This is a genomic window from Nocardiopsis mangrovi, from assembly GCF_042653925.1.
GTDB classification, from domain to species: Bacteria; Actinomycetota; Actinomycetes; order Streptosporangiales; family Streptosporangiaceae; genus Nocardiopsis_B; species Nocardiopsis_B mangrovi.
On sequence record NZ_JBHSFQ010000007.1, the window covers coordinates 115,343 to 227,447 of the forward strand.

Annotated in this window: 103 protein-coding genes and 3 pseudogenes; 55 read left to right on the forward strand and 51 right to left on the reverse strand. The window is 74.1% G+C overall.

Annotated elements, in window-relative coordinates:
• The first annotated feature begins 362 nt into the window (after positions 1–362).
• Positions 363–1,790, forward strand: a complete 1,428-nt coding sequence (locus tag ACFO4E_RS10065; protein WP_378573203.1) for an erythromycin esterase family protein — start codon at positions 363–365, stop codon at positions 1,788–1,790.
• 152 nt (positions 1,791–1,942) lie between these two features.
• Here ACFO4E_RS10065 and ACFO4E_RS10070 read toward each other — a convergent pair whose 3' ends face one another.
• Entirely contained in the window at positions 1,943–2,344 is a 402-nt protein-coding gene (locus ACFO4E_RS10070) for a hypothetical protein (RefSeq protein ID WP_378573204.1), read from the reverse strand.
• Positions 2,345–2,514: 170 nt separating this feature from the next.
• Here ACFO4E_RS10070 and sigJ point away from each other — a divergent pair, with 170 nt between their 5' ends.
• Complete coding sequence (sigJ, locus tag ACFO4E_RS10075; protein ID WP_378573206.1) at positions 2,515–3,468, forward strand: RNA polymerase sigma factor SigJ; 954 nt, start codon at positions 2,515–2,517, stop codon at positions 3,466–3,468.
• 96 nt (positions 3,469–3,564) lie between these two features.
• On the opposite strand, the gene ACFO4E_RS10080 is transcribed toward sigJ, so the two are convergent.
• Both ACFO4E_RS10080 and ACFO4E_RS10085 read right to left on the reverse strand, forming a co-directional pair.
• A complete protein-coding gene (locus tag ACFO4E_RS10080; protein ID WP_378573208.1) occupies positions 3,565–4,227 on the reverse strand; it encodes a maleylpyruvate isomerase N-terminal domain-containing protein in 663 nt (220 codons plus the stop codon).
• Between the two features lie 106 nt (positions 4,228–4,333).
• Positions 4,334–4,972: a TetR/AcrR family transcriptional regulator gene (locus tag ACFO4E_RS10085; protein WP_378573210.1), complete on the reverse strand. Its 639-nt coding sequence runs from the start codon at positions 4,970–4,972 to the stop codon at positions 4,334–4,336.
• Positions 4,973–5,050: 78 nt separating this feature from the next.
• Between ACFO4E_RS10085 and ACFO4E_RS10090 the strand changes: the two genes are divergently transcribed.
• Positions 5,051–5,458: a RidA family protein gene (locus tag ACFO4E_RS10090; protein WP_378573212.1), complete on the forward strand. Its 408-nt coding sequence runs from the start codon at positions 5,051–5,053 to the stop codon at positions 5,456–5,458.
• Between the two features lie 67 nt (positions 5,459–5,525).
• Here ACFO4E_RS10090 and ACFO4E_RS10095 read toward each other — a convergent pair whose 3' ends face one another.
• Complete coding sequence (locus tag ACFO4E_RS10095; RefSeq protein ID WP_378573445.1) at positions 5,526–6,248, reverse strand: tyrosine-protein phosphatase; 723 nt, start codon at positions 6,246–6,248, stop codon at positions 5,526–5,528.
• Positions 6,249–6,423: 175 nt separating this feature from the next.
• Between ACFO4E_RS10095 and ACFO4E_RS10100 the strand changes: the two genes are divergently transcribed.
• Complete coding sequence (locus tag ACFO4E_RS10100; RefSeq protein WP_378573214.1) at positions 6,424–7,263, forward strand: alpha/beta fold hydrolase; 840 nt, start codon at positions 6,424–6,426, stop codon at positions 7,261–7,263.
• Between the two features lie 50 nt (positions 7,264–7,313).
• Here ACFO4E_RS10100 and ACFO4E_RS10105 read toward each other — a convergent pair whose 3' ends face one another.
• From ACFO4E_RS10105 to ACFO4E_RS10125, 5 genes are all read right to left on the reverse strand, one after another.
• Positions 7,314–7,802 (reverse strand): hypothetical protein, encoded by a 489-nt coding sequence (locus ACFO4E_RS10105; RefSeq protein ID WP_378573216.1) that lies wholly within the window; start codon positions 7,800–7,802, stop codon positions 7,314–7,316.
• A 79-nt stretch (positions 7,803–7,881) separates the two neighbouring features.
• The gene (locus ACFO4E_RS10110) at positions 7,882–8,934 is read right to left on the reverse strand and encodes a hypothetical protein (RefSeq protein WP_378573218.1); all 1,053 of its coding nucleotides are present in this window, start codon (positions 8,932–8,934) and stop codon (positions 7,882–7,884) included.
• Between the two features lie 364 nt (positions 8,935–9,298).
• Complete coding sequence (locus ACFO4E_RS10115; RefSeq protein ID WP_378573220.1) at positions 9,299–10,228, reverse strand: alpha/beta hydrolase; 930 nt, start codon at positions 10,226–10,228, stop codon at positions 9,299–9,301.
• A 104-nt stretch (positions 10,229–10,332) separates the two neighbouring features.
• A complete protein-coding gene (locus ACFO4E_RS10120) occupies positions 10,333–11,007 on the reverse strand; it encodes a DsbA family oxidoreductase (RefSeq protein ID WP_378573222.1) in 675 nt (224 codons plus the stop codon).
• Positions 10,995–11,174 carry a hypothetical protein gene (locus ACFO4E_RS10125; RefSeq protein WP_378573223.1) on the reverse strand — a complete coding sequence of 60 codons (180 nt, stop codon included), beginning with the start codon at positions 11,172–11,174 and terminating at the stop codon, positions 10,995–10,997. Before ACFO4E_RS10125 ends, ACFO4E_RS10120 begins: the two co-directional genes overlap by 13 nt.
• Before the next feature lie 86 nt (positions 11,175–11,260).
• Between ACFO4E_RS10125 and ACFO4E_RS10130 the strand changes: the two genes are divergently transcribed.
• Positions 11,261–11,662, forward strand: coding sequence for a winged helix-turn-helix transcriptional regulator (locus ACFO4E_RS10130; RefSeq protein ID WP_378573225.1), 402 nt, complete (start codon positions 11,261–11,263; stop codon positions 11,660–11,662).
• A gap of 75 nt (positions 11,663–11,737) precedes the next feature.
• Here ACFO4E_RS10130 and bla read toward each other — a convergent pair whose 3' ends face one another.
• A complete protein-coding gene (bla, locus tag ACFO4E_RS10135; RefSeq protein WP_378573227.1) occupies positions 11,738–12,637 on the reverse strand; it encodes a class A beta-lactamase in 900 nt (299 codons plus the stop codon).
• Positions 12,638–12,856: 219 nt separating this feature from the next.
• On the opposite strand from bla, the gene ACFO4E_RS10140 reads away from it, so the two are divergent.
• A complete protein-coding gene (locus ACFO4E_RS10140) occupies positions 12,857–13,732 on the forward strand; it encodes a LysR family transcriptional regulator (RefSeq protein ID WP_378573229.1) in 876 nt (291 codons plus the stop codon).
• Positions 13,732–14,634 (forward strand): serine hydrolase, encoded by a 903-nt coding sequence (locus tag ACFO4E_RS10145; protein WP_378573447.1) that lies wholly within the window; start codon positions 13,732–13,734, stop codon positions 14,632–14,634. The genes ACFO4E_RS10140 and ACFO4E_RS10145 overlap by 1 nt, the downstream gene beginning before the upstream one ends.
• 17 nt (positions 14,635–14,651) lie before the next feature.
• On the opposite strand, the gene ACFO4E_RS10150 is transcribed toward ACFO4E_RS10145, so the two are convergent.
• A complete protein-coding gene (locus ACFO4E_RS10150; RefSeq protein ID WP_378573231.1) occupies positions 14,652–16,553 on the reverse strand; it encodes a serine hydrolase in 1,902 nt (633 codons plus the stop codon).
• A gap of 201 nt (positions 16,554–16,754) precedes the next feature.
• Here ACFO4E_RS10150 and ACFO4E_RS10155 point away from each other — a divergent pair, with 201 nt between their 5' ends.
• Both ACFO4E_RS10155 and ACFO4E_RS10160 read left to right on the forward strand, forming a co-directional pair.
• On the forward strand, positions 16,755–17,417 hold the full coding sequence (locus ACFO4E_RS10155; RefSeq protein ID WP_378573233.1) for a class I SAM-dependent methyltransferase: 663 nt from the start codon (positions 16,755–16,757) through the stop codon (positions 17,415–17,417).
• A 94-nt stretch (positions 17,418–17,511) separates the two neighbouring features.
• Positions 17,512–18,117, forward strand: a complete 606-nt coding sequence (locus ACFO4E_RS10160; protein ID WP_378573235.1) for a transposase — start codon at positions 17,512–17,514, stop codon at positions 18,115–18,117.
• A 74-nt stretch (positions 18,118–18,191) separates the two neighbouring features.
• Here the strand turns inward: ACFO4E_RS10160 and ACFO4E_RS10165 are convergent, their stop codons facing one another.
• Complete coding sequence (locus ACFO4E_RS10165) at positions 18,192–18,887, reverse strand: TetR/AcrR family transcriptional regulator (protein ID WP_378573237.1); 696 nt, start codon at positions 18,885–18,887, stop codon at positions 18,192–18,194.
• Between the two features lie 91 nt (positions 18,888–18,978).
• Here ACFO4E_RS10165 and ACFO4E_RS10170 point away from each other — a divergent pair, with 91 nt between their 5' ends.
• Positions 18,979–20,214 (forward strand): hypothetical protein, encoded by a 1,236-nt coding sequence (locus ACFO4E_RS10170; protein ID WP_378573239.1) that lies wholly within the window; start codon positions 18,979–18,981, stop codon positions 20,212–20,214.
• A 379-nt stretch (positions 20,215–20,593) separates the two neighbouring features.
• On the opposite strand, the pseudogene ACFO4E_RS30155 reads toward ACFO4E_RS10170, so the two are convergent.
• Positions 20,594–20,893 (reverse strand): annotated as a pseudogene (locus tag ACFO4E_RS30155) (FAD-dependent oxidoreductase); the annotation flags it as partial.
• Positions 20,894–21,130: 237 nt separating this feature from the next.
• Between ACFO4E_RS30155 and ACFO4E_RS10180 the strand changes: the two are divergent.
• On the forward strand, positions 21,131–22,330 hold the full coding sequence (locus ACFO4E_RS10180; RefSeq protein WP_378573243.1) for an alpha/beta hydrolase family protein: 1,200 nt from the start codon (positions 21,131–21,133) through the stop codon (positions 22,328–22,330).
• Between the two features lie 18 nt (positions 22,331–22,348).
• Here the strand turns inward: ACFO4E_RS10180 and ACFO4E_RS10185 are convergent, their stop codons facing one another.
• Complete coding sequence (locus tag ACFO4E_RS10185; RefSeq protein WP_378573245.1) at positions 22,349–23,131, reverse strand: SDR family NAD(P)-dependent oxidoreductase; 783 nt, start codon at positions 23,129–23,131, stop codon at positions 22,349–22,351.
• Positions 23,132–23,278: 147 nt separating this feature from the next.
• Between ACFO4E_RS10185 and ACFO4E_RS10190 the strand changes: the two genes are divergently transcribed.
• The 3 genes from ACFO4E_RS10190 (at position 23,279) to ACFO4E_RS10200 (ending at position 26,229) form a co-directional block, all read left to right on the forward strand.
• Positions 23,279–23,911, forward strand: coding sequence for a mycothiol-dependent nitroreductase Rv2466c family protein (locus ACFO4E_RS10190; protein ID WP_378573247.1), 633 nt, complete (start codon positions 23,279–23,281; stop codon positions 23,909–23,911).
• Between the two features lie 483 nt (positions 23,912–24,394).
• Positions 24,395–24,598, forward strand: coding sequence for a cold-shock protein (locus ACFO4E_RS10195; protein WP_378573249.1), 204 nt, complete (start codon positions 24,395–24,397; stop codon positions 24,596–24,598).
• A gap of 233 nt (positions 24,599–24,831) precedes the next feature.
• Positions 24,832–26,229 carry a DEAD/DEAH box helicase gene (locus tag ACFO4E_RS10200; RefSeq protein ID WP_378573251.1) on the forward strand — a complete coding sequence of 466 codons (1,398 nt, stop codon included), beginning with the start codon at positions 24,832–24,834 and terminating at the stop codon, positions 26,227–26,229.
• Between the two features lie 112 nt (positions 26,230–26,341).
• On the opposite strand, the gene ACFO4E_RS10205 is transcribed toward ACFO4E_RS10200, so the two are convergent.
• Positions 26,342–26,662, reverse strand: a complete 321-nt coding sequence (locus ACFO4E_RS10205) for a MerR family transcriptional regulator (RefSeq protein WP_378573253.1) — start codon at positions 26,660–26,662, stop codon at positions 26,342–26,344.
• 1,063 nt (positions 26,663–27,725) lie between these two features.
• On the opposite strand from ACFO4E_RS10205, the gene ACFO4E_RS10210 reads away from it, so the two are divergent.
• Positions 27,726–28,364: a DNA-3-methyladenine glycosylase I gene (locus tag ACFO4E_RS10210; RefSeq protein WP_378573255.1), complete on the forward strand. Its 639-nt coding sequence runs from the start codon at positions 27,726–27,728 to the stop codon at positions 28,362–28,364.
• A 99-nt stretch (positions 28,365–28,463) separates the two neighbouring features.
• Here ACFO4E_RS10210 and ACFO4E_RS10215 read toward each other — a convergent pair whose 3' ends face one another.
• Complete coding sequence (locus ACFO4E_RS10215) at positions 28,464–30,092, reverse strand: SLC13 family permease (RefSeq protein WP_378573257.1); 1,629 nt, start codon at positions 30,090–30,092, stop codon at positions 28,464–28,466.
• A 111-nt stretch (positions 30,093–30,203) separates the two neighbouring features.
• Between ACFO4E_RS10215 and ACFO4E_RS10220 the strand changes: the two genes are divergently transcribed.
• Together ACFO4E_RS10220 and ACFO4E_RS10225 are read left to right on the forward strand one after the other, a co-directional pair.
• Positions 30,204–31,106 (forward strand): LysR family transcriptional regulator, encoded by a 903-nt coding sequence (locus ACFO4E_RS10220; RefSeq protein WP_378573260.1) that lies wholly within the window; start codon positions 30,204–30,206, stop codon positions 31,104–31,106.
• Between the two features lie 92 nt (positions 31,107–31,198).
• Positions 31,199–32,281, forward strand: a complete 1,083-nt coding sequence (locus ACFO4E_RS10225) for a tartrate dehydrogenase (protein WP_378573262.1) — start codon at positions 31,199–31,201, stop codon at positions 32,279–32,281.
• Between the two features lie 39 nt (positions 32,282–32,320).
• On the opposite strand, the gene ACFO4E_RS10230 is transcribed toward ACFO4E_RS10225, so the two are convergent.
• Entirely contained in the window at positions 32,321–32,830 is a 510-nt protein-coding gene (locus ACFO4E_RS10230; RefSeq protein ID WP_378573263.1) for an anthrone oxygenase family protein, read from the reverse strand.
• Positions 32,831–32,872: 42 nt separating this feature from the next.
• A complete protein-coding gene (locus ACFO4E_RS10235; protein WP_378573265.1) occupies positions 32,873–33,709 on the reverse strand; it encodes a Rossmann-fold NAD(P)-binding domain-containing protein in 837 nt (278 codons plus the stop codon).
• A gap of 82 nt (positions 33,710–33,791) precedes the next feature.
• On the opposite strand from ACFO4E_RS10235, the gene ACFO4E_RS10240 reads away from it, so the two are divergent.
• Both ACFO4E_RS10240 and ACFO4E_RS10245 read left to right on the forward strand, forming a co-directional pair.
• On the forward strand, positions 33,792–34,754 hold the full coding sequence (locus ACFO4E_RS10240; RefSeq protein WP_378573267.1) for an AraC family transcriptional regulator: 963 nt from the start codon (positions 33,792–33,794) through the stop codon (positions 34,752–34,754).
• A gap of 125 nt (positions 34,755–34,879) precedes the next feature.
• Positions 34,880–36,013: a serine hydrolase domain-containing protein gene (locus ACFO4E_RS10245; protein ID WP_378573269.1), complete on the forward strand. Its 1,134-nt coding sequence runs from the start codon at positions 34,880–34,882 to the stop codon at positions 36,011–36,013.
• A gap of 610 nt (positions 36,014–36,623) precedes the next feature.
• Here the strand turns inward: ACFO4E_RS10245 and ACFO4E_RS10250 are convergent.
• Positions 36,624–37,187, reverse strand: coding sequence for a CGNR zinc finger domain-containing protein (locus ACFO4E_RS10250; RefSeq protein ID WP_378573271.1), 564 nt, complete (start codon positions 37,185–37,187; stop codon positions 36,624–36,626).
• A gap of 92 nt (positions 37,188–37,279) precedes the next feature.
• Between ACFO4E_RS10250 and ACFO4E_RS10255 the strand changes: the two genes are divergently transcribed.
• Complete coding sequence (locus ACFO4E_RS10255) at positions 37,280–38,101, forward strand: alpha/beta fold hydrolase (protein ID WP_378573273.1); 822 nt, start codon at positions 37,280–37,282, stop codon at positions 38,099–38,101.
• A 292-nt stretch (positions 38,102–38,393) separates the two neighbouring features.
• Here the strand turns inward: ACFO4E_RS10255 and ACFO4E_RS10260 are convergent, their stop codons facing one another.
• On the reverse strand, positions 38,394–39,026 hold the full coding sequence (locus tag ACFO4E_RS10260) for a LysE family translocator (protein WP_378573275.1): 633 nt from the start codon (positions 39,024–39,026) through the stop codon (positions 38,394–38,396).
• A gap of 330 nt (positions 39,027–39,356) precedes the next feature.
• Between ACFO4E_RS10260 and ACFO4E_RS10265 the strand changes: the two genes are divergently transcribed.
• From ACFO4E_RS10265 to ACFO4E_RS10280, 4 genes are all read left to right on the forward strand, one after another.
• Positions 39,357–40,103, forward strand: coding sequence for a DUF2071 domain-containing protein (locus tag ACFO4E_RS10265; RefSeq protein ID WP_378573277.1), 747 nt, complete (start codon positions 39,357–39,359; stop codon positions 40,101–40,103).
• Between the two features lie 190 nt (positions 40,104–40,293).
• Positions 40,294–41,598: a DUF418 domain-containing protein gene (locus ACFO4E_RS10270; RefSeq protein ID WP_378573279.1), complete on the forward strand. Its 1,305-nt coding sequence runs from the start codon at positions 40,294–40,296 to the stop codon at positions 41,596–41,598.
• Positions 41,599–41,985: 387 nt separating this feature from the next.
• Complete coding sequence (locus ACFO4E_RS10275; RefSeq protein ID WP_378573280.1) at positions 41,986–42,615, forward strand: TetR/AcrR family transcriptional regulator; 630 nt, start codon at positions 41,986–41,988, stop codon at positions 42,613–42,615.
• 136 nt (positions 42,616–42,751) lie between these two features.
• Complete coding sequence (locus ACFO4E_RS10280) at positions 42,752–44,125, forward strand: phenylacetate--CoA ligase family protein (protein WP_378573282.1); 1,374 nt, start codon at positions 42,752–42,754, stop codon at positions 44,123–44,125.
• A 117-nt stretch (positions 44,126–44,242) separates the two neighbouring features.
• On the opposite strand, the pseudogene ACFO4E_RS10285 reads toward ACFO4E_RS10280, so the two are convergent.
• Positions 44,243–44,855, reverse strand: a pseudogene (locus tag ACFO4E_RS10285) (GNAT family N-acetyltransferase).
• 369 nt (positions 44,856–45,224) lie between these two features.
• Between ACFO4E_RS10285 and ACFO4E_RS10290 the strand changes: the two are divergent.
• Genes ACFO4E_RS10290 through ACFO4E_RS10300 form a run of 3 tightly spaced genes read left to right on the forward strand, consistent with a single transcriptional unit; the run spans position 45,225 to position 47,929 of the window.
• Positions 45,225–46,256 (forward strand): tyrosine-type recombinase/integrase, encoded by a 1,032-nt coding sequence (locus tag ACFO4E_RS10290; RefSeq protein WP_378573284.1) that lies wholly within the window; start codon positions 45,225–45,227, stop codon positions 46,254–46,256.
• Positions 46,257–46,283: 27 nt separating this feature from the next.
• Complete coding sequence (locus tag ACFO4E_RS10295) at positions 46,284–47,084, forward strand: exodeoxyribonuclease III (protein ID WP_378573286.1); 801 nt, start codon at positions 46,284–46,286, stop codon at positions 47,082–47,084.
• A gap of 47 nt (positions 47,085–47,131) precedes the next feature.
• Positions 47,132–47,929: an alpha/beta fold hydrolase gene (locus ACFO4E_RS10300; protein ID WP_378573288.1), complete on the forward strand. Its 798-nt coding sequence runs from the start codon at positions 47,132–47,134 to the stop codon at positions 47,927–47,929.
• A 60-nt stretch (positions 47,930–47,989) separates the two neighbouring features.
• Here the strand turns inward: ACFO4E_RS10300 and ACFO4E_RS10305 are convergent, their stop codons facing one another.
• A complete protein-coding gene (locus tag ACFO4E_RS10305; RefSeq protein ID WP_378573290.1) occupies positions 47,990–48,874 on the reverse strand; it encodes a dihydrodipicolinate synthase family protein in 885 nt (294 codons plus the stop codon).
• 71 nt (positions 48,875–48,945) lie between these two features.
• On the opposite strand from ACFO4E_RS10305, the gene ACFO4E_RS10310 reads away from it, so the two are divergent.
• Positions 48,946–49,869, forward strand: coding sequence for a LysR family transcriptional regulator (locus ACFO4E_RS10310; protein ID WP_378573292.1), 924 nt, complete (start codon positions 48,946–48,948; stop codon positions 49,867–49,869).
• Positions 49,870–50,101: 232 nt separating this feature from the next.
• Here the strand turns inward: ACFO4E_RS10310 and ACFO4E_RS10315 are convergent, their stop codons facing one another.
• Complete coding sequence (locus ACFO4E_RS10315) at positions 50,102–51,427, reverse strand: cryptochrome/photolyase family protein (RefSeq protein ID WP_378573294.1); 1,326 nt, start codon at positions 51,425–51,427, stop codon at positions 50,102–50,104.
• A 215-nt stretch (positions 51,428–51,642) separates the two neighbouring features.
• Between ACFO4E_RS10315 and ACFO4E_RS10320 the strand changes: the two genes are divergently transcribed.
• The gene (locus ACFO4E_RS10320) at positions 51,643–52,410 is read left to right on the forward strand and encodes a class I SAM-dependent methyltransferase (protein ID WP_378573296.1); all 768 of its coding nucleotides are present in this window, start codon (positions 51,643–51,645) and stop codon (positions 52,408–52,410) included.
• Positions 52,411–52,796: 386 nt separating this feature from the next.
• Here ACFO4E_RS10320 and ACFO4E_RS10325 read toward each other — a convergent pair whose 3' ends face one another.
• Together ACFO4E_RS10325 and ACFO4E_RS10330 are read right to left on the reverse strand one after the other, a co-directional pair.
• Complete coding sequence (locus ACFO4E_RS10325) at positions 52,797–52,925, reverse strand: hypothetical protein (RefSeq protein WP_378573298.1); 129 nt, start codon at positions 52,923–52,925, stop codon at positions 52,797–52,799.
• 109 nt (positions 52,926–53,034) lie between these two features.
• Positions 53,035–53,412: pseudogene (locus ACFO4E_RS10330) on the reverse strand (class I SAM-dependent methyltransferase); the annotation flags it as partial.
• A gap of 73 nt (positions 53,413–53,485) precedes the next feature.
• Here ACFO4E_RS10330 and ACFO4E_RS10335 point away from each other — a divergent pair.
• Both ACFO4E_RS10335 and ACFO4E_RS10340 read left to right on the forward strand, forming a co-directional pair.
• Entirely contained in the window at positions 53,486–53,755 is a 270-nt protein-coding gene (locus tag ACFO4E_RS10335; protein ID WP_378573300.1) for a hypothetical protein, read from the forward strand.
• Positions 53,752–54,156, forward strand: a complete 405-nt coding sequence (locus tag ACFO4E_RS10340; RefSeq protein ID WP_378573302.1) for a hypothetical protein — start codon at positions 53,752–53,754, stop codon at positions 54,154–54,156. Before ACFO4E_RS10335 ends, ACFO4E_RS10340 begins: the two co-directional genes overlap by 4 nt.
• A gap of 122 nt (positions 54,157–54,278) precedes the next feature.
• On the opposite strand, the gene ACFO4E_RS10345 is transcribed toward ACFO4E_RS10340, so the two are convergent.
• Both ACFO4E_RS10345 and ACFO4E_RS10350 read right to left on the reverse strand, forming a co-directional pair.
• On the reverse strand, positions 54,279–55,115 hold the full coding sequence (locus ACFO4E_RS10345; RefSeq protein ID WP_378573304.1) for an SDR family oxidoreductase: 837 nt from the start codon (positions 55,113–55,115) through the stop codon (positions 54,279–54,281).
• Between the two features lie 121 nt (positions 55,116–55,236).
• Complete coding sequence (locus ACFO4E_RS10350; protein ID WP_378573306.1) at positions 55,237–55,974, reverse strand: DUF4241 domain-containing protein; 738 nt, start codon at positions 55,972–55,974, stop codon at positions 55,237–55,239.
• A 315-nt stretch (positions 55,975–56,289) separates the two neighbouring features.
• On the opposite strand from ACFO4E_RS10350, the gene ACFO4E_RS10355 reads away from it, so the two are divergent.
• Positions 56,290–61,752 (forward strand): ATP-binding protein, encoded by a 5,463-nt coding sequence (locus ACFO4E_RS10355; RefSeq protein ID WP_378573308.1) that lies wholly within the window; start codon positions 56,290–56,292, stop codon positions 61,750–61,752.
• Positions 61,753–62,044: 292 nt separating this feature from the next.
• Here ACFO4E_RS10355 and ACFO4E_RS10360 read toward each other — a convergent pair whose 3' ends face one another.
• Positions 62,045–62,677, reverse strand: a complete 633-nt coding sequence (locus tag ACFO4E_RS10360; protein ID WP_378573310.1) for an FMN-dependent NADH-azoreductase — start codon at positions 62,675–62,677, stop codon at positions 62,045–62,047.
• Between the two features lie 161 nt (positions 62,678–62,838).
• Between ACFO4E_RS10360 and ACFO4E_RS10365 the strand changes: the two genes are divergently transcribed.
• Entirely contained in the window at positions 62,839–63,489 is a 651-nt protein-coding gene (locus ACFO4E_RS10365) for a TetR/AcrR family transcriptional regulator (protein ID WP_378573312.1), read from the forward strand.
• A 536-nt stretch (positions 63,490–64,025) separates the two neighbouring features.
• Here ACFO4E_RS10365 and ACFO4E_RS10370 read toward each other — a convergent pair.
• A complete protein-coding gene (locus ACFO4E_RS10370) occupies positions 64,026–64,856 on the reverse strand; it encodes an SDR family NAD(P)-dependent oxidoreductase (RefSeq protein WP_378573449.1) in 831 nt (276 codons plus the stop codon).
• Between the two features lie 207 nt (positions 64,857–65,063).
• Here ACFO4E_RS10370 and ACFO4E_RS10375 point away from each other — a divergent pair, with 207 nt between their 5' ends.
• The 6 genes from ACFO4E_RS10375 (at position 65,064) to ACFO4E_RS10400 (ending at position 70,690) form a co-directional block, all read left to right on the forward strand.
• A complete protein-coding gene (locus ACFO4E_RS10375) occupies positions 65,064–65,849 on the forward strand; it encodes a VldE C-terminal domain-containing protein (protein ID WP_378573314.1) in 786 nt (261 codons plus the stop codon).
• Positions 65,850–66,062: 213 nt separating this feature from the next.
• On the forward strand, positions 66,063–66,419 hold the full coding sequence (locus tag ACFO4E_RS10380; RefSeq protein ID WP_378573316.1) for a hypothetical protein: 357 nt from the start codon (positions 66,063–66,065) through the stop codon (positions 66,417–66,419).
• Between the two features lie 117 nt (positions 66,420–66,536).
• On the forward strand, positions 66,537–67,856 hold the full coding sequence (locus ACFO4E_RS10385) for a sugar ABC transporter substrate-binding protein (protein WP_378573317.1): 1,320 nt from the start codon (positions 66,537–66,539) through the stop codon (positions 67,854–67,856).
• Positions 67,857–67,899: 43 nt separating this feature from the next.
• Complete coding sequence (locus tag ACFO4E_RS10390) at positions 67,900–68,820, forward strand: carbohydrate ABC transporter permease (RefSeq protein ID WP_378573320.1); 921 nt, start codon at positions 67,900–67,902, stop codon at positions 68,818–68,820.
• A gap of 4 nt (positions 68,821–68,824) precedes the next feature.
• Entirely contained in the window at positions 68,825–69,676 is an 852-nt protein-coding gene (locus tag ACFO4E_RS10395) for a carbohydrate ABC transporter permease (RefSeq protein WP_378573322.1), read from the forward strand.
• 21 nt (positions 69,677–69,697) lie between these two features.
• Positions 69,698–70,690: a nucleoside hydrolase gene (locus ACFO4E_RS10400; protein WP_378573324.1), complete on the forward strand. Its 993-nt coding sequence runs from the start codon at positions 69,698–69,700 to the stop codon at positions 70,688–70,690.
• 15 nt (positions 70,691–70,705) lie between these two features.
• Here ACFO4E_RS10400 and ACFO4E_RS10405 read toward each other — a convergent pair whose 3' ends face one another.
• The gene (locus ACFO4E_RS10405; RefSeq protein ID WP_378573326.1) at positions 70,706–71,314 is read right to left on the reverse strand and encodes a TetR/AcrR family transcriptional regulator; all 609 of its coding nucleotides are present in this window, start codon (positions 71,312–71,314) and stop codon (positions 70,706–70,708) included.
• A 125-nt stretch (positions 71,315–71,439) separates the two neighbouring features.
• A complete protein-coding gene (locus ACFO4E_RS10410; protein WP_378573328.1) occupies positions 71,440–72,618 on the reverse strand; it encodes an alcohol dehydrogenase catalytic domain-containing protein in 1,179 nt (392 codons plus the stop codon).
• Positions 72,619–72,834: 216 nt separating this feature from the next.
• Between ACFO4E_RS10410 and ACFO4E_RS10415 the strand changes: the two genes are divergently transcribed.
• The 3 genes from ACFO4E_RS10415 to ACFO4E_RS10425 all read left to right on the forward strand — a co-directional run bounded on the left by ACFO4E_RS10415 (position 72,835) and on the right by ACFO4E_RS10425 (position 76,702).
• On the forward strand, positions 72,835–73,566 hold the full coding sequence (locus tag ACFO4E_RS10415; RefSeq protein WP_378573330.1) for a GntR family transcriptional regulator: 732 nt from the start codon (positions 72,835–72,837) through the stop codon (positions 73,564–73,566).
• 167 nt (positions 73,567–73,733) lie between these two features.
• Positions 73,734–75,173: an FAD-binding oxidoreductase gene (locus ACFO4E_RS10420; RefSeq protein ID WP_378573332.1), complete on the forward strand. Its 1,440-nt coding sequence runs from the start codon at positions 73,734–73,736 to the stop codon at positions 75,171–75,173.
• 83 nt (positions 75,174–75,256) lie between these two features.
• Positions 75,257–76,702: an Nramp family divalent metal transporter gene (locus tag ACFO4E_RS10425; RefSeq protein ID WP_378573334.1), complete on the forward strand. Its 1,446-nt coding sequence runs from the start codon at positions 75,257–75,259 to the stop codon at positions 76,700–76,702.
• A gap of 249 nt (positions 76,703–76,951) precedes the next feature.
• On the opposite strand, the gene ACFO4E_RS10430 is transcribed toward ACFO4E_RS10425, so the two are convergent.
• The 3 genes from ACFO4E_RS10430 to ACFO4E_RS10440 all read right to left on the reverse strand — a co-directional run bounded on the left by ACFO4E_RS10430 (position 76,952) and on the right by ACFO4E_RS10440 (position 79,579).
• Positions 76,952–77,578 (reverse strand): DAK2 domain-containing protein, encoded by a 627-nt coding sequence (locus ACFO4E_RS10430; protein ID WP_378573336.1) that lies wholly within the window; start codon positions 77,576–77,578, stop codon positions 76,952–76,954.
• A complete protein-coding gene (locus tag ACFO4E_RS10435) occupies positions 77,575–78,579 on the reverse strand; it encodes a dihydroxyacetone kinase subunit DhaK (protein ID WP_378573338.1) in 1,005 nt (334 codons plus the stop codon). The genes ACFO4E_RS10430 and ACFO4E_RS10435 overlap by 4 nt, the downstream gene beginning before the upstream one ends.
• 64 nt (positions 78,580–78,643) lie before the next feature.
• Positions 78,644–79,579 carry a dihydrodipicolinate synthase family protein gene (locus tag ACFO4E_RS10440; protein ID WP_378573340.1) on the reverse strand — a complete coding sequence of 312 codons (936 nt, stop codon included), beginning with the start codon at positions 79,577–79,579 and terminating at the stop codon, positions 78,644–78,646.
• Positions 79,580–79,909: 330 nt separating this feature from the next.
• Between ACFO4E_RS10440 and ACFO4E_RS10445 the strand changes: the two genes are divergently transcribed.
• Positions 79,910–80,932, forward strand: coding sequence for a GlxA family transcriptional regulator (locus ACFO4E_RS10445; protein WP_378573342.1), 1,023 nt, complete (start codon positions 79,910–79,912; stop codon positions 80,930–80,932).
• Between the two features lie 49 nt (positions 80,933–80,981).
• Complete coding sequence (locus tag ACFO4E_RS10450; protein WP_378573344.1) at positions 80,982–81,611, forward strand: DJ-1/PfpI family protein; 630 nt, start codon at positions 80,982–80,984, stop codon at positions 81,609–81,611.
• 21 nt (positions 81,612–81,632) lie between these two features.
• Here ACFO4E_RS10450 and ACFO4E_RS10455 read toward each other — a convergent pair whose 3' ends face one another.
• Positions 81,633–82,295 (reverse strand): response regulator transcription factor, encoded by a 663-nt coding sequence (locus ACFO4E_RS10455; RefSeq protein ID WP_378573346.1) that lies wholly within the window; start codon positions 82,293–82,295, stop codon positions 81,633–81,635.
• A complete protein-coding gene (locus ACFO4E_RS10460; RefSeq protein WP_378573348.1) occupies positions 82,292–83,563 on the reverse strand; it encodes a sensor histidine kinase in 1,272 nt (423 codons plus the stop codon). Before ACFO4E_RS10460 ends, ACFO4E_RS10455 begins: the two co-directional genes overlap by 4 nt.
• Positions 83,564–83,810: 247 nt before the next feature.
• Between ACFO4E_RS10460 and ACFO4E_RS10465 the strand changes: the two genes are divergently transcribed.
• Positions 83,811–84,221 (forward strand): hypothetical protein, encoded by a 411-nt coding sequence (locus ACFO4E_RS10465; protein WP_378573350.1) that lies wholly within the window; start codon positions 83,811–83,813, stop codon positions 84,219–84,221.
• Positions 84,222–84,502: 281 nt separating this feature from the next.
• Here the strand turns inward: ACFO4E_RS10465 and ACFO4E_RS10470 are convergent, their stop codons facing one another.
• Positions 84,503–85,252, reverse strand: coding sequence for an alpha/beta fold hydrolase (locus ACFO4E_RS10470; protein WP_378573352.1), 750 nt, complete (start codon positions 85,250–85,252; stop codon positions 84,503–84,505).
• Positions 85,253–85,337: 85 nt separating this feature from the next.
• Between ACFO4E_RS10470 and ACFO4E_RS10475 the strand changes: the two genes are divergently transcribed.
• Positions 85,338–85,886, forward strand: a complete 549-nt coding sequence (locus ACFO4E_RS10475) for a TetR/AcrR family transcriptional regulator (protein WP_378573354.1) — start codon at positions 85,338–85,340, stop codon at positions 85,884–85,886.
• A 130-nt stretch (positions 85,887–86,016) separates the two neighbouring features.
• Positions 86,017–86,223 (forward strand): hypothetical protein, encoded by a 207-nt coding sequence (locus ACFO4E_RS10480; RefSeq protein WP_378573356.1) that lies wholly within the window; start codon positions 86,017–86,019, stop codon positions 86,221–86,223.
• Between the two features lie 410 nt (positions 86,224–86,633).
• On the opposite strand, the gene ACFO4E_RS10485 is transcribed toward ACFO4E_RS10480, so the two are convergent.
• A complete protein-coding gene (locus tag ACFO4E_RS10485; RefSeq protein WP_378573358.1) occupies positions 86,634–86,843 on the reverse strand; it encodes a hypothetical protein in 210 nt (69 codons plus the stop codon).
• A 68-nt stretch (positions 86,844–86,911) separates the two neighbouring features.
• Between ACFO4E_RS10485 and ACFO4E_RS10490 the strand changes: the two genes are divergently transcribed.
• On the forward strand, positions 86,912–87,118 hold the full coding sequence (locus ACFO4E_RS10490) for a hypothetical protein (RefSeq protein WP_378573360.1): 207 nt from the start codon (positions 86,912–86,914) through the stop codon (positions 87,116–87,118).
• A gap of 147 nt (positions 87,119–87,265) precedes the next feature.
• Here ACFO4E_RS10490 and ACFO4E_RS10495 read toward each other — a convergent pair whose 3' ends face one another.
• The gene (locus ACFO4E_RS10495) at positions 87,266–88,060 is read right to left on the reverse strand and encodes a helix-turn-helix transcriptional regulator (protein ID WP_378573362.1); all 795 of its coding nucleotides are present in this window, start codon (positions 88,058–88,060) and stop codon (positions 87,266–87,268) included.
• 147 nt (positions 88,061–88,207) lie between these two features.
• Here ACFO4E_RS10495 and ACFO4E_RS10500 point away from each other — a divergent pair, with 147 nt between their 5' ends.
• From ACFO4E_RS10500 to ACFO4E_RS10510, 3 genes are read left to right on the forward strand one after another with little or no spacing between them, the layout of a single operon-like run.
• Positions 88,208–88,579 (forward strand): hypothetical protein, encoded by a 372-nt coding sequence (locus tag ACFO4E_RS10500; protein ID WP_378573364.1) that lies wholly within the window; start codon positions 88,208–88,210, stop codon positions 88,577–88,579.
• Positions 88,576–89,127, forward strand: a complete 552-nt coding sequence (locus ACFO4E_RS10505) for a nuclear transport factor 2 family protein (protein WP_378573365.1) — start codon at positions 88,576–88,578, stop codon at positions 89,125–89,127. Before ACFO4E_RS10500 ends, ACFO4E_RS10505 begins: the two co-directional genes overlap by 4 nt.
• A 25-nt stretch (positions 89,128–89,152) precedes the next feature.
• Complete coding sequence (locus ACFO4E_RS10510; RefSeq protein WP_378573367.1) at positions 89,153–89,560, forward strand: SAM-dependent methyltransferase; 408 nt, start codon at positions 89,153–89,155, stop codon at positions 89,558–89,560.
• A gap of 131 nt (positions 89,561–89,691) precedes the next feature.
• Here ACFO4E_RS10510 and ACFO4E_RS10515 read toward each other — a convergent pair whose 3' ends face one another.
• The gene (locus ACFO4E_RS10515) at positions 89,692–90,648 is read right to left on the reverse strand and encodes an ATP-dependent DNA ligase (RefSeq protein WP_378573451.1); all 957 of its coding nucleotides are present in this window, start codon (positions 90,646–90,648) and stop codon (positions 89,692–89,694) included.
• Positions 90,649–90,992: 344 nt separating this feature from the next.
• Between ACFO4E_RS10515 and ACFO4E_RS10520 the strand changes: the two genes are divergently transcribed.
• Entirely contained in the window at positions 90,993–92,330 is a 1,338-nt protein-coding gene (locus ACFO4E_RS10520; protein ID WP_378573453.1) for an amino acid permease, read from the forward strand.
• A gap of 141 nt (positions 92,331–92,471) precedes the next feature.
• On the opposite strand, the gene ACFO4E_RS10525 is transcribed toward ACFO4E_RS10520, so the two are convergent.
• Both ACFO4E_RS10525 and ACFO4E_RS10530 read right to left on the reverse strand, forming a co-directional pair.
• Positions 92,472–93,446, reverse strand: coding sequence for an EamA family transporter (locus ACFO4E_RS10525; RefSeq protein ID WP_378573369.1), 975 nt, complete (start codon positions 93,444–93,446; stop codon positions 92,472–92,474).
• 475 nt (positions 93,447–93,921) lie between these two features.
• A complete protein-coding gene (locus ACFO4E_RS10530; protein WP_378573372.1) occupies positions 93,922–94,341 on the reverse strand; it encodes an ankyrin repeat domain-containing protein in 420 nt (139 codons plus the stop codon).
• Positions 94,342–94,564: 223 nt separating this feature from the next.
• Here ACFO4E_RS10530 and ACFO4E_RS10535 point away from each other — a divergent pair, with 223 nt between their 5' ends.
• Positions 94,565–95,098 carry a hypothetical protein gene (locus tag ACFO4E_RS10535; protein WP_378573374.1) on the forward strand — a complete coding sequence of 178 codons (534 nt, stop codon included), beginning with the start codon at positions 94,565–94,567 and terminating at the stop codon, positions 95,096–95,098.
• A 446-nt stretch (positions 95,099–95,544) separates the two neighbouring features.
• Here the strand turns inward: ACFO4E_RS10535 and ACFO4E_RS10540 are convergent, their stop codons facing one another.
• The 8 genes from ACFO4E_RS10540 to ACFO4E_RS10575 form a co-directional block, all read right to left on the reverse strand.
• Positions 95,545–97,236: a hypothetical protein gene (locus tag ACFO4E_RS10540; protein ID WP_378573376.1), complete on the reverse strand. Its 1,692-nt coding sequence runs from the start codon at positions 97,234–97,236 to the stop codon at positions 95,545–95,547.
• 147 nt (positions 97,237–97,383) lie between these two features.
• Positions 97,384–98,613 carry a site-specific integrase gene (locus ACFO4E_RS10545; protein ID WP_378573455.1) on the reverse strand — a complete coding sequence of 410 codons (1,230 nt, stop codon included), beginning with the start codon at positions 98,611–98,613 and terminating at the stop codon, positions 97,384–97,386.
• A 79-nt stretch (positions 98,614–98,692) separates the two neighbouring features.
• Positions 98,693–99,172 carry a hypothetical protein gene (locus tag ACFO4E_RS10550; protein WP_378573378.1) on the reverse strand — a complete coding sequence of 160 codons (480 nt, stop codon included), beginning with the start codon at positions 99,170–99,172 and terminating at the stop codon, positions 98,693–98,695.
• A gap of 80 nt (positions 99,173–99,252) precedes the next feature.
• Positions 99,253–99,567 carry a hypothetical protein gene (locus tag ACFO4E_RS10555; RefSeq protein ID WP_378573380.1) on the reverse strand — a complete coding sequence of 105 codons (315 nt, stop codon included), beginning with the start codon at positions 99,565–99,567 and terminating at the stop codon, positions 99,253–99,255.
• Between the two features lie 106 nt (positions 99,568–99,673).
• Entirely contained in the window at positions 99,674–100,303 is a 630-nt protein-coding gene (locus tag ACFO4E_RS10560) for a hypothetical protein (RefSeq protein WP_378573382.1), read from the reverse strand.
• Between the two features lie 108 nt (positions 100,304–100,411).
• Complete coding sequence (locus ACFO4E_RS10565; RefSeq protein WP_378573383.1) at positions 100,412–103,987, reverse strand: TM0106 family RecB-like putative nuclease; 3,576 nt, start codon at positions 103,985–103,987, stop codon at positions 100,412–100,414.
• 199 nt (positions 103,988–104,186) lie between these two features.
• On the reverse strand, positions 104,187–104,867 hold the full coding sequence (locus ACFO4E_RS10570; RefSeq protein ID WP_378573385.1) for a septal ring lytic transglycosylase RlpA family protein: 681 nt from the start codon (positions 104,865–104,867) through the stop codon (positions 104,187–104,189).
• 481 nt (positions 104,868–105,348) lie between these two features.
• Positions 105,349–107,643: a S9 family peptidase gene (locus tag ACFO4E_RS10575; RefSeq protein ID WP_378573387.1), complete on the reverse strand. Its 2,295-nt coding sequence runs from the start codon at positions 107,641–107,643 to the stop codon at positions 105,349–105,351.
• A 592-nt stretch (positions 107,644–108,235) separates the two neighbouring features.
• Here ACFO4E_RS10575 and ACFO4E_RS10580 point away from each other — a divergent pair.
• Both ACFO4E_RS10580 and ACFO4E_RS10585 read left to right on the forward strand, forming a co-directional pair.
• Positions 108,236–108,628: a hypothetical protein gene (locus ACFO4E_RS10580; RefSeq protein WP_378573389.1), complete on the forward strand. Its 393-nt coding sequence runs from the start codon at positions 108,236–108,238 to the stop codon at positions 108,626–108,628.
• A gap of 13 nt (positions 108,629–108,641) precedes the next feature.
• Positions 108,642–109,775, forward strand: coding sequence for an FAD-dependent monooxygenase (locus tag ACFO4E_RS10585; protein ID WP_378573391.1), 1,134 nt, complete (start codon positions 108,642–108,644; stop codon positions 109,773–109,775).
• Between the two features lie 458 nt (positions 109,776–110,233).
• On the opposite strand, the gene ACFO4E_RS10590 is transcribed toward ACFO4E_RS10585, so the two are convergent.
• A complete protein-coding gene (locus tag ACFO4E_RS10590; RefSeq protein ID WP_378573392.1) occupies positions 110,234–111,928 on the reverse strand; it encodes an NAD(P)/FAD-dependent oxidoreductase in 1,695 nt (564 codons plus the stop codon).
• Positions 111,929–112,105 lie beyond the last annotated feature (177 nt).

Here is a 112,105-nt window from a genome sequence, read left to right on the forward strand (position 1 = left end):
GGCCAGTGGCGGTAAGCCGCGCCCGGACGGCTCGCTGACGCCACTGGCCGTTCGGTTGCCGCTCAAGCCCCGAATCCGCCGGCCGGTCGGGGGAGCCGAGTCCGGGTGCCAGTGGGGCGACCGCGCGCGCAGGCGGGCTCGGGCACGCCGGGAAATAGGGGATGCGCGCCGCGGCCGCCCTTGATACGGTCCCGGCATGGTTCCCTGCGCAGCCCAGACCTGGTTCGTCAAGCCCCGCAGCGCCGCCTAGCGGCAGGCTGCGACCGGCGTTTTCGACAGCTTCGCCGCACTCCGGTCTCCCGCCGGTGCGGTGCTCGACGCTGCCCGGCTCCGACGATGGACCACGCTTCGGAGCGCATCTCATGAACGACCAGAACCACCACGACAACGGCCCGCGCGCACCCCACGGCGATCTGCGCGACCTCCACCGCCCGGCCGAGCCGACCCTGTCGGCCGCCCCCGCCGAACTCACCCGGTGGGTCGCCGCGCACTCCGCCCGGCTCGCCGATCTCGGCCCCGGCGCGGACGCCGACGCCGCGCTCGACGACCTGGAGCCGCTCCGCGGCCTCGTCGGTGACGCCCGCGTGGTCGCCCTGGGCGAGAACTCCCACCAGATCCGCGAGTTCGGCCTGTTGCGCCACCGCATCCTGCGATTCCTCGTCGAGCGGCTGGGCTTCACCGCCTACGCCATGGAGTACGGGGCCGCCGAGGGCCGCGCCGTGGACGCCTGGGTCCGGGGCGGTCCGGGCGACATCGACGCCCTCCTGGCCCCGGCGGGCGGCGGAGCCCGGAGCGTCCGCGGCGGAGACGGGGCCGCCACCGGCCTGGGCCAGCCCGCCGAGTGCCGGGACACCCTGCGGTGGCTGCGCCGCCACAACGCCGGCGCTCAGCGGCCGGTGCGCTTCGTCGGCTGCGACATCCCCATGGCGGGCGGCTCGCTGCGGCCCGCCCTGGAGCCGGTCGCCGCCTACCTGGCAGCCGCCGACCCCGGGGCGCTGCGCTTCGTGGACACCGCACTGGAGGTCTCCGGGCCGATCGAGGGCGGGACGGTCATGGTCCCCGCCTACGCCAGGCTCGGCCTGGACCCGGCGGTGCAGGACCGGCTCACCGCCGCGCTCGCCCGGCTGCTGGGACGTTTCACGGACCTGCGCGAGATCTACACCGAGTGCGGCGGACGCGAGGCGTATGCGACCGCGTTGTCGGACGTGCGCGCGGCGGTGGCGACCGACCGGGCGCAGCGCGCCATGGCCGAGGCGCTCGCGGGCGAACCCGACGGCCGGAGCTTCGCCGCCCGGGAGCGCTATCTTGCCGACACGCTGCTGGAGTTCCTGGAGCACGCCGATCCCGGAACCCGCGTCGTGCTGGTCGGGCACAACGCCCACATCCAGCGCTCACCCAACCGGGCCGACGGCGCGCTGGCGGTGTCGACCATGGGGAACCTGCTCTCCCGGGCGCTCGGCGCCGACTACGTCCCGCTCGCGCTGACCGGCAACGGCGGGGAGACCGTGGAGAACGTGCCCGACCGGGACCACCCGATGGGGATGCGCTGGGGGCGGGCCGCCACACCTGAGGCGGTGCCGGACAGCGTCGAGGCGCTGTTCGCGGGTGTCCCCGGGCACCCGGCCCTGGTGGACGCGCGGGCGCTGCGCGCGTATGCGCGGCGCCGCCTGCTGCCGGAGCCCGTGCGTACCCGGTTGGACACCGCTTTCATCGAGATCCCCGCGCTGGAGGCGTTCGACGGAATCGTCTGCGTTCCCGACACCACCCTCAGCGCCGATCTGGCGCGATAGGCGGCCGGGGCCACCGACGGCACCGGCGTGGCGGGCCTCCCGTGTCAATGGGCGGCCCGCTGCGTACCCGCCATGTGCGGCCGCGCGCCGACGCGGGCCCCGCGGTCCACTCCGGGGCCCGGACACCGCCGGCGGGCGGCAGGCGCGCCACGTCACGCCGCGGTGGCCGCACGCGCGCGCCGGGCCGCCAGGACGCACGCGAACTGGAGGACGCTCATGCCGAACAGCAGGACGCCCAGCGGGACGTGCAGGGCCGTCACATGGGCGATGCCCAGCACGACCTGCGCCGGCAGGAGCCCCAGGAACCCGGCGGCGTACAGGACGGCCCGGGGCGAGCCCCCGCCCCTCCGCCGCACCGCCACCGCGGCGGCCACGTGGAGCATCGCCGCGGCGAAGACCACGCGCGCCCCGATGCCGTGCAGTGCCTCCCCGTACGGCGCGGACAGCAGCAGGCCGGCGCTGACCGCCTGGACGAAGACCATAAGAGTTTGCAGTGCGACCGCGACACGCAGGAACATGTGAGCGCCGTGCCCGGTCGTCGCCGGTGTGGCCATGGCGGGGCTCCGCCCTTCTCCGTCTCGGCGGTGGTGCGTGGCACGCCACCCGTCTCACCCTTCCGACGAAACGGCCCGCCGGAATGTACGGGCGCGCACCGGCCTTGCGTCCGCGGGCCCTGCTTCGTCGGACCGGTGACGGACGGATGCGACCGAGGGGGCACGCGACCATGACCGACCCATCCGAGACGGGACACGACGGCCCCGATCCGGGCCTGAGCGCGATCACGGGCGAGCGGCGCCAGCTGATCCATCTCGCCTACCGGCTCCTGGGGTCGCTGTCGGACGCCGAGGACGTCGTGCAGGAGGCCGACACCCGCTGGTACGCGTTGACCCCGGAGCAGCGCGCGGACATCGCGTCGCCCGGTGCCTGGCTGACGACCGTCGCCGGCCGCATCTGCCTCGACCTGCTCGGCTCGGCACGGGCCAGGCGGGAGCGCTACACGGGTGCGTGGATCCCCGAGCCGCTGCCGGGGTCCGCGGAATGGGTCAGCGTGCGCTGGGGCGTGAGCGTGGCCGACCCGGCCGACCGGGTCACCCTCGACGAATCGCTCACCGTGGCCTTCCTGGTCGTGCTGGAATCGATGACCCCGGCCGAGCGCGTCGCGCTCATCCTGCACGACGTGTTCGGCTACACGTTCGCCGAGGTGGCCGAGGTCGTCGGCCGCACACCCGGGGCGTGCCGCCAGCTGGCGGCCTCGGCCCGGCGCCGGCTGCGCGCGCCGCGGTCGGCGCCGGATCCCGTTGAGCGGCAGGCCGACCTGGTCAACGGGTTCAAGCGGGCCTGGGAGGCCAAGGACATCAAAGCCCTCGTCGGCCTCCTCGATCCCCGCGCCACGATGACCGCCGACGGCGGCGGCCAGGCCGGCGCCGCGCTGCGGCCGGTCGTCGGCGCTGAGCGCATCGCCCGCCACATGCTCGGCATCGCCGCCAGGGTGCCCGGTCTGACGGTCCGGGAGCAGACGGTCAACGGCCGCCCCGGCCTGGTGGCGCTGAACGGCGGGATCACCGTGACGGTGGCGGCGTTCGACGTGGCGGGCGGCCGGATCCGGCGCATCTGGGTGGTGCGCGACCCCGCCAAGCTCCGGCCGTGGCGGAGGTGGCCGGAGCCCGACGCCCGCTGATGACCGGGACGCCATCCGCTGACGGCGTCACGGCCGCCGAGACCGACGACCGGCCTAACGGACGGCGCCGCGTCCGGTCCCGGTTCGGCGCAGGTGTCAGCCCACGACGAGCGGCAGCCGTTCCGCCAGCCGGCCGAGTTCCGCCACCTGGGTACCGGTCGGCGCCCGGCGGCCGGTGCCGACCAGCAGGGCGTCGGTGTCGGTGAACGACGCCGGGAAGGCGGCGCCGGCGATCTCCTCCAGCATCGCGCGGGAGCGCGCCAGGCCCTCGGCGGGCGGCGGCGCCGTGTGCGGGAGGTGCGCGATCAGGTCGAGGTGGTGCAGTGTCCACTCCAGGACGTAGGCGGTGAGGTAGTCGCCCGCGGTGAGGACCTCGCCGCGGGTGCTCACCCGGGCGCCGGGGTCGGCGAGTGCGGCCGCGCGCCCGGCGGCGGAGCCGACGTCGTCGAGGTGGAACTTGAGCAGGTGGGGTTCCTGGTAGGCGGCCGCCAGGCGGACGATGAGCGCGTCGAGCGGGTCCTCGCCGGTGGGCGGGCGGCCGGTGACGTTCCAGTAGGTCACCGCGTCGACGGTCGGTCCGGCATCGGGATCGGCGGGGGTGGCGAGGGTGATCAGGACGTCCTGTGCGTCGATGACCAGGTGGCATACGAGGTCGCGCACGAGCCAGCCGGCGCAGCCGGAGGGGTGCTCGAAGTCCTCGTCGGGGAGTTCGGCGACCGCCGCGCGCAACGCCGCCCAGGAGCGTGAGAAGAGGTCCACAGCGGCACGGTAGTGCGGTGCCGCGGCAGGGGACAAGCGTATCCGGGGCGTTCGGCCCGGCCGTTCCCGGAGGCCGCGGGGGACGCCGGGGGTCCCGGCCGTCGGCCTATCCGGGGGCCGGTTCCTCGCCGAGGTCGAGGGGTCGCTCCCAGCCCCGCTCGACCGAGGCGCGGCATCTGCCGGGGTCGTCGCCCGCGCCGACGAACAGCGCGGTCAGCATGGGGGCGCCGTGGTCGAGTGTCCGTGGCGGCAGGGGGCCGGTGGCGACCAGGGAGACCAGGCCGTGGCCGATGGCCCAGCTCTGGATCGCCAGGTCCAGGGGGTCGGTGTCGGCGCGGAAGCGGTCGTCGTCCCGGGCCCGCCGGGCGGCCTGGACGAGGTACTCCAGTGTCGCGTCGGCGGCTTCGAGGTCTTCGAGCTCGAAGGTCGCGTCGAACATGACCCGGTACAGGTCGGGGTGGTCCAGCGCGTTGCCGAGGTAGGCGGCGACCAGGGCGGCGAGGTCGCGCACCGGGTCCGCGGACGCCGCCACCGTCGCGAACCGGGCGCCGAGGCGGGTGAAGCCCTCCTGCCGCAGCGCCTTCCACATGCCGTCCATGCCGCCGAAGTGGGTGTAGACGGCCATCGTCGACACGCACGTCCCGGCCACCAGCGAGCGCAGGGTGATGGGCTCGCGCGCGCGGAGCATCTGTGCGGCGCGCTCGATGAGCATGGTGCGGACCGCGGGATCCTTCGTCCTCGCCATGGACCCAGAATACATAGCATTGCATTGCTATAGATTGGGATCCCGCGTCCGCGGATCTTCTCCCTGAAAGGAGTCAGCATGGCCATCACCCTGGCGAACCCCGAAGGACTTCCGGAGGTCGGCCTCTACCGGCAGGTGTCGGTCGCCACCGGATCGAAGCTGGTCTTCATGGCCGGCCAGGTCGCCCTCGACGCCGACGGCCGCAAGGTCGGCGCGGGCGACTTCGCCGCCCAGGTCGAGCAGTGCTACCTCAACGTCGGCACGGCCCTGGCGGCGGCGGGAGCCACCTTCGACGACGTGGTGAAACTGACCGTCTACCTCGTCGACTGGACCCCGGACAAGATGCCGCTGTTCGTGGAGGGGGTCGCCCGCGCCGCCGAGAAGCTCGGCACCACCCCGTCGGCCCCACTCACCGGGATCGGTGTCGCCGCCCTGGCCGAGCCGGGCCTACTGGTGGAGGTCGAGGCCACCGCGGTCATCGAGTGATCCGCCCCGCGCCGGGGGCGGGGGAGCCGTTCCGGCCGCCCCGGCCTCAAGGGCTGGGGCGCGTCCGCTACGGGAGCAGGGGGGCGGGAGCCGTCCGGAGCGGTGCCACCGGGTCGTCGTCGGCGCCGAGGTGGTCGGCGGCAGAGGCGCGCACCGATCCGTACCGCCGCTCCGGGTCGGCGGTGAACAGGTGCACGGTCTCGGCCGGGGCGGTGCCGTAGGCGGCCCATCCGAGGGCGAGGTCGGGGTGGCCGGCGCGCCATTGGGCCACCAGGCGCTCGGCTGCCCGGCCGGTCAGGGCGTAGTCGGCGGCGATGTCGCCGGCGCCCACTCCGGCCAGGGTGAGGACCGGCATGGGCGGGACGCCGACGCGGTCTTCGCCGGAATGGCAGTGGAACGCCAGCGGGGCGGCGGAGCCGGCGATGACCTCCCGGGCGCCGCGAATCCCGGCGGCGCGTTCGCGGGCGGCTTCGGAGTTGCGCTCGGCCGGGAACGGGGCGGGGTCGGCGCCGGGGTCCAGGCCGGCCTGCTCGTAGGGCCGGTCCTCGATGCTCAGGTGGTGGTGGGCGAGCCCCGGGTGGTGGTGGACGCGTCCGCCGCGTTCGACCTCCCAGGGGTGGCGCGGGTCGATCACCGTGCCGATCCCCAGGGCGGGGAAGCGGTCCCCGTCGTCGCCCCGGAGCCCGCCGAGCGGGTCGGACCGGAACGGCCGGCCCCAGCGCAGCGTGCGGCCGTCGGAGGTCCGGCAACCGCCCAGGTCCCGGAAGTCGTGCAGGCGCTCGAACGCGATGCGCCTGCTCGCCCCGGCCCCCTACGGGCGCCCGCGCCTACCGGGCGCATCGCATCGGGCGGTCGGCTCGACCATTCTCCCGAGGTACCACTCCGTAAAATTACTTTTCCTTCCTCGTGCGAGTGACGTTAGGGTATTTCCCGGAAGTTCACTCGTTGGGGAGGATGGTCGTGCAATGACCGCGATCTACACGTCCGAGGCCGGTGGGGGCGAGGTCCTGCGGCACTACCGCCGAGCGCTGCGCACCTGGCCCGTGCCCGCCGAACACGTGCGCGTGCCCACCCGCGAAGGGGAGACGTTCGCCGTCGTCTCCGGCCCGCCCCAGGCGCCGCCGGTCCTCCTGCTGCACGGATCGGGGACGAACGCGATGATGTGGCGCGACGACGTCGCCTCCTGGGCACGGCACTTCCGCACCTACGCGGTCGACCTCATCGGCGAGCCCGGCAACAGCGCGCCCTCCCGACCGCCGTTGGACTCCGACGCCCACGCGCTGTGGCTGGACGACGTGCTGGAGGGGCTGGGGATCTCGGACGCCGCTGTCGTCGGGGCCTCACTGGGCGGGCGGCTCGCACTGGACTACGCCGTCCGCCGGCCCCAGCGGGTGACGCGCCTGGCCCTGCTGTGCCCCGGCGGCATCGGCCGGCAGAAGACGGGCTGGCTGTTGGCGGCCGTCCTCCTGCGCCCGTTCGGGCTGTGGGGGCTGCGCCGGTCCGCGCGGATGGTCGCGGGCCTGGACGCGCCGGAGGCCGGGCCCGCCCTCGACTCCGTGGTGCTCACCTTCTCGCACTTCAAGCCGCGCACCGAGCGGCTGCCTGTCGTCCCCGACGACGACCTGCGGCGCCTGCGCATGCCCGTGCTGGTGATCGCGGGGGACCGCGACGCCATGTTCGACTCCCGCGACACCGCCCGGCGCGTGCGCCGGTGCGTCCCGCACGCGAGGGTGGACCTCCTGCCCGGGGTCGGGCACGCGATCCTGGGCCAGGCCGACGCGGTCCTGGGGTTCCTGCGCGGCTGAGCCGCCGGGGCCGCCCGGCCGCGGCGGCACCGGCGGGCCGCACGCGGTGCTCAGGGGGAGTCGTAGGCCAACAGGTGCACCCGGGCCTCGTCGGCGCCCGGGTAGAGGATGAGGACCTCGCGCTGGACGCGCCCCGCGGTGGGCTCGGCACCGCGGCAGGTGGTGCTGCCGTCGACGGTGCCGGGGTCGGCGGGGTCGATCCCGAACGCCTCGGCGTCGGCGTCGTCGGGGCCTTCGGGGTCGGGGTAGACGCCCAGGTTCTCTGCGGCGCAGAACGCCTCGGCGCCGGCGCGGTCGGTGTCGAACCGCGCGGTGAGCGTGGTCAGGCCGCCGTCGCTGGTGCGCTCGTCCACCTCCAGCCCCGTGGCCCGCGCGGGGACCTCCAGGCCCGCGAACTCCGCGACGCGGCCGGTGTCGGAGGTCGCCGTGGGGCTGGGCGGCGGGGAGGGGGCGGGCGGCTCGGCGCCGCCCGCGGAGCAGCCGGCCGACAGCGCCGCGAGCGCCAGCGCGCCGGCGAGCACCGCGCTGCGTGTGGTCATGTGTCCTGCCCTTCCCCTCCTCGGCCGCGGTCCCACTCGGCGTCGGCGGCCCGCCGCGGCCCCCCGGCGGTCGCGCCCGTCACAGGGTGCCATAGCGGATCTCCGGCCTGCTCTGGCCGACCACCCAGAACTCCTGGGCCAGGCCGGTGCGGTGCATTTCGCGGTGCGTCCATTGCGACGCGTTGTAGAACGGCGGCTTCAACGCCGTGTGGTCGTCGGGGTCCCAGTCGTAGTACTTCTTGATGTTGACCTGGGTGTCCACCCGGTAGGTCCACTCTCCGCCCGGCTGCTGCGGCGGGGTCACCGTCACCTCGCCGGTCAGCGAGTAGCGGAAGCTCGCCAGGGCGTACCACCAGTTGTTGTTGCGGTAGGTGCCCTGGTCGGGGTTGGCGGGGTCGCGGCCGAAGGCGTTCCACTCGGTGCTGAGCGGGAACACCGTGGGCTCGGTGATGCCCCGCTCCTGGGCCTCCAGGACGGCGGACCGCCCCAGGTCCTCCCGGTCCGATTCCACCCGATCGCGGAATTCGGGGATGTCGCCGACGAGCTTGTCGCCCGAGATCTGGTAGGTCTCCCCGGAGCCTTCGCGGAAGTGCTCCAGCAGGTCGGCGGCGTCGGGGGAGCCCTGGCGGTCGCGGAAGTAGGCGACGGCGACGGCCAGCATCTCGTGCGCCTCATAGACCTCGTTGGTGCAGCCGATGAGCAGGAGCAGCCAGCACGAGGTGTGGTCGTCGATGTCGACCGTGTCGTACTGCGCCGCCGAGTCCGCGGCGGCCGCGTCGTCGGGGTGGGCGGCGGGCGGTGAGGGGAACGGCTCGACGTTGTAGTCGGGCCCGGGGCGGCTGTAGGGCTCACACAGCGGGTCGCAGGGGTTCTCCGCCGGACCGGGGTCGGGCCGCAGGCCTTGGACGCCGGCCGATCCGTTGCCGCCGGAGCCCGGCTCGCAGTCCTCGTCGGTCTGCGCGGCGGAGACCCGGCACAGCGCGGCGTCGATGTGGCCGCCGACGCCCTGCGGGATGCCGCTGGTGATCACGACGCCGGCGACGGCCGCGACGAGCAGGAGCACGGCGGCGTACTCGGTGTAGCCCGCACCGCGGTCGGGTCGGGGGGACGGGGGGACGAGAGCGTGGATCATGGGACGCCTTCGGCTCTGTGATCCGGTGGGATCCTCCAACAGGGTCGCGGGGGCGCTGGACGGTGGAGCGGCCGAGAGGGCGCGGCCGTTCATGCATGTGGGACGCCGGAGGCGGCGGCGCGGTTCCGGTTCCGCGCGGAGTTCCGCGTGGCCGGATCGGGCCTTGAAACGGCGCAGGGCGCACCGGGGGCGAGACCGCCGCGCGTCGTCGATCGGGTGATCCATCGGCCCTGTCGCCGGGTCGCCACGGGTCGCCTGTTCGGCGAAGGGCGTGCGCGCCTTGCACGGTCGGCCCCGCGCCGGAACCCGGTCGACCGGCTTCCGGGGACGGCCGTCGACGGCGTTTGGGCGGCGGCCGGGTGCGCTAGGCGTTCTCGACGGCGGCGGCGCGCGCGAGCCACGCGCGGCTGCGCTGGATGAAGTGCTCGGCCACGGAGGTCCGGTACCCCCAGCTGGTGAATCCGTGGGGTGCCCCGGGGACGATGTCGAGCTCGCAGGCCACGCCGGCCGCGCGGAGGCGGCGGGCGTAGTCGGCGTCCTCCTCGGAGAACAGGTCGATGTCGCCCACGCCGATCCAGGCGGGGGGCAGGCCGCGGAGGTCGTCGCGCCGCGCGGCCACCGAGTACGGCGCCGGGGCCGCTCCGGGTTCCGCGCCCAGGTAGGAGCGCCAGCCGAATCGGTTCAGCCCGTTGTTCCAGACCCAGTGCCCGACCTCGTCGAGCTCGGTCCTGGCGGCCGTGCGGTCGTCGAGCATGGGGCACACCAGCAGCTGCGCGCGGGGCTGGAGCCCGCCGCTGTCGCGGAGCCGGTGGGTGAGGCAGGCGGCGATGCCGCCGCCGGCGCTCTGGCCGCCGACCACGATGCGGGCGGGATCCACGCCGAGGTCCGCCGCGGAGCGGCGGAACCACTCCCAGGCGGCGGCGCAGTCGTCGAGCGCCGCCGGGAACGGGGCTTCGGGGGCCAGCCGGTAGTCGACCGAGACCACGACCATGCCGAGGTCGCGTGCTGTGCTGGAGCAGAACCGGTCATCCTGGGAGGGGTGTCCGATGACCAGGCCGCCGCCGTGGATCCACAGCAGCCCGGCCCCGGATGCGCCGGTTTCGGGCCGGTAGACGCGCACGGCGACGCCGTCGGCGGTGGAGTCGGCGGACCGGACGCCGTCGACCACCGTCGGCGGGGTGAGGCGGTCCAGCGCGGTCCGCGCCAATCGGCGGAACCACGGCCGGCCCACGGGCATCAGGGGGACGCGCCGAACCGCGCGGCGCAGCTCGGGGTGCACCTTCGCCAGTTCCATACTCCCGACCCTATCCGCCCCGCTCGCGGCCCGTTGCCACGGCCACGGGCCGGGAGCGGGACGGACGGTGTGCCGCGGGGCCGGCCCGGAGCGCGCCGCGGGGGTCAGCCAGCCGCGACGGCCTCGTCGTCGCGGTAGGCGGCGCGCAGCGCGGACAGGAAGGTCTCGACCTCCTGCGCGCCCGACACCCCGTGGGTGCCGTTGACGACGAAGAACGGCACACCGGTGATGCCCAGGCGCCGCGCCTCGTTCAGGTCGGCCGCCACGGCGTCGGCGTAGGCGTCGCCCTCCAGCACCCGCCGGGCCTCGTCCCCGGGAACGCCGACCTCGGCGCCCAGGCGCACCAGGGTGTCGGTGTCGTCGACGATCTCGCCCTCGCCCAGGTGGGCGGCGAGCAGGCGCTCGTGCATCGGCCCGCCCAGCCCGTGGCCGGCGGCCAGGCGGGCCAGCCGGTGGGCGTCGAGCGTGTTGACCGACACGGCCCGCTCCAGGTCGTAGGCAAGGCCCTCGGCCGCGGCGAGTTCGCTGACCCGGCGGGTCATCGCCCGCACCTGGTCGGGCGGGGCGCCCGTCTTCTGCGCCAGCGTCTGCGTGGTCGGCCGGCGCAGTCCCCGGGGGTGGGCGGGGTCGAGCTGGAAGCCGTGCCAGTGCAGTTCGGCGGCTTCGCCGTGCTCGAACCGGGCCAGCGCGGCCTCCAGGCGCCGCTTGCCGATGTAGCACCAGGGGCAGACGACGTCGGACCAGACGTCGATCCGCAGCCTCCCGCTCACAGCAGGCACGCCCCGTCGGTGCACGCCGGGGCGTCGGGCGAGCCGACGTCGATCAGCGCCGGGCGCCCCTCTGCGGGAAGGCCGTCCGGCGCGGCGCCCGTGCCGGGTTCGGCAGGGGAGGGGGCCGGCGGCGGGGTGGAGGTCCCGGTGTCGGCGCGCGTAGGGAGGGGACCCATGGGCACTCCAAGGTGGTCGGTTACTTTTTGTCTGTAGCCCGCCCTACAGTACGCAATGATGGGAGCGAACGTAAGGAGGCACATCGATGTCCGATACGCACACGGGTGTGACCGTGCCGGTGCCCGTTCCGGCCGACGCCGACTGCCCCATCCGCGAGGTGCTCGACATCGTCGGCGACAAGTGGAGTGTGCTGATCGTGGTCCTCCTCGGCCAGAGCACCTACCGCTTCACCGAGCTGAACCGCGCCATCGAGGGCATCAGCCAGCGCATGCTCACGCGCACCCTGCGGATCCTCGTCCGCGACGGCCTCGTCACCCGCACCCCGCACGCCACGGTGCCGCCGCGGGTCGACTACGCGCTGACCGACCTCGGCCGCACCCTGCTGGAGCCGCTGACCGCGCTCAACACCTGGGCCGGCGCGCACCGCGACGACATCGCCGCGGCCCGCCGGCGCCACGACACCGCGGAGGAGGCCGCCGCACAGTGAAAGCGGCCGGGGCTCGCCCCGGCCGCCGAAGGATCCCCGCCGTACCGCGGCCGGCGGCACGGCGGCGCCGGCCGCTTAGCCCAGTTCCTCGATCGCCACCGCCGCGGCCTCGGCGATGAGCGCGTCCTGGTACTCGGCGTCCTCCTCGTCGCGGCTGGACATGACCGCCATCAGGATCGGGTCGCCCTCCGGGGGCCAGATGACGGCGATGTCGTTGCGCCCGCCGTAGCCGCCGGCCCCGGTCTTGTCGCCGACCTCCCAGCCCTCGGGCACGCCCGCGCGGATCAGCGCGTCACCGGTGGTGTTGCGCTTGAGCAGGTCGACGAGGACCGCGCTCTTCTCCTCGGGCAGCACATCGCCCAGGGTGTAGGCGCCCAGGCTGGTGGCCAGCGCCCGGGGCGTGCTGGTGTCGCGGATGTCGCCGGGGGTGGCCTCGTTGAGGTCCGGCTCGATGCGGTCGACGTGGGTGACGTCGTCGCCGATCCCCGCCAGCGCAGCGCCCAGCCCCTCCGGCCCGCCCAGCTCCTCGAAGAGGAGGTTGGCCGCCGCGTTGTCGCTGTAGCGGACGGTTGCGTCGCTCAGCTCCATCAGCGTCATGCCGGTGTCGACGTGCTGCTCGGTGATGGGGGAGTGCTCGACCAGGTCCTCCTCGGAGTAGGTGATGAGCTCCTCCATCTCCTCCAGCGAGTTCTGCTGGAGCACGGCGCCGACCGCCAGGGCCTTGAAGGTGGAGGCGTAGGCGAAGCGCTCGCCGGCGTTGTAGGCGATGTCCTCCTCCGAGCCGGTGTCCACGGCGTAGACGCCCAGCCGGGCGTCGAATTCGTCTTCGAGGCGCTCGAACTCCGCCTCCGGCGACGACGCCGTCGTCTCCGACGCCGGCGTCGCGGCCTCCCCCGTGGAACAGGCGGCCAGCGGCGCGAGCGTGAGCGCGGCCACGGCCGCGATCCCGGCGCGGCGGGTGAGCTGGACGGGCATGGTGGATCTCCCTGTCGTATGGGTCGGCATTGGATGGGCGAGGGCACCGCGGGCAGCTGGACGACCCGCTGCCACCTGCCGGAACGACCTCCGGCGGGCGAGCGTGCGGCCACGGGAACGGCCCGTGTGCGGCCTCGCGCTGCAGTCTGGCCGCAGCGGGCTGATGCTGTCCAAGACAAAAATGACCGGTCTGATGCGAAAACGGCATAATCTTCGGGGATGGACATCGTCGGCGCCTGCCGCGCGTTCGTCAGTGTGAGCGAACGCGGCAGCTTCACCCTCGGGGCCGCGGCCGCCCGCATCCCCCAGCCGGTCGCCAGCCGCCGCATCGCAGCCCTCGAACAGCACCTGGGCGCGCGGCTGTTCGACCGCTCGACGCGGCGCGCGACTCTCACCCCCTTCGGCCGCGACATGCTGCCCTCGGCCAAGCGCCTGGTCCGCCTCGCCGAAGCCATGGAGTACGACGCCGAACGCGCCAAGCGCACGCCCCTGCGCCTGGCGATACCCGACACCTGCACCACCCGCGACCTCGCACTGCTCGACGCCGAAGCCCGCAAACAAGGCGTCTACCTCGACTTCCACGCCGCGCCGCCGGCCGAGCGCGCCGAGCTCCTGCGCTCCCAGCAGGTCGGCGCCGCCATCACCGAGGTCCCCGCCGACGAAGGCCGCTGGTCGGTGCCGCTGGGACTGGCCGCCACCGCCGAGCCCTCCGCCGCCACCGTCTACATCGACACCCTGCGGACCGGCCGCGGCGGCCGCGCCCAGCGCCGGCGCCGCATCTGGATCCAGCCCGAGGACGACGTGCCCCACATCCGCGACCGCGTGATGCGCACCCGCGACTCCGTGGGCCTGCAGCCCGCCCAGGTCGCCGTCGCCCCCGCGCTCACCTCGGCCGCGGCCGAGGTCTACGGATCCACCGACCTGCTGCTGGCCTCACCGGCCCAGGCCCGGGAGCTGGGGCTGCACTGGCGCCCCATCGGCGAGCTGCGCCTGGTGCGCAGCTTCGACGTCGCCGCCACCGACGGAGACGAGGCCGAACGCCTGCGCACCACCCTGCACGACCCCATCGCGCACTGCCTGGGGGCCGCCGGATGATGAGCGAGGCCTCCCTCCTGCGCGACCTGCGCCAGGACCTCGACGACGCGGGCCTGCGCGGCTCCTTCCTCGTGCGCGACCTGCGCACCGGCACCGAGGTGGGCATCGAGCCCGACCTCGCCTACCCCACCGCCTCGCTGGTCAAGGTCCCGCTGGCCATCTCCATCTTCGACCGCATCCGCACCGGCGAGCTCGACGGCGCCGAGGGGATCCTGGTCGAGCCGGGGCGCGACACCACCCTCGGGGTCACCGGGATCACGAAGTTCCGCCACCCCGCCCGGATCTCGATCGAGGACCTCGTCTACCTGAGCATCTGCCTCAGCGACAACGTCGCCTCCGAGGCCCTGTTCGCCCTCGCCCCGCCCGCGCAGGTCGCCGAGGCGATGCGCGCGGCCGGGGTCCGCGGCCTGACCATCCGCCACTCGATCCGCGAGCTGAGCGACACCCCGGCCGACCGCCTGCGCGCCGCCGACGTCCACCTGGCCCACGTCCTGGCGATCGGGGCGGGCACGGCCGGGCGCGGGCACGGGATCCCCCAGCTCGACGTCACCCGCGCCAGCTCCGGATCGGCGCGGGCGTTCGTCGACCTGCTCCAGGCGCTGTGGACCCCCTCGCCGATCGACCCGGGCGTCGCCGCGCGCGTGCGCGCGCTCATGGCCGACAACCTCATGCGCCAGCGGCTCACGCCCGACTTCAGCTCCGACTCCACGCTGTGGTCCTCCAAGACCGGCACCCTGCTCAACCTGCGCCACGAGGTGGGGGTCGTCGAGCACGACGACGGCCAGGTCTTCGGCGTGGCCGCGCTGACCGAATCCCAGGTGGCCGCCCGCGCCCAGCCCGAGGCCGAGGCGCTGATGGGCCGGGTGGCCCGCACGCTGCGCGACCACCTGCGCGGCATGTAGCGGCGCGGCCGCGCCGTTCAGAGCGCCTGGCCCGCCGGCCACACGTCGACCTGGTCGTGGACGTCCCACATCAGGCGGGTGAGGCCGTTCTCGGTGGAGCGGTCGGGGTCGGCGGTGTCCTTGCGGCCGGTGTTGGCCAGCGCCACCCAGCAGTAGCCGTCCTTGGTGCGCGCCAGCACCGACGCCGTCCCGGGCAGGTACCCGGTGTGCGACCAGGTCCCATCGGGGGCCACCGCCCACCCCAGCGCATAGCCGTCGGACCCGGCCAGGCCCGAGGGCGTGGTCATGGCGGTGATCCATTCCCCGGGCACGACGTCGGGCGGAGCCGGGAAGCCGTCCACCCGGACGGCGAACCGCAACACATCGGTTGCGGTGGCCACCCAGCCGCCGTGGGCGTCCATGCGGTGCACCCGCATGCTGTAGGGGTCGTCCCCGTCCAGGCCGTAGTAGACGACCTCGCCGGGCAGCCGGTCGGCCAGGGTGTCGCCCGCGATGGACATGTCGGTGACACCGCACGGCGCCAAGAGGTCCTGGGCCACGTGGTCGGCGTAGGTGCGGCCGGTGACGTGCTCGATGACGCGGCCGAGCACGCAGTAGCCGAAGTTGGAGTAGGCGTATGCGGTGCCGGGGTCGTGGTCGAGCGGCCGGTTGGCCAGCACCCAGGAGATCAGCTGCCGCTGGTCGAGCGTGGGGTTGGAGAACATCGGGTCCTGGGAGTCGCTGGCCCAGCCGCCGCAGGCGTGCTCCAGCAGGTGGCGGACGGTGATGTGCTCGGCCCGGCCGTCGGCCGGCGTCCCCAGGTCGCCCAGGTGGCCGCTGGAGCCGAAGACCAGGTCCTGCAGGGCGACCCGCCCCTGGGAGGCGAGGTTCATGAGGGCCGCCGAGGTGATCGGCTTGGCCAGGCTGGCGATGCGGAACAGGCTCGACGCGGTCACCGGCGTGGCCGCGCCCTTGTCGGCCAGGCCGTATCCGGCCGCGTGGAGCAGCAGGCCGTCCTTGGCCACCGCCACCGACAGGCCGGGGACCTCGAAGTCCCTCATGAAGGCGGCGGCGAGCTTCGCGATGACGGGCTCGGCCTCACGCCGCTCCCAGATCGGGTTGAACCGCGGCGCGGCGGCGTCGCGGTAACCCGCCGAGTACGCGCCGATGCACAGCTGGCGCCATCCCCCGCCGCCCAGCCGGGCCGTGTCCGCCTGGTAGCCGGCGGCGTCGATGCGGTGGTGGGCCTCGCCGGGCAGCCCGCGCGCCGGTTCCCACAGGCCGACGAACTTCTGGTCGGTGCCGCCGGCGACGTTGAAGCCGCTGACGCGGACCGGCCAGCGCCCCAGCCCGTTCTGGCGGTCGAACTCGGCCTGGTAGCCGTCCCCGGTCAGGGGGCCGTGGACCTCCCAGTCGCGGCCGTCGGATTTCACCCAGATGGAGGAGAACCGCGAGACCCGGACGATGGGGGCCGGCGGCGGCCCCAGATGGTCGGGGTTGGGCTCCAGGCTGGAGTAGAAGCAGATGTCGGCGACGCGGAAGCCCTGCGTGCGGACCTGGCGCAGGTGGTTCTGGAGGTTGAGGATGTTGAAGTCGTGGCGGCTGGCCCACTCGGGGCCGGGCGTCTTCTCCCAGATCGCCGCGATGAGCGTCGCCCCGGCCACGCTGTAGGGCGTCAGGCGCACGGGCCGGTACCCCTCGGCCGTGCGGGCGTCGAAGACGCCCTGGTATTCGCCGGCCGGGATCGCGTGGGCGGTCCACTGGTAGGTGCTGGGATGGGGGCCGTGGGCGGGCGCCCAGATGGCGGCGTAGCGCGCGGAGTCGCCGACCTCGTATCCGCACACGTCGGCCAGCCGCAGGCCCCGGTTGCCGAACAGCTCGTGGAACGCGTCCTGATACTGCGGACCGGTCAGGTCGTTGCGTACTTCGACGGGGCTCACCGCGACGCTCCCCACATCCGCCGGACATTGACGGGGGCCTTCCCAACGCTCGCGAATCTAGCAGTTTCCGCAGCTCAGATGCTGTATTGCGGGGTGTGTCGCCGCCGTCGGCCGAGCGCGGCGGACCCGCCGCCAGGGGCCGCCCGCGCACACCCCACCCCGACCGCCGCCCCCGCCCGGCGGGCGCTAGCGTCTGCTGGCATGACCGAACCCGACTTCCTGGGCACCGCACGCACCTTCTACGACACCATCGCCGACGACTACGTCGACTGGATCCGCGGCGAACTCGACGCCAAGCCGCTGGACCGCGCGCTGCTCGCCGCCTTCGCCGAACTCGCCCGCGCCACCGGCGCCGGCCCCGTCGCCGATGTGGGCTGCGGCCCCGGCCGCATCTCGGCGCACCTGCACGCCCTGGGGGTGGACGTCTTCGGCCTGGACCTGTCGCCGCGGATGGTGGCGCTGGCGCGGCGGGACCACCCCGGGCTGCGGTTCGAGGTGGGCTCGATGACCGGCCTGGACCTGGCCGACGCCTCCCTGGGTGGCATCGTCGCCTGGTACTCGATCATCCACGTCCCCCGGGAGGAGCTGCCGAGGGTGTTCGCCGAGTTCCACCGGGTGCTGGCCCCCGGCGGGCACGTGCTGCTCGCCTTCCAGGTCGGCGACCACACCCTGCACGCGGAGCGTCCGATGGACCACCCGGTCGCGCTCGACTTCCACCGGCAACTCCCGGGCCACGTCGCCGGGCTGCTGGAGGCGGCCGGGATCCCCGCGACCGCCCGGCTGGTGCGCGAGCCCGAGGAAGACGAGCCCGGTACGAAGATCCGCCAGGGCTTCCTGCTGGCCCGCAAGCCCGCCGCCGCCTAATGGGACTTATCGGGTTGTGAGTGAGACTCGATGCGTGGCCGCCGGCAGATGAGCACTAGCGTCGCCTGAGCCGTTCGAGCTCTGGTGTCAGACCGTGCCTCTGCCGGCCGGCCGGGAGGCCGCCGCGATCCAGGCCGCGCTGCGCGAGGACCGGCTCGGTGTCGCCGCCCCGGTCGCCGACGCCTATGCGGCCGCCGTGACGGCCCACGCCCGGCTGCTGATCGCCCTGAACGAGCAGATCAACGCTCTGGAAGGGCAGGTGAAGGCGCATTTTCTGGCGCACCCGGACGCTGAGATCTACCTGTCGATGCCCGGCATCGGCGCGATCACCGGTGCCCGGGTGCTGGCCGAGTTCGGCGACGACCCGACCCGCTACGCCTGCGCGAAGGCCCGCAAGAACTACGCCGGCACCAGCCCCATCACCCGGGCCTCCGGCAAGGTCCACAGCGTCCAGGCGCGCTTCGTCCGCAACAACCGCCTCGCCGACGCTCTCCAGCGGCAGGCGTTCTGCGCTCTCCAGAACTCGCCCGGAGCCCGCCGCTACTACGACAGGCAGCGCGCCCGCGACATGGACTACAACCCTGCCCTGCGGCAGCTGGGCAACCGACTCGTCGGCATCCTCCACGGATGCCTCAAGACCCGCACCACCTACAGCGAGGCCACAGCATGGGCCCACCACGCGAACCCCGCCGCGGCTTGACAACCAAACACCATGGGATGTCTGACACGCGCGGGACCCCGGCCGCGCTCCGCCGCGCGGGGCGTCCTGCGGTGTCAGCGCCCCAGCCGGGCCTCGATCCCGTCCAGGACGATGTCCAGGCCCTCGGTGAACCCCGCGTCGAAGTCGGCGTCCTCCACCCGGGAGTGGCGGGCCAGGACCGGGTAGAGATCGGCCCGCTCGGCGAGGTGGGCGCGGGTGCGGCGGCGCAGGTCGCCCTCGCCGGCCGGGTCGCGCATCCGCGCCCGCCACATGTTCTCGGTCACGACGAAGCCGTGCACGTAGCTGGAGACGGCGCCCACCGCGGCGGCCAGCGCGGCTCCGGTGAACCCGGCGCCGGCGAGGACGGCGTGGACGCTCTCGGAACGGGACAGCGCGTTGGGCCCCAGCAGCGGCCGGGTGCCCACCAGGGCGGTGATCCAGGGGTGGCGCCGCATGACCCGCCGGCTCTGGGCCAGGTGGGCGGCGAGCGCCGCGCGCCAGTCGCGCGCACCGGCCGGCACCGGGTCGAGTTCGGCCATGACGGCGTCCAGCGCGAGGTCGAGCAGGTCCTCCTTGCTCGCCACGTACTCGTACAGCGACATGGTGCCGGCGTCGAGCCGCGCGGCCAGGCGCCGCATGGACACGCCGTCGACCCCGTCGGCGTCCAGCAGCCCCACCGCCGCCGCGACGATCCGCTCCCGCGACAGCCGCGGCCTGCGGGGCCCGGGTTCCCCGCCGAACCAGACGGGGTCGCGCGCACTCCCCGGCATAGCGCCCTCCTCCCACCCGTGCACTGTACGGAAAACCGTACACCTAGTGTTGCCGCGCACCCGCCGAGCACCGAACCAGGAGGCAGCACCGATGACCGCGACAGCACCGGACCGGGAACAGGGGTGGGTGCGCGACTACGCGCTGCTGGCCCTGCGCATCGACCGCCGCATGGCCGGCCCCTCCGGCGGGACCGTCCTGATCTACCGCGGGCCCGATGCCTGGCGGGACCGGGTCCGCGCCGAGGAGCCGCCGCCCGCCGGCCGGCTGGCCGAGGACGCCGACCGGCTGCTGGAGGACCCGCCGTTCCAGCCGGCGCGCGCCGCCTACCTGGCCGCGCAGGTCCGCGCGCTGCGCGCCGTCGCCCGCCGCCTGGACGGCCACCAGGCGCCGCTGCCGCAGTATGCCCGCCAGTGCCTGGGCGTGGACGTGGAACGGCTGCCCGAGTCGGACTTCGAACAGGCCCACGACCGGCTCGACGCGGCCCTGCCGGCGGGCGCCGGGACGCTGCACCAACGCCTGCACGCCTGGCAGGCCCACCACACCCTGGCGCCGGGGCACATGGACCGGCTGCCCGGGCTGGTGCGGCGGGCGGTGGCCGAGACCCGCGCCCGCACCGACGCCGCCGTCGTGCCCCTGCCCGCCGGGGAAGAGGTCGGCTGCGAGGTGGTGCCCGACGCCCACTACCTGGCGGCCGGGCACCACCACGGCGGGCTGCGGTCGACGATCTTCGTCAACGGCGCCCTGCCCTTCAACCTGGCCGACCTGCTCTATGTGGTGGCCCACGAAGGCCACCCCGGCCACATCGCCGAATCCCTGCTCAAGGAGCGCCACCTGATCGACGGCCAGGGCCGCACCGACCAGTGGGTCCGGTTCATGGTCGCGCCGTCGTTCGTGCTCAGCGAAGGACTCGGCCTGCACGCCCAGGAGGTCGTGTTCCCCGGCGACCAGGCCCAGGCGTGGCTGACCGACAACGTCTTCGGCGAGTACGGGATCGCCCCCGACGGCAGCGACTTCGCCGAGATCCACCGCGCCCGCAACGCGCTGTGGGGGGTGTGGGCGAACGCGGCCCTGCTGGCCGCCGAGGGCCGCCCCGAGGCCGAGGTCGCCGCCTACCTGGCGCGGTGGGCGCTGCTCGGCGAGACCGGGACGGGGGCGGCGATGGCCGCCGTCGCCACCCCCGCGATGAGCCTGTACATCTTCGGCTACTACCACGGCTGGCGGATCCTGCGGTCGTGGCTGGACCACCCCGACCGCCACCGCCGGGTGCGCCGCCTGCTCACCGAGCAGCTGCTGCCCGCCGACCTGGAGGCCGGGGACCCCCGGTGAGGGTGGTCCCGCCCCGGGCCGAGCGGGACCGCCGCCCTCAGGCCCGACCGGGCCGCCGGCGGACCTTGAGGACGGCGTCGACCGGGGGGCCCGGGTGCCCGTCGGGGGCGCCGCGGACCCGCTCGACCTCGCCGCTGACCAGCACCTCCCACTCGCCCTCGGCCAGCTCCAACGCGGCCAGCACCTCATCGGCGGTGGGGAAGGACACGTCGGGGCGGTGTTCACGCGCCCACGAGGCCGGCACCGCGTGCCCCACCACCAGCAGCACCCCGCCCGGCGCCACGGCCCGCGCGCCGGCGCGCAGGACCCGGTCGCGCGGGAAGTCGCCGTGGCGGTGCAGGAAGTGCGCGCAGACCAGGTCGAAGTCCCCCAAGGGCCCGCGCTCGACCGCCGCGACCTCGCCCTCCACGATCCGCCCGCCGTAGCCGGCCACCTCGGAGCGGCCCGCGGCCAGCATCTCGCCGGGGGGCGTGCCCTCGCGCCCCAGGTAGCCGTGGATGCGGGCGGCGGGCGCGTTGCGCGGCCGGCCGGCGTCGACGACCAGGACCGAGCGGCGCGCCCGTGCCAGGGTCAGCGCCCCGCTCAGCCCCGCGGCCCCGCCGCCGATGACGACGACGTCGTGGCCGGGCCCCGCGCCGCGGAGCGCGCCGTGCGCGAGGTCGGGTGTGTGTTCGCTCATGTGTGTGTACCTCCTGCGGCCGATGGTCGGCCCCTGGAGCCCATTTCCACAAACTTCGTTGCAGTAATGGCAAAAAACCGGATGCGGGGAGTGGCCCTCCGACTTTCGTCGCGATTCCGGCGCGCCGTCCTCCTCCCTCCGGGGGTGGCAAGGCCGCCCGTTGGGCGGAAGCGGGCGCGCACACAGCGGCCGTAGCGTCACAGCACCGCGACGACCCCCCACCACGGAAGGCACGACATGACCACCCCACCGCGCCCCCGCCGCCCGCGCCGGAGCCGCTTCCTCGGCACCGCCGCGGCGCTGCTCGCGCTCACCGCCCTGTCGGGGACGGCCACCGCCGCCGCCGCCGATGACGCCCCCCGGGACACGCCGGGCACCGGCCCCTCCCTCCTGCCCGCTCCCACAGGGCCCCATCCCATCGGCACCACCACCCTGCACCTGACCGACGAGAGCCGCACCGACATCTGGAGTCCCGACGGCGGCGCCCGCGAACTGATGGTGACCGTCTGGTACCCCGCCCGCGCCACAGCGGGCGAGCGGGCCGCCTACATGACCGCGGCCGAATCGGCGACGGTGATCACACGCACAGGGGTCGACCTGCCCGCCGGCACCTTCGCCACGATGGCCACCCACGCCTTCACCGACGCCCCGGTGCGGCGCACCCCGGCGGGCAGCCCGCTGGTCGTGCTCTCGCCGGGTGCGGGCTTCGGCCGCATGTGGCTGACCGCCATGGCCGAGGACCTGGCGAGCAACGGGTTCATCGTGGCGGGGGTCGACCACGCCTACGAGGCCAACGGGGTGGAGTTCCCCGGCGGGCGCCTGCTGGACTGCGCCGCGTGCGGCCAGGACCGCTGGGCCGAGGCCACCGTGAACCGCGCCGCCGACATCGGCCACCTCCTCGACGAGCTCGGGCGCGCCGACGGGCCCTGGCGGGGCGCCCGCGAGATCGACGCCGGCCGCATCGGTGTGGCCGGGCACTCCGCCGGCGGATCGGCCGCCGCGGAGGTCCTGCGCACCGACGACCGCGTGGACGCCGGCCTCAACCTCGACGGCCCCTACTTCGCCCCGGCCCTGGAGGAGGGGGTGGACCGGCCGCTGGGGCTGGTGACCAGCGACCTGCCGTCCGGACCGCCGTTCCACGCCTCGCAGGAGCGGATGTGGCCCCGGCTGACCGGCTGGCGGCAGTGGCTGCTGCTGGCCGGGTCCGGGCACTCCTCGGCAACGGACCAGGGGCTGCTGATCGACCGGCTCGGCGTGCGCGACCAGGTGGCGCCCGACCTGCTGGAGAACCAGTTCGGGACCCTGCCCACCGACCGCGGACTCGACATCCACCGCGACTATGCGACCGGGTTCTTCGCCCACCACCTCAAGGGCCGCGAGCAGGCCGTCGTCACCGACCCCGCGGCGGTCCACCCCGAGCTGGCCGTCCGCCCCTGACCTCTGCTCCGGGCCGGGTCACAGGGCGTGGCCCCCGGCGACCTGGAGGACCTGCCCGGTGATCCAGCGCGCCTGGTGCGAGGCCAGGAACACCACCGCGTCGGCGATGTCGCCGGGGTCGCCCACCCGCCCCAGCGGCACGATGGAGCGCGCGTAGTCCTCCATGGCGGCGTCCATCCACCCGGTCTGCACCGGGCCCGGCGCCACCGCGTTGACCCGGATCCCGGCCGCCCCGAGGTCCAGGGCGGCGGCGCGGGTGAGGGCCTCCAGCGCCGCTTTGGAGGTGCCGTAGCCGATCTGCCCGGAGAAGGCGCGGGCGGCGTCGGTGGAGATGTTGACGACGCAGGGCGCGGCGGAGGGCGCGCTGCGCCGCGCGAGCTCCGATATCAGCAGGGCGGGCGCGATCGCGTTGACCCGGTAGGCGCGGTCGAGCCCGCTGCCGGTGAGGGCGTCGACGGTATCGGGGTGCTCGCAGTGTGCGGCGTTGTTGACCAGCACGTCCACTGGTCCCAGGCGTTCTTCGACCTGCGCCAGCAGCCGCGCCGGGGCGTCGGGGTCGGCCAGGTCCGCGGCCACCGCGACGGCCCCGCCGCCCAGCTCCGCCGCCAGGCCGGCCACGGCCCGGGTGTCGGGCGTGCGGTGCTCCCACGAGGTGCCGGGGGGCGGCTCGGAGGCGGCGTCGAGGTGGTGCAGGGCCAGGCGTGCCCCCTGGGCGGCGAAGGCGCGCGCGATCCCGGCGCCGATCCCCGCTCCCGCGCCGGTGACGAGCACGACCTTGCCTGCGAGTCCGGTATCGATCATGGCCTTCAGCCTGTCGGTTTCCGTCCGGGGGAGCAACGCGTTTTCGCGCGGCCGGGGCGGGCGCAGGGCCGCGTCCCGGAACGGACCCGCCCGCTGTGAGAGGCTCGGCCCGACCCGCCCGACCCCCGCGACGCAGAGGAGGACCCCGTGCCCACGTGGACCGCCGACTTCTGGTTCGACCCCTCCTGCCCCTACACCTGGATCACCTCGCGGTGGGCGGTGGAGGTGGCGCGGGTGCGGCCGGTGCGCCTGCGCTGGCACGTCCTGAGCCTGTCGGTCCTCAACGAGGGCCGGGAGGAGGACCCCGAAAACGACCCCGAGGGCTACCTGTGGATCCCCGTCCGCGTCTGCGCCGCCGTTCACGACCACTACGGCCAAGAGGCGCTGGGCCGGTTCTACACCGCGCTGTGGACGGTGGGCCGCGAACCGCACGACGACTGGATGGGCCCGCTGGAGGACGCGCTGGCGGCGGCGGGCCTGCCCCGCGAACTCGCCGCCGCCGGGCACGACCCCGACCTTGACGCGTCGGTGCGCGCCTCCCACGAGAGCGGCGTCGCGCTGGTGGGCGACCACGTCGGGACCCCGATCATCGCGGTCACCGGCCCCGGCGGCGAGCAGGCCGCGTTCTTCGGCCCGGTGCTGTCCCAGGCGCCCGCGGGTGAGGACGCCGGCCGCCTGTGGGACGCGGTCCTGGCGGTCGCGTCGGTCCCGGGCTTCCACGAGCTCAAGGCCACGCCACCGGCCCCGCCCCGCATCGACTCCGCCGCACCGCGGGGCTGAGGCGCGGACGCCGGCCCCTGCCGAAGGCGGAGGAGTGCTCAGCCGCGCAGCGGAAAGCGCGGCGGCAGGCGCGCGGGCCGGTGCCCACGAGCCGTGTGAACCGGTCGCGGAAGGGCGGTGCCGGCCAGGGCGGGGAAGCCCGGCAGGGCCGTATTCCCGCACGCCGGTGAGCACACCCGCCCGGTCGGCCAGGCCCCAGAGGCCGTCGGCGTCGGCGAGCTTGTCGGCCGCCCACCACGTGGGCGGCCGCGGTGAGCAGGCGGGGCGGAAGTCGGCCGCCAATGCGGCATTTTTCGTTTTCGATACCACGATTTCCGGTGCCGTTCGACACATCAAATCAACGGGGAAACGGAATTTTCGTGTGCTAGGCTCTGGGAAGTTGCAGTAGTGGACCTGTGGAGTTTCCGCCTCCTCGGGAGATCACCGCGGTGACGGGGAAATCGTCATCCGCGGTTTTCTTCATTCTGAGCGAGAGGTGCCACCATGGCCACCGGTACTGTCAAGTGGTTCAACGGCGAAAAGGGCTTCGGCTTCATCCAGCAGGACGGTGGCGGCCCTGACGTCTTCGCCCACTACTCGAACATCCAGGCCACGGGCTACCGTGAGCTGGCCGAGGGCCAGGCCGTGCAGTTCGACGCCGTCGCCGGGGCCAAGGGCCCCCAGGCGGAGAACATCACCCTGCTCTAGCCTGATCCAGGGGAGCGCGAGCCGCTCCCGCGACGGGATCCGCCCTACGGGTGCCGGATTCCGTCGTTTTGTTTTTCCCTGACCGTTCTTCGGACGTCATTGTCCAAACGGTTTCCCGCGCCTCAGAAATTCTCCAGGCGAGCGTATAGGTTTCATTCATCCGGCGTACCCGGTTTTCCCTGCGAGGCCGCAAGGTCTCCCGCCCGGCGAACGCCGTCGGCGAAAGGCCCTACATGAGTCATCCGTACCGCAACGGTACGAGCACCCGCGGCCGCCCCTCCCGGGGGCACGGCCGGCAGCGCCCCCGCGCCGCCGCCCGCCCCCACAGCGGCGGCTCCTCCGGGGAGTTCGCGCTCCCCGCCACCGTCACCCCGGCGCTCCCGCCCGCGGAGTCCTTCGAGGCCCTGGACATGCCCGCGGCCCTCAAGCGGACCCTGGCCCGGCAGGGCCTGACCGAGCCGTCCGAGATCCAGGCGGCGACCCTGCCCAACTCCCTGGCCGGACGCGACGTCCTGGGCCGCAGCCGGACCGGGTCCGGCAAGACCCTGGCCTTCGGCCTGGCCCTGCTCGCCGGCCTGGACGGGCGTACCGCCGAGCCCCGGCGTCCCCTGGCGATCGTCCTGGCCCCGACCCGGGAGCTGGCCCAGCAGGTCGCCGACTCCCTGGACCCCTACGCGCGTTCGGTGGGGGTGCGCACGGCGACCGTCGTGGGCGGCATGCCGATCCACCGCCAGGCCCGCGCCCTGCGCCAGGGCGTCCACCTGGTCGTGGCCACCCCGGGGCGGCTGCGCGACCTGATGGAGCGCGGCGACTGCGTGCTGGACCGGGTGGAGTCCGCGGTCCTGGACGAGGCCGACCAGATGACCGACATGGGCTTCATGCCGCAGGTCACCGCCATCCTCCAGGAGGTCCCGGCCGACGGGCGGCGCATGCTGTTCTCCGCCACCCTGGACCGCAACGTCGACACCCTTGTCCGTCGCTTCCTGCACGACCCGGTGGTCCACTCGGTCGACCTGTCCGAGGGCGCCGTCTCCACCATGGAGCACCACGTCGTGCACGTGTCGCCCACGGACAAGAGGGACGTCGCGACCAGGATCGCGGCCCGCGAGGGCCGGGTGATCATGTTTCTGGACACCAAGCGCGCGGTGGACCGGATGGCCGAGCACCTGCTGGCCAACGGGGTGCTGGCCGCGCCGCTGCACGGCGGTCGCAGCCAGCCGCAGCGGACGCGCACCCTCGACCAGTTCAAGCGGGGCGACGTCACGGCGCTGATCGCGACCAACGTGGCGGCGCGCGGCATCCATGTGGACGGGTTGGACCTGGTGGTCAACATCGACCCGCCCACCGACCACAAGGACTACCTGCACCGGGGCGGGCGCACCGCACGGGCCGGGGAGTCCGGCAACGTGGTCACGCTCGTGCTGCCCGGCCAGCGCCGCGACCTGACCCGGCTGATGGGCCGGGCGCGGATCGAGCCGCGCATCCTGGGCGGGGGCACCGGCGCGTCCGAGCTGTCCGAGGTGACCGGGGCCCGAGAGTACTCGGGCGTTCCGGTCACCGTGCGGTCCGCGGCGCCCCCGGAGCGGCGCCGCGACCAGGCACCGCGCGGACGGCGCCGCCCGCGCCGCTGACCCGGGCGTCCCGGGAGCCTGCGGCCGGCCGTTGCCGTGGTAACGGAAGGGCCCCGCCCGTGTCGGGCGGGGCCGGCTGTGAGCACCCGCGGTGCGGGCGCGCATCGCGCCTTCAGCCGGGCGGTTCCGAACCGCGCAGCTCCTCGTTGATGCGCAGCGCCTCCTCCAGTTGGTCCTCCAAGATGATGATGCGGCACGCGGACTCGATCGGCGTGCCCTGGTCCACGAGCTCACGTGCACGGGCGGCGATCCTGAGCTGGTAGCGCGAGTAGCGGCGGTGTCCGCCCTCCGAGCGCAAGGGCTCGATCAGCTTGGCCTGGCCCAGGGCGCGCAGGAAGGCCGGCGTGGTGCCGACCATCTCCGCTGCGGCGCCCACGGTGTAGGCGGGGTAGTCGTCATCGTCGAACCGGTCACCGGTGTCGGGACGGGGCAAGTGCGTGTCTTCCTTCTCCTGAACGCACGTCGAGGGCCCCAGCGCCATCTGGCGCTGGGGCCCGAGAGTTCAATACCACCTACCGGCCGCTGCCGGTCTTCCGCTTCCCGAAGCCGAGCCGGGACGGGATCGCGGGGATCGCGGTTGTGTGACCGTGGACCACCTTCTTCCGAAACAGGCCCTGCGGTACCCGAGCGGAGCTTCCCTCGCCCGGGCGATCCTGATGGCACCTACTCCTCTCGCTCTCACTTCGTGCACTGCTTTGGACTACGGTCCTACCGGCTCCCGGCGCCGTACAACCGTGCGCCGGTCGAGCCCTACTGCGTCCTCCTTCATGCTCCGGACTCCCCTATGCGAGCGGGAGGCCGGTCTTGCTGCACTGCTTCACTTCCGTACTGCTGTCCTACCGACCCGGCGATGCCTTCAAATGCCTGCACACCGGCCGGGCCGTCCTGCGCCGGCCATCCCCCGAACAGGCGGGAGACCGGTCCTACCGGCTCCCGGCGCGTACCGCCTGCGCCGGTCGAGCCGTCCTGCTCTCCACCGGCGTATCCGGTGGCCTAGCCGTGAATCTCGGTGGCTACGACAGGAAATGTAGCAGCACCATGCGGCCATGTCTATTCTGGCCACGACAAGTTTTACGACCTCGATGGTGAAGGCTTGCTGAAGTCGCGGTGGTCGTCCGGCCGCCGGCCAGCTCCGGCACGTGCTTGTACGGGGTCGACCGGGACACGCCGATCGGACGGGCGATGGAGGCCACCGGGTTGTCGGGCCGGGGGAGCGGGTCACGGGCGCGGCGGGCCTCCGGCACGTTGAGCCGGGCGCCGGTCGTGCGCCGGTAGGGCTCGTCGTGCGGAACCGGAGCACGCGCACCAGGTCATGGCCGCGCGCCGCACCGGTGGTGAGGGACCCGGGTGGGGTGGTCGCCCTGGAAGGTTCCGCGCATGCGCACGGTGCCCCCACCGCACCGCCCACCCTGCGGCCGCGCTCCGGCCACCAGGTACTACCATCGCCCGCGCGGCCCTGGCCGCTCCACCGCCCCGACCCCACCGGAGGACCCGAGATGACACCGACCACCCCCTCTGCCGCCGCCGGACCCGCGGCCGGGCGCACCGCCGTGGTGGGCGAGGACGGCCTGGGGCGCTGCCCGTGGGCGGTCGGCCACCCCCTCAACCTCCACTACCACGACACCGAATGGGGCCTGGCGGTCCACGGCGAGCAGGCCCTGTTCGAGCGCATCAGCCTGGAGGCGTTCCAGGCCGGCCTGAGCTGGCTGACCATCCTCGCCAAGCGCCCCGCCTTCCGCGCCGCCTTCGCCGACTTCGACCCCGGCGCCGTCGCCGCCTTCACCGACGACGACGTCGAACGCCTCATGGCCGACACCGCCATCGTGCGCAACCGCGCCAAGATCGAGGCGGCCCGCACCAACGCCCGCGCCGCCCTCGCCCTGCGCGACCACGGCGGCCTGGACGCCCTCATCTGGTCGCACCTGCCCGGCGAGACCCCCGCGCCCCGCACCGCCGAGGAGGTGCCCACCTCCACCGCGGCTTCCCGCGCCCTGGCCGCCGACCTGCGCACCCGCGGGTTCCGCTTCGTGGGCCCCACCACCGCCTACGCCCTCATGGAGGCCATCGGGCTGGTCGACACCCATCTCACCGGCTGCCACCGCCGCGGGTCCTCCGGGGTGCACGCCGCCCGGTGACCGCCGCGCCCCCGGCGGCGTGCCGCGGGGGCGCCGCCCAAGGCGGCGCCCCCGCGGAAATGGGGTCCGCGCTCGCGCGGCCGGCCGCGCGAGCGCTGCTCAGCCGGCGATCCCGGTGACCGCGACCATGACCGGCACCAGCGCGATGATGATGACCGCGCCGAAGACGTCGAACCAGATCCCCGATCTGATCATCTTGGTGATCGGCACGCAGCCCGAGCCGTAGACGATGGCGTTCTGCGGCGTGGAGACGGGCAGCATGAACCCGAACGAGGCGGCGAACGTCGCCGCGAGCGCGGGCACGAAGGGGTCCACCCCCGCGCCGGCGGCCAGCGGGATGATGATCGGCACGACGACGGCGGCCGCCGAGGTGTTGCTGGTGGTCTCGGAGATGACGATGGCCAGTACCACGCCGAACGCGGTGATGGCGAGGGGGCTGGTGACTCCCAGGCCGGCCGACGCCCCTTCGCCGATCGTGGCCGCCAGCCCGGTGGAGGACAGCAGCGCCCCGAAGATGATGCCGGTGCCGAAGAGCAGGATGGTGCCCCAGTCGATCCGGGCGGCGTCACTCCACTCCATGGTCATCTTGCGCCGCTTCCAGCTGACGGGCAGGACGAAGAGCAGCGCGGCGCCCATGACCGCGACGATCCCCTCGCTGAGCCGGTCGTCGACCAGCGCGTAGACGTCGGACTCGGTGCCGGCGGCGACGCCCACGAACGCCGGCGTCAGCCACAGCACGACGGTGACGGCGAAGGCGAACACGGTGTTCTTCTCGGCGCGGCTCATCGGCCCCTGGGCGGCGCGCTGCTCGCGGATGTACTCGGCCACGCCCTCGATCCGGCGGATCTCGGGGCGGTTGAGCAGCAGCAGCACCACGGCCAGCACGACGAACATGGCCAGGACCGCCGGCAGGGCCGTGAGGGTCCACTGCACGAACGAGATCCGCTGACCGGTGGCCTCCTCGATCATGGCGCGGCCGATGAGGTTGGGCGGCGAGCCGATGGGCGTGAGCAGCCCGCCCACGCTGGCGCCGTAGGCCAGCATCAGCAGCAGCGCGGTGCCCACGCGCAGCCGGGTCGGGTCGAAGCCGGGCTGCACCAGCCCGCGTTCCTGCATCAGGCGGGCGATGACCGTCAGGATGCCCAGCGCGGTCGGCAGCAGCATGGCGACCGTGGCGGTGTTGGAGATGAAGCTCGACACCACGCAGGTGATGGCGCCGAACGCCACGATGATCCGCAGGGTCGAGGAGCCCACCCCGGGCAGCGCGAGCACGAAGAACGCCAGCCGCCGCGCGACCCCGTGCTGGAGCATGGCCTGGGCCAGGATGAACGCCCCGATGAAGGTGAACACCGTCGTGGACCCGAACGGCGCCAGGACCTCATCCGAGGGCGCCACACCCAGCACGACGATCGCGGCGACCCCGATCAGGCCGCCGATGGGGATGGGGACCGGCTCGCAGATCCACAGCGCGATCACCCCCAGCAGCACCGCGCCGAGCAGCTGCTGGGTGGGGTCCATGTCCAGCGGGAGCAACGCGAAGACGAGCGCCATCGTGGGCGCGAGGAACCACCCCAGGCGGCTGCGCGCGGCCTCGAAGCGCTCCTCGGCGGGGCTCAGCCGCTGGGCCGCCTCGCCGCGGCCCAGGAGCACCTTCTCGACATCGGTCCGTCCGCCCTGCTCGGGGGCCGGGGGAGTGGGCGGGGGCGCGGGTGGGGTCTCCGACGACATGGGGGCCTCCTTGGCTCATTGCGCCACACCACTCTCACCGTGTGACCCCCGTCACGTCCAAGATGTACTGACTCTGATAGCCATAGGAACCACCTATGGATAAGGGGTGACATGGACGCCCGGCAGCTGACCTACTTCCTGGCCATCGTCGACCACGGCGGCTTCGGCCGGGCCGCCCACCACCTGCACATCGCCCAGCCCTCGCTCTCCCAGGCCATCGCCGGCCTCGAACGCGAACTCGGCGTGGAGCTCTTCCACCGCGTGGGCCGCGGCGCCGTCCTCACCGGGACCGGCGCCCGCCTCATCGAACCCGCCCGCCAGGTCGTCCGCGACCTGGAAGCGGTACGCGACACCGCACAGGCCGCCCGCGGCCTGCACCAGGGCCGCGTCGACGTCGTCTCGATGCCCTCACCCGGAATCGAACCGCTCACCACCATGATGGCGGCCTTCGCCCGCGCCCACCCGCTGATGACCGTCAACGTCGCCGGCGCCTTCACCCCCGAAGAGGTCGTCCAGGCCGTGCGCTCCGGCGCCGCCGAGATCGGCCTCATGGGCGCCTCCGGCCGGCCCCGCACCGCCGACCTGCGCGTCCTGCCCGTCGAGGACCAACCCCTCGTCCTCGTCTCCCCACCCGGCACCGACGACCTTCCCGACACGCGCGTGGGCGTCGCCGACCTGGCGGGACTGCGACTCATCGTCTCCCAGCCCGGCAGCCTCATGCGCCAGCTTGTCGACGACATCCTCGCCAGCGGGACCGACGTGCACCTGGCCGCCGAAGTCGACCACCGCACCTCCATCCTGCCCCTGGTGCTGGCCGGCCTGGGCCACGCCGTCGTCCCGTCCTCCTGGAAACCCATCGCCACGCGCGTGGGAGCCCGGGTCCGCCTCATCGAACCCGCCTCCCACCTGCACGTCATCGTCGTCACCCGCGCCTCGCGGCTGACGCCCGCCGCACGGGCCTTCCTCGCCACCGCCGAACGCTACGCCGCCGACCACCGCCCCACCGCCCCATAGGCGGCCCCTATAGGGCGCATCGCCGATCGGTCTTGGACGCACCCGCGCCCCGCGCGCTTGACTCACAGGCAGCCACGACCGACGGAGGACCCATGACACCCACCCGGCACTTCCGCATCGCCTCCATCCCCGGCGACGGCGTCGGCAGCGAGGTGGTCGCCGCAGGCCGCCAAGTGCTCGACGCCCTGGCCGCGGCATCCCACGGCGCACTCGGCTTCACCTGGGAGGAGTTCCCCTGGGGCAGCGACTACCACGCCCGCACCGGCAAGATGATCGCCGACGACGGCCCCGACCGGCTCCGCGCCTTCGACGCCGTCTACTTCGGCGCCGTGGGCTGGCCCACCGTCCCCGACCACGTCAGCCTCTGGGGACTGCGGCTGCGGCTGTGCCAGGGCTTCGACCAGTGGGCCAACGTCCGCCCCGTCCACTTCCTGCCCGGCATCACCAGCCCCCTGCGCACAGCCGACACCACCCCCCTCGACTGGGTCGTGGTCCGGGAGAACTCCGAAGGCGAGTACGGCGGCTTCGGCGGCCGCAACTTCGCCGGGCGCGGCCCCGGCGGCGAGATCGCCGTCCAATCGGCGGTGTTCACCGAGGTCGGCTGCGAACGCATCATCCGCTTCGCCTTCGACCTCGCCCGCACCCGCGACCGCCGCAAGGTCGCCAGCGTCACCAAGAGCAACGCCCAGCAGTACGGCATGGTGCTGTGGGACGAGGTCTTCGCCCGCGTCGCCGCCGACTACCCCGACGTCGAGACCGAGAGCGTCCTCGTCGACGCCATGGCGGCCAAGTTCGTCCTGGCCCCGCAGGACCTGTCGGTCGTGGTCGCCTCCAACCTCCACGCCGACATCCTCTCCGACCTCGCCGGCGCCCTGGCCGGCAGCCTCGGCCTGGCCGCCAGCGCCAACCTCAACCCCGAACGCCGCCACCCGAGCATGTTCGAACCCGTCCACGGATCGGCCCCCGACATCGCCGGCCAGGGGGTGTGCAACCCCATCGGCGCCATCGGCAGCGCCGCGCTCATGCTGGAGCACTTCGGGCTGGCCCAGGAGGCGGCACGCGTCCGCCGCGCCATCGCGGCCACCTGCGCCTCCGGCGTCCTGACCCGCGACGTCGGCGGCACCGCCACCACCAAGGACGTCACCGCCGCCCTGATCGACAACCTCGCCGACTGAGACGGGACGGCCGGCCCCCTCCAGCACACGCCCGCACCCTCACCCCGCGGCAGCCGACCCGCCGTAGAGGACCAGCGCCCAGGCCAGGCACCCCAGCGACCCAGTCGAAGCGAGCGCGCGCACCGCGTTCCACCGCACCCACGGCGCCTCGAACGCCCGGCGCACCGCACCCGGATCCGCCATCCGCCCCACCGCCCCCGCGCGCTCCAGCGCCGTGTTCAGCGGCACGTTGACCGCCATCGTCCCCACCAGCGCCACCCCGTACAGCGCCAGCGCCGCCGCGACCCACACCACAACACCCCACCGCCCCGCCTCCAGGTGCACCCCCGCCGCCACCAGCATCAGCACCGGCGCACCGAAGAACACCGCGAAGAACCACCCGTTGAGGATCGCCCGGTTGATCCGCTGCATCACCTCCACGAACGCCCCGTCGCCGACACCGCGCAACCCCGGCATCACCGCGACCGCGAACCCGTAGAACAACCCCGAGAACATCCCCATGGCCACAACCGCACCCACCAGCGCGACCCCGCCCACGACATCCGCCATCACACACCCCCGCCCGCCGCCACCTCGACCCCCGGCCACACCTCAGGCATCCCACACCCCCGACCCCGCGGCCTCGCGCACATAGTCGCCGAAATCCCGGGCCTCACGGCCCAGCGCCTCGCGCACGCCGTGGGCCACACGGGCGTTGCGGCCGTCCAGGACCCCGCCCAGCAACCCGCTCAACAGCTCCGCCTCCTCCCGCGCGACACCGGCGCCCACCAGCCCTTCGGCGAAACCGCCCGCCGACACCGCCCGGTAGGCCACCCCCCGCCCGATGGCCGCCGAGATCTCGGCGAGCGCCCCGGCGAAGGTGACCAGCCGCGGCCCCGTCACCTCATAGACCCGCCCCCCATGGCCCGGACCGGTGAGCGCGGCCACCGCCACATCGGCGATGTCCCCGGCGTCGACGAACGGCTCGCCCACCTCACCGGCGGGAAAGGCGACCTCGCCGGCGCGCACCGACTCCACCAGGAAGTCCTCGCTGAAATTCTGCGCGAAGAAGCTCGCCCGCACGACCGTGAGCGCGGCACCACACCCGCGCACGGCCTCCTCCGTGCACACCGCCCCCTCCTCTCCCCGCCCCGTCAGCAGCACCACCTGCTGCGCGCCCGCGGCCACCGCCGCCTTCGCCAACGCCCCCACCTGCTCATCGGCCCCAGGGAAGCCGGCATCGGGGGAGTAGGCGATGTAGACCGCACCCACCCCCTCCACCACCGGACCCCACGAGGCGGGCTCGCCCCACTCGAACGGCGGGACCCCCGACCGCGACCCGACACGCACCCGGCGCCCGCGCGCCCTGAGACGCTCGACCACCCGCCGCCCCGTCTTCCCGGTACCCCCGACCACCAACACCGTCTGCCGCTCCATCTGCTCTGTCACACCCCGAGTCAACCGCCACCGCCCCGCCACCACCATGGCCCGCACCCTCACCCGCATACGCGAGCGTCTACACTGAGCCGCCATGGATGCCCTGGCGAGCCTGCTGGAGGGGCCGCGCGCCCACGGCGCGTTCCTCCTCCGCGCCGTCCTCGCACCCCCCTTCCACATACGCGTCCACGACGGCGCCCCGCTCACCCTGATCGCCATGCTCACCGGCGGCGCCCGCATCGCCACCGCCGACACCGACGCGCCACGACCGATGCGCCCCGGCGACATCGCCCTCATGCGCGGCCCCACCCCCTACACCGTCGCCGACACCCCCGCCACCCCGCTCCAGGTGGTCATCAACCCCGGGCAGCGCTGCACCGCCCCCGACGGCACCCCGGTGTCGATGGACCTGGGCACCCGCACCTGGGGCAACCACCCCGACGGCTCCACCACCATGCTCATCGGCACCTACCAGATGCACGGCGAGGTCACCCGCCACCTGCTCGGCGCCCTGCCCGGCCTCGCCCACCTGCCCGCAGCGGCCGCCGGCACCCCGCTGGTCGCACTGCTGGACGAGGAGATCGCCAGGGACGAGCCCGGCCAGGAGGTCGTCCTCGACCGGCTCCTGGACCTCACGCTCATCGCCGCCCTGCGCGCCTGGTTCACCCGCGGCGCCGACCACGCCGCCCCCGCCTGGTACCGCGCCCACGGCGACCCCGTCGTGGGCGGCGCCCTGCGCCTGCTGCACGCCCACCCCGAACGGCCCTGGACCGTCGCCCGGCTCGCCGACGCCGCCGGCGTCTCCCGGGCATCGCTCGCCCGCCGGTTCACCGACGCCGTGGGCCGGCCTCCCATGGCCTACCTCACCGCCTGGCGGCTGGCCCTGGCCGCCGACCTGCTGCGCGAACCCGGCGCCACGCTGGACGCCGTGGCCCGCCGGGTCGGCTACGGCGGCCCGTTCGCGCTCAGCACCGCGTTCAAACGCGAGCGCGGCATCAGCCCGCAGCAGTACCGCGCCCGCGTCCAGGCCGACGCCCCCGCCGACGCGCCCTCCTGACCCCCCGGCGCCGACGACGGCCCCGCCGCCCGGACCGCACGGGCGGCGGGCCACCCTTGTGAGCGCATACCCCCATCGGGTATCTTCCTCGGAGGCGAATACCCCCCAGGTGTATAAGGAGCGGGATGACCGCACACGACCACCCGCCGCACACGCCGCAGCCCGCGAGCGCCGACGGATTCACCGCAGACGGCTACGACACCGTGCGCCGCACCTTCCAGCGCCTGCTCGACGACGGCCGCGAGACCGGCGCCGGCCTGTCCGTCTGGCGCGACGGCACCGAAGTCGTCCGCCTCAACGGGGGATGGGCCGACACCGGACGCCGCCACCCCTGGACCAGCACGACACTGGTCCAGCCCTACTCACTGTCCAAGGCCTTCGCCGCACTCACCGCCCTCACCGCGGTCCGCGACGGCGCCCTGGAGCTGGACGAACCCATCGCCGCCTACTGGAACGGCTACCGCGCCCACGGCAAGGACCGCACCACCCTGCGCCACGTCCTCACCCACCAGGCCGGCCAGCCCCGCTTCCCCGCGTCCGCCGCCGCACTGGACCTGCTCGACGACGCCGGCCTGCGCACCGCCCTGGAACAGGCCGCCCCCGAGTACCCGCCCGGAACGTCCATGGGCGAGCACGCCCTCACCTACGGACACCTCATCGACGCCGTCCTGCGCGCCGGCGCCCAGACCACACTGGGGGAGGCGTTCAACGACGTCGTCCGCCCCGCACTGGGACTCGACGCCTGGTTCGGAGTCCCCGACCACGAACTCCACCGCGTCGCCGACCTCGAATACGCCGACCCCGACTGGCCCCGCCTGCTACCCGCCGCCCCCTGGCTCCAGACCCCCGCCGGCGCCCTGGACACCGAGCGGGCCAACTCCCGCGCCTGGCGCCGGTCGGTCTTCGGCGGCGTCAACCTGCACGCCACCGCCACCACCGTCGCGCGATTCTTCTCCCACCTCACCGCCGCCGAGGGACCCCTCCGCCGGCTCCTGGGCCCCCAGCTCCAGCAGGAGTACATCTCCGCCCAGGTCACCGGCCACGACACGGTGTTCGGCACGCCGCTCACCTGGACCCTGGGGTTCCTGCGCGACCGCACCAAGATCGCCAAAGGCGGCGTCGGCGGCTCGGTCGGCTGGTGGTCGATCACCCACGGCCACGCCTGCGCCTACCTCACCCGCCGCCTGGACGACCACTCCCGCGCCGCCGAGATCGCCGCGGCCCTGGGCGACGACCTCACCGTGCGCACGGACGGCTGAGCAGGGCCGGCAGGAATCGCCCCGGCCGACCCGGACCGCTCAGGCGCCCCCGGGGGGCCCGGGAACGCAGGCGACCGCGCTCAGCCGCGATGCCGGGCCCCAGCAGGGGATGGGCCGTGAGGGAGCGGACCGTGCTCAGCGCCCCATCGGGATAGACCACCCGAAACCACGCCCGGCACACACGGCAGCGGTGCGTGGGGATCTGGCAGACGCAGAGGCCGGCCGCCTCCCGGCCTCGCAACGGCGGCAGGCCGCCCGCGAGGGAGGGCACCGCACGGGCCCGCACTCCACGCCACCGCGTAGGGCCGCACATCCAGTCCCGACGGCGCCGCCCACCCCCGGGCCGGCGCGGGACGGAACCGGTGGCCCAGCCCCGCCGGCGCCCTGGCCGTGTCCCCGAGCTCACCGGGGACGGGCTCGTCGCCATAGACGTCGAGCACCCAGCGGGTCGGGAGCGTGAGGCGCCGCATCCGAGGATTGCGCCAGGACCGCCGGCCCCCCCGCCGGGGTCCGCGGGGACCGATACGGACCGGGTTCGCCGGTCGCGCGGTGCCCGGGGACGGCGGGGACGGCGGGGCGCCGTGGGTCCAGCGCACCCGCTTCAGCGTTCCTACGCCGGCCCCGGGGGGCTCCCCGCTCCCTTGCGGGTGCGGTAGGAGCGCATCTTGTGGCGCGCCCCGCACGTGCTCATGCTGCACCACACGCTGTTGTTGGCGGGGGAGCGGTCGTAGAACAGCCAGCGGCAGTCGGGGGAGCGGCACACCTTCAGCCGGTCCCCGCGGCCCGCCAGTTCCTCGGCCGCCAGTGCCGACAGCACCGCCCCCAGCACCTCCCGGACCCCGCTCGACGCCGCCACCGCGATGCGCGCACCCCCGGCGTCCGACCAGCGCGGGGCCGCCAGAACGCGGTCGGACCAGGCGTTGAGCACCTCGGGCGCCCCAGGGTCGGGCTCGTCCGCCAGGTGCGCGCGCACGGCCTCGCGCACCTCCACCAGTTCGGCGCGCCCCTGCTCGTCGAGTTCCGCCGCGGCGCGGGGCCAGCCGTTCTCGCGCAGCCATTCGCGCGCTCCGCCCGTATCGGACAGGGCGTCCTCGCCGTGCAGCCGCCGCGCGGAGTTGCCGAACGCCTCGATGAGCCCCAGTGCCCCGGGGGCCGCCGGTCGTGAGTAGGCCATACGGACATGTTACCGATACTCGGATGCATCTGGTAACGTCCCGAGTTACCGACTAAGAGCAGATAACGGTAACACGATCAACGGGAGACCCCATGTCCGACTGGACCCTCGACCACCGCACCCCCACCCCCGCCGGCACCGTCCACTGGACCGCCCGCGGCCAGGGCGACCCCGTCGTCCTCATCCACGGCACCCCCTTCTCCTCCCGCGTCTGGCACGCCACCGCCACCGCCCTCAGCGCACACCACACCGTCTACCTGTGGGACCTGCCCGGTTTCGGCGCCACCACCGAAGACGAGATCACCGACGTCTCCCTGCGCGCCCAGCAGGCCGCCTTCACCGCGCTCCTGCACCACTGGGACCTCGACCGCCCCAGCGTCGTCGCCCACGACATCGGCGGCGCCGTGGCCCTGCGCACCACGCTGCTCGACGGCATCGCCTACCGCCGGCTCGCCCTCCTCGACGCCGTCGCCCTCAACCCCTGGGGGAGTGCCTTCTTCCGGCTGGTGCACGACAACCCCGAGGTCTTCGACGCCCTGCCGGCCCACATTCACGAAGCGCTCGTCCGCGCCTACATCGCCGACGGCACCCGCACCGCGCCCGCACCCGACTACACCGACGCCCTGGTGCGGCCCTGGCTCGGGGACCGCGGCCAGCGCGCGTTCTACCGCCAGATCGCCCAGGCCGACCAGGAGCACACCCGGGAAATGGAGGACCGCTACCGCGACCTGGACATCCCGGTACTGGTGGCCTGGGGGAGCGAGGACACCTGGCTGCCCGCCGAGCACGCCCGGCGCCTCACCGACGCCATTCCCACCGCGCGCCTGCGGTTGATCCCCAATGCCGGCCACCTCGTTCAGCACGACGCACCCGAGCACCTCGCGAAACTGCTCACCGAATTCCTCGCGTCCTGACCGGCCGGCTCGGCGCAACGCGGCCGACGGCGGCGCCCGGCGATACGATGGCGTACCGCCGGGCGCCGCCGGTTGTTCGGCGCGACGCGCGCCTCGCCGAACCCCGGCCGGGGCGGCGCCTCGGGCCGATACCGGTGTTCGCCGCAGTGTCTCCGCGCCACGCCGGAGGAGGGGAAGAAAAAACCGTTACTTTACATAAGATGCATTATCGGCGATGCGTCCCGGAGTACGGAAGGGGTTGAAAACCCCTGTGTCACAGGGCTTCCGGTCCGCCGAACGTTTCGCCCCGGCCTCAGTCGCGTCCGCTGAGCGCCGCCGCGGCGCCCATCGACAGGTACACGCCGCCCACGGCGTAGTGCTGGCGGGCGGCGACAACGGGATGGCGGCGCAGCCAGCGGCCGACACGGCCGCCACCGAGGGCGAACGCCAGGTCCACGCACAGGCCCATGGCGGCCATCAGCGCACCGAAGACGAGGATCTGACCGGCGGCCGACCCCTGGGCAGGATCCACGAACTGCGGCAGGAACGCCAGGAAGAACAACGCGACCTTGGGGTTGAACACGTTGACCAGCACACCGTCGCGCAGCAGCCGCAGCCCGGCGCGCGGCGACGCCTCGGTCGGCTCCAGGCCGATGTCCTCGCGTCCCCAGATCGCGCGTATGCCCAGGTAGATCAGGTATGCGGCGCCGATGTAGCGGACGATGTCGAACGCCGGCGCCGAGGCGGCCAGCAGCGACGACAGACCCACGGCCGCGGCGCCGACGTGGACCAGCGTGCCCAGCTCCACGCCCAGCGCCGAGATCACCCCGGCCCGGGGCCCCTGGCTGATGCTGCGGGTCAGGATGTAGACGAAATTGGGCCCGGGCGCCAGGAGGAGCACGAGCGCGGCCAGAGCGAACAGGGCGATACTGTGCGGTTCGGGCATGCCGGAAAGCCTAGATCCCCCGATCGGCTCTGCCCCTCTCGGCGTAGAAGTGATGCATAAAAGGCGTTATGCATGTTTTCGGTAAATTCGGGGGCATGTCGGCGTGTCCGCGGACGTCGTCGATCGTCCGGCCGGCCGGACGGACGGTCTGACTGTGTCCCCTGTGCGGCCGCTGACGGAGGGCACTCCCCGTGCGCTCGGGCGTCGCGGGCGCTCACGTCCACCGATCCCCGGACCCGCCACGCGGATCTCCCCACGAAAAACCGCGGCCGCCCGCCACCCCTCCCCCGGGCGGGCCGGGCGTGGCCCGCCGCTCGCGGCGCCGTCCCGATGCCGGGCGCCGCACGGTCGTCGCTGGTCAGGGGCGTCGTCGCGGTCGATCCCGGCACGACGCATACCCGCGCCCGCGGCACTCCGGGCCGCCGTCGCACGCATCACCTGGCCGGAGTGGCCTTCCTCCACTGGAGGGTGGCCCCGGACGCCGTGTCGGCGCTTCTTCCCGCGGGCACCCGGGCGGACACGCTCGACGGGGTCGCCTACGCGGGACTGGTGGCGTTCAGGGTTCCCGAGTCGCCGGCCTTCGGCGCGGTGCCCACCGGGGCGTTCACCGAGGCGAACGTGCGCCTGTGCTCGGTCGATGGGCGGGGCAGGCGCGGTGTGGTCTTCGTGTCCATGGACGCCGACTCGGCGCCGGTGGTCGCCCGGTTCCGCAGGTTCACCGGCTGTTGTGAACCGCCGCACCGGCGTCGAAGGCGCGATCGACCCGTTGAGCAGAACCGGGCGGCCTCGTCGGACGCGGCGCCCCGCCATGCGGGATCCTGCGCCGCGATCAGGCGCCGCGGGATCGGTGCGCCCTCCACCGCGTGGCCGCGTCCCGACCACCGGGGGCGTGCGTGCGGGGCGGTCCGCCCATGCGCCAGGGCGCGTCGCTCCAGACGGCGTCGTCGCCGGCGGGTGGGGAAGGTGGGGCGCATCGGTGGTCCCCTCTTCGTTCGGGGGTCGAACCGGCGAGCTCCCGCACCCGGCGCGGACAAGCCGTCTTCGGGGCAGCCGATACCGGGGGTGTCGTCGCGGTGAACGGGGGCGGGCTCCGATGTCCGATGATCGGTGCGCCCTCCACCGCCGATGGGCGCGGCGGACGCGCGAACGGCCCCTTTCGTTGACCGGTGTCCCGGTTCTCGCGTGCCACCGGCCACAAGCGGCCATCCCACCCCTGTTCCGGTGCGAAGCGCCGACGAACCGCCGCCGGGCGGGGAATGCTCGAACCGTGTCCCACAGCATCGGTTCCTCCCCCGGCACCGCCGACACCGGCCGCCCGGAATCCGCCTCCCCGCTCCCCCACGCGCCCGAGCCCCCGCGCGCCCGCCACCGACCGCGGCGCGGCGGCGGCCGCCTCACCGGCATCGACCTGGCGCGCGGCCTGGCGGTCCTGGGCATGTTCGTCGTGCACGTCGGCCTGGGCTGGGCCGCCGCCGACGGAGGCAACGCCCTCACCCCCGTGGTGGCCGGCCGCGCCGCCGCCCTGTTCGCCCTGCTGGCGGGGGTCTCCATCGCGCTGATCTCGGGCGGGCGCACCCCCAAGAGCGGCGACGACATGGGCGTGGCCCTGTGGCGGGTGGTCGTGCGCGGGCTGCTCATGCTGCCGCTGGGGACCGCCCTCACGATGATGGGCACACCGGTGTCGGTGATCCTGGCCTACTACGCGGTGTTCTTCGTCCTGGCCGCCCCCCTGCTCCAGGAGCGCTGGAAGGTCGTCGCCGGCACCGCCGCGGTCCTGGCGGTGGCCGGTCCCCTGGTCTCGTTCTGGCTGCGGGGGCTCATCGCCGAGGGTCCGCTGCGCGGCCCGGCCGCGGCGGTGAACGCCTACGACCCGCTCGTGGCCCTTGGCGCCGACGGCTTCATGGACCTGGTGCTGACCGGTGCCTATCCGGCCTTCACCTGGATGCCGTTCGTGTTGGCCGGTTTGGCGATCGGCCGGTTGGACCTGCGTGCCGCGCGGGTGCGGTGGGTGCTGGTGGGGGCGGGAGCCGCCCTGGCCGCGGTGGCCTATGGCGCCTCCTGGGTGGCCCTGGAGCTCTTGGGCGGCCGGGGCCGGCTGGCGGGGGCGTTCGCCGATGCGCCGATGGACCGCTATGGGGGTGCCGCGAGCCTGGACGGCGCGCTCGCCGAGGGGTTTCCCGGGACCGTGCCGGTGAACGACCCGGTGTGGCTGGTGGTCACGGCGCCGCACAGCGGGACTCCGCTGGAGGTGCTGGGGGCCGGGGGGATCGCCATCGCGGTGCTGGGGGTGTGCCTGTTGGCGGGGCACGCGCTGCGCTGGGTGCTCTACCCGGTGGCGGCGGTGGGTGCGTTGTCGCTGACGACGTATGTGGGCCATGTCCTGGTGATCTGGGTGGCCGGCAATGGGCTGCTGGAGGGCGGGGCGCTGTCCTTCGTGGCCACCGATCTGGCGCTGACCGTGGTGGTGGGTGCGCTGGTGGGCGCGGGGCTGTGGCGGGCGACGGGCCTGCGCGGCCCGTTGGAGGCGCTGGTACACGCGGTGTCGCTGGCGGCGGCGCGCCGGATCCCGTAGGTCCCGGCCGCGCCCGCGGGTCGGCTGTCCCGGCTCGCTGTTCTCGACGGCGTGCGCGGCGGCGTGGGGGTGGGTCGCCGGGTCCGTGCGATCGGGGGCCGCGGGCCGGCGCGGCCGGAGCCGGTCGTGGCGCTGAGACGCTGCGCCTTCTCCGCGGTGGTCGCTGCGCCGGCCGGCGTGTCGAGGATGTCCGTGCGCTGCTGGTTGGGCGGGTCCACCTGCCGATGGGGCGGCTGTGTGCGCGGCCGGGCCCGGGGGCGGGCGGTGCCCTCAGGAGCACCACCGATGGAGCCCGGGCGCGGGCAGGCCCGCAGCCGCAGCGATTTTCGCCAGCCACAGGGATAAATACCTGTTCCAGGAAAATTACATTCGATGTATATTCGCGTCATGCAGGAGTCTCGGCGTGAGCGGAAGAAGCGGCTGACCCGGCAGCGGATCGTCGCGGAGGCGATCCGGCTGTTCGAGGAGCAGGGGTATGAGCAGACCACCATGGCGCAGATCGCAGCGGCGGCCGACATCGACCCCAAGACCTTCGCCAGCTACTTCCGCGGCAAGGACGACGTGCTGTTCGTCGACGTGGAGCGCAACTTCGACGTGCTGCTCGGCGCGATCGCGCGACGGCAGCCGCACGAGGGCCCCGGCGAGGTGCTGGCGCGGATGGTCGGCGACTACGCCGCCTACCGCCGCCCCCTGGTTCCCGCCCGCGACTCCCACGAGGTGTCGGCGCCCGCGCGGCTGGTGATGTCCACGCCCGCTCTCCAGGCCAAGGCGCTCTATGTGATGTTGAACCTCCAGGAGCGAATGGCCGACGAACTGCTCAAGGCGTTCCCCGGCCGGCTCGACCCCATCACCGCCGCGGCGATGACCGGCGCCCTCATCGGCGCGCTCCAGCAGGCCGGGCTCGCCAGCGTCCGGCTGGGCAGGTCCCAGGAGGAGCTGTGGCAGGCCAGCCGGCACGGCCTCGACGTCGCGCTCAACGGGCTGCTGTCGGTGCAGGTGCCCACCGAGAACCCCTAGCGCCGGCCGGCGCTAGGGGCGACCGCTCCCGACGCCACCGGCGTCCGCCCGCCCCTCCCCCGGGCCGACCGGCACCGGTGGTCCCGCCGCCCCAGAAGGGGCGGCGCCCGATCACCGCAGAGAGGACCAGCCCACCATGACCGAGACCCCCTGGGCGCTCGCCCGCGACGCACGACGCGCCCTTCGGCAGGGCCCCGCCGCACTCGCCCGGCGGCGGCGCGCCCGCCTGGCCGATCTCGTGGCCTACGCCCGCGCGAACTCGCCCTACTACCGCGAGCTCTACCAGGGCCTGCCCGACCACGTCGAGGACCCGGCGCTGCTGCCGGCCACCGACAAGAAGGCGCTGATGGCCCGCTTCGACGACTGGCCCACCGACCGCGAGGTCACCCTCGACCGGGTTCAGGCGTTCGTCTCCGACCCCCTCCTGGTCGGCGCGCGCTTCCAGGGGCGGTACCTGGTGGCCACCAGCTCCGGCACCAGCGGCGTGCGCGGTCTGTTCCTGATGGACGAACGCCACCTGGCCGTGCACACCGCCCTGGGGGCGCGCACCAGTGGGGGCCTCGGCGCCGCCGACGCCGCCCGCATGCTCGCGCGCGCCGGGCGCACGGCCGTGGTCACCGCGCCCGGCGGCCATTTCTCCACGGTGGCCGCCACGGCCCGGTTCCGCCTCGACCACCCGTGGGCGGGGCGGATCCTGCGGGTCTTCTCGATCGAGCAGCCGCTGGAGGACCTGGTGGCAGAACTCAACCGGTACCGGCCCGCCACCCTCTCCGGGTTCCTGAGCATGCTCACGGTGCTGGCCGGCGAACAGCGGGCGGGGCGGCTGCGCATCCGCCCGGGGGTCGTCATCGCCGGCGGTGAGACGATGACGGGCAAGGCCCGCGACGAGCTCGCCTCCGCGTTCGGCGCCCAGGTGCGCGCCGCCTACGCCTCCACCGAGTGCGGCTTCCTCAGTGTCGGCTGCGCGCAGTGCTGGTACCACCTCAACAGCGACTGGGCCCTGGCCGAGCCGGTCGACGCCGACCACCGGCCGGTCGCGCCGGGTGAGCCCTCGCACACGGTCCTCATCAGCAACCTGGCCAACCGCGTCCAGCCGATCCTGCGCTACGACCTGGGCGACAGCGTCCTGGTGCGCCCCGAGCCCTGCCCGTGCGGCAACCCGCTGCCCGCGATGCGGGTGCGGGGCCGGGCCGCCGATGTGCTCACCTTCGCCACCGGCGGCGGCGAGCACGTCGACCTGTCCCCCATGGTCTTCGGCGTCCTGCTGGACCGCCTCCCCGGTGTCGAGCGGTTCCAGATCGTCCAGACCGGGCCCAGCGAGCTGCGCGTCCGCCTGGCGGCCGCCGACGGCGCCGATACAGCGGGGGTGTGGCGGACGGTGCTCGACGCGCTCGGCGCCCTGCTGGCCGGGCACGGGGCGGGCGGTGTCACGGTGGTGCGCGCCGAGGAGCCGCCGCAGCGGTCGTCGGGCGGCAAGTTCCGCCGTGTCCTCCCCCTCGCCGCGCCGTGACCTCAGGTCTTGCGACGTGCCGTCCGCACGGCCCCGGCGCGCGATCCGCCCGCCCGGGCCGCAGCGGCGGTCCAACAGCGGTGCCGGTGGTGTTCGAACACGCCGCTGCGGCGGGGGTCACCCGGCGGCCCCATGGCCCGGCGGGTGCGGGGCCCCCACGGGACGCGACATCGCCCAGGTGCGGGGACCGCCATCGGGCAAGGCGTACTCGGCGCCCACCGTGAACCCCAGCGACCTGTACAGGCGCACGTTCTCAGGGGCGGAGGTCTCCAGGAAGGCGGGGATGCGCGCGGCGTCGGCCTCGCGCAGCCCGGCCTCGATGATCCGCCGTCCCAGCCCGCGGCCCCGGGCCTGGGGGCGGACCCCGACCGTGCCCGGGAACCACACCGGGCCGGGGGCCGGTGGCGCGCCATGGCCGCCTCCGCCGACGCGTAGGCGCCGGCCCGGTCGCCGGCCGGGTCGATCAGGGTGGGCAGCAGGCGCTCCAGCACCGCGCGGGCCCTCCGGAACCAGGGGTCGACCACACGGCCACGGCGGCCGCGTCGTCGGAGAGCCGGACACGGCCGTGGGGCAGGCCGACCTCGGCGATGAAGATCCGCTGGAACTCGCGCAGCCGGGTGAGGTGGCCGTTCGCGGAGATCGTGTGCCGGGTGAACGGATAGTCCGCGAACGCCGCCGCCAGGGTGTCCGCGGCCGCCGCCACGTCCTCGGTGGTGGCCTCCCTGATCATGTGCTCCCCCTTGTCCGGCCCCACTCGGTCTCCGGGCCGCGAAGGAGGGTAGTGATGCGCGGGTGCGCGGGGCCAGGGATTTTCGGCCGAGGGCGCGGCCGCCGTTCCCGCGGCCTGGCCGGAGTCCCGGCCGGCACCGGCCGGAACGCCTCCGCCGGCGCCACCCCGGGCCGTCCGGTCCCCACGGGAGGCGCCTGCGCACCGCCCGACCCCGATGGTCCTCGGTGGGGGCGGCGGTGCTCGCCCCCCGCGTCGCGGACGGCGCACCGCTAGGGTCGGTGGCGGCGGTCGAACAGCGGTGCCGGTGGTGTTCGAACACGCCGCGGTGGCGGGTGTGAGGGCGGGCAGGGAACGGGAAGGCATGCGGGTATGAGTGCGGCGACGGGCGGCGGGACACCGCCGAGGGGTGCGGTGGCGGCGGTCGAGGAGTACCTGGTGGCGCGGGGGGCGGCCAAGCCGTCGCCGCACACCCTGGCCGCCTACCGGCGCGACCTCGTAGGGGTGCTGGACTGTGTGGCCGCCGCGCAGGGGGGTGATCGGTCCGGTCTGCTCCTGGGCGATCTGACAGGGCCGGTGCTGCGGCGGGCCTTCGCCGATTTCGCCGCCGAGCGCGCGGCCTCCAGTGTGGTGCGCGCCTGGTCGACGTGGAACGGGTTCTTCGGGTTCTGGGTCGCCGAGGGGGTGGTGGAGGGCAACCCGATGCCGGCGGTGCGGCGCCCGCGCCTGGCGCCGGCCCAGCCCAAACCGCTGCTGGGCGAGGACACGCCCGAGCGGTTGCTGGAGGCGCTGGCCCAGGGGTGCCGGCGGGCGCGCGATCCCTGGCCCGAGCGCGATATCGCGGTGCTGGCGCTGGCGCTGCTCACGGGCCTGCGGTCGGCGGAGATGCTGGCGCTGCGGGTGGAGTCGATCGGCGGGCGGCCCGGTGAGCGGCGGGTGCGGGTGGTCGGCAAGGGCGGCAAGACGCGGTCGCTGCCCATCGAGCCTCCGCTGGAGGCGTTGATCGAGGTCTACCTGCGCACGCGCGCGGCCCGCCTTGGCCGCGCGGCCAAGGCCGCCGATCCGCTGCTGGTGGACAACCGGGGCCAGGGGCTGCGCCGCGGCGGGCTGCAGTACCTGGTGCGCCAGTGCTACAAGCACGCCGGTGTGCACGACCGGGTGGCGCGCGGCACGCTGGTGCACGCCCTGCGCCACACCTTCGCCACGCGCCTGGCCGAGGACGGCGCGTCGGTGACCGAGATCATGCGGCTGCTGGGGCACACCTCCATCACCTCCTCGCAGTCCTATATCGATGTGACGGCGTCGGCGCAGCGCGAGGCCGCGCGCTCCAACCGCACCTATGGTGTGCTGCGGCGGCTGGCCCAGGACCGGACACTCCCGCAGGGTGCGGGCGAACCGGTGTGAGGTGCGGGGTTGGCTACGCTGGCGCACGTGCTGACGACGATTTCCACGGTGAACGTGAACGGGTTGCGCGCCGCGGGGCGCAAGGGGTTCGTGCAGTGGCTGGCGGACACCGATGCCGATGTGGTGTGCCTGCAGGAGACGCGGGCCTCCCCCGACCAGCTGCCCGCCGAGGTGGGTGCGCCCCAGGGGTGGCATGTGCTGATCGCGCCGGCGGAGGCCAAGGGCCGGGCCGGTGTGGCGCTGTACACGCGGGCGCGCCCCGATGCGGTGCGGGTGGGGTTCGGGTCGGCGGAGTTCGACGGCGCGGGCCGCTACGCCGAGGCCGACCTGGACGGGGTGACGGTGGCCAGCCTGTACCTGCCCTCGGGTGAGGTGGGCACCGACCGCCAGGAGGAGAAGGAGCGGTTCATGGCCGAGTTCCTCGCGTTCCTGGTGCGCCGGCGCGCCGAGGTGGAGCGCGAGGGGCGTGAGCTGGTGGTGTGCGGGGACTGGAACATCGCCCACCGCGAGGTCGACCTGCGCAACTGGCGGGGCAACCGGAAGAACGCGGGGTTCCTGCCGCAGGAGCGGGAATGGCTGTCGAGGGTGTTCGGCGAGGCGGGGTATGTCGATGTGGTGCGGGAACTGGTGGGTGAGGGAGACGGCCCGTATTCGTGGTGGTCCTATCGCGGGCGGGCCTTCGACAACGACACCGGCTGGCGTATCGACTACCACGTGGCCACCCCGGGGCTGGCGGCGCGGGCGCGCACGACGCGGGTGGAGCGCGCCGCCGCGCATACGGAGCGGTGGTCGGACCATGCGCCGGTGACGGTCGTGTACGGGTCGTAGGCGGGCCGGGCCGCGGCGGGCGTCGAGACGAGGACGGGAGTGCGCAGATGGGCGTTGCGATCGTGTTGGTCCACGGGCTGCGGCTGTCGGGCAGTATGTGGCGTCCGCAGGTGGCGGCGCTGCGGGCGCAGGGGCGCCGTGTCTGCGCGCCGGACCTGCCCGGGCACGGGTCGCGCCGGGGCGAGCCGTTCACGCTGGGCGGGGCGGCCGAGGCGGTGGCCGACGCGGTGGACTCGGTGGGCGGGCGGGCCCTGGTGGTGGGGCTGAGTATGGGCGGGTTCGTGTCCATCGCCGCCGCGGCCGCGGCTCCGGAGCGGGTGGCGGGGCTGGTGGCGGCCAGTTGCACGGCGCGGCCGGCCCAGTCGCTGGCGCAGGTCTACCGGATCCCGGCGGCGCTGCTGGACCGCCTGCCCGATAAGGGGCAGGCGGTCAACGAGCGGTTCCACCGGCTGACGCTGCCGGGCGAGGGGGCGCGGGCGGTCCTGGACGGGGGGCTGGCGATGGAGGCGGCGCGCTCGGTGATCGATGAGATCGCCGATATGGACGTCTTGGGGGCGCTGTCGGCCTATCCGGGGCCGGTGTGGCTGGTCAACGGTGCGCGCGACCACTTCCGGATCCATGAGAAGCGGTTCCTGCACGCCTGCGCCGACGGGCGGCTGATCAACGTGCCGCGGGCCGGGCACATGGTGAGCCTGGACCAGCCCGACAACTTCTCCAAGATCGTGGGCGACGCGGCCGATGTGGTGGCGGCGCGGTCGCTGACGGAGCCGGAGGCGCCGGGTGGTGCGGGGGCGCCGTTGGAGGCGGCCGGTGAGGGCGCCGAGGACCCGGTGGGCCCGCCCTGACCGGGCTCCACCGCCAGGACCTCCTTGCGGCGTCCCCGGGTAGGTGCGGGCAATCGAAACTCAACGTTGCGTGCCGACTCCGCCCCTGCGCTCCAGGGACTCCAGCGCCGCTGCCACCGTGTCGGGTGATGCGGCCAGCAGCGGCAACCGTACGGCGAGGGTGGGGATACTGCCCTGCGCGTGCAGCACGGCTTTGATCACCGTGGGGTTGGGCTCGGCGAACAACCGGAGCGAGAGCAGCGCCAGGCGGTGGCCGAGGGCTCGTGCTTCGGACACCTCGCCGGCCCGCCACGCGGTGACGAGCCGCGCGAAGTCGGCGGTGGCGACCAGCGCCGAGGCCGCGATGGCGCCGTGCGCGCCCAGTGCCAGCAGCGGCGATATGTAGGGATCATCGCCGCCGAGGACCGCGAACCCCGCAGGCGGGTCGGCCAGCAGGACGATGGTGTCGTCGTTGATCCCGCCGGGCGAGGACTTCACCCCGGCGATGCCGGGGATCGCGGCGAGCCTGCGCAGTGCCCCGGCCGACAGGTACTGGCCCGTGCGGTACGGGACGTCGTAGGCGATGAGAGGCACCGGGCTCAGCTCGGCGAGGTGCGCGAAGTGCGCGAGAACGCCCTCTTCGCCGGGGCGGACGAACGGGGGCACCACCGTCAGAGCGGCGGCGACCTGCGGATGCTCGCCCAACCGCCGCAGCTCCTCCGCCGTGGCGGCGCCCACCACGAGCGGCGCCGACCGCTCCCGGCAGACCCGGGCCGCCACCCCGATCACGTCCTGCTTCTCCGCATCCGTCAGCGCGCCGGGTTCCCCCGTAGTGCCCAGCGCGACCAGGCCCGCCGCGCCGTCGGCGAGCAGCCGCCGCGCGAGCAGCTCCAGTGCGCCGAGCGCCACCTCGCCGGAGGCGTCGAACGGGGTGACCAATGGGACATAGAGACCATTGAGTGTCATGGGAGCCATCGTGGCCCGGGCAAATGTGAAGGACCAGTTCCGATTATTGGAGTCATACATAAGCTCTGCTCATGCTCGACATTCGGCGTCTGCGGCTGCTCCGCGATCTGGCCAGACTCGGCACCATCGCCGCGGTGGCCCAGGCCCACACCTACACGCCGTCGGCCGTGTCCCAGCAGCTCACGGCGCTGCAACGGGAGGCGGGGGTACCGCTGCTGGAGAAGTCCGGCCGCGGCGTCGCCCTCACCCCGGCGGGCGTCGCGCTGGCCGAGCACACCGAAGCCGTGCTCGCCGCGCTCGAGGCGGCCTCAGCGAGCCTCGCCGCAGCCCGGACCGGCCTGAGCGGGATGGTGCAGATCGGAGCATTCCCGACCGCCGTGCACACCCTGTTGCCGACGGCGCTGGTTACGCTTGGCCGCGACCATCCGGGGCTCGATCTGATGGTCACCGAACTGGATCCGGCCGCCGCCCCCGAAGCGCTGCGGGAGCGGCGGCTCGATGTGGCACTGCTGCACGACTACGACCTGGCGCCTGCCGAACCCGACCCGACGCTCGACTCGACGCCCCTGCTGGATGAGACGGTCTTCCTCGCGGTTCCCGGCGCAGACGACGCCACGGCACCCTCCGATCCGGTCGGCGGATACCGGGACGCGGATTGGATCGTGGCCTCGCCGGGCACCCTCTGCCACACCGTGGCCATGCGCGCCTGCCGGTCGGCGGGATTCACGCCGCGGATACGCCACCACGTGGATGATTTCACCGCCGTGCTGACGCTGGTCGCGGCCGACCAGGGTGTGGCCCTGGTACCGCAGCTCGGCGCCGGCCGGCTCCCGGGCGGTGTGCGCCTTTTGCCGCTGGCGGCGCGGCGCAGGACCCGGATCGCCTACCGCCGCGGATCCGGCGGGCATCCCGCTGTCGTCGCATGCGTACGCGCCATCCGCGCCGCGGCCGAGGACCACGTGCGGAAGTCCCCGGTGCGGTTCCGGGAGAAGTAGCGTGCGCGAGCTTCAGGAGCCTGGGCCCTGTCCGGTCGCCGGCGGCGCCGCCGGCGCGTCCGTGCTCGGCCGGTCGTCGGGCATCGGTGTCACCACCGGGGCCGGGCGAGTCCTGCGGCCGGGCGCCCTCACGCGGTTCGGTGGCCCGCGCCGTCACGGCTCCGGGCTCCGGTGAACCCCGGGAGAGGCGGTCGCCCCTGCGGGCGCCAGGGCGGGCCGCACTCCCCGCTCCTCACCCGCCCCCTGCCCTGACCGCCAGCGGGGGCGGGTAGCCGGCGACGGGGTCTGCGAGGAGCCAGGGGGTGTGGACCCGCCGGTCCCGGACACCGGAGAGTTCGGGCACGTGGCGGCGGACGTAGGCGCCGTCGGGGTCGAACCTCTTGGCCTGGCGCAGGAGGTTGAACGCCCGGTTGGGGCGGGTGTCGTTGCCGGTCCCGGCCACCCACTGCCAGTTGCCGTAGTTGTCGGCGATGTCGCCGTCGGTGAGCAGGGCATGGAAGTGGTCGCCGCCGTGCGTCCAGTGGATGCGCAGCTCGCGGGTGAGGAACGCGGCGGTGATCAGCCGCGCCCGGTTGTGCATGAACCCCTCGTCGAGGAGCTGGCGCATGCCAGCGTCGACGATGGGCACCCCCGTGCGGCCCTCGCACCACGCGGCCAGCGCGCCGGGGTCCCGGCGCCAGGCGATGTCGCGCGGCCGGTAGTCGCGGCGGCCGATGCCGGGGAAGGCGGCGGTGACCTGGTGGTGGAAGTCGCGCCAGGCCAGTTGGCGGACGAACGGCGCGCCCCCGGGCCGGTCGCGGGCCGCCCGCGCCAGTTCCAGGGGCGAGGTGCACCCGAACCGCAGATCCGCGCTGAGCTGCGAGGTCGCGGCGGCCGCCAGGTCGTCGTGGAAGCGCTCGTAGTCGGCGATACCGGAGTCCAGCCAGGCGCGCATCCGCCGCCGGGCGCGGCGCTCGCCGCCCTGCTGCCGGTTCGCAGACAGTCGGCCGGTCCCGCCCGCGCCCGGGGGCGCCGTGGCGGGCAGCCGCCCCGGCGCGATGCCCTCGGGCAGGCGCAGCCGCCGCGGGGCCGGGACCGGTTCACGCCAGCCACACGCCCGCCACGCCCGCCAGTAGGGGGTGAAGACCCGGTAGTGGCCGCCGCCGGCGGGCACCACCGCGCCCGGGGGCACGACCGTGACACCGGGGAACTCCTCGACGCGCACGCCCGCCTGCCCGGCGCGCTCGCGCAGGCGGGCGGCGCGGTCGCGGGCGAAGGAGCTGACGTCGGCGCTCAGGTGCACCAGGCCGGCGTCGGCGGCCGCGGCGACGCGCAGGGTCTCGGTGACGGTGTCGCCCTCGCGCACGACCAGGTCGCCGCCTGCGGCGGTCAGGCCGTCGCGCAGCTCGGCCAGCGCCTCCAGCAGGTAGGCGGTGCGGTTGCGGGCGGAGCGGGCGAGGACCGCGGGGTCCAGGACGAACAGCGGGACGACCGGACCGCCGCGCGCCGCCGCGGCGGCCAGGGCGGGGTGGTCGCCCACGCGCAGGTCGCGGGTGAACAGCACAACGGTCGGACGCACGGGTCCCCCTCGTCTCCCGGCGGCGAAGCGCCAGGCTACCGGGTGCGGGCGGGTGCGGCGGGGACGACGCCCCGGGGTGTGGCGGCGGTGCCGTGGCGGCATTGCGTGGGCGCGCGCATGGAGCGCCGCCCGGCGGGGGCGCTCGCGGCCGGGGCCGTCCACAGCCCGCGGAAACCGGCTGGCCCAGGCGCGGTCCGCGGTGGCACGATCGGTCCATGTCGCACGCGTTCGAGGACCTGGTGGGCGAGGCCGCCTCCGCCCCCGTCGACGGCTGGGACTTCTCCTGGTTGCGGGGCCGGGCCGCCGAGCAGCGGCCGTCGTGGGGCTACCAGCGCTCCATGGGCGCGCGCATGGAGCGGGCGTCGGTCGCCCTGGACATCGAGACCGGCGGCGGCGAGGTCCTGGCCGGCATCGGCTCCCCGGCCCCGCTGACCGTCGCCACCGAGTCCTGGCCCCCCAGCCTCGCCCGCGCGGCACGGCTCCTGCACCCGCGCGGCATCGCGGTGGTCGCCCACGGCGCCCACGACCCCCTCCCCTTCGCCGACGACGTCTTCGACCTCGTCGTCAGCCGCCACCCCGTCAGCGTGGCCTGGGGCGAGGTCGCCCGGGTCCTGCGGCCCTCGGGCACCTACTTCTCCCAGCAGGTCGGTCCGGCCAGCGTCTTCGAGCTCGTCGAGTACTTCCTGGGCCCCCAGCCGCGCCGCGTCCGCGAGGCCCGCCACCCCGACCACGCCCGGCGCGGGGCCGAGGCCGCCGGCCTGCGGGTGACCGACCTGCGCAGCGAGGCGCTGCGCACCGAGTTCCACGACATCGGCGCCGTCGTGTACTTCCTGCGCAAGGTGGTGTGGATGGTCCCCGGGTTCACCGTCGAGCGCTACCTGCCCCAGCTGCGCGCCCTGCACGACCACATCCGCGCCCACGGCCCCTTCACCGCCACCACGACCCGCTTCCTCATCGAGGCGCGCGCCCCCGCATCCCCGTGACCCGGTGGATGCGCCCTGGTGAGCCGGGCCGCCGAGGCCGGTGTGGCCGTGTCCGGTTCGGGGAGCGCGGGGCGGAGCCCGAGGAGGCGGGCCACCAGCGGCGTGGGCGGGCGGCCGAAGACCGGGGGGGTGGTGGCGCGGTGCCGCGCAGCGCATCGGCGCGGGCGGGGGCGTCAGCGGCCGGTCCCGCGGTTCCGGGACGCCTTCGAGGTGCGCGCGAGCCGCTCGGGGCGAACCAGGGGCGTCGCGGTCGCCCGCCAGGACGCGGCCGGTGCCGGGGCGGGCCGTGGGCGGCACAGGCGGTCCCGGTGGACTGCGCGGCGGCTTCGCGCGCCGCCGGCCCGGTCCCACCGCGCCGGTCGTACGGCCGGGTGGGGGGCGGTGGTTCAGCGGCGGGCCCAGAACACGGCGTGGCCGCCCGCGCCCTCCGGGGCGAACCCCTCCTCGGCCACCACCAGGCCGGCCGCGGTGATCCATTCCCGGTAGTCGTCCGCGCCGCCCTGGCACCACCACATCGGCGCTCCCCCGCCCAGCCAGTCCTGCTGTGTTCCCTCCCACGCCCGCGCGCCCGCCGGGGCGCAGCCAGCGCCCCACCCGGGCCAGCAACAGCCGCTGCTCGGCCAGCGGCAGGTGGATCAGCATGTACAGGCACACCACCGCGTCCACGGACCCCTCGGTGAACGCCAGCGATCCGGCGTCGGCGCGGGTGAACTCGGCCCCGGGCACCAGTTCCCGCGCCCGCGCCACCTGCACCTCGCTGGTGTCGACGCCGGTCACGGCGAACCCCCGGGCGCACAGCTCGCGTGCCACGGGGACCCCGTTGCCGCACCCCAGGTCCAGCACCCGGCCCCCGGCGGGCAATCGCCCGGCCAGCGCCTCCACCCACGCCATATGGGTTTCGGGCCGGTCCGCGTCGCCCCGATACCGTCGGGAGACGGCGTTATATCCCCGGCGAACGAGTTCTTTGGGGTCGGTGTCGCTCATGGGGGCGATTATCCGCATCCCGCGGTCGCGGCGCCGCTAGTTTTCTTCTGTCGCGGGGTGCAACCCCGCGAGACATAAGTATGATGAAAGTATGAGCGAGGTGAAGAGGCGCGTGACAGTCACACTCGACCCCGACCTGTTGGCCACCGCTGAGTCAGCGGTGGAATCAGGGGAGGCCCGTTCGATCTCGGCGTGGGTCAACGACGCGATCGCAGAGAAGAAGCACCGCCAAGAACGTGCCCGAATTCTCATCAGGCAGGATGTCATCGACGCCAAAGCCCGCGACCCCGAGGAGTACGAACGTGCTCGGGCATGGGCGCTGCGCATCACCGGCGGCGACACCGATGAGGTGGCGGAGTGATCGGCGGCAAGATCCTCACGGCCTCAGCGATCAGCGCCTGGGCCAACGGGTCCGTCTACATGGCGACGCTGGTCGATATCGCCATCGATCGAGTCATCACTCTCCACGTACCAGCCCTCGCGCTGACGTCGGGTCTCTTCGGAATCTCGATGAAGCAGGCCGAGTCGGTGGAGGCGCGACTCGACGACGCGGTGTTCACGTACGGCAAGCTCGACAGGGAAACCGCCCCGCTGGTCGCTCTCACGGCGACCCGATGGCGAAATGAAGGAATTTCCCCCGCCGACGCCCACGTCGTCAACGTTGCGGCAAGCCACTACGAGGGCTGGCCCATCGTAACGGCCGCAGATGAGGCATTCTGGGCGCGATTCCTACCCAAGGCCCCCATCGAACGCCTGCCGTGACACTCCGGTGGGGCTACTGTCCCCACCGGACGCCCTCGGTGGCCGCCAACCTGGCGGCCACCGTGTCACGGCAGCGCGACGGCATCACACAGATGCCGCCGAGCTTCTCTCCCCTACCCGGCTCAGGCGAAGGCGGCGGTGTTCTCGGCGGCCCACTGTCGGAACGTGCGCGCCGGGGTGGTCGTGACCCGCTCGACGGTGTCGCGTACCCGCAGCAGCGGCTCGTTGACGTCGCCGCCCATGAGGTCCAGCACCGCGTCCGCGGTCTGCGCGCCCATCGACGCCGCCATGTTCCGGTGGGCCTCGTCGCGGGCGATCGCGGCGACCGACAGGTCGCGCCCCACCTCCGCGGCGATCGCCGCCACCTGCTCGCGCACCGTTACGCGCGCCGGTCCGGTCAGCGCGTGGACGGCGCCGCGGTGGCCGGCCGGATCCGCCAGGGCCGCCGCCGCCACGTCCGCGATGTCGGCGGGGTGGACGGCGGGGAGGCCGATGTCGGGGTAGGGCGCGCGCACGGCGCCCCCCTCGCGGATCTCCGGCGCCCACCACAGGGCGTTGGAGGCGAACTGCGTCGGCCGCAGGATGGTCCAGTCCATGCCGGTGGCCTTCAGCGCGTCCTCCACGGCCCGGTTCTGCCGGGCGGCGGGCAGGTGGGGGTGGGTCTCCACCGTGATGGAGGACACGAGCACCACGTGGCCCGCGCCCGCGTGCCGGGCCGCCTCCAGTACCGCGGTGTCGTCGCCCATCCCCTGGAGCAGGACCAGGGCGCGCACCCCCTCGAGCGCCGGGGCCAGCGTCGCCGGTCGGGCGAGGTCGCCCTCGACCGCCTGCACCCCGGCGGGCAGCGCGGCCCGGGCGGTGTCGCGGGTCAGGCCCCGCGCCCGGGCCCCGCCACCGCTGCCGAGCCTGCCCAGCAGCGCGCGGCCGATGTTGCCGGTCGCGCCGGTCACCAGGATCATCGTCGTCTCCCCCGTTGTCGGCCCCGCGGTTCCGCGGTCTCACCCCGGACCCTAGAACCTCAACCGTCGTTCAGGTCAACGTGGAGGCCGGCCCGGCAGCTCCGGCGAGGGGCGACGGCGTCTACGGCGCCGGGGCCGGGCCGAGGGGGCCGCGGTCGCGCGCGCGGTCCTCCTCGCCCTCCCCGCCGGGGCCGCCCGCGCCGGACACGAACATGAAGACGGTGACGAAGCAGGCCACCGCGCCCCCGGCCGTGTAGCCCACCCAGGTGCCGTAGTGGCCGTCGCCCTCGCCGGTGCAGAAGAAGACGACGTTGGCGCCCGTCACCGGGTCGGTGTACGCCCCGGCCCTGTCGTGGTCCTCCAGGTCGTGCGTCAGGTCCCACACGTCCTCGGCGGTATCGTCGTCGGCGCCGGGACCGCTGAGGGAGTCGAACACCTCCGTCGACCCGAACGCGCCCACGCCGGCGTCCACCGGGTAGCCGTAGTACGCGCCGTCGTCCAGGTCCGCCTCGTCCTGGCCCTCCAGCAGCGCCGGCCGCCATGCGGCGACCGGCTCGCGCCGCACGGCCAGCCGCGCCGCGGCGATGTAGGGCAGCCCGGCACCCCGCGGGCCCAGCCCGGCGACATCGGCCACGGCCAGTTCGACCGGGTAGGCGCCCGGCTCCACCCGCTGGACGAACGTGGCGCGCCGCGCGCCCTCGGGAAACCGGGTCCCCGGTTCGCAGGCCACCAGCCGGCCGCTGGGCAGCCGCAGGTCGGGACCCGCCACGATGCGCACGGTCGCCGTGTGGCCGCTGCTCAGACCATGCTCACCCCCGTCGGTGAAGAGGCGGTCCAGATCGGGCGGTCGCGGACTCATGGCGGGTCTCCCCTCCTGTCGGGCCCGAGGGCGGGCGGCTCGGGCGACGAGTCTGGCAGAGCACAGCGACATCCCCGAAATCCCCGACCGCCGCCGGCGACGGCGCGCACGCGCTCGGCGGCGCCACGGCCGCCAGGCCCGCTCTCCCGCCGCGACCGGCCGCCGGCGACGGTTTTTGGACGATTCCCACAACTCCAAGCGCGTATCGTGCGAGGTCTGCGACATGGCGCCGACGCCCCTCAGACGGAAGGGTGATACTGCCGGGACCGCCGTGTCCCAGCGCCGCACCGTTGGTCTACAGAAGGGCACGCTCGGGTGTTCAGTCGCATCGCCATCGTCAACCGTGGGGAGGCCGCCATGCGGCTCATCCGCGCCGCACGGGACATCACCGCGGAGACCGGGACACGGATCGAGACCGTCGCCCTGCACACCGACGTCGACCGCACGGCCGCCTTCGTCCGCGAAGCCGACCTGTCCTACGACCTCGGCCCCGCGTCCGCCCGCCCCTACCTCGACCTCGACGTCCTCAAGCGCGCACTCCTGGACAGCGGCGCCGACGCCGCGTGGGTCGGCTGGGGCTTCGTCGCCGAGGACCCGGCCTTCGCGGAGCTGTGCGACACCATCGGCGTCACCTTCATCGGCCCCAGCGCCGACGCCATGCGCAAACTCGGCGACAAGATCGGCGCCAAGCTGATCGCCGAGGAGGTCGGCGTCCCGGTCGCACCGTGGAGCCGCGGCGCCGTCGACACCCTTGAGGACGCCCTGACCGCGGCCGCCGGCATCGGCTACCCCCTCATGCTCAAGGCCACCGCGGGCGGCGGCGGGCGCGGGATCCGCGTCATCACCGGCGAGGCCGACCTCACCGACGCCTACGAGCGCACCCGCCAGGAGGCCGCCCGCGCCTTCGGCAGCGGCACCGTGTTCCTGGAGCGCCTGGTCACCGGCGCCCGCCACGTCGAAGTCCAGGTCATCGCCGACGGCCAGGGCACGGCCTGGGCGCTGGGGGTGCGCGACTGCTCGGTGCAGCGCCGCAACCAGAAGGTCATCGAGGAATCGGCCTCCCCCGTCCTGACCCCCGCCCAGTCCGCCGAACTCAAGTCCTCGGCCGAGCGGCTGGCCGTCGCCGTCGGCTACCGCGGAGCGGCCACCGTCGAGTTCCTCTACCACGCCGGCGACAAGCTGTTCGCGTTCCTGGAGGTCAACACCCGCCTGCAGGTCGAACACCCCATCACCGAGTCCACCACCGGATTCGACCTGGTCAAAGCACAACTGCACGTGGCCTCGGGCGGCCGCCTCGACGGCGCGCCCCCGGCCGAGCGCGGCCACGCCGTCGAGGCCCGCCTCAACGCCGAAGACCCCGACCGCGACTTCGCCCCCTCCCCCGGCCGCATCGCACGCCTGGACCTGCCCGCCGGCCCCGGCATCCGCGTCGACACCGGCGTCAGCGAAGGCGACACCATCCCCGCCGACTTCGACTCCATGATCGCCAAGATCATCGCCCACGGCCGCGACCGCGACGAGGCCCTGGGCCGGCTGCGCCGCGCCATGGCCCAGACCACCGTCATCATCGAAGGCGGCGCCACCAACAAGAGCTTCGTCCTCGACCTCCTCGACCAGCCCGACGTCATCGACGCCCGCGCCGACACCGGCTGGATCGACCGCGTCCGCGGCCAGGGCGGGCTCGTCCTGCACCGCCACTCCGCCGTCGCGCTCGCCGCCGCCGCCATCGACGCCTACGAAGAGGACGAACGCGTCGAACGCCGCCGCCTGCTGTCCACGGCCTTCGGCGGGCGCCCCCAGGTCCAGCACGAGAGCGGCCGCCCCCTCGCCCTCAAACTCCGCGGCGCCACCTACCGCCTGCGCGTCGCCCGCACCGGCGCCCACCGCTTCCGCGTCGGCATCGAAGCCGGCGACGACATCCGCACCGCCGACGTCGACCTCGACCGCTTCGACCGCCACACCGGCCGCATCATCGTCAACCGCACCCGCTACCGGCTGCTCACCAGCACCCACGGCCCCACCCACCTCGTCGAGGTCGACGGCGTCACCCACCGGATCAGCCGCGACGAAGGCGGCGTCGTCCGCTCCCCCACCCCCGCGCTGGTGGTGGCCACCCCGCTCAAGGTCGGCGCCGAGGTCGACGCCGGCGCCCCGGTGCTGGTGCTGGAGAGCATGAAGATGGAAACGGTCCTGCGCGCACCGTTCAAAGCGCGGCTGAGCGAATGCGCCGTGTCCGTGGGCAGCCAGGTCGAGACCGGCGCCCCCCTGCTGCGCCTGGAACCCCTCACCGACACCGAAGCCCCCGACACCCCCGCCACCGCCACCGTCGAACTCGACCTGCCCGCCGCCCCCCAGACCGTCCCGGCCCGCGACCGCGCCGCACGCGGCCACGAGGACCTGCGCAACCTCCTGCTGGGCTTCGACACCGACCCCTACGACCCCCACCGGGTCCTCGACGGCTACCTCGCCGCCCGCGCCGACGCCACCCGCGAGGGCCACCGGCCGCTGGCCGACGAACTGCACCTCGCCGAAGTCTTCGCCGACCTCGCCGAACTCAGCCGCAACCGGCCCACCGGCGAGGACAACGACGACGACGCCCACGTCCACAGCGCCCGCGAATACTTCCACACCTACCTGCAGAGCCTCGACGTCGAACGCGCCGGCCTGCCCGCGACCTTCCAGGACAAGCTCGCCAAGGCCCACGGCCACTACGGCGTCACCGACCTCGAACGCTCCCCCGGGCTCGAAGCCGCCGTCTTCCGCATCTTCCTGGCCCAGCAGCGCGCCTCCACCGACGCCACCATCATCACCACCCTGCTGCGCGCCTGGCTCCAGGAACCGCCGCCCGACCCCGCCCTGCGCGAACCCGCCGGCCTCGCACTCGAACACCTCGTGGCCGCCACACAGGTCCGCTTCCCCATGGTCGCCGACCTCGCCCGCGGCGTCGTCTTCACCTGGTTCGGCCAACCCCTGCTGCGCCGCAACCGCGCCCGCGTCTACGCCGACGTCCGCAAACACCTACGCCACCTGGACACCCACCCCGACGCCCCCGACCGCGCCCAACGCATCGCCGACATGGTGCGCAGCACCGAACCACTGGTGCGGCTGCTGGGCCAGCGCCTCGTCCGCCACGACCTCGACAACGCCGTCATGCTGGAGGTCCTCACCCGCCGCTACTACGGCAACAAGGGCCTCACCGCCCTGCACACCAGCCGCGCCGCCGGCTGCACCTACGTGGCCGCCCAGCGCGCCGACTCCCGCGTCGTCTCCAGCGCCGTCGCCTTCGACGCCCTCGGCAGCGCCCTGCGCGGCCTGCCCGAGGCCGCCGGCGGCGCCGACGCCATCGACGCCGACATCTACCTCGCCTGGGAGAACCAGCCCGAGGACCCCGACGCGATGGCCGCCGCACTGCACGACGCCGTCAACGCCCACCCGCTGCCCCCGCGCGTCCGCCGCCTCACCACCACCGTCGCCGGCCGCGGCGGCGCGGTCATGCACCACCACTTCACCTTCCGCCCCTCCCCCGACGGCGGCATGGCCGAGCAGCGCCTCATCCGCGGCCTGCACCCCTACATCGCCCAGCGCATGCAGCTGGAACGGCTGCGCGAATTCGACCTCACCCGGCTGCCGTCCCTGGACGAAGAGGTCTACCTCTTCCAGTGCGTGGCCAAGGACAACCCCGCCGACGACCGCCTCGTCGCCTTCGCCCAGGTACGCGACCTCACCGAACTGCGCGAACACGACGGCCGGCTGGTCGCCCTGCCCACCGCCGAGGACACCGTCGCCGCCTGCCTCGACGCCATCCGCCGCGCCCGAGCACAACGGCCCTCCACCAAGCGCCTGTCCACCAACCGGATCGTGGTCTACGTCTGGCCGCCCAGCGACATCACCCGCGACGAACTCCAGACCATCGCCCAACGCGTCCTGCCCACCGCCGCCGGCGCCGGACTGGAGGAGATCCTCTTCATCGCCCGCCAGCGCGACCCCGCCACCGGCGACCTCACCAAGACCGCCGTGCGCATCTCCGTCGACGCCACCGGCGGCATCGACGTCACCATCGGCGCACCCTCCGACGAACCCATCCAGCCCGTCGACGACTACCGGCAGAAGGTCCTGCGCGCCGCCGGCCGCAACACCGTCTACCCCTACGAGCTGACCGGCCTGCTCGGCGACTTCGTCGAACACGACCTCGACGACGCCCACACACTCGTCCCCGTCGACCGGCCCAAGGGCCACAACACCGCCGCCATCGTCGCCGGCGTCGTCACCACACCCACCCCCCTGCACCCCGACGGCATCACCCGCGTGGTCCTGCTCGGCGACCCCACCAAGTCGCTGGGCGCACTGTCGGAACCCGAATGCCGCCGCGTCATCGCAGCCCTGGACCTCGCCGAACACATGCGGGTCCCCCTGGAGTGGTACGCCCTGTCCTCCGGCGCCCGCATCTCCATGCGATCGGGCACCGAGAACATGGACTGGGTGGCCGCCGCACTCAAACGCATCGTGGAGTTCACCCAGGACGGCGGCGAGATCAACATCGTCGTGGCCGGCATCAACGTCGGCGCCCAGCCCTACTGGAACGCCGAAGCCACGATGCTCATGCACACCAAGGGCATCCTGGTGATGACACCCGACTCGGCCATGGTCCTCACCGGCAAGCAGTCCCTCGACTTCTCCGGCGGCGTCTCCGCCGAGGACAACTTCGGCATCGGCGGCTACGACCGCGTCATGGGCCCCAACGGCCAGGCCCAGTACTGGGCGCCCAACCTCGCCGCGGCACGCGACGTGCTCATGTCCCACTACGCCCACACCTACATCGCGCCCGGCGAGCACGCACCGCGCCGCGCCACCACCACCGACCCCGCCGACCGCGACGTCTCCGGCTTCCCCCACACCGTGGCCGGCAGCGACTTCACCACCGTCGGCGAGATCTTCTCCGCACACGCCAACCCCGACCGCAAGAAACCGTTCGACATCCGCACCGTCATGCGGGCGCTCTCCGACCAGGACCACCCCGTACTGGAGCGCTGGGCCGGCATGGCCGACGCCGAAACGGCCGCCGTCCAAGACGTCCACCTCGGCGGCATCCCGGTCTGCCTGCTCGGCATCGAATCGCGGACCGTGGCGCGGCGCGGCTTCCCGCCCACCGACGGACCCGACACCTACACCGCCGGCACCCTGTTCCCCCGGTCGTCGAAGAAGGCCGCACGGGCCATCAACGCCGCCAGCGGCAACCGGCCCCTGGTGGTCCTGGCCAACCTGTCGGGCTTCGACGGCTCACCCGAATCCATGCGCAAACTGCAACTGGAGTACGGCGCCGAGATCGGCCGCGCGATCGTGAACTTCCGCGGACCCATCGTGTTCTGCGTGATCTCGCGCTACCACGGCGGGGCCTTCGTCGTGTTCTCCAAGGCGCTCAACCCGCAGATGACGGTCCTGGCGCTCGAGGGCTCCTACGCCTCGGTCCTGGGCGGCGCCCCGGCAGCGGCGGTGGTCTTCGCCGGCGACGTCAAGGCCCGCACCGCCGCCGACCCGCGCGTACGCAGCCTGGAGGCCCGTATCGCCACCGCCTCCGGCGCCGACCGCGCCGCCCTGACCGCGCAGCTCGACGAGCTCCGCTCCTCGGTGCGCGCCGAGAAGCTCGGCGAGGTGGCGACGGAGTTCGACCGCGTGCACGACATCCGTCGCGCGGTCGAGGTCGGCTCCGTCGACGCCGTCATCAGCGCCGCGCAGCTGCGCCCGCGGATCATCGAGGCCATCGAGTCCCGCCTGGGCTGACCGCTCCGCGGCAGGGGCCGGGCCACTGCGCCCGGCCCCTGCCGCCCCCTCGGGATCCGGGCCCGACCGGTTCGCGGCCGGGCCTTCGTCGGCGCGCCGACGGCCGCCCTCCTCGCCACCGCCCCCTACCTCACCGGGGCCGACACCCGCGAACGCGCATCGGGCCGCACAGCGCCGCACCTGCCAGGGCTGTTCCCACACCCGCCGGTGCCGGGCCCGGCCCGGCCGGGGGCACCCCCGCCCGCCGCCGCTCCCCCGCGACAACGACGCGGCGAGTACGCCGGCCCGCCCGTCAGACCCCCGCCAGGACCCGCCCCGCGTCGCCGGCGGCGGCCAGGGCCTGGGCGTGCTGCTGCTCGGCCAGGCCCTTGAGGCCCTCCATGCCCGGCGTGGTCGCGGCGAGGGTGAGCTCGCACTTGATGAGGGTGAGGTCGGCCTGCCAGATGTCGCCGACGACGCGCCGCAGGTAGGGGGTCGAGTGGTCCCAGCCCTCGCGCGGGGTCCCCGGGCCGTAGCCGCCGCCCAGCGTGGTGGCCACCACGGTCGGGGTGCCCTTCAGCAGCGGGGCGGAGGGCCCCGCGCCCGCGATCACCAGGTCGACGTAGGACTTGAAGTGCTGGGAGACCCCGAAGTTGTACAGGGGGACGGCCAGGATCGCGGCGTCGGCGTCCTGGAGTTCGGCGGCCAGTTCGGCGGCGAGGGCGCGCGCTTCGCGCTGGGCCGGGGTGCGCTCGGCCTCGGGGAGGGAGCCGGAGGTGGTGGCCAGCGCCCAGGCGTCGGCGGGAAGCGGGGCGGTGCCCAGGTGGCGGCGGGTCACGGTGCCCTCGGGGTGGGCGGAGGTCCATTCGGCCTCGGCGCGATCGGCGATCTCGGCGCTGGTGGACATGGCCGGAAGGATGCTGGCGTCGAGTCGGAACAGGTGCATGGGACTCACTTCTCCAGGGGTTTCGGGTCCGCAAGGTGCGGAGTGGCGATAGGCGGCCGTGCAGGGCACGACCCGGCGCCGCCACCCCGCACAGCATAAACGGACTTTACCCCGCTTTTGATCCCGGAGGGCAGACCACCCCTGTGAAGTAGATTGCTCCTGTGAACGTGCCCCTCGTGCCCTTCGGAAAGCCGCGCGGCGAACGCGCCGACGCCGCACGCAACCGCGAACGCCTCCTCGAGACCGCCCGCGCGATGATCGCCGAACACGGCACGGAGAACGTCACCATGGACGCCCTCGCCGAACGCGCAGGGCTGGGAAAAGGAACCGTCTTCCGCCGATTCGGCACCCGCGCCGGCATCTTCCGCGCCCTCCTCGACGACAACGAAAGCCGATTCCAGCAACAGGTCCTCTCCGGCCCCCCGCCACTGGGCCCCGGCGCCGACCCCCGACAGCGCCTGATCGCCTTCGGCCGCGCCCGCATCCCCTTCCTCCTGGCCCACCACGCCATCGTCCGCGCCGCCATGGACCCCGGCCAGCCCGCCCCCGCGGGCGCCGCCGGCATAACCCGCCCCCACATCCGCATGCTGCTCGCCGAACTCCGCCTCCCCCACCTGCCGACACCCCACCTGGACGCCCTCGCCGTCCAACTCGCCGGCGCGCTGGAAGGCCCCCTGCTGCTCTACATGGCGCTCGACCACGCACCCCCGGGCGACGACCACCCCCTGGCCGAAAGCTGGACGGCCCTCATCGAACGCGTCACCCACCACTGCCACGCGACCCCCCGGGACCCGCACACCGCGACGCCCTAGCCGCCCGCCCCCCGGGCGCTCCGCGCCGCCCCCGACTCCGCCACCGCCACCGCTGTTCAGCGCAACCCCCGCCTTCGGCCACGTACCGCCGCTGGTTCCGCTGATGCAGGCGGCGACCGACGCAGGCCGCCACGACGTCGCTGTGCTGTCCAGCGCCGGGTACCGGGGCCACGGTCAGCGAAGAGCTCCCCCCGAGGTCCGATACCTCGACGCGGGCGCGATGCCAGACGAATTCTCCGAAGAGGCGGCCCGCCGCACCGGCGCCGACGCCTTCCACCCCACGCCTCCGATCATCGGCGAGATCTTCGGCGGCGCCCGCGTCGACCCCGGCATCGATGACAGCCTCCACCAGGCCGCCGCCTGGGGTGCCGACCTAGTCGTCGAACCCTTCGACGCGCTCGGCCCCATTGTCGCCGCCCGGCTCGGCATCGCCTGGCACGGAGCCGGCATCGGCCCCGGCCCGCCGTCACCCGCAGGCGCTCACCGCGGGCCGCGCCCAGGACGACCCCCACCGCCAGTGACCGCGGCCGGTCCGCTCACCCCGCGCCGGGCGCGTCGTGGGACTCCGGGTCGCGCGCCAGCACGCCGCGGCCGCCGTCGACCGGGACCGTCGCACCGTTGATGAACCCGGCCTCCTCCGACAGCAGGAACGCCACCGCCCCCGCCACCTCCCGCACCGTTCCCACCCGGCCCACCGGGTGCAGCCGGCCCATCTCCTCCTCGACGGACGCCGCCTCGGCCGCCGAGCGCCCGGCCAGGAACGCCGCATAGCGCTCCGTGGCGATCGACCCCAGCGCCACCGCGTTCACCCGCACCCCGCGCGCCCCGTACTCCACCGCCAGCGCCCGCGTCAGGCCCTCGATGCCCGCCTTCGCCGTCACATAGGGCACACACCCCGGAACCGCCCGCTGCGCCTGATGCGACGACACGTTCACCACCGCGCCCGTCCCGCCCTGCTCCAGGAACCGCCGCACCGCCACCGCGCACCCCGCCACCGCCGGCGCGAGGTTCAACCCGATCAGTTCCAGCACCTCACGCGCCGATGACGAATGCACCGACGCATCCCGGAAGACCGCAGCGTTGTTGACCCACCCCGCCAGCGGCCCCCGCTCCCCCGCACGATCGGCCGCCCGCTCCGCCACCGCCTCGTCCCCGGCGTCCCCCACCACACCCGCCAGCCGCTCCCGCGCCGGATGCCCGCCCATCCACTCCAGCGCCGCACCGTCCATCTCCACCGCCACCACATGGGCGCCGTCACCCGCCAGCCGCTCCACGACCGCCCGTCCCACACCCCGGCCCCCACCGGTCACCACATACGACCGCTCCACAACGCACCCCCGCCGTCCCGCACCGGCCCCGCACCACACGCGGCCCACCCATTCTCAGATGAGACCGGCCACCGCATCACCACGGCCCCCACCACAACGGCCGTCCCGGGCACCGTGGGACCCCGGACGTCGGGAAAATCCCTCCTTAGCTGGGTGAAGATCGATATCGCAAGATATGAGTCATGCTTCCGTCATGACCGGAATGCCGCATTCACCCGTCTGACCTGCGCGGTTACCGTCCGGAGTATGAGCACATTCACCTGTCGGATACGCAGGGTCGCGGCGACGCTGGCGGCCGTCATCGTCCTGGCCGCAGGGGCCTACCTGGTGCTGTCCCGATCGATGAACGCGGAGGCACCCGAACCCGAACGCGCGGCCGCACGGCCCGACCCGCCGTGCGACGTGCACATCGGCACGGGCGAGGACGGCGCGTCGGTGGGACTGTCGGTGGAGGACGCCCGGCGGGCGACCACGGCCGTAGTGCTGGAGGCCGTGGGCGCCAAGGCGCCCAGCACCTACGGGATCGACCCCGCGGTGCTGGAGCGGCTGCGCGAAGGGCCGCCCGACGACGCGGGCCCCAGCCTCACCTGCCGCGCCGCCACCACCGACGACCTGCTGTCGGAGGACTTCACCGCCAGCGGCCTGACACCGCGCGCCCAGGCCGTACTCACGGCCGTGACCGAGACCTTCGGCGAGCAGAGCGTGGGCGGGTTCCAGCCCGGCGGCCTCACGTCGGGCCACGGCATCGACTCCGCCCACTACCTGGGAGCGGCCGTCGACTTCTTCTTCCGGCCCATCAGCGAGGAGAACCGGCGCTCGGGGTGGCTCCTGGCGCACTGGCTGGTCGCCCACGCCGAGGAGTTCCACGTCGCCAACGTCATCTTCGACGACCGCATTTGGAGCATCAGCGACTCCCAGGGCGGATGGGCGAGCTACCAGCCGCCGCCCATCGGCGACCCCGACAACGAGATCCTGCGCCATGTCGACCACGTCCACGTGGACGTCCAGATCGGCGAGAAGGCGGACCCGTGATGAGTGCGGCGTAGCCGCTCCATTTCGTGTCTTCGCTGTTGCAAAGGCGGTGGACTTTCCGATACCACCACCTGTACAAAGTAGATTTTTGTAAATTGCCGTAGTCGAGGGTAGAGGAGGATGGCTACAGGATTTGGCGGTAAGGAGCTGCCCCGGGCCGCGGTTCGGTGACGGCGGGATTCCGGGCAGCTCAGGACCCCTACGGTCCATCCCATGCCTCATGAATTCCTCTCCGATGAGCAGATCGCCCGCTACGGCCCCTTCCCCGCTGAGGTGTCCGCCGACGAGCCGGAGCAGTTCTTCCGCCTCGACAGCCAGGCCCGCGACATGGTGGCGGTCACTGGACCCGGCAGGTGCCCGGGGACGACGGCGGGGCGGCCGAGTGGCGGGCGCTACCGCACCGTGCAGGGCTTCATCGAGCTGCTGTGCGCCGGCCTCGAAGGTCCGTCGGCGCTGGTCACGTCCTGGGAGGTGCCCCTGCGCCGCATCCGGATCCGGCGCCGCCCAGGGGGGACGGCGCACCGTCCCCTGCCAGAATCGACGTCCCACGTCGTGAGATCCAACTTGTGATGCGGGACACCGCGTGGTTAATGTCTGAGACCGCTTCACACGGCACGACATCCACCAGCTGAGATGCAAAACGTTTTGTCGTGGGGCACCGGTTTTGGACGAGTCGAGGAGTCACGCATGCGGTCCGCCACCCCCGCCGCCCGCCGCGGCCTGGCCGTGCTGTGCGCAACGCTCGCCGTGGCCCTTGCCGCGACGGCGTGCATCGGGCGCACCAGCAGCACCACCACCGACGACGGGGCCCGGATCATCCGGTTCCTGCACTCCCAGCCCGCCGGGACCTTCGCCGACGCGATCGAGCTGTTCGAGGCCGAACACCCCGACGTGCACATCGAGGAGCAGCCGGTGCCCTTCGACGACCTCAACGCCCAGGTCCAGGCGCGGGTGGGGGCGCAGGACACGTCGGTCGACGTCTTCGCCGCCGACCCGCCGCGGGTTCCCGCCCAGGCCGAGCGCGGGTTCCTGGTCGACGTCAGCGACGACTCCGAGGCCATCCGCGAAGCCGTGGTCGGGCCCGCCATGGACTCCGTCAGCTGGGACGGCAGGGTCTGGGCCTACCCGCTGTGGACCTCCAGCTCCTTCCTCTTCTACAACCGCGACCTGCTGGACGCGGCCGGCATCGACGAGCCCGGCGCCGCCCCTGACGACCGCCTGACCTGGGAGGAGGTCGCCGACCAGGGACGCGAAGCGCAGGACGCCGGAGCCCGCTACGGGCTCGGCTTCGACCAGGTGGACCGCTACTTCCAGCTCCAGCCCCTGCTCGCCTCCGCCGGGGCGGGCGACGGCCTGGCGGGCGAGGGCGCTCTGCACCCCGACGTGGCCGGACCGCAGTGGCGGGAGGTCATGGACTGGTACGCGGGCCTGCACTCCTCGCGCCTGTCGCCGCGCGGGATCGACCCCCAGCAGATGCCCGACGTGTTCACCTCGGGCCAGCTCGCCTACTTCGTCGGCGGGCCCGGCCGCATCGGCCCGTTCCTGGAGGCCGAAGGGCTCGACTTCGGCATCGCCCCGCACCCCTACTTCGCGGGCGGCGAGGCGGTGACCCCCACGGACTCCTGGGCGGTCGGGGTCAGCGCCTACAGCGCCCACCCCGACGACGCCCGCGCCTTCGCCCGGTTCCTGTCGCTGGACTCCGCCGGCGCGCTGGCCACCACGGGGCAGATGACGCTCCCACCGGCCAACGCCGTCGCCTACGACGACTACATCGAGCGGACGCTCGACAGCGGGGGCGACTCCGTCGCCGGGTTCGACGAACTGCTCGCCTACGAGCTGGAGACGACCGCCCGGCACCGGCCCCGCAGCGTCGGCTACGTCGACTTCGAGACGACGATCAACAAGGCGTTCTCCGACATCCGCAACGGCTCCGATGTCGCGGAATCCCTCAGCGGCGCCGACGAGCAGCTCGACAACCTGCTCCAGCGCTACCGCGACATGAACTGACCCTGCCCGGCCCGCCCGGCCGGCGAGTGGAAGCCGAGGAGACATGACACTCACCGCACCCGCACAGCCCCGTAAGGACGGGGCTCCCCCCGACCGGGGCCGGCGGACGCTCGGCGCGTCCGCGCGGCGCTCGATGTGGGCGACCGCGGCGGCCATGCTGCTGCCCGCCGTCATCGCCCTGGCCCTGCTGCGGCTGTGGCCCTCGATCAGCGCGATCGCGGCGTCCCTGCGCCCGGAGGACGGGCGCCCCGTCTGGTACACCTTCGAGCGCCTGTTCGCCGATCCCACCTTCATCGGCTCGCTCAAGGTCACCCTGCTGTTCGGCGTCATCATCAACCCGTTGCAGATCGCCCTGGCCCTGTGGCTGGCGGTCACCCTCAGCAAGCGGGTCCCCGCCGCCGGCCTGTGGCGCACGCTCATCCTGCTGCCCGTCGCGGTCCCCCAGACCGTCTCGGCCATCGTGTGGTCGGTGGCGTTCCGCCCCGAGGGCCCGCTCAACGGTGTGGCCAACGCCCTGGGCCTGCCGAGCATCCCGTTCCTGACCAGCCCGGACACGGCAATGTTCTCGATCATCGTCGTGTGCAGCTGGGTGGGGGTCGGCTACTGGATGACGTTCCTGGTCGCCGGGGTCAAGGACATCCCCCGGAGCCTCTACGAGGCCGCCGCCATCGACGGCGCGGGCGCGTGGAACACCTTCCGCCACATCACCCTGCCCGGGCTGCGGCGCCCCCTGATGTTCGTCCTGGTCGCCGACACCGTGTCGAACTTCCTCGTCTTCGCCCCCGTGCAGATCCTGACCCAGGGCGGCCCCGAGGGCTCCACCGATCTGATCATGAACCAGGTGTTCGAACGCGCCTACGTCACGGGCGACACCGCCACCGCGTCGGCGGGGACCGTGGTACTCATCGCGATCGTGCTGGCGGTCGTGGTGGTGCAGTTCCGCCTGCTGCCCGGGAAGGACTGACGACATGGCCGCCCACACCGGCGAAGCCGAGATCCGCGCCGGACGGCGCGCCCTGTGGATCGCGATCCCCGCGGCGCTGCTGTCGGTCCTGCCCCTGCTGTGGGCGCTCAGCGCGGCGCTGCGGCCCGGCGAGGAGATCTTCGCCCACCTCTACCCGCTGTCCTGGCACACGCTCATCCCCGAGACCGTCACCTTCGACAACTTCACCGCCCTGCTCGGCGGGGAGTTCCGCTGGGCGATGATCAACTCGGTGATCGTGGCGTTCTGCACCGTCGTGCTCGGCACGTTCCTGTCGGCCACCGCCGCCTTCGCCCTGGCCGTGCTGAAGTTCCCCGGCCGCTCGGCCCTGTTCTCCGTGCTGGTGCTGAGCTTCCTCATCCCGTTCGAGGCCATCGCCATCCCGCTGGCCACGACGTTTCGCGCGATGGACATGCAGAACACCTACCTCGGCCTGGTGCTGCCCGGGATCGGCAACGGGCTGGCGATCTTCCTGCTCCGCCAGTTCTTCCTCAACATCCCGCCCTCACTGGCCGAGGCGGCGCGCATCGACGGGCTGTCGTGGTGGGGGGTGTTCCGCCACATCTACCTGCCGCTGTCGCGCCCGTCGCTGGTCGGCGCCGGGCTGGTGGTGTTCGTGTTCCAGTGGCAGTCGTTCCTGTGGCCGCTGCTCATCGCCCCCGACCCGGCGATGAAGGTGGCGCCCGTGGCCATCGCCGACTTCGCCGGGGAACTGGGCGTGGACTACGGGCAGATGTTCGCCGGATCCGTCCTGGCCGCCGGCGTCCCCCTGCTGATCCTGCTGGTCTTCCAGCGCCAATTCACCGCGTCGCTGGCGTCCACCGGCGGCAAAGAGTAGACGAGAGGGCACACCGTACCCATGCGCGTCATCATCGACTGCGACCCCGGAAACACGATCCCGGCCTCCGACATCGACGACGGGCTGGCGCTCGGGCTCGCGCTCGCCGCCCCCTCCATCACCCTGGAGGCCGTCACCGTCGTCGCCGGCAACACCCCGCGCGACGTGGGCGTCGCGGTCGCACGCGACCTCCTGGACCGCGCCGGCGCCCGCGACGTCCCGGTCCTGCCCGGCGCCGCCGCCCCGCTCGTGGAGGACCCCGCCCCCTGGCGGGCCGACCTCGACGGCCGGCACGACACCGAGGCGGCGCGCGAGCTGTGGAAGGGCATCGCCGCGATCCCGCCCGCCGACGGCGGCCCGCCCGTCGCCGCCCAGGAGATCGTCCGCAGGGTCGCGGCGTCGCCCGGGGAGGTGCACCTGGTGGCGGTGGGCCCGCTGACCAACGTCGCCCACGCCCTGCGGCTGCGCCCGCAGCTGGCGGGGGAGCTGGCGTCGCTGACCATCATGGGCGGCGCGTTCGCCGTGCCCGACATGTTCCAGGAGCTCAACTTCGGCTACGACCCCGAAGCCGCTCAGGCCGTGCTGACCAGCGGCGCGCCGATCACCCTCGTGCCCTTCGACGTCACCCGCCTGACGTCGTTCACCCTCGCCGACGTCGACAGCCTCAGCGGCGCCGGCCCGCTGGCCGACCACCTCGCCGCGACCACGCGCCCGTGGGTACGGTGGGTCTCCCAAGCGCGCGGCCTGCCCGGATGCCACCTGCACGACCCGCTCGCCGTCGCCGTGCTCCTGGATCCCGGCCTGGCCACCCGCCGCCGCGTGCGGGTCGGCGTCGAACTCCGCGGCACCCTGACCCGCGCCCGCCCGATCGCCTGGGACCCCGGCGGCCGCACCGCCCGTGCGACCGGCCTGACCATCCCCGACATCCCGCCCATCGACGTCCTCGACACCGTCGACAACGCCCGGCTCGTCGCCTGCCTCGTGGACACCCTCACCGCGCCCGCGGGCGCCTGACGCACCCGGGCGCCGTCACGGCTCCCCCGCCGGGCCCGCCGGGCTGGCGACCGCGTCGCCGATCAGCGGCTGAAGCTGCTCGGCGACCCGGTCGAGGGGCCGCGTGCTGCGCGTGGCGCGGCACATCACCACGGCCCCCTCGACCGCGGCGACGACGAGCGTCGCGAGCTGTTCGGCCTGTTCGGCCCCCGTACCGTGCTCCCGCAGCGAGGCGGCCAGCAGGTCCTCCCATGCGCCGAATGCCTTGGCGGCCGCTTCCAGGGCTGCGGGGACCTCCCCGTCCGGGGGCTCCTCGACGGACACGGCCAGAACGGGGCAGCCGAGCCGGAAATCGCCGCCGACGAGCATCGCGCGCCACAGGGCGAGGAACGCGCGCAGCCCCGCGGCCGGACCCGCCCGCAGCTCGGCGCGCAGGCTCCGCGCAACGGCCCCGCCGGCGTAGCGGACGGCCTCCGCGGCCAGCTGCCCCTTGCCGCCGGGGAAGTAGTGGTAGGTGGAACCGAGCGGCGCCCTGGCGTGCCGGGCGGTCTCGCGGATGCTCGCGGCGTTCAGGCCGCGCCGCCCGATCATCTCGGCCGCCCCGGCCACGATCCGCTCGCGCGCCCGCGGATTGTCCTCGGCCACGTGTACGACCCCCTCCCGACCGGCCGTGACGACCGCCATAGTCTACGGAGCGCGCCGCGTCGCACCGGTCCCCGAACCGGCCGGCGCCACCCCGGGCGCACACGTCCGCCCCGTACCGGGCCGGGCTAGTCGCCACCCGGTTCGACGGCCGCGAGCGGTGCGCGCCGGAGCACGACCTTGGTGGAGCGGGCGGCGTAGGCGGTCGGGGCCTGCTCCCAGTCGGCGGTGAGCGTGATGGCCCGCTCCGCCGGGAAGCCCGTGCGGGCGACGAAGTCCAGCAGCTCGGGCAGCACCGCCCGGGGGTGGGAGACGCCCAGGCGCAGCGTGGCGTCGGTGGCGTACATCCGCATCAGCGGCACCCGCGTGGCCGGGGCCACGTAGTAGCCCACGGCGGTGCACACCCCGCCCGGGGCCAGGGCACGGACGGCCCGGGCCAGGCCGAAGGTGCGGGAGGTCGCCTCCACCGCGATGTCGTAGCCCCCGCTGCGCGGCCGGGTGCCCGGCGCGGTGAGCGGGCGGGCCCGGGCCCCGAAGGATTCGGCGATCTCGCGGCGCCGGGGGTTGTCGTCGAGGTAGTCGACCTCGGCCGCCCCGAGGGCCGCGGCGAGCCCGGCGGCGTAGAGGCCGATGCTCTTGGCGCCGCCGCCCAGGACCAGCACCGTGCCGCCCGGCCGTTCGGCCAGGGGGCCGGCCACGGTGCGCCAGGCGTCGGCGAGGTTGTCGCTCGCCGCGGCCACCCGCAGCGAGGGGACGCCGTCGGGAACGCCCACGAGCATGTGGTCGGCGAAGGGCACGCGGAAGGTGTCGGTGACCATGCCGCCCCAGGCTCCGCTGGCGGGGCCGAATCCGAAGGCGGCCAGGGTGGAGCGGGCGGTGGTGGTGCACTTGGAGGTCAGCCCGCGGCGGCACCGCTCGCAGGTGCCGCAGGAGACCGACCAGGGCACCACGACCCGGTCCCCGGGGCGCACACCCCGCACGTCCTCGCCCACGTGCAGGACCTCGGCCACGCACTCGTGGCCGATCGCGAAGGGCCCCCGGAAGGGCACCTTGCCGCAGATGCTGCCCACCACCGGGTCCACCGCGCCCAGCGCCATCCCCGCCTGCATCGCGCGGGAGACGGGCCGGTGGAGCGGCAGCGTGTCGCCGTCGCAGCGCCCGGCGATGAACGGGCGCACGATCGCGTCGCCCGGATCCTGGAGCGCGGGCGCCGCGCGCTCACCCCACTCCAGGACACCGGAGCGCCGGAACAGCAGTTCGCGCACGGTACCGGGCCCGGCCGGCGCGGATACGGGGTGGTGGGACATGTGCGGCTCCTGCGATGGGGGGCGATGCGACCCCACCGATTATGACAGTCGTTATAAACGTCGTGGACACGGCACGGCCATTACCGCCGCCCGGCAGCCCCACGGGGCGTGAACTGAAATTCCAGATGCTAGAATCGGTGACCCATTGTCACCCCGCACGGGTGGGTGACCGCGAAGCGCCGACCCGGCACGGGGCGGCGGACGAGGGGAGCCGACGTGGCCGGTCCGGAGCGGGAGGCCGCTGCTGGGCTGGTCGTCGCCGACAAGTTCTCCGAGCAGGTGTACTGGCTGCTGCGCGGGCGCATCGTCCGGGGGGGCCTGCGACCCGATTCCCGGATCGACCTGCCCGCCCTGATGGCCGAGCTCGGGATCTCCAAGACCCCGCTACGCCAGGCGCTGGCCCGGCTGGAGCTCGACGGGCTCGTCACCACCCGGGCACGCTCGGGCACCTATGTGTCGACGCTGACCCTGAACGACATCCGCGAGGTCTGCGACGTGCGCCTGGGCATCGAGTGGGTGGCCACCCTGCGCGCCACGGGCGCCGTTCCCGCCGATGTACTCCAGGAGCTGCGGGCGGAGGTGGTCGCGGCCGAGGCCGCCGCCGGCTCCGGTGACTACGAGCCGTTCTTCGCCAGTGATACCCGCCTGCACACCACCATCATGGAGTACGCGGGCAACGAGCGGCTGCGGCGCGCACGGGCGGGCGTCGAGGGCTACATCGAGTGGATGCAGGTCGTCGGGGCCACGGGGGCGCACCGGATCCGGGGCGCCTCACAGCGACACCTCGCGATCCTCGACGCCATGATCGCCGGCGACGCCGAGCGCGCCCGCGACGAGGCCGCCGTCCATGTCGGCGAGGTCCGGGCGTGGACGCTGGAGGACTTCGCCGCGCTGTACGGCGAGACCTACCGCGGCCCCGCCACCGCCCCCGGCCGCGCCCTCCGCTGACGGTCGCAAGGGCGCCTCACCCCCGATCTCGTTTGTGTCACAGGACACATTCGACATTAACTGGAACTTCAGATCTGAAGTTCCAGATGTTACCCTGCCGCTACGCTGGACATTTCTCCGATGTTTCGTCCCGGTCACCCGACCGGGCGGAGAGGGTGGAACGGCCAATGACCCGACCGAGCCCCGCCACGCCGCGCGCGGCGCACACCGCGACCGGCGACGATCTGGTGCGCCTGCTCCCCCCCCCCCCCCCCCCCCGACTCGACTCCGGGACGGTCACCGCCGATCCCGGCATCCTCGCCGCCCACCGCGCCGACCACGCCACATTCACCCCCGCCGGGGAGCCCGCGGCCCTCGTTCGCGCACGCACGACGGCCGACGTCTCGGCCACGCTGCGGCTGGCCACCGAGCTGGGCGTCCCTGTCGTCCCGCAGGGCACGCGCACCGGCCTGACCGGCGGCGCCAACGCGGTCGACGGATGCATCCTGCTCAGCCTGGAGAAGATGGACCGCATCCTCGGCATCGACCCGGTGGAGCAGATCGGCACGGTGCAGCCCGGTGTCGTCAACGCCGTGTTCTCCCGCGAAGCGGCCGGCGCGGGGCTGTTCTACCCACCCGACCCCGCGTCGTGGGAGTCGTCCACGCTGGGCGGCAACATCGCCACCAACGCGGGCGGGTTCTGCTGCGTCAAGTACGGGGTCACCCGCGACTACGTCCGCGGGCTGGAGGTCGTCCGGGCCGATGGTGCCGTCATGCGCACCGGGCGGCGGACCGCCAAGGGCGTCGCCGGCTACGACCTCACCGGGCTGTTCGTGGGGTCGGAGGGCACCCTCGGGGTGATCACCGAGGCGACGCTGGCGCTGCGCCCCGCGACGGCGGAGCCGCTGACCGCGGTGGCGTTCTTCGCCACGGCGGTCGAGGCGTGCCGCCTCATCGTGGAGCTGATGGCGGGTGAGCCGCGCCTGTCGATGGTGGAGCTCATGGACGCCCCCTCCATCGAGGCGGTGCGCGCGTTCCGCGACCCCGGGTTCCCGCCCGGCATCGGCGCGGCGCTGCTCGTGCAGTCGGACTCCGCCGAGGCGGCCGCCGACCTGTCGGCGTTCGCCGCCCTGTGCGGGCGCCACGGCGCGGAGGTCATCACGGCCGGCGACCGGGAGGAATCGCGCATGCTGCTGGAGGCCCGGCGCATGGTCGGCCCCGCGGTCGAAAGCCTCGGCACCATCCTCCCCGACGACGTGTGCGTCCCGCGGCGGGCCCTGCCCGATCTGCTCGCCGCGGTCGGCGCCATCGCCGACCGCACCGGCCTGACCATCACCTGCGCCGGTCACGCCGGCGACGGCAACATGCACCCCACCATCATCTTCGACGCGGGCGACCCCGGCCAGACCGCCCTCGCCCAGCAGGCGTTCGACGACATCATGCGGCTGGGGCTGGACCTCGGCGGCACGGTGACCGGCGAGCACGGGGTCGGCCTGCTCAAGCGCGGCTGGCTGCGCACGGAGCTGGACCCCGTGGCGGCCGCCACCCACGACGCGGTCAAACGCGCCCTCGACCCCCTGGGGATCCTCAACCCCGGAAAGGTCATCGCCACCCCCGAAGGGGACTGACCCGGCAGGGGTCGCACCGGGCAGGCGACCGCCGCGCTCCGGGCACCCGCACGCCCCGCCCGTCCAAACCGTGAAGAGGCAAGATGAGCACGCCCGCCACCCCCGCACCCGATGCCGCACGCAGCCATCGCCTGCCCAGCCGACACCTCCCCGAGGCCCCTTACCGGGACCTGCCCGAGCCGCGCCGGCTGAGGTCCATGCTGGGCCCCGGCGTCATCCTGGCCGCGGCCGCCCTGGGGTCGGGCGAGTACATCATGTGGCCGCTGATCACGTCGCAGTTCGGGCTCGTCCTGCTGTGGACGGCGCTGCTGAGCATCGCCACGCAGTTCTACCTGCACATGGAGATGGAGCGGTACACCATCGCCACCGGCGAGACGGTGCTGACCGGCTACTCCCGGATGTGGAAGCCGCTCGGCCCCATCATCGCCATCGCCGTCCTGGCCGCGCACATCTGGCCCGGCTGGGCCACCGGGTCGGCCGTGCTGCTGACCTACATCTTCGGGGGCGGCAACGCGCCGGTGATCGCGGTCCTCGGCCTCATCGCGACGGGCATCGCGCTGACCCTCTCCCCCGTCGTGTACAAGACCGTCGAAAAGCTCCAGATCCTCATGGTCGCCGGGCTGCTGGTGTTCATGGCCGTGGCGATGGCCGTGGCCACGACCGCGTCGGACTGGGTCGCCCTGGCGGAGGGGTTCGGCCACGCCGGCCGCTTCCCCGAAGGCATCGAGCTGGCGATGCTGCTGAGCGCCGTCGTGTACGCGGGGGGCGGGGCGGGCGATGTCGCCCTGTCCAACTGGGTCCGGGACAAGGGCTTCGGCATGGGCTCCTACGTTCCGCGCGTCGTGTCCCCCTTCACCGGGCAGGTGGAGGCGCGCGCCTCCACCGGGTACCTCTTCCCGCAGGACGAGGCGAACCTGCGCCGGTGGCGCGGGTGGTGGCGGGTCGCCAACACCGAGCACCTGATCACCTTCGCCGCCATATCCACAGCGGCGATCATCAGCCTGTCGATGCTCTCCTACGCCACCGTGTTCGGCCGCGACCTGGGCGCCGACCTGGACTTCGTGCGGGCCCAGGGAGAGGTGCTCTCCACCACCATCGCACCGTGGTTCGGGCTGTTCTTCTGGGCCGCTGGCGTGCTGTTCCTGTTCAGCACCACCCTCGGCGTCCTGGACATCGTCGGGCGCACGACGGCCGACACGATGAAGAACACCTACCTGCGCGACCACGGATATTGGAGCGAGAGCAGGATCTACGCGGTGCTCATCTGGAGCATGATCGTCACCGGGTCGGCCATCCTGCTCGCCGGGTTCGACCAGCCGCTCGGCCTGCTCGTGGTCTCGGCCTGCATCCAGGCGGTCGTCGTCACGGCCAACGCGGCCCTGCTGATCGTGCTGAACCGCCGGGTGCTGCCCGCAGCGATCCGGCTGCGCGGGTACCGCCTGCCGATCATGGTGTGGGCCGTGCTGTTCTTCGGGGCGTTCACCCTGATCACCCTCGTCACGCAGGTCAGCGGCCTGCTGGGCGGGTGATGGAGGTGGTGTACCGCATCTGGCTGCGGCTGCTCACGGCTTTGGTGGTCTGGGCGGCGCTGATCGGCGCGGCCATGGCCGCGGGCCTGCTGTAGGCGGGGCCGAGGCCGAGCGGCGGTGGGGTCGCCCCCGGGACTCCGGGGCGACCCCACCGCCGTGCGGCACCTGGACGGGCCGTCCGGGGCGATCCCCCACACGCGAGAGACCGCCGGGCGCCCCTCTTCGGGCGCCCGGCGGTCTCCGCCGGGTTCAGCGCCGCTGTGCGTCGGTGGCTGCGAACGCCTGAAGCGTGCGCAGCCACACCGTCGCCCCGGCATCGGGCACCCCCGCACCGCGGTCGCCGGTCCAGGCCGCCCGACCCCGCCGCGGCACCATGTGGGCCGTCGCCGCGGTCGCCTCCTCGGCGGCGGCGACCATCGCCGGTAGCGGCGCGGCGGGGCCGCCGCCCTGCCTCTCCAGGACCTCGACACTGGGCAGCAGCGCGTCGACGACGGTCCGCTCGCCAGGCGCCGCGCCGCCACGCTCCATGATCACCGCCAGCGCCGACCGCAGCGCGGCGGCGGCCGCCCCGCGGTCGGCGTCCGGTACATCGGCGAGGGTGCGGGCCGCCGCGAGCAGCCCGGCACCGCCCAGCGCCGCGAACGACGACGGGTTGCCGGCCGCGAACGCCTTGCCGGCCGTCCGGCACACCACGGCGATCGGCGTCCCCTCGGCGAGCCCGCGCAGCGCGGCGTCCACCGCGGCGGTTCCCGACCGCAGCGTGATGCCCAGGTCGCCGTCGCCCGCGGCGGAGTCCAGCTCGGTGAACTCCTCGACGTGCCCGGCCACACCGGGCAGCGCCGCCAGGACCCACGCTCGGAAGCCGTCTCCGTTCACGGGCCCTCCCGGAAGAACGGCGACGAGGCGGGGGCGTCGAGCAGGCCGGCCAGTTCGTCGTCCAGCTTCAGCAGGCTCAGCGACGCGCCGGCCATCTCCATGCTCGTGGCGTACTCGCCGACCCAGGTGCGGTGGACGCCGACACCGAGATCGCCGAGGCGGGCGGCGACCCGCCGGAACAGGATGTACAGTTCCTCCCGCGAGGTCGCCCCCAGCCCGTTGACCAGGACGGCGACGCGGTCGCCGCGGGCCAGGTCCAGTTCCGGGGCCACGGTGTCGAGTAGCTGGTCGGCGACGGCGTCGGCCGGTTGCAGCGGGCCGCGCCGGATGCCGGGCTCGCCGTGGATGCCGATACCGATCTCCATCTCCCCCGGCTCAAGGGTGAACGTCGGGCGCCCCGTGGCGGGGATGATGGTGGGCGCCAGGCCCACGCCCGCGCTGCGCGTCGCCGCGTTGGTTCGGGCGGCGATGGCGGTCACCGCGTCGAGCGGGTCGCCGCGTTCGGCGGCGGCGCCCGCGCACTTGTAGCCGAAGAACAGGCCGGCGACGCCGCGGCGCTCGGCCGCGCGTTCGGGCGGGGCGGAGGCCGCGTCGTCGGTGAACCGGACGGTGCGGGTGGTGATGCCGTCGTCGGCGGCGAGGTCGCAGGCGAGGTCGAAGTTGAGCCGGTCGCCCGTGTAGTTGCCGTAGAGGCAGAGCACGCCCGCGCCGGAGTCCGCGGCGCGGACGGCGGCTTCGGCGGCATCGCCGGACTGGGCGGAGAAGACGTTGCCCACGGCGGCCGCCGTGGCCAGTCCGCGCCCCACGTAGCCGAGGAACACGGGCAAATGCCCCGAGCCGCCGCCGGTGACGATCCCGACCCGGCCGGGCACGGGCGCGTCGGCGCGGGCGAGGGCACGGCCGTCGCCCGAGACCGCGCGCAGGGCGCCGGGGTGGGCGGCGAGGATGCCGGCGAGGTACTCGTCGACGAAGTCGTCGGGCGCGTTGATCAATTTCCGCATGGGGTCCCCCGGGGTGGAAGCGGGCGGAGGGCCGGCGGGCCACCGCCCTGGGCGGGATGGGCGGTCACGCGGTCGTCGCCGGCTCGGCACTCAAGGGCTGCTCCTTGAGCAGGCCGGCCTTGCCGAGGGCGGCCGCGATGCGCCGGCTCTCCGCCGCCCCCACTGGGGTGACGGGGTGGCGGGGGATGCCGGGGGTGCGCCCCTGGAGCCGCAGCGCCTCCTTGATGAGCGCGGGCTGGTTGGGGCCCTCGACGCTGCGCCATACGGGCAGGATCTGCTCGTGCAGGGCGCGGGCGCGGTCGAGGTCACCCCGCTGGAACGCCTCCCACAGCTCCACGGAGAGGTGGGGCGTGATGGTGGGGATGGCGGCGAGCGCGCCTTGCGCGCCGAGCAGGAACGCGGGCAGGTGGAGGTCGTCCACGGCGGCGAGGATGGTGATCCTGTCGCGGAGGCGGTGCACGAGGTCGGCGAGCAGGTGCATGTCGCCGCCGCTCTGCTTGATCGCCACCACGTGCGGCAGGTCCGCGAGGCGTTCGGCGGTGTCGGCGCCGATGAGCGCCCAGGGGACGACGTTGTAGATGACCAGGGGCAGGTCGACGGCCTCGCCGATGCGGCGGTAGTACTCCACGGTGCCGTCGGCGCTGGGGGCCCACAGGTAGTGGACCGGTGTCACCTGGAGCGCGTCGACCCCCACGGCCTTGAGGGCGTGGCCGTAGCGGATGACCTGGGCGGTGGAGTTCTGGATGATCCCGGCGACCACGGGCGTGCGGCCCGCGACCTCCTGGACCACGATGTCGCAGATGCGCGCGCTCTCCTCGGCGGACAGCGTCTCGCCTTCGCCGGTCGTGCCGCACGCGCAGATGCCCGTGACGCCGGCGCCGAGGAGGTAGCGGACCTCCTCGCGGAGCGCGTCCTCGATGATCTCCCCGGCCGCGTCGAACGGTGTGACCACGGTCGCCACGATCCCGTGCAGGTCCGGTTGCTGCTGTGCTGCCGCCACTGGGCATCCCCTTCCGATCCCGTGCGCACCTCCCGATCCGGGCACGCCCGATGGCGACCATACTAACTTCTGGAACTTCAGATCTGAAGTTCCAGTTCAGAGTTCGTGGGCCCGCCCCGCAACGGCACCGTCACGCGCCGCCGTCAGGACGAGGACCCCCCCGCGCCAGTCACGCAGGCCGGCGGAGAGCGCCTCCCCGCGCGATCCTGTAGCCATCCTCCCCGATCCCCTGGTCCTCGGGAGACCGTGCGACGGCCCATACGAAGCGTGTCCGAATCCGTGGGCAACCCGTCATTGCCGCCACCCCGGACGCGCTCCGATACTGGCCGCATGGAGTCCAACGGCACGGCGCGCGAGGTGGTCATCGTCGTCTACGACGGCATCCAGCTCCTCGACCTGGCCGGGCCCGTCGACGTGTTCGACGCGGCCGGCCGGGTCACCGGCGGGGGCTACCGCGTGCGCCTCGCCTCCCCCGGCGGCGGCGACGTCACCACCACGTCGCGCATCCGGGTGGGCGTGGACGCCGACCTCGCGGCCGTCTCCACTCCCCCGCACACCCTGCTGGTGGTGGGCGGGTGGGGCTACACGACCGCCACCGCGGACGCCGTCCTGCTGCACCACCTGCGCCGGCTCGCGGCGGGGGCGCAGCGGGTCGCCTCCGTGTGCACCGGGGCCTTCGTCCTGGCGGCGGCGGGGCTGCTGGAGGGCCGCAGGGCGACCACCCACTGGTCCTACTGCGCACGGCTCGCCGAATCCCACCCCGGCGTGCGGGTCGACCCCGATGCCATCTTCGTGCGCGACGGGCCCGTGGTGACCGCCGCGGGGGTCAGCGCCGGAACCGACCTGGCGCTCGCCCTGGTCGAGGAGGACCACGGCGCCGACGTCGCACGCACGGCCGGCAAGTGGCTGGTGGTGTTCCTGCGCCGCCCCGGGGGCCAGTCGCAGTTCAGCGCGTGGACCCAGGCCCGGCGCGTCGGCAACGGGGCACTGCGCGCAGTGCTCGACCACATCGACGCCGCACCGGCCGACGACCTGTCGGTTCCCGCCCTGGCGCGGCGGGCGGCGATGAGCGAGCGGCACTTCGCCCGCCGGTTCACCCGCGAGGTGGGGGTGCCGCCCGGCCGCTATGTGGAGCGCGCCCGGGTCCAGGCGGCGCGCGCCCTGCTGGAGTCGGGCGCCGACGGCATCGAGGCGGTGGCGCGCGGGTGCGGGTTCGGCACCGCGGAGACGATGCGGCGCGCGTTCCTGCGCGAGCTCGGGGTGCCGCCCGGCGCCTACCGCGACCGGTTCCACTCCAGCGGCCGCCTCCCCTCCCCCGCGGTGGCCGGCGCCACCACCCGCCCCCCGACCTGATCGACGGCCACCACGGCCACTACTGCCACCAGACGAGAACGGATCCGCAATGGACATCGCCTTCGCCCTGTACCCGGGCATGACCCTGCTCGACATGACCGGCCCCCACGAGGTCCTCGCGCACGTCCCCGGGGTGGACTGCCACTACATCGCGGCCCGCACCGGGCCGCTGGCCTGCGACACCGGGTTCCAGGTGACGGCCACCGCGGCCTTCGCCGACGTGCCGCGACCCGACGTCATCGTCGTCCCCGGCTCCGGGGAGTTCGCCCGCGTCCTGGAGGACGAGACCGAACTCGTGGACTGGCTGGCCGCCGCCCATCCGTCGGCGACCTGGACGACCTCCGTGTGCACCGGGTCGACGCTCCTGGCCAAGGCGGGGATCCTCACCGGGCGCGCCGCCACCACCCACTGGGGCGCGCGCGACCTCCTGGGCGAGCTGGGGGCCGAGGTGAGCACCGACCGGGTGGTGGTCGACGGCGACGTCATCACCGCCGCGGGCGTCTCGGCGGGCATCGACATGGGGCTCACGCTGGCGGCGCGGCTGTGGGGCGAGGAGACCGCGCGCGCGATCCAGCTCTTCATCGAGTACGCGCCGGAGCCGCCATTCACCCCCGTCGGGGCCGAGGACGCGGGGCCCGAGATGGTCGAGGCGCTGGACCGGATCCTCTCGGGCGCCTGAGCAGCGGAGCCCCGCGGCGGGTCAGGCCGCCGACCCGCCGCCCGGGCGGATGAGCCCGGAGTCGTAGGCGGCGATGACCGCCTGGGTGCGGTCGCGCACGCCGAGCTTGGCGAGGATGCCGGAGACGTGGGTCTTGACGGTCTGCACGCCCACGAACATCTCCGCGGCGATCTCGGCGTTGGACAGACCGCGCGCCATGTGCGCGAGGGTGTCGGCCTCGCGCTCGGTCAGCGTGGCGATCGCGTGCGCGGCCGGGGTCGCCGGGGCGGCGTGGGCGGCGGCCAGGCCGCGGATCGCGGCGGGGAACAGCAGCGAGTCTCCCCCGGCCACCAGGCGGATCGCTCCGATGATGTCCTCGGGCCGGCTGCGCTTGAGCAGGAACCCGGCGGCGCCGGCGCGCAGGGCCCCGTAGACGTGGTCGTCGTTCTCGAAGGTCGTCACGACGATGATCTTGGGCGGGTCGTCGAGAGCGGCCAGCAGGTTGCGGGTGGCCTGGATGCCGTCCAGGCGCGGCATGCGCACGTCCATGAGGACGACGTCGGGGCGGTGGCGGCGGACCAGGTCGACCACCCCTGCGCCGTCGCCGGCCTCGGCCACCACGTCGAGGTCGGGCTCGGCGCCCAGGAGCGCGCGCAGTCCCGCGCGGATGAGGTCTTCGTCGTCGACGAGCGCGACGGTGGTCATCGGTGTCCTCCCCAGCGGATCGCGGCGCGCAGCCGCCAGGTTCCGCCCTCGGTGCCGGCGTCCAGTGTGCCGCCCAGCAGGCGCAGGCGCTCGCGCATGCCCCGCAGTCCGCGCCCTCCGGAGGCGCGGCGGGGCGCGGCCGCACTGGGGTTGGTGATCTCCACGGTGAGCCGGTCCCCGCCGATGGCGAGGGTGAGCGTGATGGGGACCCTGCCGCCGTGCCGCAGAGCGTTGGTCAGGCCCTCTTGGCAGATCCGGTAGGTCTCGCGGGAGACGACGCCGGGCACGGAGGCCGGGTCGCCGTCCACGCGGGCGTCGAGATCGGCGCCGATGGCGCGGGTGGCGTCGATGAGCCCGGGCAGGTCGGTGAGCGAGCGCTGCGGCGCGGTGCCGGGGCGGCGCTCCTCGCGCAGCAGGCCCAGGACGTGGTCGAGCTCGTCGGTCGCGGTGCGCGCCTGGTCGGCGATCGCCTCCAGCGCGCGGCGGGCGAAGGCGGGGTCGCTGTCGAGGAGCCGGGCGGCGGTCCCGGCCTGCAGGGCCACCACCGACAGGGCGTGGCCGATGGAGTCGTGGAGTTCGCGTGCCAGGCGGTTGCGCTCCGCCAGCGCCGCGGCCCGGTCCTGGGCCGCGGCCAGCCGCTCGGCGGCCGAGGGGCCCAGCAGGCGGGGGGCCGCGCGGGCCAGGGCGGCACCGGTCAGGCCCATGAGCGCGACGAGGGCGAGCAGCACCAGCACGCCGATGACGGGCGCCAGCAGCCGCTGGAGGGGCGACAGCGGCCCGGCTCCGAGGATCGGCGAGCCGGTGAGGGCGAGGACGGAGGAGGAGCGGCCGGTGACGCCGGCCAGGGCCAGCAGCGCGGATTCGGTCAGCGCGACCATCGTCGCCAGGCACGCGGCGAACCCGACGACGAAGTGCAGGACCAGCCAGGCCCCGGTGCGCAGGCGGGAGCGCCCCGAGGCGGGCTCGGCGATGGGCTCGTCGGCGATGGGGCCGCGCAGCAGCGTGCGGGTGATGTGGCCTTCGAGGGTGCGGGCGCCGGGGATCCACGCGGTGGCGGCGATCAGCGGGACCGCGGGGGCGGTGGCCGCCAGGAACCCGCCCGCGCCGAGGTCGGTGTAGTCGGGGCCCGCGGTGGCGCCCATGGTGGCGAGCACGAGGCTGGCCAGCAGGTAGGGCAGGCCGACCGCGCCGCCGAGGATCAGGTAGACCCAGCGGGTGTAGGTGGTCGCGCTCACGAGAGGGGCGAACACGGATCGGATGGCCGGCACGTGTCGATCGTGACACGCCCCGGCGCCGCCCGCCTCCCCCGGCCGGGGGAGGCCGGCGAGGTGTCCGATTGTGACGGATCGGCCACCGTTGGCCCGCGATTCGGTGAAAGCGCGCTCGGCCGCACGTGGGGAACGCTAGGGTTCGGGAGATCATTTCGCCGCACCACGTCCTGACGTGGGCGGTGTTCCGGGGGACCGTGCGCGGGCGCGTCGATGACGGCGCCGGCGGTACGAGGGGGCGACGAACGTGAGCGCGTGTGAGGAACTGGTGGCGGCGTTGGACGACGGGCGCGTCACCGATGCCCAGGCCTACCTGGCGCTGAAGCCGCTGTGGCGGCAGGAGCGGCTGGACCGGCCTCCGGGCCGCCCGCGCCAGCACTTCCTGCGCGCCCGCGAGGTGCTGAAGGCGGCGGTGCTGGCGGGGATCCTCACCGACGAGGAGGCCGGCGCCGCGCTGCGCCTGTCGCCGCAGGAAGAGCCCCGCGAGGCCGCGGCGGCATCGGCTCCGCCCGCGGTGACGCCCCTGGCGGCGCCGCCCCTTCCGCGTCCGACGCCCCGGCCGCCGGAGGCGGCGGAGCCCGGGGTCCGCGACCGCCGTGGGGTCCCGCACTCCGGCGCGGGAGCCCTCGACGCCCACGCGCCGAGCACTCGCCGCTGAGTTCCCGCTCCGGCGGTAGGCGGGCGAGGGAGGTCGGCCGAGCACCGCGCCCGCGCGGCACCCCTGGGCCCGGCGTGGACCTGCACGCCCCGCCCATGCCCGATCGCCACCGCAAAGGCGGGCGGTCGACCTCCCTCGCCCGCCTGATTTCCAGGCCATTGGGAACCTGGCCGGGGCTGTCGGGAGGCTTCCCGATCCCGACCCCCCGCCGAGGGCGCCGCGACGCGATCGCCACCTGCCTCGGCGGTCGGGGGCGTGCTCGGGAGCGGAGTCCGGGGCCGTCAGACGGGCAGGGCGTCCCAGAAGTCGCGCAGAGCGCGGACGCCCCGGTCGGGGTCTTGGAGCATCCAGTAGTGGGTGAGGCCCTCGAGTTCGGTGAAGTGCGCGCCGAGGCGCTCGGCGATGTCCTGGTCCTGGGACAGGTTGGCCATCGGGTCACCGCTGGGGGCGAGGATGAGCCCGGGCGCTTTGGCGGGGCCGGTGAAGTCCTTGCCCCAATCGGCGTCGAAGTTGGGCCAGGCGGAGCGGTAGAGGGTGAGGACGGCGGCGCTCATCTCCTCGTCGTGGGCCCCGTCGACTTCCTTGGCGAATTCCGCGCTCATGCCCCGTGACTGGAGGATGTCGCCGAAGGTGCCGCCGCTGCCGGGACGGGCCGCGCGCAGCGAGGCCAGGGACTCCTCGCCGTCGGGGGCCGTCTGCCACAGGGTGGCGGCGTCGTGCCACCGGTAGTCGGGGTGCCAGCCGTGCGCGACGTCGGAGACCCAGCTGCGCACCGGCACGTCGTAGGCGGAGACGACCCGCATGGTGAGGTGTGCGCCCCAGTCGTGTCCGACGAGGTCGACCGGCCCGCCGATCGCGCGGAGTTCGTCGGCCAGCCAGGCGGCGTAGTCCTCCTTGCCCCGCAGGTGTGCCGGGCGCGGGCCGCCGAAGCCGGGCAGTCTCAGGGCCACGCTGGGACGCTCGATACGGGAACGGATGCCGTTCCAGAGGGTCGGCGTCTCGGGGACTCCGTGCACGAAGGCGACGGTCATGACGACTCCTGAGTAAATGGATAACCTATCCACTTCACCGTAGCACGGAAGCTGATAATCTATCCACATCGAGTTCGGGGAGAGTATGCGCGCAGATGCCGTACGCAACAGGCAGAGGATCTTCGAGGAGGCCCGTCAGGCGGTCGCGGCCGGCGAGACCGGGCTCACGCTCAACGAGCTCGCGCGCCGCGTCGGCGTGGGAGTGGGTACGGTCTACCGGGTCTTTCCCACCCAGCGCGCGATGCTCGAGGCCGTGCTGGAGGAGGCCGTGCGCGAGCTCGTCGGCCTGGCGGCGCCGGCGGCCCGGGGCGCCGACGCGGGCGAGTCACTGATCGGGTTCCTCAGCTCGGCCCTTCGGATCGCCCTGGAGCGCCCCGGCCTGTTCGAGGTGCTGATCAGCGGCGACGACGAGACGCCGACCCTCGCTCAGGCCAAAACCGAACTGGTCGCCGCGGTCACCGGTCTACTCGAGCAGGCGGACCCGGAACCGGCCCTGACCGGTGAGAACCTCCTCAAGCTCCTGTGCGGCCTGATCCACGCGATCAGCGAGCACCCGGCCGACCGCCAGGGCGCCGCGATCGAGGCCTACGTCAGGATGCTCCGCGCCGGCCTGGTCGCCGGCCCCGTCGGCTGAGACGCCCCGCGCAAGCAGCCGTCGCCGACCGCGGTTCGCCGAGGGGCGAACGTGGCGTGCCCCGCTGCGCTGGACCACCGCCCCAGCGGCCGCATTTGAGTTATATCGCGACGCCTACCCGGACCGCACGGTGATCCTGCTGGAACGCGCCCGCTACCTCCCGCCCCAGGACCCCGACCGAGCCGCGGAGACGGCCACAACCGTGCTCCTCGACCTCGACGACGACCACCGCCTTCCGCTGCTGGTCGACCAGGCCACATCCTTCGCCGACGACCTCGCCGAGCACAGCCCCGCCCTCGCGGCCAGCCACCGGACCCGCGTCGGTGCCGCCGCCTGACGGCCGACCACCGCACACGGCTCGTTCAACATGGACGCCCCCTCGGGCCGTGGACACTCACCCAGCCGGGTCGATCGCACATATCCGCCGGGTCCTTCAACGTGAACGGCCCTCTCTGGGCCGTGAACGCGGGTGCGGGAAGCCCCGGTGGTTCTGCTCGCCTCTGGTGGTTCCGACCCGGTTTCCGTGGACTGCCTGCGGCCGGCCGCGCACGGGACCACGACCTCTCAGGGCTCCACGGCGTGCTCCTCGGCCGCGACTTCCACGACCTCGCGCTCAATCACTCAGCCGTTCCGGGCCACGAGATCGGCTTGGCGGCGGCGACCGGATCCGGCTGATCGAAATGGTCGGACGCGGGCGGCCGATCCTACGCCGCACCGGGGCCTGAACGAGCGGCCCGGCGCGGCGGTTCATTCCGCGAGGGCGGCTGGGCCGAACATCACCGTGGCGTTCTCTGAGGGGTGGAGGATCGTGCCCGCCTGGGCGAGGACGATCCCGCCCGGAGTGGCGGTCAGGTCGTGGGAGGCGCCGGAGTCCGCCTCCTCAAGCCGTTCGGCGGTCAGGGGTGAGGGGATGACGCGGCCGTCCCGGAAGTCCACCGCGACCGGGGCCCCGTCCACGTCGGCCCAGCATCGCCGAGCGCGGCGCCTACGACAGCGACGCCGCGGCCGCGCTGACCCTGACCGAGGTGCAGCGGTGGCTGGCGCTGGCGGTAGCCTGCCACCACGGCCACGTGCACGACGGACTCGGCCGCACCACAGCCGGGGCCTGGGCCGACGAAGCCGCCGCCGCGGGCCCACCGGTGACGGTGACCAGCGAGACCGCCTTCCTCATGGACTTCCTGCCGGTGATCCGCCGAACACTGTCGCGGTCGGGGTTCCCCTGCGGACGATAAACAACCCGCGGCGCACCGCGGGTCGCTGAGCCGACAAGTTGCCGTAGCCCTGCCCAAGCAATTCTGTTGTCGGGTCGTGATGCTGCGGTTGTGTGACAACCCTGAGTCAGCACGGCACCCTTTGCCGGGCGCCCAATGCGCCAAAGATCAGGCGTCGTCGCGGGGTGTGTAGAGCATGACCCAGTGGTCTCGTTCCGGGTCGTGCAGGAGCTCGATGTCGAAGCTGACCCGGCCGTAAGTGGAGTGGTGCAGCTGTTTGGTCGCCGACCGCGACGCGATGACCTCGCCGCGCTCCCAGTAGTCGCGGAAGACTGGGCTGGTAGCGGTGAGCTCCGCGAGCATACTGCGGAGGTAGTCGTCCTCGGGGTACCGGCTCAGCGCGGTGCGCAGCTCAGCGGCCGCGACGCGCAGGAACTGCTCAGCACTGTCACCGAGCAGATCAGTGAGGAAGGTGGTCGCGAAAGCTTGGTAGGCCAGGTTGCGCGCGAAGGGGCCGGTCCCGTCGGCGGGCGGCAGCAGTTCAGCTGCGCGCTTGTTGCGGGCCAAGAGGTCGAGCCGACCGTCGTGGACCGTGACCGGCATCGTCTCGTCCAGTCCCTTGAGCATCCGCAGCAGGCCTGGGCGGACGACCGAGTCGGGGGTGGGTAGTTCGGGCGGAGACTCGCCTCCCAGCCGGAACAGGTGGGCGCGCTCCGGCCCTGTCAGAGCGAAGCCTTGCGCCAGAGCCGTGAGGATCTCACGCGACGGTCGAGGAGCTTTACCCTGTTCCAGACGCGTGTAGTACTCCACGGAGATCCCCGTCAGATCGGCCATCTCCTGCCTGCGAAGCCCTGACACGCGCCGCCGAGAACTTCTGGGTTGACCGTGCAGGTCCGGCGGCGTCATCGCCGCCCTGCGCTGTCTCAAGTACTGCGCCAGATCGCTCCGATCATTGCTCGCCATGGGCCCATTCTTCCCCAGGACGGACACGTCCTTCCTCCGTGGTGACACTGGCAGTACTAGTTTCAGCGCGGCGTTCCTCCCCGTCGCGGAGCCTTGCATCCTCGATGGTGTACCGCTTTCCGCGGCACCAGAACCATCGGAGGAAACATGGCCAGTACGGCGTGGACGTTCCCGATCCCAGCCGACCGAGTCGAGGAGTTCAGAAGCCTGCTGGCCGAGCTGAACGAGAAGCACCTCGACGGCCTGGGCACCCGAGCCCGGGTCGTGGGCTACCACCGGGAACGCATGTGGCTGCAGCCCAACCCGGACGGCAGCGCAGAGTTCATCGTGTCTCTGGAGTTCGACAAGGGCATCGACCCGGCTACGTTCTCCGAACGTCTCCTTGCGTACGAGTCGGATTTCACCCGCTGGTGGACGCCACGCTTCGCGTCCTTCGGCATGCCACCGGCAATCGGCGAACCGCTGCTGTCCTGGGACGCCACGACCGCCGTCGTGGGCGCGAAGGAGGAGCGGTCATGACCGGCCCCCGACCCGCCACCCGCGCGACACTGGAGACCGCCAAGGAGTTCATCCGGGCCGTCGAGGCGAAGGACATCGACGCCGTCGAGGACACCCTCAGCGACGGCGCCGAGCAGCTCTTCATGCACTCGAACGCAGTGACCAGCGACCAGGGTGTCGCGGACATCATCGCCGGCCGTCGCCGGGGTCTCTGCGTCGCAGACGTGAGCGGCCGAGAGGAGGTGCTCGGGTACACCAGGGGCATCTTCGACAAGTTCGACCCGCTGGTCTGGCGCGACCACCAGTGGACCGTCAGCCCCGACGGTCGCGAGGTCTTCTTCCTCGGCACCGGTGACATGGTCGTTGCCCGCACCGGCGCGCCCTATCGCAACACCTACCTGACTCGGTTCGACGTCACCGACGGCAAGATCGTGCGCATGGCCGAGTACGGCGACGTGATGATGTACGCCCGGCTGGGCGTCCGCCCGAACCATGCCGAGTTCCGGTCACTTCTCCGGGCCGTCGGGCGGATGCTCTCGCCGACGCGGTCCTCTCGATCCGGCCGATAGCCAGGGGGGTGCCTTCCGGCCCGGAATGAAGGTCCTCGATCTCGGGCGTGGACCGGCTATGGCATCGATCTTCCTAGCGCGTGAGCACGGCGTCGAAGTGTGGGCCTCGGAGCTGTGGATCCCGGCCGAGGAGAACGCTGCGCGGTTCGATCAGACAGGCGTCGGCGACCAAGTCCACGCCGTGCGCGCCGAAGCGCATGACTTGCCGTTCGAATCGGAACAATTCGATGCGGTCCTGTCCGTGGACAGGTACCACTACTTCGGTTCTGATGATCTCTACGTCGGCTATATCGGCAAGTTCCTCAAGACAGGCGGTCAGCTGTCGATCGCCGTGCCGTCCCCGCACCGCGAATTGCGCGAGCTCGGTGGTGCCCCGGAGTATCTGCGATCCGGAGTGGGGTGGGAGGTCCTGGCTTTTCACACGCCCGGGTAGTGGCGCTTCGAGACCGCCGGGACCGACCTCGTCGTCGACGGGTGACACGCGGCCGTTGCTCAACGACATCCACCGCGCGATCGATGGCCGGCGCCCGGCCCTGCCGATCGCCGCGAGGGGGACCGCGCCCCTCAACCGGAGTCCTTTTCGAGATCGAGCCCGAGCGGTACGTCGCCGGGGGTCAGATCCGGTCGTACGCGGGTCAGCCGCACCGGATTGCGCCAACGGGTCCCCGTAATCGACGCGTCCGGCTGGATCTCCACCACGACCGTGGGCTCGACGCGCCGGTACTCCAGACGCTCCCGGGTGCCCCACGAGGACGCGAGGGTGCTCGGCCAGGGGTGGTCGTCGCCCGCCCCGCGCAGCCGCGGCGCGATCTCGTCGCGCTGCTCGCGGGTGAGCTCCACGGTCTGGCCGGCGATCCGCAGCTCCCCGGCGTCGTCGTAGCGCCCCAGCACCAGCATCCGCGGATCGTCGGGCCGGGTCACGGCGCCGCCCACGATCGCCTCCGTGGTCACGCGGCGCTTGAATTTGAGCCAGTCGCGCCGGCCCGCCCGGTAGGTCCTGCGCTCGTCCTTGACGATCAGCCCCTCCACACCGACACCCGCCATCTCCTCGTACCACCGCATGGCCTCGCCGGAATCCCGCGTCTGCCAGCCGAGCATCAGCCGGGGCTCGACCAGCCACGCGAACAGCTCCTCCAGCCGCCCGCGGCGGTAGGAGAGCGGACGCCGCGTCAGATCCGTGCCCTTCTCGCGCAGCAGGTCGAAGACGACCAGATGGCACGGCTCCTCCTGGGCGAGGCGCTTGGCCCGGCGGGTGTCGGCGGCGTTGCGGCGCAGGAGCGCGTCGAAGTCGAGTCGCTCACCGGACCACCGCACGATCTCGCCGTCGAGGGCGGTGTCGGGCGGGATCGCGAGGCGCACGGCGTCGTGGAGCTCGGCGAACCGCCCGTCCAGCCTGCCGCCGGACCTGGCGGACAGCGATGTCCGCAGGTCCCTGGCCGCGATGCAGCGGAAGCCGTCCCACTTGGGTTCGTAGCGCCAGTGCTCCCCGACGGGGAGTTCGTCGACGGCGCGGGCGAGCATCGGTTCCACGCGGGCCCACTATCCCGATCCCCGCGTCCTATCCGGGCACCGGGCCGGTTCCTCGATCGCACCGGAGCCCGCCGCAGGGGTCCCGGCGACGGCGCCGCGGCCCCGGAGCAGGCGCCCGTTCCCATCCGCCCGCACCCGATCCGCACGGCTGCGAGGCCGCCGCGGAGGCCCGCGGCGAGGGCTCCCCTCCCCCGCAGTGCGGTGGCCGGTGCGCGATCCGGCGGCGCGACCCTCTACCCTCAATGGGCGTGACCTCGGACAATACGCCGCCCAGCGGGGCGGACCCCACCCCTTCCGCGGCGACGCGGCTCGCCCACGGCCTCCAGCGCCGGCACATGGCCATGATCGCCATCGGCGGCTCGGTCGGCGCCGGGCTGTTCATCGGTTCCGGCGCCGTCATCGCCGCGGCCGGACCCGCCGCGGTCGTCTCCTATGCCGTGGCCGGCGCGCTCGTCCTGCTCACCCTGCGCGCGCTGGGCGAGATGGTCGTGGCCCGCCCGGCCGCCGGCTCCTTCTCCGACTACGCGCGCATCGCGCTGGGCCCCCGCGCGGGCTTCGCCATCGGCTGGCTCTACTGGTGGCTCTACAGCGTGCTGGTGGCGGCCGAGGCCGTGGCCGGGGCGGCGATCCTGTCGTCGTGGGTGCCGGCTCCCGGCTGGCTGCTGTCGCTGCTGCTGGTCGTGGTGATGACCGCCGCCAACCTGATCTCGGTGCGGGCCTTCGGCGAGACCGAGACCTTGTTCTCCCTCATCAAGGTGGGCACGATCGTCGCGTTCCTGATCCTGGGCGCCCTCTACGCCTTCGGGCTGTGGCCCGGCGGCGAGGGGGCGACCCTCGACAACCTCTGGACCCACGGCGGATTCGCCCCCAACGGGTGGGTGTCGGTGTTCGCCGCGGTCGTCGTCGTGCTGTTCTCGTTCGGCGGCGTGGAGATCGTGACCATCGCGGCCGGCGAGAGCGACGAACCGCAGCGGGGGGTGGCGCGGGCCACCACCAACGTGCTGTGGCGGATCGCGCTGTTCTACATCGCCTCGATCCTGGTGGTGGTGGCGGTGCTGCCGTGGAACACCGCCGACGTGACGGGCAGCCCGTTCGTGGCCGTGATGGAGACGGTCGGGGTCCCGGCGGCGCCCCTGATCATGGAGATCGTGGTGTTCGTGGCGGTGATGAGCGTGCTCAACGCGGCGATCTACACGTCGTCGCGGATGCTGCACGTGCTCACCCTCCAGGGCGACGCGCCGCGTGCGCTGGCGAAGGTGGGCCGGCGCGGCGCGCCGACCCGGACGATCCTGCTGGGAACGGTGGTGGGATACACGTCGGTGCTGGGCAACTACCTGTGGCCCGACACGGTGTTCCCGTTCCTGGTCGCCTCGATCGGCGCGATCCTGCTGGTGCTGTTCCTGACCATCATGGCGTCGCACCTGGTCATGGGGCGGCGGCTGCGGCGGGAGGAGCCCGAGCGGCTGACGTTCCGCATGTGGGCGTTCCCCTACCTGAGCTGGGCGACCCTGGTCGGCCTGGCCGCCGTCGCCGTGGCGATGGCGGTCATCCCCGAGCAGCGGGGGCCGCTGCTGACCACGCTGGGGTCGGTCGCGGTGGTCCTCGTCGCCTACGAGCTCCGCCGTGCGCTGGGCCGCGGACCGGTCAGCGCGAGCGCGGTCGACAGCGGCTGATTCGGAGGTGCGGGGGCCAAGACGGCCCCCGCGCGTCGGGCGGACGCTGCCGGCGGTGGACACGGCGGACACCGTCGCGGGCGGCCCGTACGTCGGGGGCGGGCGGCACAGGCCGTCCGCCCCCGTGTGTTGGAGGGCGGGTCAGGGGCCGGGGTGCGCGGAGGGCTCGGTGTCCGGAACCGGGGACGGGGACGGGACCGCGGCGGTGCCGGGGACCGAGGTCTGGGCGATGAACGCGCCGGCGACCACGATCGCGGCGCCGATCATCTGCGGCACGCTCAGCGCCTCGCCCAGCATCAGCCAGGCCAGGACGATCGCGGTGACGACCTCCAGGTAGGCCACGGCGCCGGCGACCGCGGGCGAGAGCCTGCGGATCGCGACGACGCCCAGCGCGTAGGCGACCGCGGTGGAGACCACCACCAGCCACACCAGCGACACCAGCGCCGAGGTGGTCGCGCCCGCGATCTCGACCTCGCCCGCCAGCAGGTGCCAGGGCAGGTTCCAGGGCGCGGCGATGACGGTGATGAGCACGGTGGCGATGAGCGCCCCGTAGGAGATCACCGCCAGCGGGTCGACCTCGTCACCCGCGGCGTCGCCGAGGAGGAAGTAGCCGGCCTGGCAGGCGGCCGCGCCCAGCGCGAGGGCCAGGCCCAGGGCGTCGAGCCGGACGCCGGCCCAGACCTCCACGAGGCAGGCCAGCCCGGCGACGGCGAGGATGACGCCCAGTGTGGCCGCCCGCGAGACCGGGTGGCGGCGCACGATCCTGATCCAGCCCAGGACCAGGACCGGGCCGAGGAATTCGATCAGCAGCGCCACGCCCACGGGGATGCGCGAGATCGAGGCGAAGTAGAACGCCTGGACGCCGGCCATGGGAAAGACCCCGTAGGCGAGCAGGAGCCAGGGGTGCGTGCGCAGGACGCGCCGGTGGCGGACGGCCACCGGGAGCAGGACCAGCGCCGCCCCGGTGACGCGGAGCCAGGTGACGTGCAGGGGGTCGACCCCCGCGTCGATCAGTGGGCGCGCGAAGGGACCGGATCCGCCGAAGGCCAGAGCGGAGGCGCAGGCGAACGCCAGCCCGGAGGCCCGGTGCCGCCCGCCGGCGTCAGTCGGTGCCATTGACGCATACGGCGAGAGCCGATGATGGGATGTGGGTCATGGCGCGAGCATAACCACCGCCCCCCGCCGCGCCGGATACCAGCCTCGACAGGAGACGGGCCCCGCCGCCTCCGACGCAACAGGGCGGGCCCTCACCCGGGCACCCGGGCGCCCCCTTGTCAGAGACGTGGGCGTGCGCCCAACGGCGATCCTTCGGCCGATTCGGCTTGCCGTGCTCGGCCGGCAGGCGACGCGCGGGCCGGCACTTCTGGACTCTCAACTCTGCTTCCCCCACGCGGCCCCGGCGCACGTCGTGGCCCGGTCCCGGGCAGGCGGGGCGGTCCGGACGACGCCTTCCCGTACCCGGGAGCCGGCGGCGATGGCCTTTCCCGGCACCGTATGCCCTGCCGGCGAGCAAGGCGGCACAGGGCCCGCGGCTCCCCGACCGCGGGGCCGGGGAGCCGCGGGCGCCCGGCCGCGCGCGGCGCGGCGGGGGTCATGGGGTGTCGGGTTCGAAGCGGTGGAGGTAGTCGGCCTTGTCGAACATGCGGGCGGCCTCCAGTGCCGATGGGGTGCCGGCCCGGGGGTCGGCGCCGTTTTCGAGGAGGACGGTCACGACCTCGTCCTCGCCCTTGAAGACGGCTCCGGCGAGCGGGGACTGCCCGCGGTCGTTGAGGCGGTCGACGTCGGCGCCGCTCGCGGACAGGCGGGCCACCGTGGCGGCGTGGCCGTGGTAGGCGGCGAGCATGACGAGGGTGTCGCCCTTGTCGTTGGTGAGGTCGGCGGGGACCCCCGCGTCGAGGTAGGCGCCCAGGGCGTCGGTGTCGCCGGAGCGGGCGTAGCCGAAGAGCCGGCCGGCGAGTTCGACGAGGGCGGGGTCATCGGCGGGTCCCGGGGACGGGTCGGCGTCACTCACGGTCTCCACACTAGGACCCAACGCCCCCGAGCGCGCGGCCACGTACCGTGACGACACCGGGAGTTCTCGGCCACGTCCGCCGGAACTGTGCGATCGTCTGCGCAGGCGGGGTGGCCGCGCGCGGTTCTGTCGGCACGCTGCGCGACGGCACCCGGAGTGACCGGTATGCCCATTTGGGGGTGAATGTCGCTATGGTGCTTGCTCGATCTGAGAGGAGCACCCTGTGCGACATTTCATCGGATTCCTTGTTGGACTGATGCTCGCCCCGGTCGTCATCCTGGCGACCGGGTGGGTCCTGCCCCGCCTGGCCCGGGCCGCCGAGGACGCGGGCGGCATCCCCACAACGGGCGAACTGCTCACGCTCGGCGTCCTGGGCGGCGTGGCGCTGCTGCTGGGCGTCGCCCTGGTCACGCCCCGGCTGACCCCGCTGGTACCCGGCATCGCCGGACTCACCCTCATCGGCGCCACCACCGTCGCCATGCTCCGCCCCGACCTGCTGGACCTCCTGCCCTCGGTCCCGGGCCGCGAGGGCGCGCTCACGCTGGCGTCGCTGGGGCTCTACCTTCCGCTGAGCCTGGTGCTGGTGATGCCGCTGTTCGTCGGGGCGCGGTGGACCGGGAAGGGTCGTAGGGACCCCGTGACCGAGGAGGAGTACTTCGACGGCCTTTACGATGAAGATTACGAGGACGGCGACCGCGCTCCCCGCCACGCCGCGACAGCTCCGCAGCCGCGCGGCGCGGCCGTCCGCGCCGACTGAGGCGCGCGGCCGCGGCGGCTGAACGGCGCGGGCGCGCCACACCGCGTCCTCCCCTGAGCCGCGACGGACGCCTCCTGAGCCGGGCACCGCGCCGCCCCGGCCGGAGCTCCCCCGCGGCGCTCCCCCGTTGGTGCGCAGGGCACATCGCGCGCCCCACGGCTCCCCACGGTCCCTGCGGCCGGTGACGCGGCGATCCGCACGCGGTCCGCCCCGGCGGACTCCCCACCGGCCCCCAGCGGGCGTACAGGGCGCTCATCGCTCCCCGCGACCCCTGTACCCGGGATGAGGACGCTCCGGAGCTCCCCGCGGCCCCGCACCGGTCCGGGAGCGCACCGCGCCCGCCCTCCCCTTCCGCCCGGCGCGGGCCCGGCGGTACACACGACGACGCCGTGGGGCACGCGACGCGCCCCACGGCGACTAAGGGATCCGGGGAACCGGCCGACAGGTCAGAGCCAGGACGGACCCCAGCCGGAGCTGTCGGAGACCCCCGGCGGCAGGGGCGGCAGCAGTGCCGCGCCCGGCGGGGTGGCGGGTGCGTCGTCGTCCTCTGCCTCCCGGGCCTGTGCTTCGTCGCCCTCTGCGGCGGGGCGCGGCTCGGGCCCGGCGCCGCCCGCACCCGAGGCCGGTGGGTCCTGCGGGTCCAGGACCTCCGTCTCGAGCGCCGGCGCCGGAGAGGAGGGCTCCGGCTCCTCGCGCTCGGGAAGGTAGGGGGCGGGTCCGGCGGCCGGGGGGAGGTCCCCGAACGGCGCCTGCCGGGCATCGAGGTCGTCGAAGGCGTCGCGGCCGCCGCTGGAGTCGACGGCCTCCCGCCCGGTCTCCAGACCGGTTCCCGGACCGGCCTCCTGCCCGATCCCAAGGCCGGTTCCCGGACCGGGCGACTCGGCCGCAGCGGGCTCCGCCCGCTCGGCGGGCGGGTCGATGAACCCGAAGACCTGCTGGGTGGCCGAGGGCCCGGATCCGAGGTCCTCGGGGTCAGCCGGCCGGTGGGCGTCGGAGAGCGCATCGGCCAGGGGCGTGTCCGCCGGGGCCACCGGCGGGGCCGGCAGGCCGATCGGGTCCGCCGCCGGTGCGAGGGCGGCCGCCGACGCCGACGGGGACGACGGCGTGGTGCGCCGCCACCAGCGCTCCGCCTCCTCCGCCGGCAGCTCGGCCTCGACCTCCAGCCAGCCGCGCACGTGCGGGTGGCGGCGTCCGGCGCTCCAGGACCGCGGGTAGGGCTGCTCGTCGAGGATGAGCAGGTGCTCGCCCTCGGAGGTGGGGATGTCGGCGGGCACGCCCTCGTTCCACACCCAGGAGCCGTCCAGGGCGACCAGGTTCCACCAGCCGCGCACGACGCGCGCGTCGGGGTCGGGGTCGGCGTCGCGGAAGGAGGCGGTCCAGCGGGGGTCGGGGCGCTCCCCCGCCAGGCCCCGGCCCTCGGGCCCGACCAGCGCGTCGGCGAGCAGGGTGTGCAACTGGAAGTTGTCGCCGATGCCGTCGAAGAGGACGCGGAAGCCGCGCCGCGAGGCGCGGTCGAGGACGACGGCCGAGGTGGCCTCGGACATCCGCAGCAGCGCCCGGACCTCGTCGAACTCGGTGAGGGCGTTGGAGAGCTGGTTGGAGATGGCGACCAGCTCGGCGCTGAGCTCTGAGTCGGCGCGCATGGCGGCGCGCACCGCGGGCTCGCTGAGCATGGTCTTGGCGGCGAGGCCGTAGCGGCGGATGGTCCACCAGCACATGGTGGCGGTGGGGGCGGCCTCGCCGAGCTCCGCGGCGACGCGCTCCTCGGCGGCGGCGGTGACCTCGTCGGGGTCGGGCGGGGTTCCCCCGCCGGTGCGCTCCCAGGCGTAGAGGAAGACCGCCGCGCCCTGGCCCATGGTGCGCAGCAGCCGCATGACGTCCACGCCGGTGCCGCCCGGGGTGGAGCCCATCTCCACGAAGGCGCCGGCGACGACTGCGAGGTCGGCGGTGATTCCGGGGGCGGTGTGTCCGCCGGCCAGGATGGGTCCGAGCGCCTCCAGAGCGAGTTCCCGTTCGTCCACGGGCACCTGGGAGGCCAGGTTGTAGACCGCGTGGACGGCCGTGGGGAACTGGTGCGGATCCGTTGCAACGGAGGCGTCGATCAGTTCCTGGAAAGCGGCGCGAAACTCATCGATCACTCCGGCATCTTGCCACATAACAGACAGGAACGGGTCACCTGGGAGGTTGCGGGGGAACGTCACACCGGAGGCGGCCGCGCCGTCACCGCCGCACGCGGCCGCGCGGCCCGCTGCGCGGTGCGGCGGGCCGGCGTCCCCGATCCGAGGTCACAATCCGAGCCGGGTGACCGCGTTGTCGTCCAAGGGGTCGGCGGTGCGGATGTAGCCGTGGACGGTGCGCGGGTTGGTCCAGCGTCCCTGCCGCATGATCTCGCGGTCGGCCGCCCCGCCCAGGGCCGCCTGGGTGGCGAAGCCCGAGCGCAGGGAGTGGCCGCTGTAGGCGTCGGCGTCCAGGCCCGCGCGTTCGGCGTAGCGCTTGACGAGGTCGGCGACCGCGCGCCCGGTCATGGGGCGGTCGGCGACGCGGCCGTGCCGGTCGATCGGCGGGAACAGCGGGCGGCCGGTGCCGTCGGCCAGGCCGGTCCCGGTGTAGGTGTGGCAGCGGTGGGCGGGAGCCGCCCCGGGCGCGGGCTCGGCCTCCAGGAAGCCGCGCACGGCGGGCGCGCCGCCGTCGTGGTGCACCCGGAGGAGGTCGGCCCAATCGGCGAACGCGCACACCGGGCAGGTCGCCGCCCGGCGCCCCCGGGGCAGCGCCACCTGCTGGGCGTGGCGCGCCTCCTGGTCGGTCTTGGTCGCGCCCAGGCCGACGAGCAGCAGCGGCTCGCCGCTGCGGGGGTCGGTCTCCACGGCGACGTCGTCGACGCTGAGGGCGGCCAGTTCGCTGCGGCGCAGCGCCCCGGCGAAGCCGGTGAGCAGCAGCAGGGCGTCGCGGCGGCGGGCGGCCCCGGTGGGGTGGCCGTGGGCGGGCCGCTCCTCCAGCAGCGCCTCCAGTGTGGCGAGCACCACCGGGCGCTTGCGCCGGGGGCGGGCCCGGCGCCGCCGGCGGATGCCGCGCAGGGTCATGCGCACCACATCGGCGCGGGTGGGCGAGGCCAGGCCGTGGGCGCCGTGGACCGCGGCGATCGCGGCGGCCTTGCGCTCCAGGGTGGCCGGCGACAGGGCCCAGCGCGCGGGGTCGCCCTCGCGCAGGGTGTCGGCGGCTGCGGCGAGGTAGACCGCGACGTCGACGGGGTCGGCGGGCAGGGAGCGGCGGCCCTCGGCCAGGCACCAGGCGCCGAAGGCGACCCAGTCGGAGCGGTAGGCGCGCAGGGTGTTCGGCGACTGCGCGGAGGCGAGGTAGCGGCCCAGGGCGGCGGCCTGCCCGTCGTCGAACCGCCGGCGCACGTCCTCCAGGGCGCGGGTGTCCACCAGGACGCCGTGGGCGCCCTCGGCCAGCCGGTCGCGCACCTCGGCGGGCACGATCTCCATCACGTCGCCGTCTTCGCTCACAGTGGCCATCATCGCGCATCGGCGCGCCGGGCGGGCCCGCGCAGCGCCGGGCCCCGGGCGCGGGAAGGCAGGGCGGCCGAGGGGAAGATCAGCCGCCGAAGGAGCCGCGCAGCGCCTCGGCGATCTCGCCGGGCGGCGCGATGGAGAACAGGGCGATCCCCGAGCCCAGCAGGACGACGCCGAACAGGATCGCGGCGATGCGGCGGCGCAGCACCGCGGCGGCCACCGCGCCGGCCAGGGGGACCACCAGCGCGCACGCCAGCAGTGCGACGAGGTAGGAGGCGGTGGCGCGCCGGGCGGCGTCGGTGATCTCCTCCTGGGCGAGCATCGCGAAGCCTTCGGCCAGGTAGAGCAGGAAGAACAGCGGGGACCCCAGGGCCCAGACGAGCGTGAGGCCGATCCACACCGCGACCGGCCAGCGGCGGCGGTCGTCGACGACGACCGGGGTGCGGCTGACCGTGCGCCCGCCGGGGGCGGGGGCGGGCGGGTGGTCGGCGGCCCCCGTTGTTCGCGGCCCGGCCGCCGGCGCGGCCTTGGGCTTGCGGGGGTTCTTCTTCTTGGGAGACACGGGTCCTCCGGGTCGGCGCTGCGGCCCTGGTCGCGGGCCGCCCGGCCTCACACCCTAGGGGGCGCGGGCCGGTGCCCGGTTCACCCTGCGGCGAGGACGTGGATGACGACGACGTAGACGACGGGCCAGCCGACGGTCGCCAGCGACCACAGGGCGGCCCGGCGGTCGCCGGCGACGGTGGTGATGGCGGCGGCCAGCAGCGGCAGGCCCACCGACGCGCCGAAGCCGAGTGTGAACCACTCGGCGGCGGATCCGGTGTCGGAGGAGATCGCCTGGGCGTAGCCGACCGGCCCGAGGACCAGGGAGGCGGTGCAGAGCAGCGCGGCGGTGACCCGGACCCCTCGGGGGTGGCGGGTGTTGCGGCCGGTGGCGTCTCCGTTCTCAATCGGCGTCAACGGGGAACGCACCTTCTCCCAGCGGTGTCGTCGGCCGCCGCGGGCGCGGCTCGGGTGGGCGGTGGTCGGTGATCGGGGGGAACGGGCACGGTGTCGGGGTGGTCCTTCAGTCGGGTCGGTCGGTGCTGCGGAGCAGATCGTTCTCCTGGAGGAAGTCGGCGACCTCGTCGGCGAGAGCGCCGGCGCTCCGCCCCGCGACGTCGAGCTCCAGAACGGGCAGCCGGCTGCGGGAGGCGACCTCGCGCAGGTCGGCCTGCTCGCGCATGAAGACGTCGAGGTCATCGTATTGGGCGGGGTTGCCGGAGATCTTGAGGCGTTCCTCGCGGGCGGCGGGGAACGAGGAGTCGGCGCGGGTGCACAGCACGACGGCGAATCCGAGCGGCTGGAGGCGCTCCTCCAGCCACGTGAAGTCGTGCGCCCTGCGGCCCAGCCGCTCCTGGGTCACCTGCGTGGAGAAATGGAACCGGTCCACGATCCACGAATAGTACCGCTGGAGCTCGAACATGCGCACCCACGTGCGGTAGGCCTCAAGCGCCGCGGCCTCCTCGGCATCGCCGTAGTCGAGCAGGCTCCTGCCCCACGCCCGGTTGGTGAAGCCGCTCCATTCGCCGGAGATGAGCGGCGAGTGGTACCGGTACTTGCGCGGCCCGACCACCCGGGGGTGTTCGTTGAGCGCGAAGGCCAGGTCGGTCTTCTTGGTCAGGCGCGTGCCTTCGAGGATCACTTTCGGGCACAAGGGGGGAGTGTCGGGGTCGACGGATGCCATGGTGACCATCCAACTCCCCGCGCGCCCGTTGATCAAGAGCAACGCGGTGACGATGCCGGTGGGGCGCCGGCGGCGGGCTCAGGCGGGCGGGGGCCAGGAGCGCGCCTGGGCGCACAGGCCGGCGAAGCCGGCCAGTACCCGCAGTTCGGCCACGCTGCGCGGCGACGCCGTGACCAGGTGCGGGGAGTAGACGAGGGCGGCGACGACCTGCGCGCGGGAGAGCGCCACGTTGAGCCGGTTGCGCGAGAGCACGAAGTCGAGGCCGCGGGCCGCCTCGGCGGCGCTGGAGACCGTCATCGAGCAGATGACGGCGGGGGCCTCCTGGCCCTGGAAGCGGTCGACGGTGCCCACGCGCACGTCGCCGAGCCCGGCGTCCGCCAAGGCGTCGCGCAGGGCGCGGACCTGGAGGTTGTAGGGGGCGACGACGAGGATGTCCTCGCAGGTGATCTCGCGGTCGGCGGTGGCGCCGGGCTCGCGGAAGGTGCGGCCGATGAGCCGGGCGGCGGTGTCGACCACCGCCGCGACCTCCTCGGGGCTGTGGGTGCTGCGGCCGGTGTGCTCGACGGGGATGCGGTAGAGGCCGGCGTCGACGCCGCTCATGGACCGCTCGGCGGCGCTGGGGTGGGCGTGCAGCAGGCCGCGGTAGGACAGCCGTGAGACGGGTTCGCACACCGCGGGGTGCATGCGGCGGGTCTTGTCCAGGAAGTAGCCGCGCGCGGGGTCGATGATCTCGTCGTCGCCGGCCAGGTGCTCCAGGGCCGAGGCGGCGGCGCCGGCGCCGTGGGTGCCCTGGACGACCTGCGGGAGCTGCTGGGGGTCGCCCAGCAGCACGAGGTCGCGGGTGGCGGCGGAGACGGCGAGGGTGTCGGCCAGCGCGAACTGGCCGGCCTCGTCGATGATGAGCACGTCGACGGGGTCGGCGCGGAACGCCTCATTGGCGAAGTTCCAGGCGGTGCCGCCGACGAGGTGCCCGCCGTCGCGGCCCGCCCGCCAGGCCGCGAGTTCCTTGGGGCTCTTGGGCTGGTCCCAGGGCGCCTTGGGGTCGGGCTTCTTGGCGGGGCGCTTGGCGCAGGGCAGGTCCACCCCGGCGATGCGGGCCCGCTGCACGGCCGCGGCGAGCACGTTCTCGACGGCCTTGTGGCTGGTGGAGCAGACGCCGACGCTGCGGCCCTGGGCGACCAGGTGCGTGATGAGCTGGGCGGCGAGGTAGGTCTTGCCGGCGCCGGGCGGGCCCTGGACGGCGAGGTAGGAGGAGTCCAGGCGGTCGACGGCCTCGATGACGGCGGCCACGAGGTCGCCGCCGTGGCCGGCGGGGTCGGGCAGGCCGGCCGCGCCGCGGGTGCGGGGCGGGATGCGGCGCAGGACGTCGACGCCGGGCAGCGGCGGCAGGTCGGGCAGGGCGTCGATGACCTGCTCGGTGAGCGCCCACAGGGCCTCGTCCTTGGGCGCGGAGCGCACGGGCGCGCCGGGCAGGACGGCGGCGGGCACGCGGGCGTAGGTCTCGCCGGGGGCGCCGGTCTCGGTGACGGTGACCTTCTCGGCGGAGGCGGCCAGGACGGTGGCGCCGACGGTGTCGGCGGGCAGGCCGGGCGGGCCGGGGTAGAGCAGCCGGACGGAGTCGCCGGTGCTGAAGGGGTGGGGGCGGGAGCGGTCGGCGCGCAGTTCGAGTTCGCGGCGGGCGAGCTTCTGGCGCCCGGTGGGCTCCTGCCATTCGCCCCGCAGGACCTTCCAGGGCACCAGGCAGTCGTTGTCGGCCTCCAGTTCCTCCATCGGGGCCGACACCCGGCGGAAGTAGTCCCACCAGGAGGGGTTCTCCTCGCGCCGGTAGTAGCCGGCGAGGGCGGCCAGCAGGGCCTGGGCGTCCTCGCCGGGGCCGCGCCGCGCGGGGTCGGTGTCGACGCCGGCCAGGAGGGGGTCGGTCAGGGCGCGCAGCCGGGCCTCCTTCTCCTCCTTGAGGCGGCGGCGCTCCGCGGCGCGCTCGTCGGCGTCCTCGGCGGCGAGTTCGCCTTGGCCGACGGGGCGGGCGGTGATCCCGTGGTGCTCGCGCAGCCCTTCGAGCCAGTCGCGCAGGCGGGCGGTCGAGACGCAGTCGTCGCGGTTGTAGTCGCCGATGGAGGTGAGGACCTTGGCGGCGCGCTCGGTGTCGCCGGACTCGGTGGCGGCGAGGTATTCGGCGTAGGCGTCGATGCTGGAGGTGGCGGTGGTGACGGCGCCGGAGCGCCCGGCGGGCAGGTAGAGCGGTTCGAGGTACTTGATGGAGTAGGAGCGCTGGGAGACCCGGAGGCTCTTCTTGACCACGGTGAACAGGTCCACGAGGCGGCGGTGGCGCAGGAGGTCGTCGACCTCGGTCTCGCGGGTGCCGAAGGTGGCGGCCAGCAGCTTGAGGCGGTCGACCTCGTAGGACGCGTAGTGGTAGACGTGGGTGCCGGGGTCGGCGTCCAGGCGCGCGGTGACGAAGTCGACGAACTCCTCGAAGGCGCGCTTCTCCTGGGCGCGGTCGTGGGCCCAGAACGCGTGGAACTCCTCCCCCGCGCCGGTGCCGGGGGCGGCGGGGTCGTCCTCGGTGACGGCGCCGAACAGGTACTCCAGGCCGCGGCCGTCGGCGCCGTCGAAGTAGGGGAAGCCCTCCATGTCGAAGAAGACGTCGCCGGGTGCGGGTTCGGGCAGGGCGGCGAGCCCTTCCTCGGAGTGCACTTCGGCCAGGACGGTGCCCTGGGGGTTGTGCTCGGTGCGGGTGGCGTCCTGGCGGACCTGGAGGGCGGCCTGGTCGCGCAGCCGGGCGAAGGAGTGGCGCGGGAGGAGGTCGGGGCGGTCGTCCTCGGCTGCGCCGGCGAGGGCGTCGATGGTGGTGATGCCGGCGTCGGCGAGCTTGCGCGCCTGGTCGGTGCGGATCCCGGCGACCAGGGAGAGGTGGCGGGCCGCGGAGCGGCCTTCGGCGCACAGCGCGGCGTAGCCGCATCCGTCGCAGGCGGCGCAGGGCTCCCCCCACAGGGGGGCGGGCAGCGCGGCCGGGCCGTGCAGGCGCGCCAGGAGGCGGTCGCGCACGGTGGCGAGGATGGGCAGGAACTCGGCGACCCGGTGGGTGTGCACCTGGCGGTCGCCGGTGAGCAGGTACATGTGCTCGGGCTCGCCGGGGCCCTGGCGGCCCAGCGCCTCGGCGTAGGCGGTGAGCTGGAGGATGGCGGCGGGCCCGGGGTGGCGGGCGAGCTTGGTGTCCCAGGGCTCGTAGCGGCCGTCGCCGGGGCGGCGGGCGCCGGTGGCGGGGTCGACGCCGGTGCTGATGAGGAAGTCGGCGCGGCCGTGGAAGGCGACACCGTCGGAGATGGGGTCGTAGAAGCAGCCCTGGTAGACCACGGGGGCGCCGGCGCGCATCGCGTCGGCGGTGGCGCGGGCGGCCGCGCGCATGGCGGCGTGGGTGGGCTCGGGGTTGTCGATGGTGACGACGCCGTCGCCGAAGAGGGCGCGCAGGCGGTCGAGCTCGGCGCGTTCGTGGGCCTCGCCGTGCTGGGCGACCAGGGGGTCGATGTCGCCGGGCGCGGGGGCGCCGGGGACGCTGTCGGCGAGCGCGGTCTTGAGCGCGCTGCGGTGGTCGCACTGCATCACGTCGACGAGGTCGGTGGGTGAGATGACCCGGCCCGACTCGTTGCGGAACACGCGCCCCTCCTTCCCCGTGGTCGGTCTGGGGGCATTGTGCCACGGGGTGCACACACGTTCGCGTGTCCTGCGGGAGCACGGCGTGTGGGGGCGGGGAGGCGGCGGAGGTGGCCGCGCCCGGCTGCCCGGGAGAGGGGTCCGGGGAGCCGGGCGCGGCGTGGGGGGCGGGGTGGATCTGGGGCGGCCGGGGCCGGTGGGGTCAGCTGACGACCTGCCACTCGACGTCGACGACGCCCTGGTCGGCGGAGGCGATCTTTTCGAAGGACGCGGTGGACAGGTCCAGGCAGCGGCCGTCGATGTAGGGGCCGCGGTCGTTGATGCGGACCGTGACCGACTTCCCGTTGGCGGGGTTGGTGACCTCGACCATGGTGTCCATGGGCAGGGTCTTGTGGGCGGCGGTCATGGCGCTGGGGTCGAAGGTCTCGCCGCTGGCGGTGGGCTGGGGGTCGCTGTACAGCGACGCCTCGCAGGCGCCGCCCTCGCCGCTGGGCGTGAGGGCGGTGTCCTCCTGGTCCGCGGTGGCGGCGGAGTCGGACCCGGTGTCGGGGGCGGGCTCGGCCGCCTGGGCCTCCTGCTCCTCGCTGACCGAGGCCGACAGCGGGCGCAGTCCGTCGCGCGCGGCCGTCTCGAGGTCGTCGCGGGCCTGCTCGCGCCGGTCGCCGGATGCCTCCGGGCCGGGGGCGGCGGGTGCCGCGGTGCCGGCGGCCGGGAGCGCGGCGTCGACGGCCGCGGCCGGGACGGCTGAGGCGCCGCTGAGGGCGGCGGCCCCGGCGGTGCCGCCGGCGATGAGAACGGCTCCGGCGGCGGCGGTGACGACGATGAGGCGCTTGCTCCGGAGCCGGTCGCGCAGGGGAGCCTGGGTAGTCCGGTGGTTGCCCACGGCGGTGGTCCTTCGAACGGGGACGGGGTGGCACCGCGGCGCGGACCACGGGGTGGGTCCGCTCTGCTGCGGCGGGTGCCGTTCACCCGGGGCACGGGGTGGGGCGCCGGCGCACCGGGGGTGCGCGGGTCGGGGGCCGACGCGGGGCCGGAGGGGCATCCGAGGAGGTCAGGATGGGTGTCCATCGCTCCGCCCGACCCGACCGAGGGTACGCACCACGTGCGGGTCACGTGAACCCGAACAGAACGTTTTGTGGAACTTGTCACGTCCCGCGCCGACGGCGCGCACGCGCCGGCGAACGGTGCGTTACCGGCCGCCGCCGGTGCGGACGCCGCTCCTGGTACCGGCCGGCACAGGGGCGCGACCGGGCGGCGACCCGGTCGTGCACGGCGGCTCCGGCGGCGGTCGGCCCGCCCGGTGCCGCCGGTCGCGCCGCCGACCGGTGGGCGGCGCGTTCTTCCCGGTTCCGGCCGACCGTCGGCTAGGACGCCATGTGGGGCGGGAAGGGCGGGAGGGGGGCCAGGCGGTAGCCGGGCGGTTCGGTCGCGTGCAGATGGCGCACGAAGTAGTCCCAGGCGCGGCGGGTGACGTGGTGCATCCGGCCGAGCAGCGCGTGTTCGGCGCCCGGGACCAGCAGCATGTCGACGTCCTTGTCCGCCGCGACGAGCGCGTCGACCAGGCGCAGGGTCTGGTAGGGGTGCACGTTGTCGTCGAGCTCGCCGTGGACCAGCAGCAGCTTGCCCTCCAGGTTGCCGGCCAGGGCCGGGTTGGAGATCGCGCGCCGGCCCTCGTCGCTGATGTCCCCGTGGTACTGCTCGGCCCACAGCGTGTGGTAGACGCCGTTGTCGTGGTTGCCGGCGACGGCGACGCCGACCTTGTAGAACTCGGGGTGGGCGAGCAGGGCGCGGGCGGTGGCGAACCCGCCGCCGGAGTGGCCGGTGATCCCGACCCGGCCGGTGTCCAGCCACGGGTGGCGGTGGCCGAGCTCGCGGATCGCCGCGACGTGGTCGGCCAGCGAGCCCGCGTCGCCCAGCGCGCCGTAGGAGTGGTCGTGGAAGGCCTTGCCGCGGCCCGGGGTGCCGCGGCCGTCGACGGCGACGACCGCGAACCCCAGGGCGGCGAGCGCCTCCGGCTCCCCGGTGCCGGTGTTGTCGAACGACGCCGCGGTCCGGGCCACCTGCGGGCCGGGATAGACGTGGTCGATCACCGGGTAGCGGCGGCCGGGGTCGAAGCCGTGCGGTCGCCACAGCAGCCCGTAGATCGGGGTCGTGCCGTCGGCGGCCAGGGTGCGGAACCGCTCGGGCGGGGTCCAGCCGAGCCGCTCCAGTTCGCCGGTGCCGGGGCGTTCGAGTTCGACCAGGACCCGGCCGTCCCCGTCGAGAACGGACGCGCAGGGCGGGGCGGCGACGGTGGAGGCGCGGTCGACGATGTAGCCGCCCTCGGGCGGGCTCACGGCGTTGTGGTCGAGGTCGTCGTCGGTGAGGCGGGTGAACCCGGTGCCGTCGAGGCCGATCCGGCAGATCTGGCGGAGGTAGGGGTCGGCGGCGACCAGCCCGGAGGCGAGGAACCACGCCTGGCGCCGGTCCTGGTCGACCCACAGCAGCCGGCGGACGAGCCACCGGCCCGAGGTGACCTGGGTGGCCGTGCCGCCGTGGGCGTCGTAGAGGTAGAGGTGGCCCCATCCGTCGCGCTGGGACCACCACAGGACCTCGCCGGAGTCCAGCACGCGCACCATCGGCGGCTCCCCGTACTGCGGGGCCGGGTCGACGCGCGTCTTGCCGGTCTCGCTGATCAGCGTGGCCGTGGCACCGGTGGCCGGGTCGAGGCGCCGCAGCTCCAGGGTGTGGCCGTCGCGGCTCTGGCGCAGGAAGTGCACCGCGTCGCCGTTCCGGCCGGTCCACCACCGGTACTCCAGAGCGGCCGGGCTCACGACGGTGGACGGCCCGTCCTGCTGCCGCACGGCCGTGCGCGCCGCGACGTCGAGGACGGTCCACTCCATCGTCGCCTGGCCCTCGTCGCCGGGCATCGGGTAGCGGTAGCGGTGCTCGACCGGCCGGCCGCCGCCGGGCGGTGCGGACTCCACCAGGACCTGCTCGGCCACGTCGCGTTCGTCGGCCCGGTGGACCAGGATCCGCGTGGAGTCCGGCGACCACGCCAGCAGCGGGGGCGCGTCGAACCCGACCGCTCGCATCAGCGCCCGCGATGTCAATGGGGCGATCGCCCCGCCGTAGCCGGTGTCCGGCCCGGCGTCGTCGGTGAGCGCGACCTCCTGTTTCCCGTCGCGGGAGCGCACCTGGATGTCGCCGCCGCGGCGGAAGGCCACCCACGCCCCGTCGGGGGAGGCGACCTCGCCGGGCCCGGCGGGCTCATCGCCGTCGACACGGCGGCAGGTCCCCGTGCGGTCCGACCACTCCCAGCGTGCGTCGAACGCGGTGAACCGCACCGCGCCGGTCCGGCTGTTCGCGGACTGCTCGGCGCCGCCGTCCCCGTACAGCTCGGCGCCGAACTCCACGGAGGTGATCGGCAGGTCCCCGGCGTCGACCGCGCGGCCCGACTCCCGGGAGAGGGCGGCGGCGAGCCGGTCGTGGTCGAACGCGTCGCGGCGGGTCCCCGCGGCCGGGTCGACGAGGACGAAGCGCGGTCCCACCCGGTACCAGAACCGGTCGCCTCCGGGGAGCCACTCGGGCAGCACGCCGGCCGCGGGAACCCGCCGCGCTCGGTAGGGGGCCAGCATCTGCTCTGCGCGCGCGTAGTCAGCGTCGGTCAGGCGGGTCACCGCGGACGTCCCTTCGTTCGGTGTCATCGGGACCCGACGAAACACCCTGACGCCGCGTCGGAGTCAACCGGCAGCGGGAGCGCGTGCCCGCGGACACGCGGCGGTGCGCGGCGGCCCCGGCGACCGGACACCGCCGCGCCGACGCCCGGCGGCGCACCTCCTCAACCGCCGGTAGGTCCTTGCGTGCCTTCAGCGCCTGTCGGATGAGGTCGGCGATCCGTACCGCCATCCCGTCGTCCTCCCCGTCGGCCAAGGCGAGAAGTGTGCGGACGTGGTCCGCGCCGTCGTGGGCGTCCTGCCGCAACGCCAGCCCGGTGCGGCGGCCTCGGCGCCGGGTGCCCTTTTCGGTGCGGTGCAGTTCGGCGTGGAACCCCCACGCCCCGTGACGCGGGTTCCACACCGGAGCCGACGGCATCCACCGTGCCGCTACGGCACGGTCGAGCCGGGCGTGCCCCCGAGCACGCGACCGTGTCTCCGCGACGGCGTCCTCCAAGGAGGCGTCTTCACATTGCATCCACTGCAATGTAGATTGCATCGCACTTGAGCAGAGAGGAATGCCGTGCCCCCCTTCCCTTCCACTCCAGGTGACACGTTGATCTTCGAGAACGACCGGGTCCGCGTGTGGTCGATGACCCTCGACGCCGACGGCGGGATGTTCGACTTCCACCAGCACCACCACGACCACCTGGTGATCTGGCCGGACGCCGGCGAGGCAGAGGCCCAGGAACTCGGTGACGAGGACTGGGGGGTGCGCCAGGTGGCCGAGCCGGGGTACTGCATGTTCAAGACGGTCGGGTCGGGCGGGCCGATGACGCCGCACCGGATCCGCAACGCCGGTCGGACCGCGGTCACCCACTACATCGTCGAACTGGTCGGCGAACCGTCGCCGAGCCCGGTCACGCTCGACGCGCAGACCAACGGCCGCGGCTTCATCAGCCACCCGGGCATGTCGGCACCCGAGCGGCCCGACGAGCCCAGCACCTGATCGGAGCGCACGGATGAAGGTACTGGTCTCGGGCGCCGCCATGGCCGGGCTGTCGACCGCGTACTGGTTCGCCCGCCACGGCCACGACGTCACCGTCGTCGAACAGGCACCCCGCATCCGCCCGGGCGGCGCCCCGATCGACGTCCGCGGTGCCGCGCTGGGCACCGCGGAACGGATGGGGATCCTCGGCCGGATCCGAGCCGAACAAGTCCCACCCCCCACCCCCTACGACGTCGTCGGTCCCGACGGCACCACGCGGGCACGGTTCGCCATCGCCTGGTTCGGCAACGAGTGCCCGGACGACGTCGAGATCACCCGCGATCGGCTGGGCGCAGCGCTGCGCGACGCCGTCGGCACCGGACCCCGGTTCGTCTTCGACACCGAGGTGACCGAGATCGACCAGGACGACACCGGTGTCACCGCCACGACCACGGCCTCCACCGAGCGCTACGACCTCGTGATCGGCGCGGACGGCCTGCACTCGGCGGTACGCAGGCTGGTCTTCGGCGAGGAGCAGCAGTTCGTCCACCACCTGGGTCTCTACGTCGCACTGGTGTCCCTCGACCCCGCCCGCTCCTGGGCCCCCGGCATGTACAACGCCCCGGGGCGGATGGCCTGCATCCGCACCGACGCGGACGGCCCGCTCGGGATGGTGATGTTCCGCAGCCCGCGGCTGACCTACGACTTCCGGGACACCGCCGCCCAGCAGAGGATCGTCGGCGACGTGCTGGCCACTGACAACGCCTGGCAGATCCCCTGGCTGCGCGAATCGATCCTGGACCCCGACCGCCCCGCCTTCTACTTCGACTCGATCAGCCAGACCCGGATGCCCGCCTGGCACCGGGGGCGCGTCGTGCTCGTCGGTGACGCCGCGCACTGCGCCGCACTGCTCTCCGGCATGGGCACCAGCCTGGCCATGACAGGGGCGGAGTTCCTGGCCGAGGCGGTGGCCCGGTCCCCCGACGACCTCGCCGCCGCGTTCGCCGGCTACGAGGCCCACCAGCGTCCCCTGGTGAACCGGGCCCAGGCCGGTGTCGACGGCAACAGCGGCATCATGGTTCCCGAGACCGCCCGAGAACTCGACCGGCGCAACGCCCTACTGCGAGAGGTGGCGGCGACGGCCGGCGGCCGGGCGACGCGATCGTGACCCCTCGGCGGTAGGCGCGGACCAGCGGCGGGCCGCGTTCGTCGCATACCGGACGAAGCCCGCGATGTCCCGTGAGGTCGCCGGCGGAAGCCGCACCGACGACGACCCGGTACGACGGACGGGACCGGGTGCCGACGTTCCCGAACGCGACCTACCTGCTGCCGCGCCCGGAGTTCGAGTAGGGGAGCCCGCGACCGCCTACGGGTTACGGGTTTCGTCGCCGTGCTCGCTCTCGCGGCACCGGCCGGGCTGTGGGTGCGACGGCCGCAGCTGGTGCCGGGCGGCGCCCGAGATCCGTGTCCGGGCTGACCCGGCCCGTGTTGCCCTGAGCACGCGAGGTGGGTCGGCGGGCACGCCCGATCCGGTCGCGGACGGCTACCGCGACGCGGAGATCGTCATGATGAGGGGACTCGTCTCGGGCGCCGCCACGGGCGGGCTGTCGAAGGGGCCGGATCTCGTCATCCGGTACCGCTCCCCCGTGCGGCGGCGGCGAGGTGGGCGTGGACCATCGGGACGGCCGAGGCGCCCTCCCCGGAGGCGGAGGTGACCCGCTTCATCGAGCCGGCACGGACGTCGCCGACGGCGAAGACCCCCGGAACACTCGTCGCGAGGTCGGCCGGCGGGCGGCCGTCGACCCAGCGCCGGGTCGGCAGGTCCCGGCCGGTGAGGACGAACCCGCGGTCGTCGCGGTCGACCAGCGGGGGCAGCCACTCGCTGTGCGGTTCGGCGCCGAGCAGGAGGTAGAGCCCCCGCGCGTCGCGGCGGGTGGTGGCGCCGGTGTCCAGGTGGCGCAGCGAGACCCAGGAGAGGGTCTCCCGGTCGCCGGTGCCACCGTCGACGACCTCGGTGCGGGTCACGACGTCGATCCGCGGGTGGCCCTCGATCTCGCGCACGAGGTAGTCGGACATCGTGTCGGTGATCCCCCCTCGACGCACGACCACGGTGACCGACGAGGCGAAGCGCGCGAGGTGGATGGCCGCCTGGCCTGCGGAGTTGCCGCCTCCGACGACGACGGCCTCGTGGCCGGTGGTGTCGCGCGCGGTGCTGATCGCCGCCCCGTGGTGCACGCCCCGCCCCACGAGTCGCTCGAGCGAGGGCACGCCGAGCGTCCGGTAGGCGACGCCGCAGGCGATGATCACGGCGCGGGCGCGGACGTCGCCGCCGGTGGTGCGCAGGGTGTGGTGGCCGTCGGTGCCGGGGACGAGCTGCCGGACCTCCCACCCGACGCGGAAGCGGGCGCCGAAACGACCGGCCTGCGTGCGGGCCCGCTGGGCGAGACGCATCCCGGAGATACCGCGCGGGAACCCGAGGTAGTTGCGGATCATCGAGCTCGTGCCCGCCTGACCGCCGACGGCGTCGCTGTCGAGGACGACCGTGGTGAGGCCCTCGCTGGCGCCATAGACGGCAGCCGCCAGTCCCCCCGGCCCGGCGCCGACGATCGCCAGATCCACGGTCTCGGTGATGTCGCCGGGGGACCCGTAGAGCAGGGCGGCGACCTCCCCCGGGCTGCTCGGCGCGATCGGCGGCTGGTCGAACACCACGACGAGGGGGTACCGGAGCGGTCGGCCGGTCGCCACGCGGGCGTCGCGCACGGCCCGGCCGGCGTCGCTGTCGACCGGCAGCACCTCGGTGGGCAGCCCCATGCGTTCGGTGAGGTCCCGCACGGCAGCGGTGAGGGGGTCGCCTGCGTCGGAGACGATCCGGATCAGCGCGACCTCGGGATCGACGGTGGTGGATCCCCAGTCGGAGAGCAGCTCGGCGAGCGCTATGTGGAACTCCTCGTCGCGGGGGCCGCGCGGCATGAGCACGTAGGCGTCGAACGCTCCGGCCCCCAGGGCCGCCTGCAGGCCCCGTTCGGAGGTACGAAGCTCGGCCATGAACCTGTCATAGGGCGCGGCGAGGACCCGGCGCGCGGCCGGGACGAGTCCACGCCAGACCGCGAAGGCGGCCAGCGGATCGGCGTCGGGCAGCTCACCGTCCTGCACGATCATGGCCACCTGGCCGCCTGCGGCGGCGATCTCGCCGACGACGTCGACGGTGCCGGCGGAGGATCCCACGACCCGCACGTCGTAGTCGTGTTCGTAGCGGCGCAACTGGGCGCGCAGCGCGTCGGCGTGCTGCGCGGAGGCGATCACTATCGCGGGAAGGGCCACATCGACCTCCAGACGGGTGGTCTCGGTCAGGGACGGAGCCGGCGGATCTCATCCGCCGGCCGGCAGCGCGGCGGTCGACGTCGTCGCCGGCGGCACCTGCGGGCGGCCCGTCCCGGCCCGGGGCAGCGCGCCACCGAACAGTGCACCCGGCCCGCTCGGCGGGGTCGGTGGCGCGGC

Bases quoted from the DNA above. Each gene is read 5' to 3' on its own strand.
- ACFO4E_RS10065 (WP_378573203.1), top strand. From the start codon at position 363: ATGAACGACCAGAACCACCACGACAACGGCCCGCGCGCACCCCACGGC.
- ACFO4E_RS10070 (WP_378573204.1), bottom strand. From the start codon at position 2,344: ATGGCCACACCGGCGACGACCGGGCACGGCGCTCACATGTTCCTGCGT.
- sigJ (WP_378573206.1), top strand. From the start codon at position 2,515: ATGACCGACCCATCCGAGACGGGACACGACGGCCCCGATCCGGGCCTG.
- ACFO4E_RS10085 (WP_378573210.1), bottom strand. From the start codon at position 4,972: ATGGCGAGGACGAAGGATCCCGCGGTCCGCACCATGCTCATCGAGCGC.
- ACFO4E_RS10090 (WP_378573212.1), top strand. From the start codon at position 5,051: ATGGCCATCACCCTGGCGAACCCCGAAGGACTTCCGGAGGTCGGCCTC.
- ACFO4E_RS10100 (WP_378573214.1), top strand. From the start codon at position 6,424: ATGACCGCGATCTACACGTCCGAGGCCGGTGGGGGCGAGGTCCTGCGG.
- ACFO4E_RS10105 (WP_378573216.1), bottom strand. From the start codon at position 7,802: ATGACCACACGCAGCGCGGTGCTCGCCGGCGCGCTGGCGCTCGCGGCG.
- ACFO4E_RS10110 (WP_378573218.1), bottom strand. From the start codon at position 8,934: ATGATCCACGCTCTCGTCCCCCCGTCCCCCCGACCCGACCGCGGTGCG.
- ACFO4E_RS10115 (WP_378573220.1), bottom strand. From the start codon at position 10,228: ATGGAACTGGCGAAGGTGCACCCCGAGCTGCGCCGCGCGGTTCGGCGC.
- ACFO4E_RS10125 (WP_378573223.1), bottom strand. From the start codon at position 11,174: ATGGGTCCCCTCCCTACGCGCGCCGACACCGGGACCTCCACCCCGCCG.
- ACFO4E_RS10130 (WP_378573225.1), top strand. From the start codon at position 11,261: ATGTCCGATACGCACACGGGTGTGACCGTGCCGGTGCCCGTTCCGGCC.
- bla (WP_378573227.1), bottom strand. From the start codon at position 12,637: ATGCCCGTCCAGCTCACCCGCCGCGCCGGGATCGCGGCCGTGGCCGCG.
- ACFO4E_RS10140 (WP_378573229.1), top strand. From the start codon at position 12,857: ATGGACATCGTCGGCGCCTGCCGCGCGTTCGTCAGTGTGAGCGAACGC.
- ACFO4E_RS10145 (WP_378573447.1), top strand. From the start codon at position 13,732: ATGAGCGAGGCCTCCCTCCTGCGCGACCTGCGCCAGGACCTCGACGAC.
- ACFO4E_RS10155 (WP_378573233.1), top strand. From the start codon at position 16,755: ATGACCGAACCCGACTTCCTGGGCACCGCACGCACCTTCTACGACACC.
- ACFO4E_RS10165 (WP_378573237.1), bottom strand. From the start codon at position 18,887: ATGCCGGGGAGTGCGCGCGACCCCGTCTGGTTCGGCGGGGAACCCGGG.
- ACFO4E_RS10170 (WP_378573239.1), top strand. From the start codon at position 18,979: ATGACCGCGACAGCACCGGACCGGGAACAGGGGTGGGTGCGCGACTAC.
- ACFO4E_RS10180 (WP_378573243.1), top strand. From the start codon at position 21,131: ATGACCACCCCACCGCGCCCCCGCCGCCCGCGCCGGAGCCGCTTCCTC.
- ACFO4E_RS10185 (WP_378573245.1), bottom strand. From the start codon at position 23,131: ATGATCGATACCGGACTCGCAGGCAAGGTCGTGCTCGTCACCGGCGCG.
- ACFO4E_RS10195 (WP_378573249.1), top strand. From the start codon at position 24,395: ATGGCCACCGGTACTGTCAAGTGGTTCAACGGCGAAAAGGGCTTCGGC.
- ACFO4E_RS10200 (WP_378573251.1), top strand. From the start codon at position 24,832: ATGAGTCATCCGTACCGCAACGGTACGAGCACCCGCGGCCGCCCCTCC.
- ACFO4E_RS10210 (WP_378573255.1), top strand. From the start codon at position 27,726: ATGACACCGACCACCCCCTCTGCCGCCGCCGGACCCGCGGCCGGGCGC.
- ACFO4E_RS10215 (WP_378573257.1), bottom strand. From the start codon at position 30,092: ATGTCGTCGGAGACCCCACCCGCGCCCCCGCCCACTCCCCCGGCCCCC.
- ACFO4E_RS10220 (WP_378573260.1), top strand. From the start codon at position 30,204: ATGGACGCCCGGCAGCTGACCTACTTCCTGGCCATCGTCGACCACGGC.
- ACFO4E_RS10225 (WP_378573262.1), top strand. From the start codon at position 31,199: ATGACACCCACCCGGCACTTCCGCATCGCCTCCATCCCCGGCGACGGC.
- ACFO4E_RS10230 (WP_378573263.1), bottom strand. From the start codon at position 32,830: ATGGCGGATGTCGTGGGCGGGGTCGCGCTGGTGGGTGCGGTTGTGGCC.
- ACFO4E_RS10240 (WP_378573267.1), top strand. From the start codon at position 33,792: ATGGATGCCCTGGCGAGCCTGCTGGAGGGGCCGCGCGCCCACGGCGCG.
- ACFO4E_RS10245 (WP_378573269.1), top strand. From the start codon at position 34,880: ATGACCGCACACGACCACCCGCCGCACACGCCGCAGCCCGCGAGCGCC.
- ACFO4E_RS10250 (WP_378573271.1), bottom strand. From the start codon at position 37,187: ATGGCCTACTCACGACCGGCGGCCCCCGGGGCACTGGGGCTCATCGAG.
- ACFO4E_RS10255 (WP_378573273.1), top strand. From the start codon at position 37,280: ATGTCCGACTGGACCCTCGACCACCGCACCCCCACCCCCGCCGGCACC.
- ACFO4E_RS10260 (WP_378573275.1), bottom strand. From the start codon at position 39,026: ATGCCCGAACCGCACAGTATCGCCCTGTTCGCTCTGGCCGCGCTCGTG.
- ACFO4E_RS10265 (WP_378573277.1), top strand. From the start codon at position 39,357: ATGCCGGGCGCCGCACGGTCGTCGCTGGTCAGGGGCGTCGTCGCGGTC.
- ACFO4E_RS10275 (WP_378573280.1), top strand. From the start codon at position 41,986: ATGCAGGAGTCTCGGCGTGAGCGGAAGAAGCGGCTGACCCGGCAGCGG.
- ACFO4E_RS10280 (WP_378573282.1), top strand. From the start codon at position 42,752: ATGACCGAGACCCCCTGGGCGCTCGCCCGCGACGCACGACGCGCCCTT.
- ACFO4E_RS10290 (WP_378573284.1), top strand. From the start codon at position 45,225: ATGAGTGCGGCGACGGGCGGCGGGACACCGCCGAGGGGTGCGGTGGCG.
- ACFO4E_RS10300 (WP_378573288.1), top strand. From the start codon at position 47,132: ATGGGCGTTGCGATCGTGTTGGTCCACGGGCTGCGGCTGTCGGGCAGT.
- ACFO4E_RS10305 (WP_378573290.1), bottom strand. From the start codon at position 48,874: ATGACACTCAATGGTCTCTATGTCCCATTGGTCACCCCGTTCGACGCC.
- ACFO4E_RS10310 (WP_378573292.1), top strand. From the start codon at position 48,946: ATGCTCGACATTCGGCGTCTGCGGCTGCTCCGCGATCTGGCCAGACTC.
- ACFO4E_RS10320 (WP_378573296.1), top strand. From the start codon at position 51,643: ATGTCGCACGCGTTCGAGGACCTGGTGGGCGAGGCCGCCTCCGCCCCC.
- ACFO4E_RS10325 (WP_378573298.1), bottom strand. From the start codon at position 52,925: ATGTGGTGGTGCCAGGGCGGCGCGGACGACTACCGGGAATGGATCACC.
- ACFO4E_RS10335 (WP_378573300.1), top strand. From the start codon at position 53,486: ATGAGCGAGGTGAAGAGGCGCGTGACAGTCACACTCGACCCCGACCTG.
- ACFO4E_RS10345 (WP_378573304.1), bottom strand. From the start codon at position 55,115: ATGATCCTGGTGACCGGCGCGACCGGCAACATCGGCCGCGCGCTGCTG.
- ACFO4E_RS10350 (WP_378573306.1), bottom strand. From the start codon at position 55,974: ATGAGTCCGCGACCGCCCGATCTGGACCGCCTCTTCACCGACGGGGGT.
- ACFO4E_RS10360 (WP_378573310.1), bottom strand. From the start codon at position 62,677: ATGCACCTGTTCCGACTCGACGCCAGCATCCTTCCGGCCATGTCCACC.
- ACFO4E_RS10375 (WP_378573314.1), top strand. From the start codon at position 65,064: ATGAGCACATTCACCTGTCGGATACGCAGGGTCGCGGCGACGCTGGCG.
- ACFO4E_RS10380 (WP_378573316.1), top strand. From the start codon at position 66,063: ATGCCTCATGAATTCCTCTCCGATGAGCAGATCGCCCGCTACGGCCCC.
- ACFO4E_RS10385 (WP_378573317.1), top strand. From the start codon at position 66,537: ATGCGGTCCGCCACCCCCGCCGCCCGCCGCGGCCTGGCCGTGCTGTGC.
- ACFO4E_RS10390 (WP_378573320.1), top strand. From the start codon at position 67,900: ATGACACTCACCGCACCCGCACAGCCCCGTAAGGACGGGGCTCCCCCC.
- ACFO4E_RS10395 (WP_378573322.1), top strand. From the start codon at position 68,825: ATGGCCGCCCACACCGGCGAAGCCGAGATCCGCGCCGGACGGCGCGCC.
- ACFO4E_RS10400 (WP_378573324.1), top strand. From the start codon at position 69,698: ATGCGCGTCATCATCGACTGCGACCCCGGAAACACGATCCCGGCCTCC.
- ACFO4E_RS10410 (WP_378573328.1), bottom strand. From the start codon at position 72,618: ATGTCCCACCACCCCGTATCCGCGCCGGCCGGGCCCGGTACCGTGCGC.
- ACFO4E_RS10420 (WP_378573332.1), top strand. From the start codon at position 73,734: ATGACCCGACCGAGCCCCGCCACGCCGCGCGCGGCGCACACCGCGACC.
- ACFO4E_RS10425 (WP_378573334.1), top strand. From the start codon at position 75,257: ATGAGCACGCCCGCCACCCCCGCACCCGATGCCGCACGCAGCCATCGC.
- ACFO4E_RS10435 (WP_378573338.1), bottom strand. From the start codon at position 78,579: ATGCGGAAATTGATCAACGCGCCCGACGACTTCGTCGACGAGTACCTC.
- ACFO4E_RS10445 (WP_378573342.1), top strand. From the start codon at position 79,910: ATGGAGTCCAACGGCACGGCGCGCGAGGTGGTCATCGTCGTCTACGAC.
- ACFO4E_RS10450 (WP_378573344.1), top strand. From the start codon at position 80,982: ATGGACATCGCCTTCGCCCTGTACCCGGGCATGACCCTGCTCGACATG.
- ACFO4E_RS10455 (WP_378573346.1), bottom strand. From the start codon at position 82,295: ATGACCACCGTCGCGCTCGTCGACGACGAAGACCTCATCCGCGCGGGA.
- ACFO4E_RS10470 (WP_378573352.1), bottom strand. From the start codon at position 85,252: ATGACCGTCGCCTTCGTGCACGGAGTCCCCGAGACGCCGACCCTCTGG.
- ACFO4E_RS10475 (WP_378573354.1), top strand. From the start codon at position 85,338: ATGCGCGCAGATGCCGTACGCAACAGGCAGAGGATCTTCGAGGAGGCC.
- ACFO4E_RS10495 (WP_378573362.1), bottom strand. From the start codon at position 88,060: ATGGCGAGCAATGATCGGAGCGATCTGGCGCAGTACTTGAGACAGCGC.
- ACFO4E_RS10500 (WP_378573364.1), top strand. From the start codon at position 88,208: ATGGCCAGTACGGCGTGGACGTTCCCGATCCCAGCCGACCGAGTCGAG.
- ACFO4E_RS10505 (WP_378573365.1), top strand. From the start codon at position 88,576: ATGACCGGCCCCCGACCCGCCACCCGCGCGACACTGGAGACCGCCAAG.
- ACFO4E_RS10510 (WP_378573367.1), top strand. From the start codon at position 89,153: ATGAAGGTCCTCGATCTCGGGCGTGGACCGGCTATGGCATCGATCTTC.
- ACFO4E_RS10515 (WP_378573451.1), bottom strand. From the start codon at position 90,648: ATGCTCGCCCGCGCCGTCGACGAACTCCCCGTCGGGGAGCACTGGCGC.
- ACFO4E_RS10520 (WP_378573453.1), top strand. From the start codon at position 90,993: ATGGCCATGATCGCCATCGGCGGCTCGGTCGGCGCCGGGCTGTTCATC.
- ACFO4E_RS10525 (WP_378573369.1), bottom strand. From the start codon at position 93,446: ATGGCACCGACTGACGCCGGCGGGCGGCACCGGGCCTCCGGGCTGGCG.
- ACFO4E_RS10545 (WP_378573455.1), bottom strand. From the start codon at position 98,613: ATGGCCACTGTGAGCGAAGACGGCGACGTGATGGAGATCGTGCCCGCC.
- ACFO4E_RS10585 (WP_378573391.1), top strand. From the start codon at position 108,642: ATGAAGGTACTGGTCTCGGGCGCCGCCATGGCCGGGCTGTCGACCGCG.